The organism is Streptomyces sp. NPDC050263, assembly GCF_040655955.1.
In the GTDB taxonomy this organism is placed as follows: Bacteria; Actinomycetota; Actinomycetes; order Streptomycetales; family Streptomycetaceae; genus Streptomyces.
On record NZ_JBFAKW010000010.1, the window covers coordinates 1 to 113,205 of the forward strand.

General features: G+C 70.5%; 102 protein-coding genes, 3 tRNA genes, 4 pseudogenes and 1 riboswitch (1 of these 110 only partly in view). Of the genes and pseudogenes, 56 read left to right on the forward strand and 53 right to left on the reverse strand.

All coding sequences use genetic code 11. From position 1 onward, the window contains the following. Positions 1-403: 403 nt before the first annotated feature. Entirely contained in the window at positions 404-793 is a 390-nt protein-coding gene (locus AB0J04_RS06620) for a VOC family protein (protein WP_363167258.1), read from the reverse strand. An 88-nt stretch (positions 794-881) separates the two neighbouring features. On the opposite strand from AB0J04_RS06620, the gene AB0J04_RS06625 reads away from it, so the two are divergent. Then, a complete protein-coding gene (locus AB0J04_RS06625) occupies positions 882-1,652 on the forward strand; it encodes a TetR/AcrR family transcriptional regulator (protein WP_363167259.1) in 771 nt (256 codons plus the stop codon). A 142-nt stretch (positions 1,653-1,794) separates the two neighbouring features. Here the strand turns inward: AB0J04_RS06625 and AB0J04_RS06630 are convergent, their stop codons facing one another. The 3 genes from AB0J04_RS06630 to AB0J04_RS06640 are packed head-to-tail and all read right to left on the reverse strand — an operon-like array spanning position 1,795 to position 3,764. Further along, the gene (locus AB0J04_RS06630) at positions 1,795-2,142 is read right to left on the reverse strand and encodes a YciI family protein (protein ID WP_363167260.1); all 348 of its coding nucleotides are present in this window, start codon (positions 2,140-2,142) and stop codon (positions 1,795-1,797) included. A 60-nt stretch (positions 2,143-2,202) separates the two neighbouring features. Continuing rightward, positions 2,203-3,111 carry a virginiamycin B lyase gene (locus AB0J04_RS06635; protein ID WP_363167261.1) on the reverse strand — a complete coding sequence of 303 codons (909 nt, stop codon included), beginning with the start codon at positions 3,109-3,111 and terminating at the stop codon, positions 2,203-2,205. After that, on the reverse strand, positions 3,108-3,764 hold the full coding sequence (locus AB0J04_RS06640) for a CatB-related O-acetyltransferase (protein WP_363167262.1): 657 nt from the start codon (positions 3,762-3,764) through the stop codon (positions 3,108-3,110). Before AB0J04_RS06640 ends, AB0J04_RS06635 begins: the two co-directional genes overlap by 4 nt. Before the next feature lie 278 nt (positions 3,765-4,042). On the opposite strand from AB0J04_RS06640, the gene AB0J04_RS06645 reads away from it, so the two are divergent. From AB0J04_RS06645 to AB0J04_RS06655, 3 genes are all read left to right on the forward strand, one after another. Continuing rightward, positions 4,043-4,630, forward strand: coding sequence for a TetR/AcrR family transcriptional regulator (locus AB0J04_RS06645; RefSeq protein ID WP_363167263.1), 588 nt, complete (start codon positions 4,043-4,045; stop codon positions 4,628-4,630). Between the two features lie 27 nt (positions 4,631-4,657). Next, the gene (locus AB0J04_RS06650) at positions 4,658-4,822 is read left to right on the forward strand and encodes a recombinase family protein (RefSeq protein WP_363167264.1); all 165 of its coding nucleotides are present in this window, start codon (positions 4,658-4,660) and stop codon (positions 4,820-4,822) included. Positions 4,823-5,497: 675 nt separating this feature from the next. After that, entirely contained in the window at positions 5,498-6,886 is a 1,389-nt protein-coding gene (locus tag AB0J04_RS06655) for a serine hydrolase domain-containing protein (protein ID WP_363167265.1), read from the forward strand. 81 nt (positions 6,887-6,967) lie between these two features. On the opposite strand, the gene AB0J04_RS06660 is transcribed toward AB0J04_RS06655, so the two are convergent. Both AB0J04_RS06660 and AB0J04_RS06665 read right to left on the reverse strand, forming a co-directional pair. Further along, positions 6,968-7,420: a GNAT family N-acetyltransferase gene (locus AB0J04_RS06660; protein WP_363167266.1), complete on the reverse strand. Its 453-nt coding sequence runs from the start codon at positions 7,418-7,420 to the stop codon at positions 6,968-6,970. Positions 7,421-7,430: 10 nt separating this feature from the next. Further along, positions 7,431-7,904, reverse strand: coding sequence for a MarR family transcriptional regulator (locus tag AB0J04_RS06665; RefSeq protein ID WP_363167267.1), 474 nt, complete (start codon positions 7,902-7,904; stop codon positions 7,431-7,433). Between the two features lie 144 nt (positions 7,905-8,048). On the opposite strand from AB0J04_RS06665, the gene AB0J04_RS06670 reads away from it, so the two are divergent. After that, complete coding sequence (locus AB0J04_RS06670; protein WP_363167268.1) at positions 8,049-9,359, forward strand: MFS transporter; 1,311 nt, start codon at positions 8,049-8,051, stop codon at positions 9,357-9,359. A gap of 74 nt (positions 9,360-9,433) precedes the next feature. Here the strand turns inward: AB0J04_RS06670 and AB0J04_RS06675 are convergent, their stop codons facing one another. Then, positions 9,434-10,300, reverse strand: a complete 867-nt coding sequence (locus AB0J04_RS06675; protein WP_363167269.1) for a GNAT family N-acetyltransferase — start codon at positions 10,298-10,300, stop codon at positions 9,434-9,436. 815 nt (positions 10,301-11,115) lie between these two features. Between AB0J04_RS06675 and AB0J04_RS06680 the strand changes: the two genes are divergently transcribed. After that, entirely contained in the window at positions 11,116-12,693 is a 1,578-nt protein-coding gene (locus AB0J04_RS06680; RefSeq protein WP_363167270.1) for a globin domain-containing protein, read from the forward strand. 63 nt (positions 12,694-12,756) lie between these two features. Here AB0J04_RS06680 and AB0J04_RS06685 read toward each other — a convergent pair whose 3' ends face one another. From AB0J04_RS06685 to AB0J04_RS06705, 5 genes are all read right to left on the reverse strand, one after another. Beyond that, complete coding sequence (locus AB0J04_RS06685) at positions 12,757-13,239, reverse strand: NUDIX hydrolase (RefSeq protein WP_363167271.1); 483 nt, start codon at positions 13,237-13,239, stop codon at positions 12,757-12,759. Positions 13,240-13,327: 88 nt separating this feature from the next. Then, positions 13,328-14,233 carry a LysR family transcriptional regulator gene (locus tag AB0J04_RS06690; RefSeq protein WP_363167272.1) on the reverse strand — a complete coding sequence of 302 codons (906 nt, stop codon included), beginning with the start codon at positions 14,231-14,233 and terminating at the stop codon, positions 13,328-13,330. A 230-nt stretch (positions 14,234-14,463) separates the two neighbouring features. Further along, entirely contained in the window at positions 14,464-15,621 is a 1,158-nt protein-coding gene (locus AB0J04_RS06695) for a cystathionine gamma-lyase (protein WP_363167273.1), read from the reverse strand. After that, entirely contained in the window at positions 15,618-16,109 is a 492-nt protein-coding gene (locus AB0J04_RS06700; RefSeq protein WP_363167274.1) for a low molecular weight protein-tyrosine-phosphatase, read from the reverse strand. The genes AB0J04_RS06695 and AB0J04_RS06700 overlap by 4 nt, the downstream gene beginning before the upstream one ends. Positions 16,110-16,116: 7 nt before the next feature. Continuing rightward, positions 16,117-16,494 (reverse strand): phage holin family protein, encoded by a 378-nt coding sequence (locus AB0J04_RS06705; RefSeq protein WP_363167275.1) that lies wholly within the window; start codon positions 16,492-16,494, stop codon positions 16,117-16,119. 58 nt (positions 16,495-16,552) lie between these two features. Between AB0J04_RS06705 and AB0J04_RS06710 the strand changes: the two genes are divergently transcribed. The 4 genes from AB0J04_RS06710 (at position 16,553) to AB0J04_RS06725 (ending at position 18,876) form a co-directional block, all read left to right on the forward strand. After that, entirely contained in the window at positions 16,553-16,870 is a 318-nt protein-coding gene (locus tag AB0J04_RS06710; protein ID WP_363167276.1) for a cupin domain-containing protein, read from the forward strand. A gap of 183 nt (positions 16,871-17,053) precedes the next feature. Continuing rightward, on the forward strand, positions 17,054-17,266 hold the full coding sequence (locus AB0J04_RS06715; protein WP_351907652.1) for a DUF5326 family protein: 213 nt from the start codon (positions 17,054-17,056) through the stop codon (positions 17,264-17,266). A gap of 199 nt (positions 17,267-17,465) precedes the next feature. After that, positions 17,466-18,329, forward strand: a complete 864-nt coding sequence (locus AB0J04_RS06720; RefSeq protein WP_363167277.1) for an IclR family transcriptional regulator C-terminal domain-containing protein — start codon at positions 17,466-17,468, stop codon at positions 18,327-18,329. A gap of 100 nt (positions 18,330-18,429) precedes the next feature. Next, entirely contained in the window at positions 18,430-18,876 is a 447-nt protein-coding gene (locus AB0J04_RS06725) for an SsgA family sporulation/cell division regulator (RefSeq protein WP_363167278.1), read from the forward strand. Positions 18,877-19,189: 313 nt separating this feature from the next. On the opposite strand, the gene AB0J04_RS06730 is transcribed toward AB0J04_RS06725, so the two are convergent. Next, entirely contained in the window at positions 19,190-20,452 is a 1,263-nt protein-coding gene (locus AB0J04_RS06730; RefSeq protein WP_363167279.1) for a YibE/F family protein, read from the reverse strand. Positions 20,453-21,273: 821 nt separating this feature from the next. Next, positions 21,274-21,463, forward strand: a riboswitch (TPP riboswitch). Between AB0J04_RS06730 and thiC the strand changes: the two genes are divergently transcribed. From thiC to AB0J04_RS06745, 3 genes are all read left to right on the forward strand, one after another. Next, on the forward strand, positions 21,456-23,258 hold the full coding sequence (gene thiC, locus AB0J04_RS06735) for a phosphomethylpyrimidine synthase ThiC (protein ID WP_363167280.1): 1,803 nt from the start codon (positions 21,456-21,458) through the stop codon (positions 23,256-23,258). Its footprint overlaps the riboswitch before it by 8 nt. An 87-nt stretch (positions 23,259-23,345) precedes the next feature. Beyond that, complete coding sequence (locus tag AB0J04_RS06740) at positions 23,346-24,359, forward strand: hypothetical protein (protein WP_363167281.1); 1,014 nt, start codon at positions 23,346-23,348, stop codon at positions 24,357-24,359. After that, positions 24,356-25,819, forward strand: a complete 1,464-nt coding sequence (locus AB0J04_RS06745; RefSeq protein WP_363167282.1) for a VWA domain-containing protein — start codon at positions 24,356-24,358, stop codon at positions 25,817-25,819. Before AB0J04_RS06740 ends, AB0J04_RS06745 begins: the two co-directional genes overlap by 4 nt. 119 nt (positions 25,820-25,938) lie before the next feature. Here AB0J04_RS06745 and AB0J04_RS06750 read toward each other — a convergent pair whose 3' ends face one another. From AB0J04_RS06750 to AB0J04_RS06760, 3 genes are all read right to left on the reverse strand, one after another. Then, the gene (locus tag AB0J04_RS06750) at positions 25,939-26,814 is read right to left on the reverse strand and encodes a hypothetical protein (RefSeq protein ID WP_363167283.1); all 876 of its coding nucleotides are present in this window, start codon (positions 26,812-26,814) and stop codon (positions 25,939-25,941) included. Between the two features lie 193 nt (positions 26,815-27,007). Then, positions 27,008-28,099: a metallophosphoesterase gene (locus AB0J04_RS06755; RefSeq protein ID WP_363167284.1), complete on the reverse strand. Its 1,092-nt coding sequence runs from the start codon at positions 28,097-28,099 to the stop codon at positions 27,008-27,010. Positions 28,100-28,653: 554 nt separating this feature from the next. Further along, positions 28,654-29,766 carry a LacI family DNA-binding transcriptional regulator gene (locus AB0J04_RS06760; protein ID WP_363167285.1) on the reverse strand — a complete coding sequence of 371 codons (1,113 nt, stop codon included), beginning with the start codon at positions 29,764-29,766 and terminating at the stop codon, positions 28,654-28,656. 435 nt (positions 29,767-30,201) lie between these two features. Here AB0J04_RS06760 and hisC point away from each other — a divergent pair, with 435 nt between their 5' ends. The 4 genes from hisC (at position 30,202) to cydD (ending at position 37,537) form a co-directional block, all read left to right on the forward strand. Then, the gene (gene hisC / locus AB0J04_RS06765) at positions 30,202-31,281 is read left to right on the forward strand and encodes a histidinol-phosphate transaminase (protein ID WP_363167286.1); all 1,080 of its coding nucleotides are present in this window, start codon (positions 30,202-30,204) and stop codon (positions 31,279-31,281) included. A 140-nt stretch (positions 31,282-31,421) separates the two neighbouring features. Then, positions 31,422-32,930, forward strand: coding sequence for a cytochrome ubiquinol oxidase subunit I (locus AB0J04_RS06770; protein WP_363167287.1), 1,509 nt, complete (start codon positions 31,422-31,424; stop codon positions 32,928-32,930). A gap of 20 nt (positions 32,931-32,950) precedes the next feature. Beyond that, positions 32,951-33,955 carry a cytochrome d ubiquinol oxidase subunit II gene (gene cydB, locus AB0J04_RS06775; RefSeq protein ID WP_363167288.1) on the forward strand — a complete coding sequence of 335 codons (1,005 nt, stop codon included), beginning with the start codon at positions 32,951-32,953 and terminating at the stop codon, positions 33,953-33,955. Between the two features lie 93 nt (positions 33,956-34,048). Beyond that, positions 34,049-37,537 carry a thiol reductant ABC exporter subunit CydD gene (gene cydD, locus AB0J04_RS06780; protein WP_363167289.1) on the forward strand — a complete coding sequence of 1,163 codons (3,489 nt, stop codon included), beginning with the start codon at positions 34,049-34,051 and terminating at the stop codon, positions 37,535-37,537. Between the two features lie 38 nt (positions 37,538-37,575). Here cydD and AB0J04_RS06785 read toward each other — a convergent pair whose 3' ends face one another. From AB0J04_RS06785 to AB0J04_RS06810, 6 genes are all read right to left on the reverse strand, one after another. Next, on the reverse strand, positions 37,576-38,460 hold the full coding sequence (locus tag AB0J04_RS06785; RefSeq protein WP_363167290.1) for a Cof-type HAD-IIB family hydrolase: 885 nt from the start codon (positions 38,458-38,460) through the stop codon (positions 37,576-37,578). Between the two features lie 71 nt (positions 38,461-38,531). Next, positions 38,532-39,425: an LLM class flavin-dependent oxidoreductase gene (locus AB0J04_RS06790; RefSeq protein WP_363167291.1), complete on the reverse strand. Its 894-nt coding sequence runs from the start codon at positions 39,423-39,425 to the stop codon at positions 38,532-38,534. A gap of 67 nt (positions 39,426-39,492) precedes the next feature. After that, the gene (locus tag AB0J04_RS06795; RefSeq protein WP_363167292.1) at positions 39,493-39,645 is read right to left on the reverse strand and encodes a hypothetical protein; all 153 of its coding nucleotides are present in this window, start codon (positions 39,643-39,645) and stop codon (positions 39,493-39,495) included. Next, the gene (locus tag AB0J04_RS06800) at positions 39,627-39,857 is read right to left on the reverse strand and encodes a hypothetical protein (protein WP_363167293.1); all 231 of its coding nucleotides are present in this window, start codon (positions 39,855-39,857) and stop codon (positions 39,627-39,629) included. Before AB0J04_RS06800 ends, AB0J04_RS06795 begins: the two co-directional genes overlap by 19 nt. Before the next feature lie 54 nt (positions 39,858-39,911). Next, positions 39,912-41,165: an SWIM zinc finger family protein gene (locus AB0J04_RS06805; RefSeq protein ID WP_363167294.1), complete on the reverse strand. Its 1,254-nt coding sequence runs from the start codon at positions 41,163-41,165 to the stop codon at positions 39,912-39,914. Continuing rightward, on the reverse strand, positions 41,162-44,101 hold the full coding sequence (locus AB0J04_RS06810) for a DEAD/DEAH box helicase (RefSeq protein WP_363167295.1): 2,940 nt from the start codon (positions 44,099-44,101) through the stop codon (positions 41,162-41,164). The genes AB0J04_RS06805 and AB0J04_RS06810 overlap by 4 nt, the downstream gene beginning before the upstream one ends. Before the next feature lie 157 nt (positions 44,102-44,258). On the opposite strand from AB0J04_RS06810, the gene AB0J04_RS06815 reads away from it, so the two are divergent. Continuing rightward, the gene (locus tag AB0J04_RS06815) at positions 44,259-44,507 is read left to right on the forward strand and encodes a hypothetical protein (RefSeq protein ID WP_363167296.1); all 249 of its coding nucleotides are present in this window, start codon (positions 44,259-44,261) and stop codon (positions 44,505-44,507) included. Continuing rightward, positions 44,504-44,905: a DNA-binding protein gene (locus tag AB0J04_RS06820; RefSeq protein WP_363167297.1), complete on the forward strand. Its 402-nt coding sequence runs from the start codon at positions 44,504-44,506 to the stop codon at positions 44,903-44,905. Before AB0J04_RS06815 ends, AB0J04_RS06820 begins: the two co-directional genes overlap by 4 nt. A 72-nt stretch (positions 44,906-44,977) precedes the next feature. On the opposite strand, the pseudogene AB0J04_RS06825 reads toward AB0J04_RS06820, so the two are convergent. From AB0J04_RS06825 to AB0J04_RS06850, 6 genes and pseudogenes are all read right to left on the reverse strand, one after another. Continuing rightward, positions 44,978-45,202, reverse strand: a pseudogene (locus tag AB0J04_RS06825) (LLM class flavin-dependent oxidoreductase); the annotation flags it as partial. A gap of 42 nt (positions 45,203-45,244) precedes the next feature. Further along, entirely contained in the window at positions 45,245-45,688 is a 444-nt protein-coding gene (locus AB0J04_RS06830; protein ID WP_363167298.1) for a hypothetical protein, read from the reverse strand. Between the two features lie 23 nt (positions 45,689-45,711). Then, positions 45,712-46,260, reverse strand: coding sequence for an RNA 2'-phosphotransferase (locus AB0J04_RS06835; RefSeq protein WP_363167299.1), 549 nt, complete (start codon positions 46,258-46,260; stop codon positions 45,712-45,714). 153 nt (positions 46,261-46,413) lie between these two features. Further along, complete coding sequence (locus AB0J04_RS06840; protein WP_363167300.1) at positions 46,414-47,367, reverse strand: MerR family transcriptional regulator; 954 nt, start codon at positions 47,365-47,367, stop codon at positions 46,414-46,416. 76 nt (positions 47,368-47,443) lie between these two features. Beyond that, positions 47,444-49,270: an SDR family oxidoreductase gene (locus tag AB0J04_RS06845; protein WP_363167301.1), complete on the reverse strand. Its 1,827-nt coding sequence runs from the start codon at positions 49,268-49,270 to the stop codon at positions 47,444-47,446. An 8-nt stretch (positions 49,271-49,278) separates the two neighbouring features. After that, positions 49,279-50,121, reverse strand: coding sequence for a M24 family metallopeptidase (locus AB0J04_RS06850; RefSeq protein WP_363167302.1), 843 nt, complete (start codon positions 50,119-50,121; stop codon positions 49,279-49,281). A gap of 232 nt (positions 50,122-50,353) precedes the next feature. On the opposite strand from AB0J04_RS06850, the gene AB0J04_RS06855 reads away from it, so the two are divergent. From AB0J04_RS06855 to AB0J04_RS06875, 5 genes are all read left to right on the forward strand, one after another. Then, positions 50,354-51,343, forward strand: coding sequence for an ABC transporter ATP-binding protein (locus AB0J04_RS06855; RefSeq protein ID WP_363167373.1), 990 nt, complete (start codon positions 50,354-50,356; stop codon positions 51,341-51,343). Then, a complete protein-coding gene (locus tag AB0J04_RS06860) occupies positions 51,333-52,241 on the forward strand; it encodes an ABC transporter permease (protein ID WP_363167303.1) in 909 nt (302 codons plus the stop codon). Before AB0J04_RS06855 ends, AB0J04_RS06860 begins: the two co-directional genes overlap by 11 nt. Further along, positions 52,238-53,149 carry an ABC transporter ATP-binding protein gene (locus tag AB0J04_RS06865; protein WP_363167304.1) on the forward strand — a complete coding sequence of 304 codons (912 nt, stop codon included), beginning with the start codon at positions 52,238-52,240 and terminating at the stop codon, positions 53,147-53,149. The genes AB0J04_RS06860 and AB0J04_RS06865 overlap by 4 nt, the downstream gene beginning before the upstream one ends. A gap of 11 nt (positions 53,150-53,160) precedes the next feature. Next, positions 53,161-53,880, forward strand: coding sequence for an ABC transporter permease (locus tag AB0J04_RS06870; RefSeq protein WP_363167305.1), 720 nt, complete (start codon positions 53,161-53,163; stop codon positions 53,878-53,880). Positions 53,881-53,994: 114 nt separating this feature from the next. After that, positions 53,995-54,237 carry a hypothetical protein gene (locus AB0J04_RS06875; RefSeq protein ID WP_363167306.1) on the forward strand — a complete coding sequence of 81 codons (243 nt, stop codon included), beginning with the start codon at positions 53,995-53,997 and terminating at the stop codon, positions 54,235-54,237. Between the two features lie 377 nt (positions 54,238-54,614). On the opposite strand, the gene AB0J04_RS06880 is transcribed toward AB0J04_RS06875, so the two are convergent. From AB0J04_RS06880 to AB0J04_RS06920, 9 genes are all read right to left on the reverse strand, one after another. Continuing rightward, on the reverse strand, positions 54,615-55,418 hold the full coding sequence (locus AB0J04_RS06880) for an HAD family hydrolase (RefSeq protein WP_363167307.1): 804 nt from the start codon (positions 55,416-55,418) through the stop codon (positions 54,615-54,617). Further along, positions 55,415-56,692, reverse strand: coding sequence for a serine--tRNA ligase (gene serS, locus AB0J04_RS06885; RefSeq protein WP_363167308.1), 1,278 nt, complete (start codon positions 56,690-56,692; stop codon positions 55,415-55,417). The genes AB0J04_RS06880 and serS overlap by 4 nt, the downstream gene beginning before the upstream one ends. A 552-nt stretch (positions 56,693-57,244) precedes the next feature. After that, a complete protein-coding gene (pheA, locus tag AB0J04_RS06890; protein ID WP_358802204.1) occupies positions 57,245-58,177 on the reverse strand; it encodes a prephenate dehydratase in 933 nt (310 codons plus the stop codon). 167 nt (positions 58,178-58,344) lie between these two features. Beyond that, positions 58,345-59,712, reverse strand: coding sequence for an iron uptake transporter deferrochelatase/peroxidase subunit (gene efeB, locus AB0J04_RS06895; protein WP_363167309.1), 1,368 nt, complete (start codon positions 59,710-59,712; stop codon positions 58,345-58,347). 7 nt (positions 59,713-59,719) lie between these two features. After that, positions 59,720-61,762 carry a copper resistance protein CopC gene (locus AB0J04_RS06900; protein ID WP_363167310.1) on the reverse strand — a complete coding sequence of 681 codons (2,043 nt, stop codon included), beginning with the start codon at positions 61,760-61,762 and terminating at the stop codon, positions 59,720-59,722. A gap of 13 nt (positions 61,763-61,775) precedes the next feature. Next, complete coding sequence (locus AB0J04_RS06905) at positions 61,776-62,252, reverse strand: copper chaperone PCu(A)C (RefSeq protein ID WP_363167311.1); 477 nt, start codon at positions 62,250-62,252, stop codon at positions 61,776-61,778. After that, entirely contained in the window at positions 62,249-62,902 is a 654-nt protein-coding gene (locus tag AB0J04_RS06910) for an SCO family protein (RefSeq protein WP_363167312.1), read from the reverse strand. The genes AB0J04_RS06905 and AB0J04_RS06910 overlap by 4 nt, the downstream gene beginning before the upstream one ends. A gap of 67 nt (positions 62,903-62,969) precedes the next feature. Then, entirely contained in the window at positions 62,970-63,728 is a 759-nt protein-coding gene (locus tag AB0J04_RS06915) for a YcnI family protein (RefSeq protein ID WP_363167313.1), read from the reverse strand. 125 nt (positions 63,729-63,853) lie between these two features. Continuing rightward, positions 63,854-64,726, reverse strand: coding sequence for a hypothetical protein (locus AB0J04_RS06920; protein ID WP_363167314.1), 873 nt, complete (start codon positions 64,724-64,726; stop codon positions 63,854-63,856). Between the two features lie 243 nt (positions 64,727-64,969). On the opposite strand from AB0J04_RS06920, the gene AB0J04_RS06925 reads away from it, so the two are divergent. From AB0J04_RS06925 to AB0J04_RS06935, 3 genes are all read left to right on the forward strand, one after another. Next, the gene (locus AB0J04_RS06925) at positions 64,970-65,431 is read left to right on the forward strand and encodes an ATP-binding protein (protein ID WP_363167315.1); all 462 of its coding nucleotides are present in this window, start codon (positions 64,970-64,972) and stop codon (positions 65,429-65,431) included. A gap of 104 nt (positions 65,432-65,535) precedes the next feature. Continuing rightward, positions 65,536-66,471, forward strand: a complete 936-nt coding sequence (locus tag AB0J04_RS06930; protein ID WP_363167316.1) for an intradiol ring-cleavage dioxygenase — start codon at positions 65,536-65,538, stop codon at positions 66,469-66,471. A gap of 9 nt (positions 66,472-66,480) precedes the next feature. Then, complete coding sequence (locus AB0J04_RS06935; RefSeq protein WP_363167317.1) at positions 66,481-67,314, forward strand: triphosphoribosyl-dephospho-CoA synthase; 834 nt, start codon at positions 66,481-66,483, stop codon at positions 67,312-67,314. Between the two features lie 147 nt (positions 67,315-67,461). Here AB0J04_RS06935 and AB0J04_RS06940 read toward each other — a convergent pair. Further along, positions 67,462-68,916: pseudogene (locus AB0J04_RS06940) on the reverse strand (aminopeptidase P family protein); the annotation flags it as partial. A gap of 89 nt (positions 68,917-69,005) precedes the next feature. Beyond that, positions 69,006-70,532 (reverse strand): PP2C family protein-serine/threonine phosphatase, encoded by a 1,527-nt coding sequence (locus AB0J04_RS06945; RefSeq protein WP_363167374.1) that lies wholly within the window; start codon positions 70,530-70,532, stop codon positions 69,006-69,008. A 523-nt stretch (positions 70,533-71,055) separates the two neighbouring features. Between AB0J04_RS06945 and AB0J04_RS06950 the strand changes: the two genes are divergently transcribed. Further along, entirely contained in the window at positions 71,056-71,721 is a 666-nt protein-coding gene (locus tag AB0J04_RS06950; RefSeq protein WP_363167318.1) for a bifunctional DNA primase/polymerase, read from the forward strand. Positions 71,722-71,777: 56 nt separating this feature from the next. Next, the gene (locus tag AB0J04_RS06955; protein WP_363167319.1) at positions 71,778-72,377 is read left to right on the forward strand and encodes a hypothetical protein; all 600 of its coding nucleotides are present in this window, start codon (positions 71,778-71,780) and stop codon (positions 72,375-72,377) included. A 277-nt stretch (positions 72,378-72,654) separates the two neighbouring features. Here AB0J04_RS06955 and AB0J04_RS06960 read toward each other — a convergent pair whose 3' ends face one another. The 3 genes from AB0J04_RS06960 to AB0J04_RS06970 form a co-directional block, all read right to left on the reverse strand. Then, positions 72,655-73,620 (reverse strand): DUF5926 family protein, encoded by a 966-nt coding sequence (locus AB0J04_RS06960; protein ID WP_363167320.1) that lies wholly within the window; start codon positions 73,618-73,620, stop codon positions 72,655-72,657. Positions 73,621-73,810: 190 nt separating this feature from the next. Continuing rightward, positions 73,811-74,449, reverse strand: coding sequence for an ATP-binding protein (locus tag AB0J04_RS06965; RefSeq protein WP_363167321.1), 639 nt, complete (start codon positions 74,447-74,449; stop codon positions 73,811-73,813). A gap of 198 nt (positions 74,450-74,647) precedes the next feature. Next, the gene (locus AB0J04_RS06970; RefSeq protein ID WP_363167322.1) at positions 74,648-75,499 is read right to left on the reverse strand and encodes a glycerophosphodiester phosphodiesterase; all 852 of its coding nucleotides are present in this window, start codon (positions 75,497-75,499) and stop codon (positions 74,648-74,650) included. A gap of 291 nt (positions 75,500-75,790) precedes the next feature. Here AB0J04_RS06970 and AB0J04_RS06975 point away from each other — a divergent pair, with 291 nt between their 5' ends. After that, entirely contained in the window at positions 75,791-77,416 is a 1,626-nt protein-coding gene (locus AB0J04_RS06975) for a trypsin-like peptidase domain-containing protein (protein WP_363167323.1), read from the forward strand. Between the two features lie 158 nt (positions 77,417-77,574). Here the strand turns inward: AB0J04_RS06975 and AB0J04_RS06980 are convergent, their stop codons facing one another. Both AB0J04_RS06980 and AB0J04_RS06985 read right to left on the reverse strand, forming a co-directional pair. Continuing rightward, a complete protein-coding gene (locus tag AB0J04_RS06980; RefSeq protein ID WP_363167379.1) occupies positions 77,575-77,841 on the reverse strand; it encodes a hypothetical protein in 267 nt (88 codons plus the stop codon). An 82-nt stretch (positions 77,842-77,923) separates the two neighbouring features. Further along, positions 77,924-78,037, reverse strand: a pseudogene (locus tag AB0J04_RS06985) (MerR family transcriptional regulator); the annotation flags it as partial. Here AB0J04_RS06985 and AB0J04_RS06990 point away from each other — a divergent pair. Further along, positions 78,036-78,380, forward strand: a pseudogene (locus AB0J04_RS06990) (methyltransferase domain-containing protein); the annotation flags it as partial. The pseudogenes AB0J04_RS06985 and AB0J04_RS06990 overlap by 2 nt on opposite strands. A gap of 204 nt (positions 78,381-78,584) precedes the next feature. Then, positions 78,585-78,671, forward strand: a tRNA-Ser gene (locus AB0J04_RS06995). A 69-nt stretch (positions 78,672-78,740) separates the two neighbouring features. Here AB0J04_RS06995 and AB0J04_RS07000 read toward each other — a convergent pair. After that, positions 78,741-79,127 carry a hypothetical protein gene (locus AB0J04_RS07000; protein WP_363167324.1) on the reverse strand — a complete coding sequence of 129 codons (387 nt, stop codon included), beginning with the start codon at positions 79,125-79,127 and terminating at the stop codon, positions 78,741-78,743. A gap of 457 nt (positions 79,128-79,584) precedes the next feature. On the opposite strand from AB0J04_RS07000, the gene AB0J04_RS07005 reads away from it, so the two are divergent. Continuing rightward, positions 79,585-80,295, forward strand: a complete 711-nt coding sequence (locus tag AB0J04_RS07005) for an LAETG motif-containing sortase-dependent surface protein (RefSeq protein WP_363167325.1) — start codon at positions 79,585-79,587, stop codon at positions 80,293-80,295. Between the two features lie 12 nt (positions 80,296-80,307). On the opposite strand, the gene AB0J04_RS07010 is transcribed toward AB0J04_RS07005, so the two are convergent. Beyond that, a complete protein-coding gene (locus AB0J04_RS07010; RefSeq protein WP_363167326.1) occupies positions 80,308-81,198 on the reverse strand; it encodes a bifunctional DNA primase/polymerase in 891 nt (296 codons plus the stop codon). A gap of 374 nt (positions 81,199-81,572) precedes the next feature. Between AB0J04_RS07010 and AB0J04_RS07015 the strand changes: the two genes are divergently transcribed. The 6 genes from AB0J04_RS07015 to AB0J04_RS07040 all read left to right on the forward strand — a co-directional run bounded on the left by AB0J04_RS07015 (position 81,573) and on the right by AB0J04_RS07040 (position 87,536). After that, entirely contained in the window at positions 81,573-81,887 is a 315-nt protein-coding gene (locus AB0J04_RS07015) for a hypothetical protein (protein WP_358802186.1), read from the forward strand. 454 nt (positions 81,888-82,341) lie between these two features. Next, complete coding sequence (locus tag AB0J04_RS07020) at positions 82,342-83,313, forward strand: bifunctional MaoC family dehydratase N-terminal/OB-fold nucleic acid binding domain-containing protein (RefSeq protein ID WP_363167327.1); 972 nt, start codon at positions 82,342-82,344, stop codon at positions 83,311-83,313. After that, positions 83,310-83,777, forward strand: a complete 468-nt coding sequence (locus tag AB0J04_RS07025; RefSeq protein WP_363167328.1) for a MaoC/PaaZ C-terminal domain-containing protein — start codon at positions 83,310-83,312, stop codon at positions 83,775-83,777. Before AB0J04_RS07020 ends, AB0J04_RS07025 begins: the two co-directional genes overlap by 4 nt. Continuing rightward, positions 83,774-84,955, forward strand: coding sequence for a lipid-transfer protein (locus AB0J04_RS07030; RefSeq protein WP_363167329.1), 1,182 nt, complete (start codon positions 83,774-83,776; stop codon positions 84,953-84,955). Before AB0J04_RS07025 ends, AB0J04_RS07030 begins: the two co-directional genes overlap by 4 nt. 166 nt (positions 84,956-85,121) lie before the next feature. Then, a complete protein-coding gene (locus AB0J04_RS07035; protein ID WP_363167330.1) occupies positions 85,122-85,670 on the forward strand; it encodes a SigE family RNA polymerase sigma factor in 549 nt (182 codons plus the stop codon). Between the two features lie 210 nt (positions 85,671-85,880). Next, complete coding sequence (locus AB0J04_RS07040) at positions 85,881-87,536, forward strand: long-chain fatty acid--CoA ligase (protein WP_363167375.1); 1,656 nt, start codon at positions 85,881-85,883, stop codon at positions 87,534-87,536. Positions 87,537-87,700: 164 nt separating this feature from the next. On the opposite strand, the gene AB0J04_RS07045 is transcribed toward AB0J04_RS07040, so the two are convergent. Next, on the reverse strand, positions 87,701-89,035 hold the full coding sequence (locus tag AB0J04_RS07045) for an MFS transporter (RefSeq protein ID WP_363167331.1): 1,335 nt from the start codon (positions 89,033-89,035) through the stop codon (positions 87,701-87,703). Positions 89,036-89,166: 131 nt separating this feature from the next. On the opposite strand from AB0J04_RS07045, the gene AB0J04_RS07050 reads away from it, so the two are divergent. Continuing rightward, positions 89,167-89,748 carry a TetR family transcriptional regulator gene (locus AB0J04_RS07050; RefSeq protein ID WP_363167332.1) on the forward strand — a complete coding sequence of 194 codons (582 nt, stop codon included), beginning with the start codon at positions 89,167-89,169 and terminating at the stop codon, positions 89,746-89,748. 90 nt (positions 89,749-89,838) lie between these two features. Here the strand turns inward: AB0J04_RS07050 and AB0J04_RS07055 are convergent, their stop codons facing one another. Beyond that, positions 89,839-94,245, reverse strand: coding sequence for a PAS domain-containing protein (locus tag AB0J04_RS07055; protein ID WP_363167333.1), 4,407 nt, complete (start codon positions 94,243-94,245; stop codon positions 89,839-89,841). Positions 94,246-94,600: 355 nt separating this feature from the next. After that, positions 94,601-95,149: an SSI family serine proteinase inhibitor gene (locus AB0J04_RS07060; RefSeq protein ID WP_363167334.1), complete on the reverse strand. Its 549-nt coding sequence runs from the start codon at positions 95,147-95,149 to the stop codon at positions 94,601-94,603. A gap of 158 nt (positions 95,150-95,307) precedes the next feature. On the opposite strand from AB0J04_RS07060, the gene AB0J04_RS07065 reads away from it, so the two are divergent. Together AB0J04_RS07065 and AB0J04_RS07070 are read left to right on the forward strand one after the other, a co-directional pair. After that, positions 95,308-95,398, forward strand: a tRNA-Ser gene (locus AB0J04_RS07065). Positions 95,399-95,604: 206 nt separating this feature from the next. After that, positions 95,605-95,677 (forward strand) — tRNA-Arg (locus AB0J04_RS07070). 93 nt (positions 95,678-95,770) lie between these two features. Here AB0J04_RS07070 and AB0J04_RS07075 read toward each other — a convergent pair. Then, the gene (locus tag AB0J04_RS07075) at positions 95,771-95,986 is read right to left on the reverse strand and encodes a hypothetical protein (protein ID WP_363167335.1); all 216 of its coding nucleotides are present in this window, start codon (positions 95,984-95,986) and stop codon (positions 95,771-95,773) included. A 470-nt stretch (positions 95,987-96,456) separates the two neighbouring features. On the opposite strand from AB0J04_RS07075, the gene AB0J04_RS07080 reads away from it, so the two are divergent. From AB0J04_RS07080 to AB0J04_RS07105, 6 genes are all read left to right on the forward strand, one after another. Then, positions 96,457-97,791 (forward strand): ice-binding family protein, encoded by a 1,335-nt coding sequence (locus tag AB0J04_RS07080; protein WP_363167336.1) that lies wholly within the window; start codon positions 96,457-96,459, stop codon positions 97,789-97,791. Positions 97,792-97,906: 115 nt separating this feature from the next. Continuing rightward, the gene (locus tag AB0J04_RS07085) at positions 97,907-98,644 is read left to right on the forward strand and encodes a DUF5819 family protein (RefSeq protein ID WP_363167376.1); all 738 of its coding nucleotides are present in this window, start codon (positions 97,907-97,909) and stop codon (positions 98,642-98,644) included. Next, positions 98,634-99,827 carry an HTTM domain-containing protein gene (locus AB0J04_RS07090; protein WP_363167337.1) on the forward strand — a complete coding sequence of 398 codons (1,194 nt, stop codon included), beginning with the start codon at positions 98,634-98,636 and terminating at the stop codon, positions 99,825-99,827. The genes AB0J04_RS07085 and AB0J04_RS07090 overlap by 11 nt, the downstream gene beginning before the upstream one ends. A gap of 150 nt (positions 99,828-99,977) precedes the next feature. Then, positions 99,978-100,670: a hypothetical protein gene (locus AB0J04_RS07095; protein ID WP_363167338.1), complete on the forward strand. Its 693-nt coding sequence runs from the start codon at positions 99,978-99,980 to the stop codon at positions 100,668-100,670. A gap of 367 nt (positions 100,671-101,037) precedes the next feature. Continuing rightward, positions 101,038-101,637 (forward strand): hypothetical protein, encoded by a 600-nt coding sequence (locus AB0J04_RS07100; protein WP_363167339.1) that lies wholly within the window; start codon positions 101,038-101,040, stop codon positions 101,635-101,637. Between the two features lie 276 nt (positions 101,638-101,913). Continuing rightward, positions 101,914-102,111: a hypothetical protein gene (locus AB0J04_RS07105; RefSeq protein WP_363167340.1), complete on the forward strand. Its 198-nt coding sequence runs from the start codon at positions 101,914-101,916 to the stop codon at positions 102,109-102,111. Between the two features lie 166 nt (positions 102,112-102,277). Here AB0J04_RS07105 and AB0J04_RS07110 read toward each other — a convergent pair whose 3' ends face one another. Both AB0J04_RS07110 and AB0J04_RS07115 read right to left on the reverse strand, forming a co-directional pair. Then, positions 102,278-102,490 carry a hypothetical protein gene (locus AB0J04_RS07110; protein ID WP_363167341.1) on the reverse strand — a complete coding sequence of 71 codons (213 nt, stop codon included), beginning with the start codon at positions 102,488-102,490 and terminating at the stop codon, positions 102,278-102,280. After that, complete coding sequence (locus AB0J04_RS07115) at positions 102,481-102,696, reverse strand: hypothetical protein (protein ID WP_363167342.1); 216 nt, start codon at positions 102,694-102,696, stop codon at positions 102,481-102,483. Before AB0J04_RS07115 ends, AB0J04_RS07110 begins: the two co-directional genes overlap by 10 nt. A 357-nt stretch (positions 102,697-103,053) precedes the next feature. Between AB0J04_RS07115 and AB0J04_RS07120 the strand changes: the two genes are divergently transcribed. Further along, positions 103,054-104,901 (forward strand): protein kinase, encoded by a 1,848-nt coding sequence (locus AB0J04_RS07120; protein WP_363167343.1) that lies wholly within the window; start codon positions 103,054-103,056, stop codon positions 104,899-104,901. An 84-nt stretch (positions 104,902-104,985) separates the two neighbouring features. Beyond that, on the forward strand, positions 104,986-106,971 hold the full coding sequence (locus tag AB0J04_RS07125) for an FHA domain-containing protein (RefSeq protein WP_363167344.1): 1,986 nt from the start codon (positions 104,986-104,988) through the stop codon (positions 106,969-106,971). Between the two features lie 7 nt (positions 106,972-106,978). Here AB0J04_RS07125 and AB0J04_RS07130 read toward each other — a convergent pair whose 3' ends face one another. Then, the gene (locus AB0J04_RS07130; RefSeq protein WP_363167345.1) at positions 106,979-107,482 is read right to left on the reverse strand and encodes a MarR family transcriptional regulator; all 504 of its coding nucleotides are present in this window, start codon (positions 107,480-107,482) and stop codon (positions 106,979-106,981) included. Positions 107,483-107,596: 114 nt separating this feature from the next. On the opposite strand from AB0J04_RS07130, the gene AB0J04_RS07135 reads away from it, so the two are divergent. The 6 genes from AB0J04_RS07135 to AB0J04_RS07160 form a co-directional block, all read left to right on the forward strand. Then, the gene (locus AB0J04_RS07135) at positions 107,597-108,022 is read left to right on the forward strand and encodes an HGxxPAAW family protein (RefSeq protein WP_363167346.1); all 426 of its coding nucleotides are present in this window, start codon (positions 107,597-107,599) and stop codon (positions 108,020-108,022) included. Continuing rightward, complete coding sequence (locus AB0J04_RS07140; RefSeq protein WP_363167347.1) at positions 107,943-108,845, forward strand: DUF2797 domain-containing protein; 903 nt, start codon at positions 107,943-107,945, stop codon at positions 108,843-108,845. Before AB0J04_RS07135 ends, AB0J04_RS07140 begins: the two co-directional genes overlap by 80 nt. A gap of 276 nt (positions 108,846-109,121) precedes the next feature. Next, positions 109,122-109,862: a response regulator transcription factor gene (locus tag AB0J04_RS07145; protein WP_363167348.1), complete on the forward strand. Its 741-nt coding sequence runs from the start codon at positions 109,122-109,124 to the stop codon at positions 109,860-109,862. Beyond that, positions 109,859-111,487: a HAMP domain-containing sensor histidine kinase gene (locus AB0J04_RS07150; protein WP_363167349.1), complete on the forward strand. Its 1,629-nt coding sequence runs from the start codon at positions 109,859-109,861 to the stop codon at positions 111,485-111,487. The genes AB0J04_RS07145 and AB0J04_RS07150 overlap by 4 nt, the downstream gene beginning before the upstream one ends. A 14-nt stretch (positions 111,488-111,501) precedes the next feature. Then, positions 111,502-113,049, forward strand: coding sequence for a bifunctional glycosyltransferase family 2/GtrA family protein (locus AB0J04_RS07155; RefSeq protein ID WP_363167350.1), 1,548 nt, complete (start codon positions 111,502-111,504; stop codon positions 113,047-113,049). Continuing rightward, positions 113,046-113,205, forward strand: partial view of a glycosyltransferase family 39 protein gene (locus AB0J04_RS07160; RefSeq protein ID WP_363167351.1) — the start only. Its footprint extends 2,084 nt past the window's final position; the window shows 160 of its 2,244 coding nt (coding positions 1-160); the start codon lies at positions 113,046-113,048; its stop codon lies off the right edge, out of view. Before AB0J04_RS07155 ends, AB0J04_RS07160 begins: the two co-directional genes overlap by 4 nt.

A 113,205-nucleotide genomic window follows, 5' to 3' on the forward strand; every position in this document is an offset into this window, starting at 1 on the left:
CCTGGGCGCGGCCGACCAACTCGTCGATGAGCTGGTCGTCCACCCCCTTCGCCGGCTGCGGCTCAGCGGCCTCGACGGACTCGGCCTCGGTCACGTTGTCGCTGGTCATCGATGCATCTTCCTTGATCAGGAGTTACACCGATCGTTTTACAGTCCCCCACCTCCGACGTCTTCGGCCTGGACGAGAAGACCGCGATCCGCTACGCGGATTCCGCACGGGCCCTGCTGGAACAGGCCGCCGAGGTCGGCCCTGTGGAAGCTCCTCGAAAATCCGGAAATCTCCAGGGCCCCTCGCGTTCTCCACCTGGGTTGAGGGGCTCAACAACAGATCAGGGCCTCTCCTAGCGGCGGCCCTGTGACCCTGGCTGAGCGTCATCGCTTTGGGGCGCCGCCGCCGGTTGTCTCAGCGGCTGGTTGGCGCGTTCCAGTCGACCAGTTGGACGATGACGCCATTGGGGTCGCGGACCTGAAAGGCGCGCTCGCCCCACTCCTCGTCGGTCAGCGGCATGGTGATCGCGACGCCTTCGGAACGCAGGCGCGCCAGCTCGCCTTCGAGGTCCTCGACGACGAAGGCGAGGATCAGACCTGCGGTGTGCTCGTCGCGCTGGTCTGCCGGGAGGCTCTCCAGCCCCCGCCGCAAAAAGATGACGTTCATGCCCACGTCGTCGCGCGTCAGGGAGGCGAAGCCGTCGGCGGCCATCTCCTCACGGAACCCGAAGTGCTCGACGAGGAAGGCGCTGGAGGCGGGAACATCGTCAACGTTGAGCGACACCGCACTAGAGGTGATCTTCATGGCAACTCCTCCGGAATCACACTGGGCACATTCTCTATACGCAGTACAATGTACATCGTACAGAGTCAGGTTGCGAGAGGATGCCCCCGTGCCGAAGGAACGAACCAGCTCGGGCGACCCGGCCCACACCCTGCAACTGTTGTGGCGCGGCTCCTCCCCTGACCGTCGCCGAGGACCGCGACGGGGACTGAGCATCGACGCGGTGGTCGAGGCTGCCACCGCCATCGCCGAGGCTGAAGGCCTGGCCGCGGTGACCATGCGCCGGGTAGCCAAGGAACTCGGCGTGGTGCCGATGACGCTGTACACCTACGTCCCCGGCAAGGCCGAGCTCCTCGACCTCATGCTCGACGCCGCCTACGCCCGTATGCCCCGCACCGACACCACCGGACAGCCCTGGCGCCAACGCGTCACTGCTATCGCCGAGGAGAACAAAGCCCTCTTCGAACGCCACCCATGGGCCGCGGCCGTCTCCACCGTCAGGCCTCCACTGGGGCCGGGGCAGATGTCAAAGTACGAGCACGAACTGTCCGGGCTCGAGGGCCTCGGCCTCAGCGACGTCGAGATGGACGGCTGCCTGACCCACCTACTCACCTTCGTGCAGGCATGCGCCGTTGCCGTCGCCGACGCCCGCGCCGCACACCGCGACAGCGCCCTGAACGACCAACAATGGTGGGAGCTGAACGCCCCACTCCTCGCCCGGGTCCTTGACGAGAACGCCTACCCCACTGCCGTCCGCGTCGGCGCAGCAGCAGGCGCCGCACACAGCAGTGCCTACGACCCCGACCACGTCTACGCCTTCGGCCTGCAACGCGTCCTCGACGCCTTCGGCGCCCTCATCGACCGACGCGGAAACGCGTAGACCGTAGACATCGACTCCATCGCACCGGCACGACGCCGTTGCCCCGTGAGCCGGAGCAGCTGTCGCCAGACGAAGCCGGGCGGCACTACAGAGGCGACCCTGCGGCCGGGCTCTGCGCCGTCGGGCCGGTTCCCGGCGTCGGTCAGGCGGATTCGAGGATCGGGCGAACCTCGACGGTCTCCGGGGTGGGAAGGCTCTTGGCCAGTTCGAAGGCTTCCGCGCGGTCGGCCACCTCGACGATGAACCAGCCGCCGAGGGTCTCCTCGCCGGCGTGCGCGGGCCCGTCGATCAGCGTCGACGTCCCGTCGGCCGCAGTGCGCACCGTCGCGGGCGCGATGCGCTCAGTCTCCAGGGCTTCGCCGCCGACCAGCTTCCCGGCCGCGGCGAGGCCGCCTATCCAGCGCTCGTACTCCTTGCGGTACGCGGCCCGGTCGGCCTGGATCCGGCGGCGCGACTCGTCCGTCTCGAAGATCACGAGTGCGTATTTCATGAGACTTCCTCTCCGGCCGCCGTACGGGCGACCACTGCTGACGGTGTGTGAAGGGGCTGTTCAGGCGGTGCTGTCCGCCGGGGCGATGCGGGCGAGGGTGCCGATCTCCAGGGCGGTCCATAGGGCGCTGTCGGGACCGAGGGTGATGCCGTGCGGTTCGGAGTGGGGGGTGGGAAGGTCGTGGACGGTGATGGAGCCGTCGGGGGTGATCGTGCCGACGCGGTTGCCGCCCCATTCGGTGAACCATGCGGTGCCGTGGCCGTCGATGGTGACGGCGTGCGGTCGAGCGGTGCGGTCGGGCAGCGGGAACTCGGTGATCTGCCCGTCGGGAGTGATCCGTCCGATCTGTCCGGCGGCGATCTCGACGAACCAGAGCGCTCCGTCGTGGCCTGCGGCGATCCCGACCGGCGCCGCCGCCTCCGTCGGCAGGGGATGGAGGGTGACCGTACCGTTCGTGCCGATCCGCCCGATGGCGTTGGCCCGGTTGAGGGTGAACCACATGCCTCCGTCGCGGCCGGCGGTGATCGCCGAGGGAAACGCACCGGTGACGGGCAGCGGAAATTCGGTGAGGTGACCGTCGACGGTGATGCGGCCGATACAGTCGGCGGCGGTCTCGGTGAACCACAGCGCGCCGTCGGGTCCCGCCGCGATACCGAACGGCCCGCCGCCGCGCGTGGGCACGTCAAATGCGTCGATGACGCCGTCGGTGGTGATTCGCCCGATCCGGTCACCCCGGTACTCGGTGAACCACAGCGCGCCGTCGGGGCCGGGTGTGATGACGGTCGGCCCGCTGTCCGGGGCGAGTTGGTGACTCGTCGGCTCCTCGCCGGGGACGAGGCGGCCGATCCGGCCGCTGTGGACGAGGGTGAACCAGAGCGCGCCGTCCGCTCCCGTGGTGAGGGCGTAGGGTCCGGCCGCACTGTCGGCCACCGTGTGTTCTTCGATGGATACCTGGGTCACCTGGCTCAAAGGGACTGCCCCAATCCGTGCTCCCTGGCGATGAGTTCGATGTCGTCAGGGGTTCCGGCCATGATCGTACGAGCGTGTTCGGTGACCAGGTCGGCGGGCCAGTCCCACCAGGCGGCGCGCAGCAGCCGCTCGATGCCGGCGTCGTCGAATCGCCGGCGGATCGGTTTGGCCGGGTTGCCGCCGACGATCGTGTAGGGCGGGACGTCGGCGGTGACCAGGGCGCCGGCCGCGACGATGGCACCGTCACCGATCCGTACGCCGGGCATGACGGTCGCCCGGTACCCGAACCAGACGTCGTTGCCGACCACCGTGTCGCCGCGGCTGGGCATGGCGGTGACGATGTCCAGCGTCCGCTCGGCCCACCGGCCGCCGAACATGGTGAACGGGTACGTCGACACCCCCATCGTCGGATGCTCGGCGCCGGCCATCAGGAACGTGGTTCCCGAGGCGATCGCGCAGTACTTGCCGATGACGAGACGCTCCGGCCCATAGGCGTAGAGGACGTTGCGGTGCTCGAAGTCCGTGGCGCCGTCCGGGTCGTCGTAATACGTGTACTCGCCCACGATGATGTTCGGTGAGGTGACCAGCGGGTTGAGGAACACCACGCGTTCGTGGGCGGGCAGCGGGTGCACGGTGGTCGGGTCAGGGGACAAGGTCGGGGTCCTTTGCGTGGTTGAGGGATGTCGCATCCGGCCCTGGCAGGGCGTCGCCGGGCCAGGGCCGGATCACCCTGGCCGGTGGGGCTTCAGGTGCTCTCGGGGCTGGGCGGGGTGACCCACTCGATGAACTGGACGATCACACCGCTGGACTCCGTTACCTGGAAGTAGCGTTCTGCGCAGAACGGCACGGGCCGTGCCGCTGAGAAATGGTTGATCAAGAACAGAGGTTTGTCAACACGGCACGTGCCGTGCCGTGCCGATATGATGTCGGCATGACCGACCGCCGCGACCGCTCCGACCAGCGCACCGAAACGATCATGAGAGCTGCCCTCGACCTCGCTCTGGAGGGCGGCTACGCCAAACTCAGCATCGAGGCGGTCGCGTCCAGGGCGGGAGTAGGCAAGCACACCGTCTACCGGCGCTGGCCCTCCCGAGGTCCGCTCTTCCTCGACGCGGTGCTCAGCCTGAGCACCGACAGCCTGAGCCATCCCAACACCGGCGATGTCGTCGCCGACCTGCGCGAGACCATGACAAAGGCCGTCAGCCTGCTCGGCCGGCCTCCCTGGGGTCCGCTCTACCAGGCCCTGATCGGCGAAGCACAGCACGATCCGGAGGTGGCGACTGCGCTCTACCGGCGTTTCATCGAGCCGCAGACGGCCAACACCCTGGAACGCCTCCGAGACGCCAAGGACCAAGGGCAACTCGCACCTGACTTCGACCTGGACCTCGCCTTCGACGTCCTGTCCGGCCCGCTGTACTACAGACTCCTGATCACACAGCAGCCCATCACCCCCGCCTACATCGACCGCGTCCTGCAGGCGGTGTTCGCAGGGATGAGCCCCAGAGCACACAGGCCGTAGCCGACGGAAGCCATCGCGGTCATCAACATGGTCGCCGAACTGCGCGACCGCAGTATCGGCTTCACCTCGCTGCACGAGAATCTGGACACCACCACCCCCGGCGGCCGGCTCGTCTTCCACGTCTTCGTCGCCCTGGCGGAGTTCATCCACGAGCTCATCGTCATCCCGGCGAGGATGGCCGCGATCGGGTAGCACCAACGAGGGCCTGGCCGCCGCCCGCGCCCGCGGCCGCGTCGGCGGGCACCCCAGCGTCGCCACCGAGGAGATCATCCGCGCCGCCCGAGACCTGGGCCGCTCCATCACCTCGATCGCCAAGCTGCTCGGCGTCTCCCCGGGCACCCTCTACAACCACATCCCCGACCAGCGCGAACTGCGCGCCGGCGGCGTCCCCCGCCAGCTCGAAGCGCCCTCGCAGTAGGCAGACCCGAGCGTCGCCGATCCTCGCGCCCGGTCCGGCCCAGAGCATCACTCTGCGCTACACGTCCTTTCGCCGTAGCTATACGAGAACAGGGCCATGAACACCACCGGCTGTGGTCCGCAGACGGAACGTGGGAGCTTCTGCTCCAGCAGGCCCAGGCCGCTGCCAACGCGGCGATGAGATCGACTGGGCCATCTCGGTCGACTCCACCATCGTCCGCGTTCACCAACAATCCGGCCGGCACCCGCACGCAGACGCCTCTGGGCCCCTGCGCCGAGGAAAATGACACGCACCATGGGAATCCGGCACTGACACGATGCTGGAACGGTACGCAAAGCCGCAGGTCACAAGAGCTGACGCTGAATCAGGTAATGGGAACCTACAGCGACCCAGGGCCATTACGGCGAAATGAGCTCGACGCCGGCCGTGTGGGCCGGTGGACTGAGCGCATGACGACATCTCAGGAAGAGCTGCTCCCCGGCACCCGTCGCGCGCTGCTGCACCGGGTCGCCGTGGCCCAGGCCGAAGGGCGGGCCCCGTCGCTCGTCGCAGCGGTCGTACGGGGCGGGCGGGCTGTGTGGCACGGGGCGCGGACCTCGGTCGACGGGCACGCGCCGGACGAGAACGTGCAGTACCGGATCGGCTCGATCACCAAGACCTTCACCGCCGTTCTCGTGCTGCGGCTGCGCGACGAAGGAGTGCTCGACCTCGAGGACCCGCTGGAGAAACACCTGCCCGGCACCGGCGCGGGGGAGGTCACGGTGGCCGAACTGCTCGCCCACACCGGAGGGTTGGCGGCCGAGTCGCCCGGACCGTGGTGGGAGCGGACCCCTGGCGCGCTGCGGCCGGAGCTCGCCGATGTCCTCGGCGACATGACGGCCCCGCATCCGGCCGGCCGACGCCACCACTACTCGAACCCCGGCTACACGCTTCTGGGCGCTCTCGTGGAAGAGCTCCGAGGGGCGCCCTGGGAAGACGTACTGCGGCGTGAAGTGCTCGAACCTCTCGGCCTCGACCGTACAAGCGTCCGACCGCAGGCCCCGGCCGCGGGCGGTTGGGCGGTGCATCCCTGGGCCGACGTCCTGCTGCCCGAGCCCGCCGAGGACTTCGGACGGATGGCCCCGGCGGGCCAGCTCTGGTCCACGACCGGCGACCTCGCGCGGTTCGCCGCCTTCCTGGCCAGGGGCGACGACCGGGTGCTGAGCGCGGAAACCCTGCGCGAGATGGGGACCCCCGCGGCCCCGGCCGGGCCGGCGGATGTGGCGGACGGCGCCGCGTACGGCTTCGGACTGCAGATCCAGCACCGGGACGGACGGCTGCTCGTGGGCCACTCCGGCTCGGTGCCCGGCTTCCTGGCGACCCTCACCATCGGCATGGCGGACGACGTGGCCGCCGTGGTGCTCGCCAACTGCACCTCCGGCCTGCTGACGTCCCAGGTGGCAGTCGATCTCGTGCGCATCGTCGCCGAGGCAGAGCCGAGGATTCCTGAGCCCTGGCGTCCTCTGCGGGAAGTCGACCGTTCCGTCCTGGAGTTGGCGGGCCAGTGGTACTGGGGGACCAGCCCCTCTGTCCTGCGGGTGACGGCCGACGGACTCGTCTCCCTGGGGCCGCTGTCCGGCGGTGGCCGGCGCTCCCGGTTCAGGCCGAACGGGGACGGCACATGGACCGGTCTGGAGGGCTACTACGCAGGAGAGCTCCTGCGGGCGGTGCGCAGGCCGGACGGGAGCGTGGACCACCTGGACCTGGGGTCGTTCGTGTTCACCCGCGAGCCGTACGACGAGCGGGCCGCGGTGCCCGGCGGCGTCGACCCGGAGGGATGGCGGGGGATCGGCTCTTAGCACCGCTAGGAGGAAGCGCCCTGTTTCACGTGAAACAAGGCGCTTCCGCTCAAGGACCTGCTCTTCCGGGGATCGGAGTCCTCAGAGCTGCAGCTTGAAACCCACATGTGAGGCGACGAAGCCCAGTCGCTCGTAGAGCCGATGGGCGTCGGTGCGCGCGTTGTCCGAGGTCAGCTGGACCAACTGGCAGTTCTCCCGGCGGGACTCCTCGATCGCCCACTCGATGAACCGTGAGCCCAGACCGCTTCCGCGCTCGTCAGCGTGCACGCGCACACCCTCGATGATCGACCTGGTCGAGCCGCGTCGGGACAGACCCGGGACGATCGTCAGCTGGAGGGTGCCGACGACGTGTCCCTCGCGGACAGCCACGACCAGGCGCTGGTTCGGGTCGGCGGTGAGCCGTTCCAGCGCGGTCAGATACGGGCCGAGGTCGTCCGGAGACTCGCGCTGTGCGCCCAGGGGGTCGTCCGCGAGCATGCCGACGATCGCAGGGACGTCCTCGGCGACGGCGGCTCGTATTTCAAGATCTCCCATGACCGCAACCCTATGCACCCAGGGCGGCAGCGGGTGTCTTCAACGACTCCACGACCCGTACCAGCGGAGCCAGTTCCGGGTTCTCAGCGGCTGTGTCGAGAGCCTCGCGCAGGGCGCTGTCATTGGTCGGACGCGCTTCGGCAAGGAGCTTCAGGCCGGTGTCGGTGACGTTGGTGTAGATGCCGCGGCGGTCGGTGGGGCACAGGTAACGCTCCAGCAGACCGCGGTCCTCGAGCCGGGTCACCAACCGGGTGGTCGCACTCTGGCTGAGAACGACGGCGTCGGCCACCTGCTTCATCTGTAGATGCGCGCCGTCGCCGTCGTGCTGTCGGCTGAGCACATCGAGCAGGGAGTACTCGCGCACGCTCAGGTCGTGCCGCGCCTGCAGTGCGCGCTCGATGTGGGCCTCGATCCTCCCGTGCAGCAGGGAGAGGGCGCACCAGCCCTGGGCGAGGGCGGTGAGCGCGGGGTCCGTCGCAGTCATGGGCGTTTCTCCTCCGTGCCGGAGCGGCTGACACCAGGATAGGGCACTTCCGCAATAGCCTGCGGTTGCAGATAGCCCGCGTATGCAATTATTGCCTCCGAACGTAAAGCGCACCTGCAATCGTCTGGGAAGGTTCTAGCCTCTATGCCTCTCGCGCTTCTTGCCCTCGCGATCGGGGCCTTCGGAATCGGCACGACCGAGTTCGTGATCATGGGACTGCTGCCCGAGGTCGCCGGCGATTTCGGGGTCTCCATCCCCACGGCGGGCTTCCTCGTGACCGGCTACGCGCTCGGTGTCGTGTTCGGCGCCCCGCTTATGACCGTCCTCGGCACCAAGATCCCGCGCAAGCGGATGCTGATGCTGCTGATGGGCCTGTTCATCGTCGGCAACCTGCTCTCCGCCGTCGCCCCGGCCTTCGCCGTGCTGCTGATCGGACGCGTGGTCGCCTCGCTCGCCCATGGGGCGTTCTTCGGCATCGGCTCGGTCGTCGCGGCCGACCTGGTCGCCGCGGACAAGAAGGCCGGGGCCATCGCGATGATGTTCACCGGGCTCACCGTCGCCAACGTCGTCGGCGTCCCGCTGGGCACTCTCGTCGGACAGAACATCGGCTGGCGCGTCACCTTCGCCGTCGTCGCCGCGCTCGGCGTCGTCGGGCTGGTGGGCATCGCGAAGCTCGTGCCCGAGATGCCACGGGCCGAGGGCGTGCGGCTGCGGCACGAACTGGCCGCCTTCAAGAACGCCCAGGTCCTGCTCGCCATGGCGATGACCGTCCTCGGCTTCGGCGGGGTCTTCGCGGCCATCACCTACATCGCGCCGATGATGACTCACGTCGCCGGTTTCGCCGACGGCTCCGTCACCTGGCTGCTCGTTCTCTTCGGGCTCGGAATGGTCGGCGGCAACCTCGTCGGCGGCAAGTACGCGGACCGCGCCCTGATGCCCATGCTGTACATCTCGCTGGGCGCCCTCGCGGTCGTCCTGGCGCTCTTCACTCTCACCGCCCACAACAAGGCCCTGGCGGCCGTCACGATCACTCTGATCGGCGCCCTGGGCTTCGCGGCCGTCCCTCCGCTGCAGAAACGGGTCCTGGACCAGGCGCACGGCGCCCCGACGCTGGCGTCGGCCGTGAACATCGGCGCCTTCAACCTGGGCAACGCGCTCTCGGCCTGGCTCGGCGGCGTCGTCATCGCCGCGGGCCTCGGCTACACCGCGCCGAACTGGGTCGGCGCTGCACTGGCCGCAGGCGCGCTGATCCTCGCCTTCGTGTCGGCAGCGTTGGAACGCCGCGACAGCGCCCCCCGCAGCCCTGGCCACATCGTCGCGGGCAGCACCGCTACCGAGCGACAGGAGACGGGTGCCCATCGCGACGGTCGTCTGATCGGTGCGATCGGGGTCGGGGGCGGTGCTCCTGAGCAGGACCACGGCTTTGCCGCGACGGCCGTGGAGGCGCTTGCCTGACGGCGGGCGCCCATGCCAGAACGCCGGCTCCCCGACCAGCAGGGGAACCGGCGTTCTTTCGTCTGTTCGTGCCGTCAGCCGGCCGCCACCGTCAGTGGAGCGAACCGGCGGCGCCAGTCGCCCGGCAACTCCGGGACCCCGTGGGTCAGGACGGTGTTGAACGCGACGGACTCCATGCCCCGCGACTTCGCCCACTCCAGCAGTTCTTCGTGGCGTACGTCGATGTCGGTGCGCAGTGGACGCTCTGTCCCGGCGGCGAGGGAGGCCAGAAGGGCCTTTGCCGTCTCCGTGTCCCGGGCGATCAGCGGGCCCACGACGTGGGTGTCCATGTTGGGCCATGCCGCCGCGAAGCCGACGATCCGGCCGGCGTCCTCGGCGACCCGCAACTGGTCGGCGAAAGCGGGCAGACGGATGATCACATGCGTGCGATCGACGCCGAAGACCTCTTCATCGAGCCGGAGGATCGCGGTGAGGTCCTCGGCCGTGGCCGCACGGGTGGCGACGCCTGAAGCCGGTTGGCCGGGTGTGAAGTGCCCTTGCACCATTTCCGCCCGGCCGGTGGTCTTGAAGCCCAGCTCCTCGTAGAGCGGACGGCCGTTCGGCGTGGCGTGCAGGGTGAGCGGGGTGGTTCCCATGAGGGAGACGATGTGCCGCATGAGCCGCCGGCCGATGCCTTGCCGGGCATGCCGTTCGGCGACCAGCACCATGCCGACGGCGGCGAGAGCGGGGCGGCCGTGCGGCCCGTACTCGGTGACGACACAGGCGCTGACGAGACCCCCGTCGGGGTCGTCGATGCCGTATCCCTTTCCAGCCGAGAGGAGGAGGCCCCACTTGTGCTCCTCGCGCGGCCACCCCCGATCCTCGGACAAGTCGGCGCAGGCGGTGAGGTCGCGGTGCGTCAGGCGGCGGATGGGCAGAGCTGTGGGGGAAGGAGTCGGCACGCAGGTCAGGCTGTCCGACCGGTGCCGTCGACGTCCACCCGTTTCCCCTTGGACGTGCGTGCTTTTGGCCATGTCGTGGCCAACTGCATAGTGCGTCGACAGCCAGGAAGTGTTTCACGTGAAACACGTGCAGCAGAAGGCGGAGCAGAGGACCAGAGCAGAGGTGCCGTTTCACGTGAAACAGCGGTGAACGACAGGCTCGGGAGAGCCCCGTCAGGGACCTCGAGGTTCATCTTTGTGGAAAGTCTGACTGGTTGGGGCGCTCACGCGACCTACGGTTCGCGTTTTCCTGCGATCAACTCGGACGGCCATCTGTCGGGCCTCGCAGCCCACTCCTCCGTAGGTAAGGATCTATGGGATGCCTATGAATTGGTGTGTCACGCCCGGTTATTGAAGGAATCGATGGTTCGCGCCCCAAGTGCGTCCCAGGAGGCAGGGGGGACTTGTGTGGCGAGCGGCGGCCGGTATGGTCGACTCCGGTTCGCTTCCGGTACGAGGTGCGCGAGACTTGGTGCACACATTCCGTGTGGGCCGGGAACAGGCCAATGCAGCCTAACGGGACGGAGAGATCGAAGACCCGCATTTCCGGTGATGCGGCCGAGGCGTTCGCGCAGGATGCGATGCTGCGATGAGAGGGCTGTGCCCCATATCGCACTCTCGCCTTACGCGTTCGTGCGGAGCAGGAATACGGGTGGACCGCGGCCGTCTCGGGCGCGGAACCGAACGGAGAAGCAAGCCGTCTGCGGGGGAAGCAGGCACCTTCCGATCCAGGAAGTGCACAGACCGACCTAAAGATGTTCGAGGCGAGGCACACCATGGACGCTCCGACCACCAGGTCGGCCGACAACGGCACGTCCGGCGGCGGGGACGGATGGTTCACGCCGCGCAAGCAGCCGGAGCCTGCCGCAGAGGGCGAGCAGGGGGCTACAGACGGCCGTCGCCTCGCCGGCCTGCGCCCCGTGGGCAGGAGCACGGCCGACCCGTACGGCAGCAACGCGCCCCAGGACCGCACCACGGACGCCGGTACCCGAATACAGCCCAGCCCGCCGGGTCCCACCCCGTCGGCTCCCACCGCGCCGGACCCCACTACGCCGGGCTCCACCACGACGGCCGCCCATCCTCAGGCCCCCGCTGCCCCTCAGGCACCCGTCGAATGGCGTCAACCCACGCAGCAGCGCACCGCCCTCGCCGAGCCTCGCCGGCCTGACCGGCAGGAGCCCACAGTCTCGCCCGCCGAGCCTCTCGTGCCCGCACAGCGGTCCGCAGCGGCGAAGGCCGAGTCCCCGGACGCTGTCCTCGTTCGGCGCACCATGACCGAGGTGGGCCCAGTGGCCGACAAGGTGACGTCGTACTTCTACGCGATGCTCTTCGTCCGCCACCCCGACCTGCGCTCGCTGTTCCCGCCCGCGATGGACGCCCAGCGGGACCGGCTCCTCAAGGCACTGCTCACGGCCGCGGAGCACATCGACAACACCCCGGTCCTCGTCGAGTACCTCCAGAACCTCGGCCGCGGCCACCGCAAATACGGCACGCAGGCCGAGCACTATCCGGCCGTCGGCGAGTGCCTCATCGGCGCGCTGAGCAAGTACGCGGACGCCGTGTGGGACGCCGAGACGGAGGCGGCCTGGGTCCGGACGTACACGACGATCTCCCAGGTCATGATCGATGCGGCGGCCGTCGACGAGCTGCGCGCCCCGGCCTGGTGGCACGCGGAGGTCGTGTCGCATGACCTCCGCACACCGGACGTCGCGGTCCTCACGGTCCGCCCGAACCAGCCCTACCCCTTCCTCGCCGGGCAGTACACGACCTTGGAGACGCCGTGGTGGCCGCGGATCTGGCGGCACTACTCCTTCGCCTCCGCGCCCCGCTCCGACGGTCTGCTGACGTTCCACGTGAAGGCCGTTCCCGCGGGCTGGGTCTCCAACTCCCTGGTGCACCGGGCGCAGCCGGGCGATGTCATCCGGTTGGGTCCGCCGGCCGGTTCGATGACCGTCGACCACACCAGGAACAGCGGACTGCTCTGCCTCGGTGGCGGCACCGGCATAGCGCCGATCAAGGCGCTGGTCGAGGATGTCGCGGAGCATGGAGCGCGACGCCCGGTCGAGGTGTTCTACGGCGCCCGAAGCGACCACGACCTGTACGACATCGACACGATGCTCAGGCTTCAGCAGTCCCACTCATGGCTACAGGTCCGCCCGGTGGTGGACCGGCACGGTCTGATCCAGCTGCCCGACGCCATACGCACCTTCGGGCCCTGGACCGATTACGACGCCTATGTCTCCGGGCCGCCCGGCATGATCCGCAGTGGCGTGGACGCCCTGCGTGGGGTCGGCATCCCCTCGGAGCGCATACGGCACGACTCGGTCGAGGAACTCGTCGCCACGGGAAGCTGAAACCACGCCTTCCGCGAGGCACGCCGGACCCGGACCGGGACGTCAGCCGAGGACCGGGGGACGTCAGCCTAGGTCAGGAGCATGCATGGCGCGGACGCCCTCGATGTTGCCGTCCAAGTAGTGCCGCAGTGACAGCGGCACCAGGTGGACCGAGGCGATCCCGACTCGGGTGAACGGCACACGGACGATCTCGTACTCGCCGGCGGGTTCCTCGATCTCGGGGCCGTGCCGCAGGGCCGGGTCCATGGACTCCAGGCGGCAGACGAAGAAGTGCTGCACTTTCACACCGGTCGCGCCGCCGTCCTCACCGATGTGCTCGACGGTGTCGACGAAGCAGGGGACGACGTCGGTGATCTTGGCGCCGAGTTCCTCGTGCACTTCCCGGTGCAGGGCGTCGACGACGGTCGCATCGTCCGGCTCGACCCCGCCACCGGGCGTGAGCCAGTACGGATCCACACCGGGTTTGGTGCGCTTGATCAGAATCAGATGGTCGCCGTCCAGCAGAACGGCTCGTGCGGTGCGCTTGACCACGGGTCGGACGGTCATGGAAGGAATGTGGCCCGGCTGGTTCCACGTGAAACATCGCGAAACGTCACCGGGGGAGCCCATACCGTGACACCGCGCTGGAACGGGGTCAGCACCACTCGGTTGCCGCCCTCAGCAGCCACTCGTGGGCCCGGGCCACATGCGGCATCGCGAGCGTTCCGGTGCGCACCACCAGGACGTATGTCCGCAGCGGCGGCACCGCGGGCTCATGAAGCGCAACGACGTCACCGCGTTCAAGAGCCGTCGCGCACAGATAGCGGGGCAGGACCGCCAGGCCGGCGCCCGCGCTCGCGCAGGCGAGCACCGCGCGCAGGTCGGGAACGATGACGGTGCCGGAGGCGGCGGGGCGGGAGTCGAAGACGGAGGCCCAGTAGCGGGAGACCAGGGGCAGCGACTCATGGACCTCGACGACGGGGAGGTTCTCCAGTGCGGACGCGCCCTTGCGGCGCAGTTTCCCGGTGTCGATCCGGCCGTCCCACTGCGGGCCGGCGATCAGGACGTGTTCCTCGTCGCACAGCGGGGTGGCTGTGAGCAGCGCTCCGCGCGGCCGGGCCGTGCTGATGGCCAGGTCGTGGTGACCGGCGGCCAGGCCCTCCAGGACCTCCTCGGCGTTGCCGAAGGACGCGCGCAGCGCATAGCCCTGTCCGTCGTCGCCGGAGAGCTCTGCGAGCGAGGGAAGGGCCCGCTCGGCGGTGAACTCGGGGGGACCGGCGAGGTGCAGTGTCCGTACGGCGGACTCGTCGTCCAGGCCGGTCTCGGCGATCTCCACCAGGGCATCGAGATGGGGAGCGGCCTTGTGAGCGAGCTCGTCGCCGATGCTCGTGGGGGTCACGCCACGAGCCTGGCGCAGGAACAGGGGCCGGCCGAGCTGGCGCTCCAGCGTGCGGATCTGGGAGGTCACGGCCGGCTGGGACAGACCCAGCAGAGCGGCTGCGCGGGTGAAGGAGCCGGCCCGGTGCACGGTCACGAAGGTGCGCAGCAAGGCCAGATCCATGGAGCGTCCTCCCCTTTCGCTGCCTTTCTCCCGGCTCCGAGGCAGGGCCCAACTATAAATAAGTCGATAGGTTTCTGTCGCTACAGTGATTGGACACTGACACAGAGTCAACTAGCCTTGTTCGCGCGGTTCTTCGCGCGCAGAACCGAGGACGGTCCGAGCCACGAGGGGGGAGGCTCGGACCGTCCGCTGTGTGGAGCGGGACCCCGACGGGGGCCTCCGTAAGGAGGTCACCGCGCCGACTCCTCCAGCGCACGCAGTACATCCGCCACCAGGTCCTCGGGGTCCTCGGCACCCACGGACAGCCGGATGAAGCCCTCCGGCACCGCGTCCCCGCCCCAGCGCCCCCGCCGCTCCGCGGTGGACCGCACCCCGCCGAAGCTCGTTGCGTCGTCCACTAGCCGCAGAGCCTCGAGAAACCGCTCGGCACGCGCGCGCGTGGACAGGGTGAAGGAGACCACGCACCCGTAGCGCCGCATCTGCTGGGAGGCGATCTTGTGGGAGGGGTCGTCGGGCAGCCCCGGGTAGCGCAGCCCGCTCACCTCGGGCCTCCCCCGCAGCGCCTGCGCCACGGCCAGGGCGCTGGCGTTCTGCCGGTCGACGCGCAGTTGGAGCGTGGCGATCGAACGGTGCGCGAGCCAGGCCTCCATGGGCCCGGGAATCGCCCCGACGATCTTGCGCCAGCGCCGTACGGCCGTCATCGGTTCACCGGCCGGCCCGGTGACATAGCCGAGGAGGACGTCGCCGTGGCCCGTGAGCTGCTTGGTGCCACTGGCCACGGAGAAGTCCGCGCCGAGTGCCAGCGGGCGCTGCCCGAGCGGGGTGGCCAGCGTGTTGTCCACGGCCACCAGGGCGCCACGCGCGTGTGCCGCCTCTGCGAGCCGCCGGATGTCGCACACATCGAGCCCGGGGTTCGAGGGGGACTCGATCCACAGCAGCTTCGCGCCGTCTAGGACGTCGAGCTGGGCGTCGTCACGGGTGGGCGCGGTGCGCACTTCGATGCCGTAGGCCTCCAGTTGCGCGCGCACCAGCGGCAGCACCTGGTAGCCGTCGTCGGGCAGCACGACGGTGTCCCCGGCCCGCAGTTGGGAGAAGAGCACCGCTGAGATCGCGGCCATGCCGGAGGCGAAGGCGAGCGTCTCGTCGCCGTCCCGCCCCGGTGCCTCAAGCTCGCCGATGGCGTGCTCGAGGTGGGTCCAGGTCGGGTTCTCGTCACGGCCGTAGGTGTACGGGCCCGTGGGCTCGCCCGGCAGATGGAAATGCGCCGCGAACACCGGGCCGGGCAGGGTCGGCTCGTACTTCACCGGCTCGGGCAGCCCGGCCCGCACCGCGCGCGTGCCCTCGCCGGCGCCACGGGGAAGCCCTTCGGCCGAAGCGGAACCGCTCATGTCAGTCGTCCTTCCACGTCATGTCGTACCGCGGCGAGTAGACCGTTGCTCGCCTCCTCCACCATCTCAAGGCACTCCTCGAAGCCGTCCTGGCCCCCGTAGTAGGGGTCGGGGACGTCCAGGTCGCCCTCGGCCGCGGGGTCGTAGGAGCGCAGCAGCCGTACCTTCGCCGCTTCCTCGCGCGTGGGCGCCAGAAGGCGCAGGGCCTTGAGGTGGCCGGAGTCCAGAGCGATCACCAGGTCGAGACGGGCGAACCACGACGGCTCGAAACGCCGGGCCGTGTGGTCGAGGGCGTATCCGTGCCTCTCCAGGACGGAGAGGGTGCGCGGGTCGGCGTTCTCGCTCTCGTGCCAGTCGCCGGTGCCCGCGCTGTCGACCTCGACCAGCCCCTCGAGGCCCGCGTCCGCCACGCGCGCGCGGAACACCGACTCGGCCATCGGCGAGCGGCAGATGTTGCCGGTGCAGACGAAACAGACGCGGTAGGTCATCGCGGCCTCAGTCCCCGTCGGGCAGGACGACGTTGAGCGCCCAGGAGACGACGGAGATGATCAGGCCGCCCAGGACCGCGGTCCAGAAGCCCTCCACATGGAAGCTCAGGTCGAGCGTGTCGGCCAGCCACGAAGTGAGCAGCAGCATCAAGGCGTTGACCACCAGGGTGATCAGACCGAGCGTGAGGATGAACAGAGGGAACGTCAGTACCTTCACGATCGGCTTGACCAGGAAGTTCACCAGGCCGAAGAGCAGTGCGACGACTATGAGGGTGCCGATCTTCTTGCCCGTGCTGTCACCGGTCAGGGTGATCTTGTCGAGCAGCCAGACGGCGACCGCCAGGGCGCCTGCGTTGGCGATCGTCTTGACTACGAAATTCTTCATGTGTCTGATCGTGGCAGAGAGATCGCAAACGAGCACCGGACGAGGGCGGACAAGGTCGATGAAGGCATTCCGGTTGGATGAACTGGAGGCGGAGCGCGCCGCCAACGATGGTGCCTACCTGCAGTTTCTGCATGAACGGAACATGTCGGTCGGGCTGTATGCGCTCGACGCCGGCACGCATGATCCACAGAACCCGCACAACCAGGACGAGGTGTACTTCGTCGTGAGCGGACGGGCCTCGATCACCGTCGGCATGGAGACCACGCAGGTGGCGCGCGGCAGCGTGGTGTACGTCCCGGCCGGGGTGGCCCACAAGTTCCATCACATCAGCGAGGACCTGCGGGTTCTGGTCATGTTCTCGCCGCCAGAGGGCTGAGCGTCTACGTCTCGCAGCCGATGCACGGCCTCGGGGTTCCCTAGGGGATCGGTCAGGGGAGGACAAGGGGTCCGAGGCCTCCGCCGGCACCCCCTTCGGATCTAGCATCGACGGCAGGACATCGAAATGATCCGGCCTGACAAGGGCGCCGGACATCGACCGAAGAGGATGAGGACCAGGGCGATGCAAGAGATCTTCACGGGACTGCCGTGGTGGGTGAAGTGGGTCGCGGTGCCGGTCATCGCGCTGGTCGTGTTCGGCGGGCTGATAGCCAGCGTCGTCGGGTTCGTGATCGGTCTGCTCTTCAAGCTGCTGATCTTCGTGGCGCTGGTCGGTGGACTGATCTACGTCGTACGGAAGTTCATGTCGAGTTCCTCCTCGCGCAGCGACTGGTGAGCCGTACGGGAGGCCGGTGATCGGTAACAGGAATCACCGGTTCCCTCGGCCGGGGGAAGTTTTCCCGACAGCCCGTCTGCAAGCGGTGGTGGACGGTTAAAGTCCGGAATTCGACGCGGGGACGACCCCCGCGAGCGGCGTACACCCCCCTCCCGTGTTCCCCCGCACGGACCGCCCCCTCGCGCTTCGGGAGTGACCCTTGGCCACGGTTGACACCGCATCCGCAGAACCGTTCGCACCCCCCGGCAGGCCGCGTTCCTCCGCACCCCCGCTCCAACGCCCGCCGAACACTGCGGTAGCCGAGCATCCGCACTCCGCTGCCACCCTGATCGGCTCCGTCCAGCGCGCCATGCGCCTGCTGGAATCCGTCGCCGAGCACGAGTACGGAGCCCCGGCGAAACAACTCGCCCGGGAGACCGGCCTCGCGCTGCCCACGGCCTACCACCTGCTGCGCACCCTCGTGCACGAGGGCTATCTGCGCCGGGACAAGGGGCTGTTCTTCCTCGGCGAGGCAGCCGAACGGCTCGGCAGCAGCGGGGCGGCGCAGAAACGTCGCAGCACGGTCGCCGACACCCTGGCGCAGTGGCGTGATTCGATCGGTGTCCCTGTGTACTACGCCCAGTACCGCGACGGCGAGATCGAGATCATGTGCGTCTCCGACACCCCGGGCAACCCGGCCGTCGAGGAGTGGGCCGACTTCCGCGAGACCGGACACGCGCACGCCATCGGCCAGTGCCTGCTCGCCCAACTGGACGAGGACACCCGACGCGACCACCTGGACCGCTACCCGGTGGAGTCGATCACCCCGTACACCGTGCGTGACAACCACACTCTGTTGCGCCGCCTGGAGCGCATGCGGCGTATGGAACCGGTCGTGGAACGACAGGAGTACGCGCTGGGCACCGTCTGTGCCGCCATTCCGATCACCGTGGGCGCCACGGCGGCGACGATGGCGATCTCTCTCCCCTCCCACCACGCCGACCGGTTGCTCCCGGCGGCACGGCAACTGCAGAGCGAGGTCGGGCGACTGTTGGGGGCGCTCGCGATCTCTATCAGTATCTGAAAACTCACTCCTTGTGATCTGTTGTGTACGTTCAGCAAGATGCGTGCAGTGTCAAAAGGTTCATTCCCGGCCAGTCGACGGCAAATGACGGGGTAAGGCGATGCGCGAGTCCGTGCAGGCAGTACAGGCAGAAGTCATGATGAGCTTCCTCGTGTCCGAGGAGCTCTCGTTCCGCATCCCGGTGGAGCTGGGGTACCAGTCGTGCGATCCCTATGCCGTGCGGCTCACCTTCCACCTGCCCGGTGACGCCCCGGTGACCTGGGCCTTCGGGCGCGAACTGCTCATCGACGGGGTGGGCAGGCCGTGCGGCGAGGGTGACGTCCGTGTCTCGCCCGCCGATCCCGACGTGCTGGGCGAGGTTCTGATCCGGCTTCAGGTCGGCGGCGACCAGGCCCTGTTCCGTTCCTCGGCGGCGCCGCTCGTGGCCTTCCTCGACCGCACCGACAAGCTGGTCCCGCTGGGCCAGGAGGGTGCGCTGGCCGACTTCGACGCGCATCTGGACGAGGCGTTGGACCGGATCCTCGCCGAGGAGCAGAGCGCCGGCTGACGGGACGGCGGCGAGTGGTAGCAGAACGCTTCGCCACTGGTGAAGCTATGCAGGAACGCTTCTCCTGTGACGCTGCGACCGATCGGCTGGAGGGGCCTTCTCGGGCCTTCTCGTGCTTCCGGGGGGCTTCCCGGTCCTTCTGGGTCGCTCCCCCGGACCTCTTCGTTGGGTGCTCCCCGGACCTCTCCCTGGGGTGCTCCCCCGGCAGACCGTCGGGGGAGCCTGGCGGAGAGCGGGCCGGGGCCCAAGTCGCCGATGCACCGATGCGCCGGCTCGCGGAGGGACTCCCGCCCCGGCCTCCCGCCCTCCGGCTCTAACGCTTGCGTCGCCTGCCGCGGCCGCCCCGGCCCTGGGCGGGACCAGCGGCAGCCGCTGCCACCGCAGCGGTCGGAGCCGTCGGAGGCGCCGGAGTCGTCTCCTGGGCCGGCACGGACGCCGTTCCCGGGCCCGGCCGGTCGGCGGCGACCACCAGCGCGGCCAGGGCCGTTGTGACGGGCACGGAGGCGACCAGGCCGATCGACCCGACCAGGGTGCGCACGATCTCCTCGGCGACCAACTCGCTGTTGGCGACGGCGCCCACGCTGCTCTGCGCGATCGAGAACAGCAGCAACAGCGGCAGCGCTGCACCGGCATAGGCGAGGACGAGCGTGTTGACCACGGACGCGATGTGGTCCCGGCCGATGCGGATGCCGGCCCGGTACAGCCCCCGCCAGCCCATCGACGGGTTGGCCTCGTGCAGCTCCCAGACGGCCGAGGTCTGCGTGACCGTCACGTCGTCGAGGACACCGAGCGAACCGATGATGATGCCGGCGAGCAGCAGACCGCTCATGTCGATCGACGGATACAGGCCGTGGATCAGGCCGGTGTTGTCGTCCGTGTTGCCGGTGAGCGCCGCCCAGTCGATGAACAGCGAACCGAGGATGCCGATGAGCAGCAGTGAGATGAGCGTGCCGAGCACCGCGACGGAGGTGCGGGCCGAGAGGCCGTGACACAGATAGAGCGCGATCAGCATTATCGCGCTCGCCCCCACCACCGCCACGACCAGCGGGTTCGAACCTTGAAGGATCGCCGGCAGCACGAAGAAGTTCAGCACCAGGAAGCTGATGGCCAGCGCGACCAGCGCCATGACGCCCCGAAGCCGCCCGACGACCACGACGGCGACCGCGAAGATGATGGCCAGCACGCCCATCGGGATGCGCCGGTTCACGTCGGTCACCGAGTACTGAAGGTCCTTCGGCGCGGAGGGCTCGTAGGCGACCACGACCTTCTCGCCCTGGTCCAACTGCCGTGACTGGTCCGGCTGGACGATCTCCGTGAACGTACGGCCCTTGTCATTGCCGGTGTCCACGCGGATCGTGGCCCTCTTGCAGGAGCCGCTCGCCTGCTGCTGCGCGGACGAGCCCTCGGCCGTCGAGGTGTCGCCGGTCGGGGTGTCGCCCGAGGCGTTCACCGACGCGCAGCTCACCTTCACGACCTTGGTGACCGTGGCCTGCTGGGTCTGCCGGTCGAAGCCGACTCCGGTGCGCTCGTGCGCCGGAGCTCCGCCGGGCCACAGCACGACGAGCCCGACCAGCACCGCCGCACCGAACGGGATGAGGATGGCCGTGATGACCTTGCGCAGGTGCTGCGAGACGGGGGCGGCCGGACCGTGGCTGTGGCTGTGACCGTGGGAATGCCCGTGGCCCCCGCCGGAACCCGGGCCGTGCCCGTCGCCGGCGCCCGAGCCGTTCCCCCCGCCGGAACCGGGGCCGTGACCGTGCCCGCCGGAACCCGGCCCGTTGCCGTTGCCTTCGCCGCGGCCATGATCGTGACTGCCGCCGTGGCCCTCGCCTGGCTCGCTCCGAAGACCACCACCATGGCCGCTGCCGTGACCGCCGTCGGGGCTCTGCCCATGTCCGTGCTCGCGGTCACGGCCGTATTCGTCGCCGGGGCCGGGGCCGTATCCGCGCCCTTGACTGCGCCCGTTCCCGTATTGGTAGCCGGTTCCGCGCCCGCCGCCGCTGCCGGGTGGGCTGTGCCCGGGCCCTCCGCCAGAGCCCGGCCCTCGGCCCTGTCCCGGCCCTTGACCCCTGGGGGCACCGCCGCGCGCCGGTCCGTCCAGCCCGCCCAGTCCACCCAGCCCGCCGGCGTATCCCGGCCCCTGTTCGGGGCCGTGCCCGTGGTTGCGTCCGTGATCGTGACCGCCGTTGAAGGCGCGGTCGTCACCGGGGCCGCGTCCAGAGCCGTTGTCGTTGCCGCTACCAGGGCCGTCGCTCGGGCCGTTTCCGGCGCCGGGCCGGCGGGGCGGCTCGGGCGGTGGGTACGGAGGCTGGTGTGTCGTGGTCACCGACCGATCATCGCAAGAACGGTAGGGGCCCTCTGTTCACCGCGCCCGAATTGACGCTAGCGTGGAGGCACCTTTGCACACGCGGGAGCTCGGAGCACCGGGCTGAGAGGGCGCTGACCTCCGTCTTTGCGATGTTTCACGTGGAACGTCTCTCGAGTCGAGTGATGTTTCACATGAAACCTCGGCAGGCGGTAGCCGCTGCGTCGACCGCCGAACCTGTTACCGGGTAATGCCGGCGTAGGGAGTAGGTCTCATGACCAACAAGGACGCACGCACGCCTGCCTCCGTTCGGGACGAAACGTCCCAGGAGGTCGGGAAGTCCATCGGCTGGCACAAGGGGTACGTCGAGGGCACTCGCCCCGACCTGCGCGTGCCGGTCCGTCAGGTGCATCTGACCAACGGGCAGTCGGTCGCGCTGTACGACACCTCCGGTCCGTACACCGATCCGCTGGTCGACACGGACGTCCGCAGGGGGCTGCTGCCACTGCGCGACAACTGGATCATCGGCCGTGGCGACACCGAGGAGTACGCGGGCCGTCCCGTCCGCCACGAGGACGACGGCATCAAGCACACCTCACCGCGCGGTGGTCTGCGCAATCTCGACGCGGTCTTTCCGGGGCGGCCGCGCCTGCCCCGTCGTGGCCGGGACGGCAAGGCGGTGACTCAGCTCGCGTATGCCCGCCGGGGTGAGATCACCCCCGAGATGGAGTTCGTGGCCATCCGAGAGAACGTTTCTCCTGAGGTGGTCCGCGAGGAGATCGCGGCGGGCCGTGCGGTGTTGCCGGCCAACGTCAACCATCCGGAGATCGAGCCGATGATCATCGGCAAGCGCTTCCTGGTGAAGGTCAACGCCAACATCGGCAATTCGGCGGTGACGTCCTCCATCGAGGAGGAGGTCGAGAAGATGACCTGGGCGACCCGTTGGGGCGCCGACACGGTCATGGACCTGTCCACCGGCCGCAACATCCACACGACCCGCGAGTGGGTCCTGCGCAACTCCCCCGTCCCCATCGGCACGGTGCCGCTGTACCAGGCGCTGGAGAAGGTCGACGGCCGCGCGGAGGAACTGACCTGGGAGATCTACAAGGACACGGTCGTCGAGCAGGCCGAGCAGGGCGTCGACTACATGACGGTCCACGCCGGTGTCCGCCTGCCGTACGTCCCGCTCACCGCCAACCGGAAGACCGGCATCGTGTCGCGCGGCGGCTCGATCATGGCGGCCTGGTGCCTCGCGCACCACAAGGAGTCGTTCCTGTACGAGAACTTCGAGGAACTCTGCGAGATCCTCGCCGCCTACGACGTCACCTACTCGCTGGGCGACGGGCTGCGGCCGGGTTCCATCGCGGACGCCAACGACGAGGCCCAGTTCGCGGAGTTGAGGACGCTCGGGGAACTCAACCGGATCGCGAAGCGTTTCAATGTTCAGACGATGATCGAAGGCCCGGGCCATGTCCCGATGCACAAGATCAAGGAGAACATCGACCTTCAGCAGGAGATCTGTGATGAAGCTCCGTTCTATACGCTCGGCCCGCTGACGACGGACGTCGCGCCGGCGTACGACCACATCACTTCCGGCATCGGTGCCGCGATGATCGCCTGGTGGGGCACGGCCATGCTCTGCTATGTCACGCCCAAGGAACACCTGGGCCTGCCCAACCGTGACGACGTCAAGACGGGCGTCATCACCTACAAGATCGCCGCCCACGCAGCCGACCTCGCCAAGGGGCACCCCGGTGCGCAGGAATGGGACGACGCGCTGTCCGACGCCCGCTTCGAGTTCCGCTGGGAGGATCAGTTCAACCTCGCCCTCGACCCGGACACGGCACGGGAGTTCCACGACGAGACACTCCCCGCGGAGCCGGCGAAGACGGCGCACTTCTGCTCGATGTGCGGGCCGAAGTTCTGTTCGATGAAGATCAGTCAGAGCATCAACGAGCGGTTCGGCGCAGGGGTCGCCGACGGGGCCACGGCTGAGGAGATCGCCGAGGGGATGTTGGAGAAGTCGAAGGAGTTCGCGGCGAGCGGAAGCAGGGTGTACCTACCGCTGGCCGACTGACGCCTCTGGATTGGCGCTGCCCGATCAGGCTCGATGCCTGGTCATGGGCAGCGCCATGAGAGGGCGGCTGTGACGGGGGGATGGACCTTGGAGTTTCTGAAGACGACCGAGCCGGTCCGGTCATTGGTCTGGCAGGGCGGTGACCTGGTCGATGTAGTGGGCGGCCGGGCCTGGAACCGCGACGGTGCGGAGCGCCGCGCGGCTACCGGTCGGGGTTCGGAGTTCGACAAGTTCGACAGATGCGTCGTCTCGCCCTCCGGCCGCTACAGCGTCGTCTACGCCGAACGTGGGGCCGACGCCCTCTTGCTCGAGGGAGCGATCCCGCTCCGTGAGCTGACTCGCGACTCCTACCACGACGAGGACTTCGACTACCCCGTAGCCCTGACTGCTCTGCCGGACGGCCGGGAGATCCTGGTCCACTGCCCGGAGGAGTACAACGTGCTCCAGATCGAGGACGCGGCGTCCGGACAGCGGCTCACCCCCGGAACCCGCGAAGCGAAGGACGTGTTCCATTCCCGTCTGTCGGTGAGCGGGGACGGCAGACGTCTGCTGGTTGCCGGCTGGGTGTGGCACCCGTACGGCATCGCCGAGGTGTTCGATCTGGAGGCCGCGCTGACCGACCCGGCCGTGTTGGACGGACACGGGGTGCTGCCCATGGAGCCGGGGATCGATGCCGAGGTGGTGTCGGCCTGCTGGCTCGACGACGACCGCCTGGCGGTGGCGACCGGAGAGGAGTTCCTCGACGACGAGGATGTCCCCGCGCTAGGACCCCGTCAGATCGGCGTGTGGTCGCTGTCCGGTCGCGCGTGGGTGCACCGGAGCTCCGTCGACTTCGAGGTCGGGACGCTGATCGCGGGAGGCGGTCGCGTCGTCTCGTTGCACGGACATCCCCGGCTGATCGACGTCAGGACCGGGGAAGTGCTGGAGGAATGGCCCGAGGTGGCGATTCCCCGCCGGGAGGGGGCATACGGCGTCACCCACATACCGACACCGGTCGCGGCGCTGCATCCGGACGGCACGCACTTGGCGGTCGCTCAGGACGAGAACATCGCGCTCGTTCGGTTGCCGTCGGCCGTCGGCTCGGCAGACTTGCCTCCATGACAGCGCGATCCATGAGCAAGGGCGCCAATCTGCCGGTCGACGCGCCGGACGTCCGGGTGGAACTCAGCTGGGCCGAGGGGGTCGGTGGGCCGGACATCGACGTCTCGGCGCTGCTGTTGACGAGCGACGGCCGGGTTCGTGACGACGGGGACTTCGTCTTCTACAACCAGCCGCTTCACGCGTCCGGCGCCGTGAGACACGTCGGTAAGCGGCGGGAGGCCGGCGTGATGACCGACGCGGTCCATGTGTATCTCCGCTCGCTGGAGGCGGCCATCACGCGGGTGGTGCTGTGTGCGTCGGCCGACGGCGGCACGTTCGGGCAGGTGAGCGGTCTGACGTTGCGGCTGTTCGGTACGGGCGGGCGGTCCGAGCTGGCGCGCTTCGAGATGCAGGCCGACACGGAGACGGCGTTCATCGGCGGCGAACTGTACCTGCGCGAGGGGCGCTGGAAGTTCCGGGCGGTAGGGCAGGGGTACGCCTCCGGACTCGCGGGAGTGGCCACCGACTTCGGGATCACGGTCGATGAGGAGCAGGCGGCACATCCTCTGCCCACTCCGCAGAGCCCGCCCACTCCACAGAGCCCACCGGTCCCGTCGAGCCTGCCGGGCTCGGTACCGGTCCCACTGAACCCTCCGGTCCCGGCGACGCCCGCTCGGCCGGACTCAGGGGCGGTGTCCCCGCCGCCAGGTCCTCGGCTGACCAAAGGGGAGGAGCGGCTGCCCGTCGACATGCGTAAGCGGCTGTCGCTGCGCAAGGAGCAGGTCGCCGTCAGTCTGAGCAAGCGGGGAGCGGCGGGGATCACCGCGCGGGTCGTGCTCGTCCTCGACGCCTCCGGCTCCATGGCGTTCCTGTACTCCCGGGGAGTCGTGGCGGACGTCGTGGAACGGATGGCGGCGGTGGCGGCAGAACTCGACGACGACGGAGAGATGCAGGCCTGGACGTTCGCGAGCGAGTCCGCTCGCCTTCCCGACCTTCGTCTGGGCGAACTCCCCGAGTGGCTGCGGCTGCACGTGCGCGTGGGCGAGATCAGTCTGTTCCGGCGCAACAGGAAGCCCCGCAAGGGGATGGAGCCGGGGCAGGTCGACATGCGCGCGGTCGGCATCCAGAACGAGGAGCAGAAGGCGATCGCCCAGGTCAGATCGTATGTGCGGGAGAATCCGGCGACCGCGCCGACCTTGGTGCTGTTCTTCTCCGACGGAGGGGTCTATCGCGACGCGGCGATCGAGCGGGAGCTGCGGGCGGCGGTGGAGGAGCCGATCTTCTGGCAGTTCGTGGGGCTCGGCCGGTCCAACTACGGGGTCCTGGAGCGGTTCGACACGCTGCCCGGGCGCCGGGTCGACAACGTGGGCTTCTTCGCTGTGGACGACATCAGCGCCGTCCCGGACCAGGAGCTCTACGACCGGCTGCTGTCCGAGTTCCCCAGCTGGATCACGGCAGCGGGCCGCGCAGGCATTCTCTGACGGGCCACCAGGGCCACCAGGGCCACCAACCAGGGCCACCGCGGTCGCCCAGGGGCAGGTCGGCCCGGCGTACGGCTTGCGCTCCCCTCGGCGGGTCGGCGGGGGCGCAAGCCGAGTGCCTATTCCGGCTTGTGGTCCGGTCCGCCGAAGTCCGGGCTGGTGTAGTCCGGGCTGCTGAAGCTCGGCCGCGGGCCGGTCGAGCGGCCGTCGTCAGGGCTGCTGAAGCCCGGGCGGTCGTAGCCGATCTTCGGCAGACGGCCGGTGGGAGCCGGCGGGGGCGGGGCGGTGTGCAGGGCGGTCGCCGCGCCCGGACTGGCGAGGGCCTCTCGGAGAAACGGCAGGATGCCGCGCTCCAGTAGGGCTTCTCGCCAGGCTTCCCTGGCCAGGGAGACCTCCTCGCTCAGTTCGCCGTACGGTTCGGCCCCCAGGGAGGGCCGGTTGCGCAGGGCGGTGAGCAGCAGCGCGACGGTGGCGACGAGGATCGCGGCCACAGCCACGGCCCCGAACGTCCAGCCGGCTGTGAGCATGGTCCGGGCGAACGCCTGCTCGGGGTCGAGCACGCTGAGGATGTAGCCGACGAGCAGGAAGATCACTGCGGCGGTCCCGGCGAGAACGGGGGTGAGGACGGCGGCGACGGCGCCCGCGCCGGCGGCCTCGGCGGCCTGGGCCGCGTCCCCCATGGTGGTGGCGAGCCCCATCGCGGCCGCGTTCGGCTCGGCGGAGCCGGTCTCGGACGCGGACGACGGGGTGGACGGCGCCGGATGGCGCAGTTCCTCGCGGACCTTCACGTAGTGCTGGTACTCGGCCGCCGCGGCCACCGTGATGAGGGCGGAGGCGTTGAGCGCCATGGTGCGCAGTTGTTCGGGGTTGAGCCGCTGTCCGACAGCGGCCAGTTCCGGGTGGTGTGGTGCGGAGCGCAGCGCCTCGTCGAGGATCCGCTCGTACTCCTGGCGGTCCTCGCTGTGCAGGTGCTGCGGAACGCTGTTCATGTGCATCCCCCGATGCTCCGTAGGGCTTGGGGCTCGCATGCCAACGAGCCGTCGGGCAGAAACGGAGGGGAGCCTGCTACGGATAGACCGATGGTAGAGCGGCGACGGCATGGGGTGACAGGGGGTTTGCCGAAATTGGCCCCTGGCCTGCGGTGTCACGGGCGAGTCGAAAGTGGGGCACAGCATGCCCCGGGAACGGTCAGATATCCAGGGGCAGTTGCTGGACCAGCAGTTTTCCGGCCATCGTCACGCCGCCGTCCATCGCGATGGCCAGTCCGTCGGCGTAGACGTGCGGTCCTTCGACATGGGGACCGCCGCTGTCCTCGCCGTCCTCCGAGTCCGAGCCGACTTCGCCCAGCAGATAGGGAATCGGGCTGTGGCCGTGAACGATTCGGGTACCGCCGTACGTATCGAGCAGGGAACGGACGGCGTCGGCTCCACCTTCGTCCCGGAAGGAGAAGCGTTTGGTGAACTTGCGGAACAGGTCCCACACCTCGTCCGCGTCGTTGCGCGTGATCGTCTCGCGGACGGTGTCGTTGACCGCCTCGATCGAGTCGCCGTAGTCGAGGTAGGCGGTGGTGTCGGAGTGGACGAGCAGATGGCCGTCGACCTCCTCGACGGCGTCGAGGCGGGCCATCCACTGGAGGTGGTGGTCCTGAAGACGGTCCATGTCGTACTTCTGGCCGCCGTTGAGCAGCCAGGCCGCCTGGAAGGTGGCGGTGCCCGCGCCGGAGTTGACGGGGGTGTCGCCGAAGCGCTTGGCACCGAGCAGCAGCAGTTCGTGGTTGCCCATGAGGGCCTTGCAGTATCCGCCGGCGGCGGCGGCCTCGGCGGACAGCCGCATGACGAGGTCGATGACGCCGATGCCGTCCGGTCCGCGGTCGGTGAAGTCGCCGAGGAACCACAGCCGGGCGGTGCCCGCGCACCAGTCGCCGGCGTCGTCGATCAGGCCCTTCTCCTGGAGTGCGGCCATCAGTTCGTCGAGGTATCCGTGCACGTCGCCGACGACGAACAGCGGACCGGGGCCGGTCGCGGGCAGCGGAGCCTGGACGGCCGCCGGATCCACGGTCACCTGAAGGGTGTCGCCGCGGCGGCTGATCACGGGCAGATCGCGCTGGGTGGGCGTGTAGCCGTCCGGATGCTCCAGCGGCTCGTCGACGGGTGGCGCGGCGTTGCCGGGATGTGTGTCGTGGTCGTACGGACCGGTCTCGTGGACGTACGCGGGCACCCGGAAGTCGCGCAACGTCGCCGTCCGCTCCACCTCGGGTCCCTGACCGGCCCCCTGAGTCATCAGACCCCTCCACCATCGCGCCGCATCTGCACTCCTCGGGCCGCTTGGTCGCAGCGGCCCGTGGTGCCGTGCGCCCATCATAGGAATGCGGATCGTGCCGTGTGATGACCCAGGGGTGGTCAATCGGAGCAAGGCTCCAGTTCATCGCGGCTTTCGCCCCGATTGGACCGGGCTTCGGCAGCCCGCACTCACCCGGCACACACCATGCCCACACCCACCCGGGCGGCTCCGACGGCGAGGACGGAGAACTGCTGCGGCTTGGGCGGGGGCGAGCTGTGTGGCTGGGGGAGGGACGTCTCGGTGGTTCGCCGGCTCGCCGGGAAGGGCGATTTCGTCGGATGCGGCCGCGAGTGGCGGAGTGGTCCAGGGGCGATGGTTTTGCGTCGTCGAGCGGCACCGGGCCCCTCGGCGGCTTCGGAGACTCCTGACGCCCGGGGCGCCTCGAGCGCCGTCGGGAAAACGCCCGTACGTGCGGCCCCGACTACCTACGTTGACGCAAGCCGCCCCTTCCTCGTGCCCACGGCAGCGTGGGGACGAGGAAGGGGCGGCCTGGGTCACTGCTCTTCCGGGGCCCTCGGAGGGCTGACCGTGGTGCGGGGGGAGCGTCGTTGGGACGACGTCCGCACGATCAGCTCGGTCGGTATCACCTGCTCGACCGGGTGGTCGGATTCCGCGCCCTCGATCGCGTCGATGAGGAGCTGGACCACCGCTGTGCCGATGCGGCGCGGTTTCAACGAGAGGGTGGTCACGGGCGGCTCGGTGTTGGCGTACACCGTGGACTCGCTGCAACAGACGATCAGCAGGTCCTCGGGGACGCGCAGCCCGTAGCGGCGGGCGGCGGCGAGCAGATCGGTGCCGTTGGGGTCGAACAGGCCGTAGACCGCGTCGGGGCGGTCGGGGCGGGCCAGCAAACGGTCGGCGGCCACGGCGCCCGCGCACGGGTCGTGCGCGGGGTAGGCCTCGTAGACCGGGTCCTGGCCGACCCGCTCGCACCACCGCAGGTAGGCGCTGGTCGACAGATGCGTGTACGTGTCCGTCGTGGTGCCCGTGAGCAGGCCGATGCGGCGGGCGCCGGCGTCGGCCAGGTGGTCGAGAATGTCGAGGACGGCGGCCTCGTGGTCGTTGTCCACCCATGCGGTGACCGGGAGCGTGCCGGCCGGACGGCCGTCGGAGACGACCGGTAAACCCTGCCGGACGAGCTCGCTGACCACCGGATCCTGGTCGGAGGGGTCGATGACGACCGTGCCGTCCAGGGCGACGTTCGACCACACGTCGTGGCGCGAGGTCGCCGGGAGGATGACGAGTGCGTAGCCGCGGGCGAGCGCGGCCGACGTCGCGGCGCGCGCCATCTCCGCGAAGTACGCGAATTCGGTGAAGGTGAAAGGTTCATCCCCGTACGTGGTCACGGTCAGGCCGATGAGTCCTGACTTGCCGGTACGGAGTGTTCGGGCGGCCGCTGAGGGGCGGTAGCCCAGTCGGTCGGCGACCTCGCGGACATGGCGTCGGGTGGCATCGGGGAGCCTGCCCTTGCCGTTGAGGGCGTCGGAGACGGTCGTGATGGAGACTCCGGCGGCGGCGGCCACGTCCCTGATGCCCGCCCGGCCCGGCCGGCTGCCTCGGCGTGAGGTTTCCGCGCGGCTCACCTGGTGCTTCCCTGCTGCTGTCATGGCGAGCCGATAGTAGGGCTCATTCGGTGGGGTAGGGCGGACGCATATGCACGCGTTGACAGGCACGTTTCTGCAAGGCTGCAGGGCATCAAATGCATTAGAAACAAAGGCAGTTGACCGTTCCAATGCCAAGACGTGACGTGTCGACACGGATGAGCCTGCCAAGGCACCGATGTTTCGAAGAGGTCTCAACTCACCTGCACGAGGGATGCGCGCCACGGCGCGAGCCACCGGCGCGTAGATATATGTGCAGCGCGCCCCCTGGGGCGTACGCCTTCGTACGGCTTCGTCCTCAGAAGTCGCGGAGATCCCTCCGATCCGTGCCGAGGCGCCTCCGCGGCCGTGCGCGAGCTGTACGCAGCCGCGCCGAATCCTCATAAGGTGAGCAGTATTGAAGCCGGTGGTGGTCCGGTGGTGGTCACGAGGAGGACTGCGGTGAGCGAGACGAGCCCCAAGCTGCGCGCCGAGCTGGAGGGGATCCCCACCTACAAGCCGGGCAAGCCCGCCGCGGCCGGTGGTCGCGTGGCCTACAAGCTGTCGTCCAACGAGAACCCCTATCCGCCGCTGCCGGGCGTGATGGAGACCGTGACGGCCGCGGCCGCCTCCTTCAACCGCTACCCGGACCTGGCCTGCACGGGTCTGGTGAACGAGCTCTCCGAGCGCTTCGGCGTCCCGGCCGCCCACCTGGCCACGGGCACGGGCTCCGTCGGCGTCGCCCAGCAGCTCGTCCAGGCGACCGCGGGCCCCGGCGACGAGGTGATCTACGCCTGGCGGTCGTTCGAGGCGTACCCGATCATCACGCGGATCAGCGGCGCGCGGGCCGTGCAGGTGCCGTTGACGCCGGGCGATGTGCACGACCTGGACGCGATGGCCGACGCGATCACCGACCGGACCCGGCTGATCTTCGTCTGCAACCCCAACAACCCCACGGGCACCGTCGTGAAGCGGGCCGAGCTGGAACGGTTCCTCGACCGGGTGCCGAGTGACGTGCTGGTCGTGCTGGACGAGGCCTACCGGGAGTTCATCCGCGACCCCGAGGTGCCGGACGGCGTCGAGCTGTACCGGAAGCGGCCCAACGTCTGCGTGCTGCGGACCTTCTCCAAGGCCTACGGCCTCGCGGGACTGCGCGTCGGCTTCGCCATCGCCCACGAGCCGGTGGCGGAGGCGCTGCGCAAGACCGCGGTGCCGTTCGGTGTGAGCCAGCTCGCGCAGGAGGCCGCGGTCGCCTCGCTGCGCGCCGAGGACGCGCTGCTCGGCCGAGTGGGCTCGCTGGTGTGCGAGCGACTGCGGGTGGTCGAGGGGCTGCGGGCGCAGGACTGGACGGTGCCCGAGACGCAGGCCAACTTCGTGTGGCTGCGGCTGGGCGAGCGGACGGTCGCCTTCGCGGCGGCGTGTGAGCAGGCAGGCGTCGTGGTGCGGCCGTTCCCGGGCGAGGGCGTGCGGGTGACGGTCGGGGAGAACGAGGCGAACGACATCTTCCTGAAGGTGGCGGAAGGGTTCCGCAAGGAGCTGTAGCCGACGCTGCATCGGGGGGTTTCCGTGGGTAAGCGGGACCCCCCTTCCCATGTCGAAAATCGGTGCGGCATACTAGCTTGTGAATGTGAACGCTTTCACAAGCGACTCTCGCAAGCGGCTGAGGTAAGGAGTGTGACGACGTGGACCTGGCTCTGGCGCCGGAGACACTGGCGCGCTGGCAGTTCGGCATCACCACCGTCTACCACTTCCTCTTCGTCCCCCTGACGATCTCCCTCGCGGCCCTCACCGCCGGGTTGCAGACCGCCTGGGTGCGCTCGGAGAACGAGAAGTACCTGAGGGCGACGAAGTTCTGGGGCAAGCTCTTCCTGATCAACATCGCGATGGGTGTCGTCACCGGCATCGTGCAGGAGTTCCAGTTCGGAATGAACTGGTCGGACTACTCGCGCTTCGTCGGCGACGTCTTCGGCGCCCCGCTCGCCTTCGAGGCGCTGATCGCCTTCTTCTTCGAGTCCACCTTCATCGGTCTGTGGATCTTCGGCTGGGACAAGCTGCCGAAGAAGATCCACCTGGCCTGCATCTGGATGGTCTCGATCGGCACGATCCTGTCGGCCTACTTCATCCTCGCGGCCAACTCGTGGATGCAGCACCCGGTCGGCTACCGGATCAACGAGGAGAAGGGGCGGGCCGAACTGACCGACTTCTGGGCCGTGCTGACCCAGAACACCGCGCTCACCCAGGTCTTCCACACCCTGACCGCGGCCTTCCTCACCGGCGGCGCCTTCATGGTCGGCATCGCGGCCTTCCACCTGTACCGCAAGAAGCACATCCCGGTGATGAAGACCTCGCTGCGGCTGGGCCTCATCACCGTGGTCATCGCCGGTCTGCTCACCGCCGTCAGCGGCGACCTCCTCGGCAAGGTCATGTTCAAGCAGCAGCCGATGAAGATGGCCGCCGCCGAAGCGCTGTGGGACGGCGAGGCGCCCGCGCCCTTCTCGGTCTTCGCCTACGGCGACGTAGAGAAGGGGCACAACAAGGTCGCCATAGAGATCCCCGGCCTGCTGTCCTTCCTCGCGAACGACGACTTCACCTCGTACGTCCCCGGCATCAACGACGTCAACAAGGCCGAGCAGGAGAAGTTCGGGCCCGGCGACTACCGGCCCAACATTCCCGTCGCCTACTGGGGCTTCCGCTGGATGATCGGCTTCGGCATGACGTCCTTCGCGATCGGCCTGGCCGGACTCTGGCTGACCCGTAAGAAGTTCCTGCTGCCGCAGCACCTGAGGGTCGGCGAGGACGAGGTGCCGCATGTGGTGCTGTTCAGGAACAAGGCGCTCAACCCGAAGCTCACCAAGCTCTACTGGCTGACGGCGATCTGGACCCTGGGCTTCCCGTTGATCGCCAGCTCCTGGGGCTGGATCTTCACCGAGATGGGCCGCCAGCCCTGGGTCGTCTACGGCGTCCTGCAGACCCGCGACGCGGTCTCCCCCGGGGTCTCCCAGGGCGAGGTCATCACCTCGATGATCGTCTTCACCACGCTGTACGCGATCCTCGCCGTCGTCGAGGTCAAGCTGCTGGCGAAGTACGTGAAGGCCGGCCCGCCCGAGCTGACCGAGGCCGACCTGAACCCGCCCACGAAGATCGGCGGCGACCCCCGTGACGCCGACAAGCCGATGGCCTTCTCGTACTAGGCCGAGGGAGCTGCACAGTCATGGAACTGCACGACGTCTGGTTCGTCCTGATCGCCGTCCTGTGGACCGGATACTTCTTCCTGGAGGGCTTCGACTTCGGGGTCGGCATCCTCACCAAACTGCTCGCCCGTAACCGGCCCGAGCGGCGCGTGCTCATCAACACCATCGGACCCGTCTGGGACGGCAACGAGGTGTGGCTGCTCTCGGCGGGCGGCGCGACCTTCGCTGCCTTCCCGGAGTGGTACGCCACGCTCTTCTCCGGGTTCTACCTGCCCCTGCTGTTCATCCTGGTCTGCCTGATCGTGCGGGGCGTCGCCTTCGAATACCGGGCGAAGCGGCCCGAGGAGAACTGGCAGCGCAACTGGGAGACCGCGATCTTCTGGACTTCGCTCCTCCCCGCGTTCCTGTGGGGCGTGGCTTTCGGCAACATCGTGCACGGCGTCAAGATCGACCGGAACTTCGAGTACGTCGGCGGCTTCTGGGCTCTGCTCAACCCGTACGCGCTGCTCGGCGGCCTGGTGACGCTGACGCTGTTCACCTTCCACGGTGCGGTGTTCACGGCCCTCAAGACCGTCGGTGAGATCCGCGAGCGGGCGCGGAGGCTCGCGTCCCAGGTCGGTCTGGCGACCGCTGTGCTCGCGCTGGTCTTCCTGTCGTGGACGCAGGTCGACGGCGGCGACGCCAAGAGTCTGGTCGCGCTGGTCGTGGCGGTCGCCGCCCTGGTCGCGGCGCTGGTGGCGAACCAGGCGGGGCGTGAGGGCTGGTCGTTCGCCTTCTCCGGAGTCACCATCGTGGCCGCCATGGCGATGCTCTTCCTGACGCTCTTCCCGAACGTCATGCCGTCCTCGCTCAACGCGGACTGGAGCCTCACGGTGACCAACGCCTCGTCGAGTCCGTACACCTTGAAGATCATGACCTGGTGCGCGGCGATCGCGACACCGCTCGTGATGCTCTACCAGGGGTGGACGTACTGGGTGTTCCGCAAGCGGATCGGTACGCAGCACATCGCTGAGCCTGCGCACTGAGTCCCGGTCGGGGTGTGTTTCACGTGAAACACACCCCATGAGGAGAGAGCGTGTTTCACGTGAAACACACTCTTTGAGGAGAGGGTGTTTCACGTGAAACCGATCGACCCGCGTCTGCTTCGGTACGCCCGCGCCACTCGCCTCTTCCTGGTGGCGGTCGTCGGGCTGGGTGTCGTCGGAGCGGCGCTGGTCATCGCTCAGGCGATGCTGATCGCCGAGGCGGTGGTCGGCGCCTTCCAGCGCAGCATGTCGGTCGCCGAACTGCGCACTCCCCTGCTGCTGTTGGCGGGCGTCGCGCTCGGCCGTGCGCTGGTCGCCTGGCTCGCCGAACTTGCCGCTCACCGCGCGAGCGCCGCGGTGAAGTCGGAGCTCCGGGGGCGGTTGCTGGAGCGGGCCACCACGTTGGGGCCGGGCTGGCTGAGCGGGCAGCGCACCGGTTCGCTGGTCGCCCTCGCCACGCGGGGCGTGGATGCCCTCGACGACTACTTCTCGCGCTACCTGCCGCAGTTGGGGCTGGCGGTGGTCGTACCGGTCGCGGTCCTCGCGCGGATCGTGACGGAGGACTGGGTGTCCGCCGCGATCATCGTCGGCACCCTGCCCCTGATCCCGGTCTTCATGATGCTCATCGGCTGGGCCACCCAGTCACGGATGGACCGTCAGTGGCGGCTGCTGTCCCGGTTGTCCGGGCACTTCCTGGACGTCGTCGCCGGGCTGCCCACGCTGAAGGTGTTCGGGCGGGCCAAGGCACAGGCCGACTCGATCCGGCACATCACCGGCGAGTACCGGCAGGCGACCATGCGGACCCTGCGCATCGCCTTCATCTCGTCGTTCGCGCTGGAGCTGCTGTCGACGCTCTCGGTGGCCCTGGTCGCCGTGACGATCGGCATGCGGCTCGTGCACGGCGAGATGGACCTGTACATCGGCCTGGTGATCCTTGTGCTCGCGCCCGAGGCGTACCTCCCGTTGCGGCAGGTGGGGGCGCAGTATCACGCGGCGGCCGAGGGACTGGCGGCCGCCGAGGAGATCTTCGAGGTGCTGCAGACGCCGGCACCGGCGTCGGGCACGGTCGCGGTGGCCGAGGGCGGGGTCGCCTTCGAAGGCGTGACCGTCCGCTACCCCGGACGCTCCGCCGACGCGGTCTCGGACGTCTCCTTCACCGTCGCGGACGGCGAGACGGTCGCGCTCGTCGGACCGAGCGGCACGGGCAAGTCGACCCTTCTGAACGCACTGCTGGGCTTCGTGTCGCCGACCGAGGGCCGGGTGCTGGCCGGGGGAGTCGACCTCGCGGTCGCCGACCTCGAGCAGTGGCGGTCGCGGATCGCGTGGGTGCCTCAGCGCCCGCACCTCTATTCCGGGACGATCGCCGAGAACGTCCGGTTGGCCTGTCCCGACGCCGACGACGCGGCCGTCCGCGGGGCGCTGGCGGACGCGGGGGCGCTGGAGTTCGTCGCCGCGCTGCCCGCCGGGGCCGACACCGTGCTCGGCGAGGACGGGACCGGGCTGTCCGCCGGGCAGCGGCAACGGCTCGCCCTGGCCCGGGCGTTCCTCGCGGACCGGCCCGTGCTGCTCCTGGACGAGCCGACGGCCGCGCTCGACGGGGAGACCGAGGCGGAGGTCGTGGCGGCCGTGCGGCGGCTCGCGGCCGGCCGGACCGTCCTGCTGGTCGTGCACCGGCCGGCGCTGCTGGCGGTGGCGGACCGCGTCGTGCGGCTGGCCGACGCTGAGACGCGCGAGCCCGCGGAGGCCATGCCCAAGGACGCTCCCGCCCCGCTGGAAGAAGCGGCGGCGGTGTTCGTCGCGGAAGAGGCCGAGACGGGCCCCGCCGTGACCGGGGGCAGCGTCCTCGCCCGGGTCCGTGCCATGGCCGGTGCCCGGCGCGGCCGGCTCGGCCTGGCGCTGCTGTTGGGCAGCCTTGCCCTCGGCAGCGCCGTGGGACTCATGGCCACCTCCGGTTGGCTCATCTCGCGGGCCTCGCAGCAGCCGCCGGTGCTGTACCTGATGGTGGCCGTGACGGCGACCCGGGCCTTCGGCATCGGGCGCGCGGTGTTCCGGTACGCGGAGCGGCTCGTGTCGCACGACGCCGTGCTGCGGATGCTGGCCGACACCCGGGTCGCCGTCTACCGGCGACTGGAGCGGCTGGCGCCCGCGGGGCTGCGGACGACCCGCCGGGGCGATCTGCTCAGCCGGCTGGTCGCCGACGTGGACGCCCTGCAGGACTACTGGCTGCGCTGGCTGCTGCCCGCCGGGGCCGCCGTCGTCGTCGCGGCCGGGGCCATCGCCTTCACCGCCTGGCTGCTGCCCGCGGCCGGGGCCGTGCTCGCCGCCGGACTGCTCATGGCCGGGGTGGGCGTCCCACTGGTCACCGGCGCGGTGGCGCGCCGGGCCGAGCGTCGGCTCGCGCCCGCCCGAGGGGAGCTCGCCACCCACACGGCTGACCTGCTCACCGGCACCGCCGAACTGACCGTCGCGGGCGCCCTTCCCGCCCGCCGCGCCGAGGTGCGCGCGGCGGACTCCGTGCTCACCCGGATCGCCTCGCGCGCCGCGACCGCCACCGCTCTCGGCGACGGACTGATCGCACTGGTCTCCGGGCTGACCGTCGCGGCGGCCGCCCTCGTGGGCGCCCAGGCGGTCGCCGACGGCCGACTGGGCGGTGTGACCATGGCCGTCGTCGTCCTCACCCCGCTGGCTGCCTTCGAGGCCGTCCTGGGACTGCCGCAGGCCGTGCAGTACCGCCAGCGGGTGCGCAGAAGCGCGGAGCGGGTGTTCGAGGTGCTGGACTCCCCCGAGCCGGTGCGCGAGCCGGAGCGGCCTCGCCAGAGCCCCGCGTCGCCGTTCCCGCTCGTCGTCGACGGGCTGACCGCGCGCCACGCCGGACAGGACCGGGAGGCGCTCACCGGAGTCGGCCTCACCCTGACGCGAGGGCGCCGGATCGCGGTCGTCGGGCCCTCCGGTTCCGGGAAGACCACGCTCGCACAGGTGCTGCTGCGGTTCCTGGACGCGGGCGCGGGCTCGTACACGCTCGGCGGGGTGGACGCCCGTTCCCTGGACGGCGACGACGTCCGCCGGCTCGTCGGGCTGTGCGCGCAGGATGCGCACCTCTTCGACAGCTCGGTCCGCGAGAACCTGCTGCTCGCCAGGAAGGGGGCGAGCGAGGAGGAACTGCGGGACGCGTTGTCGCGGGCCCGGCTGCTGGAGTGGGCCGACGGTCTGCCCGACGGGCTCGACACCCTCGTGGGCGAGCACGGGGCCCGGCTGTCCGGCGGACAACGGCAGCGGCTCGCGCTGGCCCGGGCGCTGCTCGCCGACTTCCCGGTCCTGGTGCTCGACGAGCCCGCCGAGCATCTGGACCTGCCGACCGCCGACGCGCTCACCCGGGATCTGCTGGCCGCCACCGAGGGCCGCACGACCCTGCTCATCACGCACCGGCTGGCCGGTCTCGAGGCGGTCGACGAGGTGGTCGTGCTGGACGGGGGCCGGGTGGTGCAGCGCGGTCCGTACCTGGCGCTGGCCGCCGAGGACGGACCGCTGCGGAGGATGGCCGAGCGGGAGGAGGCCTCGGAGCTGCTGGCGGGCGCGCGGTGACCGGCCCGCACCTGCACTTCGCGGCCGGACAGCGGTGACTACAACTCGGCGAGCAGCTGCTCGATGACGACGGCCACGCCGTCCTCGTTGTTGGCGACCGTGTGCCCGGAGGCCGCCGCGAGTACGTCCGGGTGCGCGTTGCCCATGGCGTACGACCGGCCGGCCCAGGTGAGCATCTCGACGTCGTTCGGCATGTCTCCGAACGCGACGACCTCTTCGGGGGAGATGCCACGCTCCGCACAGCACAGGGCCAGCGTGCTGGCTTTGGAGACGTCGGGGCCGCTGATCTCCAGCAGGGCGCTGGGGCTGGAGCGGGTGACGTTGGCGCGGTCGCCGATGGCCAGTCGGGCGAGGGTGAGAAAGGCGTCGGGGTCGATCGTGGGGTGGAAGGCGAGGATCTTCAGCACCGGCTCGCCGGCCCCGGGTCCGTCCGGCGCCAGCAGTCGCTCGGCCGGCGCGAGATGGTCGGGGATCTCCATGTGCATCTTGGGGTACTCCGGCTCCTGGTAGAAGCCGTACGTCTGCTCGACGGCGTACATGGTGCCCGGTGCCGCCTCACGCAGCAGCCGGACGGCGTCCAGCGCGTTCTCCCGCGCCAGCTCGCGCACTTTCACGAACCGGTGGGCGCCGGGGCCGCCGTGCAGGTCGACCACGGCGGCGCCGTTGCCGCAGATCGCCAGGCCATGCCCGTGGACGTGGTCGCTGACGACGTCCATCCAGCGGGCCGGGCGGCCGGTGACGAAGAACACCTCGATGCCCGCCTCCTCGGCGGCGGCGAGTGCGGCGACCGTGCGGGGCGACACCGACTTGTCGTCGCACAGCAGAGTGCCGTCGAGATCGGTGGCGATCAGCCGCGGCGGAAGGGCGGCGGCCGGGGTCTCGGGCTGTCGAGTCGCTGAGGTCACCGGGCCATTCTCGCGCATATGCCCGCACGGCCGTGCGGGAGTCCGCACACATGAGGCAGCGGCGCGGCATCGATGGCCTGATGCCGAGGTCAGCGCAGCTGAGCCGGGGCCTCCATGGCGATCTGCTCGAAGACCTTCTCGTCCACTGCGAAGTCGGAGCCCGGGATGGGCCAGTGGACCACGATCTCCGTGAAGCCGAGCTCCTGGTGTCGGCCCGCGAAGTCGACGAAGGCGGCCAAGGACTCCAGCGGACGGTTTCGGTCCGGGGTGAAACCGGTGAGCAGGATCCTGTCCAGGTCCTGTACGTTCCGCCCGCGCGCGGCACAGGCGTCGGCGAACCTCTCGAACTGGCCGCGAAGGGCTTGAACCGACTGCTCGGGGGTGCCGTTCTCGTACAGCTTGGGGTCGCCCGTGGTCACCCACGCCTGTCCGTACCGGGCCGCGAGCTGCAGCCCGCGCGGTCCGGTCGCGGCGACCGCGAAGGGCAGCCGGGGGCGCTGGACGCAGCCGGGGATGTTGCGTGCCTCGTGCGCCGAGTAGTAGTTGCCCTCGTAGGACACGGATTCCTCGGTCAGGAGCCGGTCCAGCAGCGGTACGAACTCGGCGAGCCGGTCGGCGCGCTCGCGCGGGGTCCATGAGTCCTGGCCCAGGGCGGTGGCGTCGAAGCCGGTGCCGCCCGCGCCGATCCCCAGGGTCACCCGGCCGCCAGAGATGTCGTCCAGGGAGATCAGCTCTTTGGCGAGGGTCACCGGGTGCCGGAAGTTCGGCGAGGTGACGAGGGTCCCCAATCGCAAACTCTCCGTAGCCGTCGCCGCTGCGGTCAACGTGGGCACCGCCCCGAACCACGGCCCGTCCCGGAAGGTGCGCCAGGAGAGGTGGTCGTAGGTGTAGGAGGCGTGAAAACCGAGGTCTTCGGCGCGCTGCCAGATCTTCTGTCCCTCGCCCCACCTGTGGATGGGAAGGATCACGGTGCTCAGTCGCATACCTACGACCCTAGCTCCGGTGACTGCGAGCAACGGCAGCATCGGACATCCCCGGCCGGGGTTGCCTTCAGCCCTCGCGGTAGCGCGCGAAGACGCGGGCGCGCTCCTGCTCCCAGGTCCAGTCCACGGCCGTACGGTGGAACGGGGCCCCGCTCGCCAGCTCGAAGAACTGGCCGGCGGGCCTGCCGGTCGCCTTGAGGATCACGATGGCGGAGAGCATGGGCTGGCCCCCTGGCTGTCCCGGCGGCACGCGTCGGCGAGCAGGTGGCTGATGATCGGGCCGCGGTAGTGGACGCGGTGTCCTTCCGCCTTCAGCGTTTCGCTGAGGGACTTGTACCAGCCGTCGGTGCGGCCTTCCCGCGCCCAACGCCGAAGGATCTCCATGGTCTCGGCCAGCGCTGCCACGTACTCGGCGTCGCCCAGCCTCATCACGCCCCCGTCCTCACATCCGGTAATAAACGGACGCCACGCGCTCCACCGCTGTCGTCACGTCCCAGTACGCTGCCAGATCGCGGTGAGCGCGGCAACGGGGTCGGTGGTGGCCGGTGCCGCCGGCCACCATTCGCCGTCGTTCTCCTGGAGGTAGGGGTACCAGCGGGCGTCGGGTCCCAGGCGTAGCTGGATGCCGTGGTCGGTGAGGGTGAGGCGGTTGCGCCAGGCCCTGAGGCGGCTGGGGCCGTCGGTCATCTCGGCGAGGGCTGTGGTCAGGGCGGTACGGGCTGCTGTCATCGCCGCCGGGTCAGGGCTGTGGGGCTGGTCAGCGACGCTGATGCCGGTGGAGCCGCCGTGGCGCCAGGCGCGGGTGAGGCGGGCGAAGGCGATCGGGTTGGCGCCGGTGTTCTGGATCAGGTGGTGGAACCACTCCGGGCCGGGGCCGCTCGCGGCGATGCGTACGGCGTCCTGGTGCTGGGTCAGGTGCAGGCTGGTGGTGTCGCCGGACAGCAGTCTTGTCGCCCGCGCGGAGGCGTCGGTCATCAGGCGCTCCAGGTCCGTGCTGGTGAGACCGCTGCCGGCCGGCGCGGGAACGGGCAGCGCGGCGGCGAGGGCGGATGGTTCGGGCAGGTTGGGCAACCCCGGGGCGTTCTCGGCCAGGGCGGCCCACGCGGCGTAGGCGCCGGCCGCGTGGATACCGGCCGGAGTGGGCGGGGCGGGCGAGGCGTCTCCGGGCCGGCCCGCGGTGCGGCGTGCGCGCAACTCCGCGAGAACCTCGTCCCGTCCGCGGCCCCGCAGCGCGAACAGCAGGAACGGGTCGGCGTCGATGGTGGCGGCGATGGCGTAGCAGAGCGCGGCGGCGTGTTTGCAGGGGTGGCCCCAGTCGGGGCAGGAGCATTCGGGGTCGAGTTCGGTGGGCTGCGGTAGCAGGGGGACGCCGGCGTGGCGGGCGTCGTCGACGAGTTCGGCGGGCATCTCGCCGTCGAGGAGTGCGGCGAGGTGCCCGGCTCGGGCTGCGACGGTGTCGAGGAGGGTGTCCCACTGGGCGTCGGCGAGGACGGGCAGGTGGACGGCGGAGCGGTAGGGGCGGGGACGGCTGCCCTGGACGGCTGCTTTGACCTGGCCGGGGGCGACGGTGACGGGGCCGACCATGCCCTGGCGGGCGTAGGTGCGTCCGCGGGACAGGCGTCCCGAGTCCAGGGTGGAGTCCTCCAGGGCCGTGACCCACGCCTGGCCCCACCAGGTCGCGGCGAAGGCGCGCCTTCCACGGGCGGGCGCGCGGCGCGGGCCGGGGACCGAAGGGCTCATGACTGCCTCCCCAGGGCGACGAGTTCGGCGAGGTCGTCGTCGGACAGTTCGGTCAGCGCGGCCTCGCCGGAGCCGACCACGGCGTCGGCGAGCGCCCGCTTGGACTCCAGCAGCTTCGCCACCCTGTCCTCCACGGTGCCCTCGGCGATGAGCTTGTGGACCTGTACGGGCTTGTCCTGGCCGATGCGGTAGGCGCGGTCGGTGGCCTGGTCCTCGACGGCAGGGTTCCACCAGCGGTCGTAGTGCACGACATGGGTGGCGCGAGTGAGGTTGAGTCCGGTGCCCGCGGCCTTCAACGACAGCAGGAAAACCGGCACTTCACCGCGTTGGAAGCGTTCCACCATCTCCTCGCGCCGCGCGACGGGGGTGCCGCCGTGCAGGAAGAGGGTGGGGATGCCGCGCTCGGCGAGGTGCTTCTCCAGGAGGGTCGCCATCTGCTTGTACTGGGTGAAGACCAGCACCGACTCGCTCTCGGCGGTGATGGTGTCGACGAGTTCGTCAAGGAGGTCGAGTTTGCCCGAGCGGCCGTGCAGCGGTGTGGACTGGCGCAGGTACTGGGCGGGGTGGTTGCAGATCTGCTTCAGTGCGGTGAGGAGCTTGAGGACGAGGCCGCGGCGGGTGATGCCGTCGGCTTCGGCGATCTTCGCCATGGTTTCGCGGACCACCGCTTCGTACAGGCTCGCCTGCTCGGCGGTCAGCGGCACGACGCGGTCGGTCTCGGTCTTGGCGGGCAGTTCCGGCGCGATGCCCGGGTCGGACTTCCTGCGGCGCAGCAGGAACGGGCGGACGAGGCGGGACAGCCGTTCGGCGGCATGCGGGTCCTCGCCCGACTCGATCGCGCGGGCGTGGCGGTCGCGGAAGGCGGTGAGCGGGCCGAGGAGTCCGGGGGTGGTCCAGTCGAGGAGCGCCCACAGTTCGGAGAGGTTGTTCTCCACGGGGGTGCCGGTGAGGGCGACGCGGGCGCGGGCGGGCAGGGCGCGCAGTTCGCGGGCGGTGACGGCGTAGGGGTTCTTGACGTGCTGGGCCTCGTCGGCGGCGATCAGCGACCAGGCGTTCTCGGCGAGGGCCTCCCGGTCGCGGCGCAGCACCCCGTAGGTGACCAGAACGACCTCGTCGTCGGCCAGGTCCTTCAGGTGGCGGTCGCCGCCGTGGTAGCGGCGCACCGGCGTGGTCGGCGCGAACCGGGCCGCCTCGCGCTGCCAGTTGCCGAGCAGGGAGGTGGGGCAGACGACGAGCGTGGGGCCCGCGGTGGCGGGGTCGGTCTGGCGGTGCAGGTGCAGGGCGAGCAGGGTGATGGTCTTGCCCAGGCCCATGTCGTCGGCGAGGCAGCCGCCGAGGCCGAGTCCGCACATCTCGGCCAGCCAGGCCAGGCCCCGCTTCTGGTAGTCGCGCAGCGTGGCCTTCAGAGCGGCGGGCTGGGCGGCGGGGGTACGGGATTCCGGGTCGCGGATACGGGCCACGAGATCGCCGAGTGCCCCGACCGCCGCGCAGGTGATCGTCTCCCCGCCCCGCTCGATCTCGCCGGTCAGCGCGGCGCCCAGTGCCTCCATGGGGCTGAGCGGCTCCATCCGGCGGCGCCGGGCGCGGGCCACCAGCTTCGGGTCGGCGACCACCCACTGGTCGCGCAGCCGGACGAGGGGGCGGCGCGCCTCGGCGAGGCTGTCCATCTCGGCTTCGGTGAGCGGCTCACCGCCGAGCGAGAGCTGCCAGTGGAAGGCGAGGAGGGTGTCGGCGTCGAGCATGCCGCCGGCGCTGGAGCCGGGTGCGGTGCGCTGTCCGATCTCCGCGGTCGCGGTGAGAGCCTTGACCAGTTCGCGCGGCCAGTGCACGTCGATACCGGCGGCCCGCAGCGTGTCGGTGGCGTCGCCCAGCAGGTCGAAGGCTTCGTCGTCGGTCAGCCGCAGCTGGTCCGGAGCGGCGTCCTTCAGCAGCCGGCCGAGGGGAGACCAGACGCGGGCGCCACGGCGCAGTGCGAGCAGTGTCTCGGTCTCGGCGCGAGGGCCGAGGAGGCGCTCGGTCTCGGACGGCTCGTTCCACAGCCGTGCGGCCTCTACGACGAGTGCCGGATCCGCCGCGGTGTGCAACTGCAGCACGGCACGGAACTGCCGACGCCGCCCCTCGGGTACGTCGACCCGCAGTGAGACGCCGACGTCGGCGGTGAACGCGGCGGCGGTCTCCTCGGCCCACTCCCGCAGGGCGGGCACGGCACGCGTCTCGCGCCAGGCGTACGGCAGCGCTCCCATGGCGAGCGGAGCGGCCGGCGTACGGACCAGGTCGTCGGCGACCGCGTCGCAGAACTGTCGTAGCAGCGCGCCTGGTTCGGCGATCCGTAGCGGGCCGGGGCCGGGCTCGGGCAGACAGTGGGCGTGGGGTGGGAAGGCGGAGACAAGGGCGTCCAGTGACTGACGCTGGGCGACGGTGAAGGGGCCTGCCTGCCAGGTGTCGTAGCCGGCGGGAGTGAGGGCCGGGTGGAGACGGCCGTCGGCGAGCAGCCGTAGCGCGAGGCGGGCGGCGGCCTGCCAGGCGGCGGCGGACGGATGCGGTGGCTGCGCCCCGGCCAGGGCGGACACGGCGAGGGCGACGGGAAGCGCGTAGCCCTCCACCCTGCGCCGCCGGACCGACCGGCCGTGCGGCAGCACCAGTTCCACCGACTCGGGTTGGACGCTCGCGGGCACTGTGCCGGCTGCCGCCGCTGCCCCGGTGGGCTTCCAGAGCAGCAGCCGTCCGAGGCGGGCAGGCTCGCCGGGCAGGAACAACGCCGCCCAGCCGCCGTCGAGCAGGGCAACCGCGAAGGCGGTTGCCTCCGGGTCGGCGAGTGGTGGCGTGACCCTCGTGTTGGTGCGTGGTTCTCGTACGACGACCCGTGCCACGCTTTTTCGCTCCGTCGTCTTCCAGGCGGCCCTCACCGCGTCCCGCTCACCAGGCAGGTCCATCATGGCGGGTCGGCGCAGCCTTGCTCAAACCGGGATGCCGGGGGCTGTCCTTTTTCGGCGAGCGCGGCTTCGGTGTCACTGTTACCGGTTACCCTGCGCCCGCGTGCCGACGGGTGAGGAGCGCGACGACCCGGGGCGCATATCGCAGTATGCTCGGGTCATGGCGGACACGACACGCATCACGGTGACGCTGCCGACCGAGCAGGTCGCCGAACTCAGGAAGCTCACCGACAACGTCTCCGGCTACGTCGCCGAGGCGGTGGCGCGTCAGCTTCGGCACCAACTGCTCGGTGCCGACCTGCAGCGCCACCAGGAGGAACACGGGGCCTTCACCGAGGAAGAGCTGGCACAGGCGCGTTCCAGCATCTTCGGGACGACGGACACGGGCGGATCGGCGAGCGCGGCGTGAACGAGCATGTCGAGACGGTCGTCCTGGACTCCCAGGGGCTTTCTGCCTGGATTGCCCAGGACCGCAAGATCCTCGCGATGTTCCAGGTGTTCCATGCCATGGGCGCCGATTTCGTCATCGGAGCCAACACCATCGTGGAAGTCGCCCACGGTCGGGTGAACATGTCGCGGCTGCGGTGGGTGCTGTCCCGCGTCAAGGTGGAGCCGGTGACGGAGGGCGCGGCGAAGGCGTCTGCGGAACTGCTCAAAGCCGCGGGTCTCCACGGCCACAAGTACGCGATTGACGCGACCGTGGCCGAGGTGGCGCTGCGCCAGCCGGGTCCAGCGACCATGTTGACCTCCGATGTCGACGACATGACCCGGTTGTGCGGCGACCGTGTCCGGCTCATCGGCATCTGAGAGGGGCAGCTCAGATAGCTGACCGAAGGAAGTCTTCGCAGGTCACGCCGCGATAGGCGAAAAGGGCTTGACCGAGGTCACCAGCGTGCCCAGGCGCAGGCGCTCGGTGGCGGACGCGGCGGCGGTCAACGTCGGGATCGCGCCGAACCAGGGGCCGTCGCGGAAGCTGCGCCAGGAAAGGTGGTCGTAGGTGTACGCCGTGTGGAAGCCGAGCTGCTCGGCCCGCGTCCATGCGGAACGGCCGCCCTCGTTCCAACGGAGGTACGGGAGGATCACGGTGCTCAGGCGCAGACTCATGTCATCGAGCGTATGCGGTCGACCGTGTTTCACGTGAAACAGTCACCGCGCGCGGCCGCCCAGCCACGGGCTGAGGCCGACCAGGATGAATTCCTTGTGCACGCGGTCCTGCGGCAGCGGCACCATCAGGAAGTGGGCCGGCGGAAAGCGGCGGACCTTCACCCAGGCGTGGCCGTCGTAGAGGGAGCGCAGGAAGGCGGGTACGTCGTCGCGGTCGATGTCGGGGCACTCCACGCCGTCGACGGAGATCAGGGCGTCGTCGTCGGGGTAGAGCCGCACGCTCACACTCGGACGCCCGCCGAGTTCGACGTAGGCCTCGTGCGGCAGCGAGCCGTCCGGGTCGGTGGTGACACCGACGCCGGCGGAGGTGCGGCGGGAGGTCTGGTCGGCACCGATGTCGTGGGTGATCTCGATCTCGAGCCCGTACTCGGCGGCGATGGCGCGGAGCGCGGTGACGGCGGCCTCGGTGCTGGGGAGGTGGTCCATACCCTCGATCATGCCGAACCTGCTCAGTGTCGTTCGGGAAAGCGCAGGTAGCGCGGCGGCACGGCCTGCGTCAGCCACACTCCGTTCTCGCTGACGTGGAAGACGTGGCCGTCGCGGTGCATGGTGCCCGCGTCGACGGAGAGCACCACGGGGCGGCCTCGGCGGGCGCCGACCCGGGTCGCGGTCTCCCGGTCGGCGGAGAGGTGCACGTCGTGGCGGTTCATGGGCCGCAGCCCCTCGACCCGGATCGCGTCCAGGGAGCGGGCCACGGTCCCGTGGTAGAGGTACGGCGGAGGGGTCGCCGGCGGCAGTCCGAGGTCGACCTCGACGCTGTGGCCCTGGCTGGCGCGGATCCGGGTGCCGTCGATCGCGAAACGCTTCTTGTCGTTGGCGGCGACGACGTGGTCCAGTTCGTCCCGGGTGAAGCGGAAGCCGTGCGCGGCGCACGCCGCGATGAGCTCGTCGATCTCGACCCAGCCGGCCTCGTCGAGGGTGAGGCCGATGCGCTCGGGCTGGTGTCGTAGGTGCTTCGAGAGGTACTTCGACACCTTCACGGTGCGTCTCTCGTCCATCCCCGTTTTCTGCATGTCCCTTTCGTTCATTTGCTCAGCATGACGTGGGAGACGGGGATCACGCATTTTTGTTTTGGGGTAGAGGTTTGATCCACAACCAACTGTGGTTATCCACAGGCTAATTGGCGACTCTGTGGACAACTGGCAGGTGGCTCAGGAGCCTTCATTAAGATCATCTGACGGACGGTGACTTGAGACGAGGCGGTCCAAGGCGCGGGCCCGCACTTCCCGTTCGGCCGCCAGTGCGAGGAAGTCGGCGGCGTGCTCGGGGCCAACCAGCGCTTCCACGGCCCGCATTGTCGTGGCGGGGATCGGTACCGAGCGCGGTTCGGCGGACTCAAGCGGAGGATCGTCGGCGGCCAGGTGTCGGCGCAGCTGTCGGGCGGCGAACAGGCGCATGGCCCGGGCCAGTTCGGCGTCCACGGTCTGCTGGGCGAGCGGGCGCAGCCGTCGTACGAGCGAGGCCGCCTCGGCTGCGTCCGCGTCGGTCGGGCGGTGCGGACCTTCGAGGTAGCGGGCGAAGACGTGCTCGGTGGTGAACTCCAGGAAACGGGACGCGATGTGCTCGACCTGGACCCTCAACTCCCGCAGATGCGCGGTGATCGCCCCGAGCGGAACCCCGGCCGCGTGCAACTCCACTGCCACGGCCAGCTCCTGGGGGCTGGGCACGAGGAACGCGCCGTCGTCACCGGGGACCGGTTCCAGCACGCCCAGCGCGACGGCGTCGGCGATCGCCGTGTCGTCGGCGGTGCCGCCGAAGCGGGCGGTCAGGTCGGCGCGGGAGACCTGGGAGGGCTGCTCGTCGGTCCACGGGCCGTCGACCTCGGCGACCAGCCCGAGGACGCCGCCCAGGCCACGGCCGGTGTCATGGGCCTCGAGGAGCTCCTTGATGGAGGCGAGGGTGTAGCCGCGGTCGAGGAGGTCGGCGATCCGGTGGAGCCGGGTCAGATGGGCGTCGGAGTAGTGGTTGGCCCGCCCACGGCGCTCGGGGCGGGGGAGCAGACCGCGGTCCTGATAGGCGCGGATGGTCCGGACGGTGGCCCCGGAGAGCTGGGCGAGGGCCTCGATGCGGTACGGGGGCCGCGCCGCCGAGGGGGCGGCCGTCAAAGTGCCGCTCCCCGGACCGGCGTTGTCGCGGCGGAGGCAGAACCGGCTCCCGCGCGCGTACGGTCGACGCGGTGGCTCACAGCGGTGGTTCCATGCGCGCCAGCGCCCTCAACGCCCGTGGCAGGAAGCGCGACAGCGCGTACGCGCCCTTCGCCTCCACCGTGACCGGGACCACCGCCTCGTTGAGCGTGACCGCCCGCAGGATCGCGTCCGCGACCTTCTCCGGCGGGAAGTTGCGCAGCCCGTACACGCGCGTGGAGCGTTTCTGGCGGCGTCGCTCCTCCTGCGCGTCCACACCCACAAAGGCGGCTGTGGAGGTGATGGCGGTGTTCACCAGGCCGGGGCAGATCGCCGTGACGCCGATGTCCCGGCCGGCCAGTTCCGCGCGCAGGCACTCGCTCAGCATCAGCACCGCCGCCTTGGAGGTGCTGTACGCGGGCAGCACCCTGGAGGGCAGGTAGGCGGCCGCGGAGGCGATGTTGACGACATGGCCGCCCTGTCCGCGCTCGGCCATCCGCCGGCCGAAGAGCCGGCAACCGTGGATGACACCCCACAGGTTGACGTCCAGCACCCTGCGCCAGTCGTCGGACGACGTGTCGAAGAAGGAACCCGACAGCCCGATGCCCGCGTTGTTCACCAGCACGTCCAGCACACCGTGGTCGGCGTGGACCTTCGCCGCGAGCTTCTCCATCGCCCGCTCGTCGGAGACGTCCACCGTCTCCGCCCAGGCCTCGGACGCGCCGAGCAGACGGGACAGCTCGGCGGTGCGGGCCGCGCCCTCCGCGTCCCGGTCGACGGCGATCACCCGGGCCCCGGCCTCGGCGAACGCGAACGCCGTGGCCCGCCCGATACCGCTGGCCGCGCCGGTGACCAGCACCAGCAGCCCGCCGAAACGCTCGGCGTACCGGCCGGCCGAGGTCTTGCGTACCGGCCCCCTGCCGCTGTTCTCCACACCCTCCCGTGCCGTCCCGCCCGGCCTCGTCCCCGGCGCCTCCGCTGCCCGCTCGCGCTCGACCGACGTGACGAAGTCGTCGATCCAGGAGGCGAGCTGGTCGGGGCGGGTGCGCGGGATCCAGTGCCCGGCGGGGAGAGCGCGCCGGGTCAACCGCGGCACCCACTGCTCCAGTTCGTCGTACAGCCGCTCCGACAGGAACCTGTCCCCCAGCGGCGTGATGAGCTGCACGGGCGCGTGCGCGTACGCGTCGGAGCGCGGGCGGCGCAGCCGGGTCCGTACGTTGTCCCGGTACAGCCAGGCGCCGTGTGCCGCGTCCGACGGCAGCGACGGCGTCGGATACGCGCCGCCGGGGACCTTCTCGATCCGCCGCAGGATGCCCGGCCAGCGCTTGCCGAGCGGGCCGCGCCAGGCGAGTTCGGGCAGGAGGGGGGTGTGCAGCAGGTACACGTACCAGGACTTGGCTCCCTGGCCCAGGAGTTGACCGACCCGGCGTGGAGTCGGCCTGGTCAGACGCTTGTTGATCCAGTGGCCGAAGTGGTCGAGGGACGGTCCGGACATCGACGTGAAGGACGCGATCCGGCCCTCGGCGCGCTGCACGGTGACGAACTCCCAGGCCTGCACCGACCCCCAGTCGTGCCCCACCAGGTGCACCGGCCGGTCCGGGCTGACCGCGTCCACGACCGCCAGGAAGTCGTCCGTCAGCTTCTCCAGGGTGAAGCCGCCCCGCAGCGGCTTCGGCGCGCCGGAACGGCCGTGGCCCCGGACGTCGTAGAGGACGACATGGAAGCGCTCGGCCAGCCGGGGCGCGACCTCGGACCACACCTCCTTGCTGTCCGGGTAGCCGTGCACCAGGACGACCGTCGGATCCGAAGGGTCCCCCAGCTCGGCGACGCACAGCTCGATCCCGCCGGTCCGCACCCGGCGCTCGCGCGCTCCTTCGAACGACACCGCTGCCGTCACTTCTCCTCCGCCCAGCGCCGCGTGTGCGGCAGATCGTCGTCCAGCCAGAAGGCGCTCTCCTCGGGATCCTTCGAGTCCGTGACGACGAGGATCTCCTCGAACTTCGCGCCCGTGCCGCGGAAACCGAGATGGGGTTCGACGGCCCACAGGCCCGGCCGGGGCGGATGGTCGGAGAAGCGGTACGGCGACCACAGCGGGGACCAGCCCTCGCGGTGGCCGTGCAGCACGTCGGCGGCGAGGCCCTTCAGGGACTGTGTCCCGAACCCGAAGACGCGCGGGGACCAGCGGCGCGGCGCGACCCGGTCCACCTTGTGCGCGATCACGCCGAACGGATACGCGCGGTGCCGGTTGGCGTAGCCCTGGCGGGCCATGAGACGGTCCACGTCCTCGTAGATCTCCCGCAGCGACCGGCGCTCACGCACCTCGCGCAGGATCAGCTCGCGGTGTGCCTCGAGGTCGGCCATCAGCCTCTCCTGCACCGGGTGGCGGCCGAGTGCGCCCGAGTAGCCGATGTCCGCCGTGTAGCCCCGGTGGACCGGGGCCAGGTCGAGGATGAACGGCATCCCGGGCTCCAGCCGGCGGCCGGTCGGGAAGAACTGGAGCGGGACGCGGAAGTTCACGAACGCCGTGCGGTCGCCGAACCAGGCGAAGGGGAGATGGAGCCAGTCCCGGACCCCGCGCTCGCGCAGCCATTCCCGCTGCATCCGAGCCGCCTCGCGCTCCGTCACCCCCGGTCGCAGCTCGGCCGCGACCGCCTCCGCGCACTCGTACGCGAGCCGCTGGACCTGCCTGAACCCGCGCAGTTCCGCGGTGAGTTCGCTGTTCAATGCCGTCGTCATGCCGCCCCGTCCCCATCGACTGCGGTACGCGTCCGTAACTTGACACTGGTGAATGTGACAGTTGTTAGAGGCAGCGTCAATAGACGGTGGGCGCGGCTGTGGACAAGTCGGGGACGGGTAACTCTCAGGTTGGGGATCCCCTAGGGTCCCGTACGTCTGAGGTGTGACGCGAAGACGGCTCTCCGGGGTGACGCCCGTCGTGGTCCAGGTCACTACCGTTTGTGCCGTGACTGTGATCGCGACCGAAAGCCTGAGCAAGCGGTTCCCCCGGGTGACCGCTCTTGACCGGCTCTCCATGGACGTCGGGCCTGGTGTGACCGGGCTCGTCGGAGCCAACGGGGCCGGCAAGTCCACACTTATCAAGATCCTTCTGGGTCTGTCGCCCGCCACGGAGGGCCGAGCCGAGGTGCTCGGTCTCGACGTCGCGAGCAAGGGCGCCGACATCCGCGAGCGGGTCGGCTACATGCCGGAGCACGACTGTCTGCCGCCCGACGTCTCGGCCACCGAGTTCGTCGTGCACATGGCGCGGATGTCCGGCCTCCCGCCCACCGCCGCCCGCGAGCGCACCGCGGACACCCTGCGCCATGTCGGTCTGTACGAGGAGCGCTATCGCCCCATCGGCGGCTACTCGACCGGCATGAAGCAGCGGGTGAAGCTCGCCCAGGCCCTCGTCCACGACCCGCAGCTGGTCTTCCTGGACGAGCCGACCAACGGCCTCGATCCGGTCGGGCGGGACGAGATGCTCGGCCTGATCCGCCGGATCTACACCGACTTCGGCATCTCGGTCCTGGTCACCTCCCACCTGCTGGGCGAACTGGAACGCACCTGCGACCACGTCGTCGTGGTCGACGGCGGCAAGCTTCTGCGCTCCAGCTCCACCACCGACTTCACACAGACCACGACCACCCTCGCGATCGAGGTCACCGACACCGACGACCACCCGGACGGCACCCGCGCGGTGCGCGACGCGCTCCACGCGCGCGGGGTGGACGTGCTGGACGCCAACAGCGGTCTGCCGGGCGCCGGGCACGTGCTGCTGCTGACCGCGCAGGGCGAGGAGACCTACGACGTCGTCCGGGACGTGGTCGCCGACCTGGGCCTCGGCCTGGTGCGCATGGAACAGCGCAGGCACCACATCTCCGAGGTCTTCACGGACAGCGACACAGCCGGCGGCACCGGCAACGACCAGCAGCGAAAGGAGGCCGTCGGCCATGGCAGTTGAGCACCCGGTCACCGCCCCCTCGGGTGACCAGACCCGGATCCACAACATCGGCTACCGCAGCTACGACGGCCCCCGGCTCGGCCGCGCGTACGCCCGCCGCTCCCTCTACTCGCAGTCCCTGCGCGGCTCCTACGGCCTCGGCCGTTCGGTGAAGTCCAAGGTGCTGCCGATGCTGCTGTTCGTCGTGATGTGCGTGCCCGCGGCCATCATGGTCGCCGTCGCCGTCGCCACGAAGGCCCACGAACTCCCGGTGGACTACACGCGCTACGCGATCATCATGCAGGCCGTGCTCAGCCTGTACATCGCCTCCCAGGCACCCCAGTCCGTCTCACGCGACCTGCGCTTCAAGACCGTGCCGCTGTACTTCTCACGGCCCATCGAGACCGCGGACTACGTGCGCGCGAAGTTCGCCGCGCTGGCCTCGGCGCTCTTCGTCCTCACCGCCGCCCCGCTGCTGGTGCTGTACGTGGGCGCGCTGCTGGCCAAGCTCGACTTCGCCGACCAGACCAAGGGATTCGCGCAAGGACTCGTCTCCGTGGCACTGCTCTCGCTGCTCTTCGCCGGCATCGGCCTGGTGATCGCCTCGGCGACCCCGCGGCGCGGCTTCGGCATCGCCGCCGTCATCGCCGTCCTGACCATCTCCTACGGCGCCGTCTCCACGCTCCAGGCCATCGCCGAGGCCCAGAACAGCAGCAGCTCGATCCCCTGGATCGGCCTGTTCTCGCCGGTCACGCTGATCGACGGCGTGCAGTCGGCCTTCCTGGGCGCCTCCTCCGCCTTCCCCGGCGGAGTCGGCCCGTCCAACGGAGAGGGCGCGGTCTACGTCCTCGTCGTCCTCGGCCTGATCGCCGCGAGCTACGGCCTTCTGATCCGCCGCTACCGGAAGGTGGGCCTGTGACCACGCTCAACATCGACCATGTCTCCCGCTGGTTCGGCAACGTGGTCGCCGTCAACGACATCACCATGACCATCGGCCCCGGCGTCACCGGGATGCTCGGCCCCAACGGCGCCGGAAAGTCCACCCTGATCAACATGATGGGCGGCTTCCTGGCCCCCTCCACCGGCACGGTCACCCTCGACGGCCAGCCGGTCTGGCGCAACGAGGACATCTACAAGCACATCGGCATCGTCCCCGAGCGCGAGGCGATGTACGACTTCCTCACCGGCCGCGAATTCGTCGTCGCCAACGCCGAACTGCACGGCCTGGGCGCGAAGGCCGCCCAAAAGGCGCTGGCCACGGTCGAGATGGAGTACGCGCAGGACCGCAAGATCTCCACGTACTCCAAGGGCATGCGCCAGCGCGTGAAGATGGCGTCCGCCCTGGTCCACGACCCGTCGCTGTTGCTGCTCGACGAGCCGTTCAACGGGATGGACCCGCGCCAGCGCATGCAGCTCATGGACCTGCTGCGGCGCATGGGCGACGAGGGCCGCACGGTGCTGTTCTCGTCCCACATCCTCGAAGAGGTCGAGCAGCTCGCCTGGCACATCGAGGTCGTCGTCGCCGGGCGGCACGCCGCCAGCGGCGACTTCCGCAAGATCCGCCGCCTGATGACCGACCGCCCGCACCGCTACCTGGTGCGTTCCAGCGACGACCGCGCCCTCGCGGCCGCGCTGATCGCCGACCCGTCGACCTCCGGCATCGAAGTCGACCTGGCGGAGGGCGCGTTGCGCATCCAGGCCGTCGACTTCGGCCGCTTCACCGCGCTGCTGCCGAAGGTCGCCAGGGACCACGGCATCCGGCTGCTCACGGTCTCGCCTTCCGACGAGTCCCTCGAGTCCGTGTTCTCGTACCTGGTCGCGGCGTAGGAGGCCCAAAGATGTACGACCCCACTGTCGCCCGGCTCACCTACCGGGCCCTGCTCGGCCGTCGCCGGGCCCTCATCCTGAGCGCCCTGCCCCTGCTGCTGATCGCGATCTCCGTGGTCGTGCGCGGCCTGGCCGGCGCCGACGACCAGACGGCGTCCGACCTGCTGGGCGGGCTCGCGCTCGCCACCATGGTCCCGATCATCGGCGTCATCGCCGGCACGGGCGCGATCGGCCCGGAGATCGACGACGGCTCCGTCGTCTACCTGTTGTCCAAGCCGCTGAAGCGGCCGACGATCATCTTCACCAAGCTGATCGTGGCGATCGCGGTCACGATGGTCTTCTCGGCCCTGCCGACGCTGATCGCGGGGTTCATCCTCAACGGCAACGGCCAGCAGATCGCCGTGGCCTACACGGTGGCCGCCCTGGTCTCGTCGATCGCCTACGCGGCGTTGTTCCTCCTGCTGGGCACGGTGTCCCGGCACGCGGTGGTCTTCGGTCTCGTCTACGCCCTGGTCTGGGAGGCGTTGTTCGGCTCCCTGGTCGCGGGCGCGCGCACGCTCAGCGTCCAGCAGTGGTCGCTGGCCGTCGCCCACAAGGTGGCCGGCGGGGACCTCGTCACCTCGGACGTCGGCCTGACCACGGCGACGGTACTGCTGGTCGCGGTGACCGTGCTGGCCACCTGGTGCGCGGGCCAGAAGCTGCGGACGCTCACGCTCGCGGGCGAGGAGTGAGAGGACCTGCCGGGCGGGCCGGTCGTTCCTGACGGCGGCTTCACCCGTGTCTCTGCACACTGGGCGAAGCGGACACCGCTCGTACGGTGCCTGGACATTGCTGGGAGGACGGGGATGGCGGACGACAATGCGGTGAGCGACGGTCGGGGGCCGTCCGAGGGCGAGGTCTGGGACGGCCTCGTCCTGGACGAGGACTTCATACGGGCCGCCGAGACGTCCGAGCCGTCCGCCCGGGCCCGGATGCTGGCCGCACGGTGGCGGGCGGAGGAGCCCGAGCCGCAGCCCTGGCGGTCCGACGATCCGCCTGCGGGCTGGTTCTTCAGCAAGGCGCGTCGCCGCAGGTGGCGCCGCCGGTAGTCGCACGGTTGTTTTATTCGGTGGCGTCCAACTCGTCCCCCGGGCACAGTGGTTGTACCCGCGGGGCCGGGAAGGGATCCGGCGCCACAGACCGGGGACGGACCGGGAGAGGAAGCTCGACGATGTCCATGCACGGCATCGCGTCGAGTTCCCTCGAGGGCAGCCAGTGGCGGGTCCGGGTTCCGGAGTAGTTACTCCTCCGCCGAACCCGCCCCGCACAGGGGAACTGCCCGGGGCGGCCGCTTCGAGCACGCGATGTCGCTCTCGCGTGGGCCGCCCTCCCTCCCGGTGGTCGCAACGGGTGCGGGCGCGTCGTGGCCGGTCGCGCGGTTCCCCGCGCCCTTGATCGCCCGCGGCGATCGGGCGAGCGCCGGGCGTCAGCCCAGCAGGCGTTCCAGGACTACCGCGATGCCGTCGTCCTCGTTGGACGACGTCGTCTCGTTCGCCACTGCCTTCAGTTCCTCGTGGGCGTTGGCCATGGCCACACCGTGGGACGACCAGGCGAACATCGGGATGTCGTTGGGCATGTCGCCGAAGGCGATCGTGTCGGCGGCCTTCAGGCCCAGCCGACGGGCCGCCAAGGACAGGCCGGTGGCCTTGGAGAGGCCCAGGGGGAGCAGCTCCACGATGCCCTCGCCGGCCATCGCGACCGTGACGAAACCGCCCGCGGCCTGCCGGGCCGCCTCGGCCAGCGCGTCGTCAGACAGCTCGGGATGCTGTATGTAGATCTTGTTCAGCGGCGCGGACCACAGGTCGGACGCGTCCGTGAACGGGGTCGAGGGGAGCGCGCCGGTGACCGCGTAACCCGGTCCCACCAGCACGTCTCCGTCCAGGCCGTCCCGGCTCGCCGCCAGGTACAGGGGGCCGACCTCCGCCTCGATCTTGGCCAGCGCCACGCCGGCCAACTGCCGGTCCAGGGTCACCGAGGTCAGCAGCCGGTCCTCGCCGGCGTCGTACACCTGTGCGCCCTGGCCGCAGACCGCGAGGCCTCGGTAGCCGAGGTCCTCGAGGATGTGCTTGGTCCAGGGGACCGCGCGGCCCGTCACGACGATGTGCGCCGCGCCCGCCGCAGTGGCTGCGGCGAGGGCGTCACGGGTGCGCCGCGAGACCGACTCGTCGGAGCGCAGCAGCGTTCCGTCGAGGTCGGTCGCGATCAGTCGGTAGGGGAACGCGGCGCTCACTTGGCCACCGGCTCCAGGATCTCCCGGCCGCCGAGGTAGGGGCGCAGCACCTCGGGCACATACACGGAGCCGTCGGCCTGCTGGTGGTTCTCCAGGATCGCGACGATCGTGCGCGGGACCGCACACAGCGTGCCGTTGAGCGTGGCCAGCGGGCGGACCTGCTTGCCCTCGCGGACGCGGATCGACAGCCGGCGGGACTGGAACTCGGTGCAGTCCGAGGTCGAGGTCAGCTCGCGGTACTTGCCCTGCGTCGGGATCCAGGCCTCGCAGTCGAACTTGCGGGCGGCCGAGGAGCCGAGGTCACCGGAGGCGACGTCGATGACGCGGAACGGCAGCTCCAGCGAGGACAGCCACTGCTTCTCCCACGCCAGCAGGCGCTGGTGCTCGGCCGCCGAGTCCTCGGGCGTGACGTACGAGAACATCTCCACCTTGTCGAACTGATGGACGCGGAAGATGCCCTTGGTGTCCTTGCCGTGCGAGCCGGCCTCGCGGCGGAAGCAGGGCGAGAAGCCCGCGTAGCGCAGCGGCAGCTTGTCCGCGTCGATGATCTCGTCCATGTGGTAAGCGGCGAGGGGGACCTCGGAGGTGCCGACCAGGTAGAGGTCGTCCTTGTCGAGGTGGTAGACGTCCTGGGCCGCCTGACCGAGGAAGCCGGTGCCCGCCATCGACTGGGGGCGGACCAGGGCGGGCGTCAGCATCGGGGTGAAGCCGGCCGCCGTGGCCTGGGCGATCGCCGCGTTGACGAGGGCGAGCTCCAGGAGCGCGCCGACGCCGGTGAGGAAGTAGAAGCGGGAGCCGGAGACCTTCGCGCCGCGCTCGACGTCGATCGCGCCGAGGATCTGGCCGAGCTCCAGGTGGTCCTTGGGCTCGAAGCCCTCGGCGCCGAAGTCGCGGATCTCGCCGTGCGTCTCCAGCGTGACGAAGTCCTCCTCGCCGCCGACGGGCACGTCGGGGTGCACGAGGTTGCCGAGCTTCTGCACGAGCTCCTGGGTCTCGGCGTCCGCGGCGTCGCGCTCGGCGTCGGCGACCTTGACGTCGGCGGCGAGCTGGCTCGCCTGCTTCAGCAGCTCGGCCTTCTCGTCCGCGGAGGCCTTGGGGATGAGCTTGCCGAGAGACTTCTGCTCGGCGCGCAGCTCGTCGAAGCGGACGCCGGACGACCTGCGCCGCTCGTCGGCGGACAGGAGAGCGTCGACGAGCGCGACGTCCTCTCCACGGGCGCGCTGGGACGCGCGCACACGGTCGGGGTCCTCACGGAGCAGGCGAAGGTCAATCACGCGGCCAAGGCTACCCGTGCGGGGTTGCGGCTCACGACTCCATTCCGACGCGCCTGCTCGCCGTTCCGACAGTTGTCCCGAATCGTGCCTTACGTTCCGCTATGAGGGAATTGCCGAGCGTGTCAATAAAAAGTGTCCCACTCCCTGGGACGGGGCATGCGGTGGGCGTCACGTTGACACGATTCCCTTGTGGAAACCGGGACTTGGAGGGGGTGTTGTCCACAGGTATCCACGCGCTCGGAGTAGTTATCCACAGGGTGTGCGAAAGATCTGTGGACATCGGAATTGATCATTCCGATACCGCCGTCCGGGGTCGGTAATTCCCTGCCCAAACCCGCCCCGCAGCCACTTTCGGGTGGAAATGGGTCGCCCCAAAGGATTGATCCAAGGAAACAGGTGGACGAAGGGTGAGTGGCCGGGCGGGGGCCTCAGGTGCGGGTGGTAGGGCGATTTGTCGACTGGATGGCGCTTCGTTGTCGACTTGTCCCCAGGTCGAGAAGCGACCCTGTGGATAACTTCTGTGGATAACGAAGATGTGCAGATAGGGCCGGGCTAGAACCGGCCGTCCTGGCAGCGCGCCACCCAGTCCGACGCCGCCACGAACTCCCCGTCCGAGGTCCCGGGCAGCGGAGCCGCGACGTCCGCCACGCTCACCTCCGCACGCGGGTACGAGCCCAGGAACCGCACCTCGCGGCAGATCCGCTTCAGCCCCATGAGCGCCTCGGCCATCCGCCGGTCGGAGATATGCCCCTCGGCGTCGATGCAGAAGCAGTAGTTGCCGATGCCGGCGCCCGTCGGACGGGACTGCAGCAGCATCAAGTTGACGCCCCGGGTGGCGAACTCGCCCAGCAGGTCGCGCAGGCCGCCGGGATGGTCGTCGCTCTGCCACAGCACCACGGACGTCTTGTCCGCGCCGGTCGGCGCCGCCGGCCGGGCGGGGCGGCCCACCAGTACGAACCTGGTCTGGGCGTTCTCGGCGTCGTGGATCCCGGTCTCCAGGGCGGTCAGCCCGTACCGCGCGGCCGCGAACTCGCCCGCGAAGGCGGCGTCGTAACGACCCTCCTGGACCAGCCGGGCGGCGTCCGCGTTCGAGGCGGCCGACTCCCAGAGGGCGTCCGGGAGGTTCGCCTTCAGCCAGTTGCGCACCTGCGGCTGCGCGGCCGGATGCGCGGAGACCGTCTTGATGTCCGCCAGCTTCGTGCCGGGCCGGACCAGCAGCGCGAAGGTGATCGACAGCAGCACCTCGCGGTAGATCATCAGCGGCGCGCCCGCGACCAGTTCGTCCAGGGTGGTCGTGATCCCGCCCTCGACGGAGTTCTCGATGGGCACGAACGCGGCCTCGGCCTCGCCGCCGCGCACCGCGTCGAGCGCGGACTGCACCGACACGTACGGGATCAGCTGCCGGGTGGCCGCCTCCGGAAGCGTACGCAGGGCGACCTCCGTGAAGGTGCCCTCGGGGCCGAGATACGCATAGCTCGCTGGCATGACCTCACCCTAATGGCCCTTGCGGAGAGAGGCGTACGTATCTCACGGCACCCCCTGGAAGGAATGAATCCGCCCGAGGGGCCGTAACTTCGCGAGGGACGTGACTTCAGCCTTCGTGGACTCCGGCCTTCGTGGGCTCCGGCCTTCGTGGCTCACGGTTGTGTGGCTCACGCCTCCAGCAGGCGCTGCCCCACGTACTCGCCCTCCGCTGCGCCGCCGGGGACCGCGAACAGGCCGCTCGCCTCGTGGCGGATGTACTTCGACAGGGCGTCACCACGGTCCAGCTTGCGCTGCACGGTGACGAAGGCGCGCAGCGGGTCCGCCTGCCAGCAGACGAACAGCAGGCCCGCGTCCGGAGCGCCGTCCGGGTCGATGCCGTCGTGGTAGGAGAAGGGCCGCCGCAGCATGGCCGCGCCGCCGTTCTGGTCGGGCCGGGTGATACGGGCGTGCGCGTTGATCGGGACGACCAGATCGCCCTTCGCATCGGTCTTCTCGAGGTCCATCTCGGTCGTCTCGCTGCCTCCGGACAGCGCCGCCCCGTCGGACTTCCGCCGCCCGACGACCTGCTCCTGCGCCTGGACCGACAGCTTCTCCCAGTCGTCGAGGAGCATGCGGATACGGCGTACGACGGCGTAGGAGCCGTCGGCCATCCACGCCGGGTCCTTGGAGCCGGACGCCGGGACGAAGATGCGCTGGTCGAAGTCGGATTCGGTCGGCTTGGGGTTGCGGGTGCCGTCCATCTGGCCCATGAGGTTGCGGGCCGTCATGGGGTGGGCGGTGGCCCCCGGCGTGCGGTTGAAGCCGTTCATCTGCCAGCGGACCTTCGCCGCGCTGCCCGCGTCCTTCTGGATCGCGCGCAGGGCGTGGAAGGCGACCAGGGCGTCGTTCGCGCCGATCTGCACCCACAGGTCGCCGTTGCTGCGGGTCTTGTCGAGGTGGTCGGAGGAGAAGTCGGGGAGCGGGTCCAGCGCGACCGGGCGCTGCTTCTCCAGCCCGGTGCGGGCGAAGAAGCTGTTGCCGAAGCCGAAGGTGACGGTCAGCGAGGAGGGACCGGCGTCCCGGGCCACGTCGGTGTCGTCGTTCGCGGCCGCCTCGCCCGCCATCAGCCGCCGGGCCGTCTCCGACCAGCGGCGCAGCAACGCGGCGGCCTCCTTGCGGCCCGAACCGGCCGCCAGGTCGAAGGCGACCAGATGGCCGCGGGCCTGAAGACCCTCGGTGATGCCGGGCTGATGTTTCACGTGGAACATCGCCTGCCCGGCCCCGATCGAGGAGAGCGGGGTCGCCTGTGCGGGCGCCGCCGCATAACCCGCGGCCGCGCCCGCCGCGCCGAAGACGAGCCCGGTGGCTCCGGCCGTGCCGAGCAGCTTGCGCCGCGTCAGGCCCTCTGTGGACTCTGTGGCCTCGGGGGCATCGAGGTCAGCGGGAGAGGAGGAATCCGACGGGACACGCCCGTCGCCGCCGGCGACGGGGGCAGGAGGTGTATCGGGTGTGCCGGTCTCGGGAGTGCGGACAGGTGGAATGGACGGGTCGGGCATGGTGCGGTCAGCCGATCTGCGCGTTCTTGGAGACGGTCACCTGGTCGATGTCGGAGGTCCGCACGGTCACGGCGATCTTCCACTCGCCGGCCATGGGGATCTGCACTCCGTTCGCCGACCAGTGGCCGGTGGTGATGTGGTCGGGGACGACGGGCAGCGGCCCGATGTCCTGGGCTTCGAGGGTGAAGGCGACCTTGACCTCGGGCACGTCGAACGCGCGCCCGTTGGGCCGGGTCACATAGACGTGCATCTCGTTGGCGCCGGCGCGTGCGGGGTCGAGGTCCACGCTGACCACGCCCTTGCCGTCGGTGCCGCCGGTGTCGAACGACATGTCCAGCGTCAGGGCGCCCGAGGTGGAGTCGGCCGAAGAATCCGACGAGGAGGACGAGGAGGCGCGGGTGGCCTTCGCGGCGTCCTGCTCCGTACGGCCCGGCTCGGTCGACGTCAGGACGGTGGTGACGGCGAGCAGCACGACGGCGACACCGGCCTCGGCGAGCACGGAGCGGCGCAGGCCGAAACGGTCGGCGTCGGACTCCCGCAGCCGCTTCTGCCGCGTGGAGTCGACGGCCGCTTGCTGCCGGGCGAGCTGCGCGGCCCGCTCGGAGCCGGATCCCCCGGAGACGGTCTTGGCGCCTCCGGCCGCGGCCGCCGCGGCGACGGGCTCCTTGTCGGATGCGGATGCGGATGCGGGTGCTGCGGATGCGGACGCTGCGGAGTGCACCACTGCTTCGGTCGTCGTGTCAGCGGCCGTGTCCACCGTCGTGTCAGCGGCCGTGTCCACCGTCCTGTCCGCCGCCTTATCCACGGTCGTGTCCGCCGCGGTGTCCGTCAGGCGAGCCGTCCACCTCCGCGAGATCCACGCGATGCCGACGAGCAGCGCCACGAGGCAGATCTTGACGAGCAGCAGTTGGCCGTAGCGGGTGTCGGCGAAGGCGGACCAGGCGCCGAGCTGGCGCCAGGACTGGTAGACGCCGGTGGCGACCACGGCGAGGACGCTGCCGAAGGCGACCTGGGAGAAGCGGCGGACGGCGGTGGCCTCGACGGGCCGGTCGGCGGGCGCCCGGTACAGCGCGACGAGAAGCGCGGTGAGCCCGCCGAGCCAGATCGCGACCGCCACCAGGTGCAGCACGTCGACCGGCATCGCGATGCCGGGCTGCAGTCCGGTCGAGGCGTGCTCGGCCATGGCCCAGCTCGCCGCGAGCCCGGCGGCCACCACCGTTCCGCCGATGGCGAGCCCGAAGGTCAGATCCCGCTTCTCCTCGTCCTCGCGCTTGTCGTAGGCGCCGAAGAGCACGGCGATGAAGAGCGCGGCCGCGGCGAGCAGCAGCAGCCGGGAGACCAGGGCCGCGCCGGTCTTGGTCTGCAGGACCTGGCCGAGGAGATCGAGGTCGAAGACGTCGCCGAGCTTGCCCGAGGTGGCGTAGGCGCCGCGCAGGAGCAGCAGGAACAGGGTGGCCGCGGTCATCGCCAGCCAGCCGGAGACGACCAGCCGCTGCAGCGCCCGGACCCCGGTGCCGCGCTGCCAGCAGGCCAGCACGAAGGCGGCCCCGCCGATCATCACGATGAACCCGGCGTACGTCACATACCGTCCGAAGCCGTAGAGCCAGCCGACGACTCCGCCGCCGCCCACCTGGTCGGACACCGAGACGCTGGTCTTGGAGGGGGAGCCGATGGAGAAGGTATAGGCGCCGGCCACGGGGTGACTGTCGGCGGACACCACCTGGTAGGCCACGGTGTACGTGCCGTCGGGCAGGCCCGAGTGCAGTTGCACCGCGTAGGTGGTGCCGCTGAGGTTGCTCGGCTTGCCGGTGTCGACCCGCGTGCCCTTGGGGTCGAGGACGCGCAGAGAGTCGTCGCTCAGCGAGACGGTCTCGGAGAAGGTCAGCGACACCTGAGTGGGCGCCTTGTCGACCACCACCCCCTGCGCGGGGTCGCTGCCGGTCAGCGCGGCGTGCGCGGACGCGGGTCCGGCGCCGACGAGGAGCGCGCCGGCGACCGCCAGGAACAGCAGCACGAGCATCCGGACGCGGGGGGCGATGGTCTGCGTCAAGGTGGTCCCTCCCTCAGTGGCCGGTCTTCGGGTCGTACACGGCGGACTTCACCGGGATCTCGACCTTCACGGGGTCGGACGCGGCGAAGTGCAGCTCGACGGTCAGCGTCTCGCCCTGCACCGGTTTGCTCTTCAGCTTCTCGAACATCAGGTGGTTCCCACCGCTCTTGAACACGAGTTGACCGTGTGCGGGCACGTCGAGGGACGTGACCTCCTCCATGGACGACCCGACGGTCTCGTGAAGGGTGACGCTGCCCGCCGCGGCACTGGTGACGGAGGTCAGCTCGTCCTTCGTCCCGCCCTCGTTGACGATGGTCAGGAAACCGGCGGCCATCGTGTCGGAGACGGGCTGCGGAATGTAGGCGGCCCGGACGGACAACTCCGCCTTGCCGCCGGGGTCCTTGCCGCCCGCGTCCGACCCGCACCCTGTCAGCAGCAGTGCCCCGGTGACCACCGCGGACCAGGCGCCCAGGAGCCGTACGGACGTCACGGGTTCTCGCCCTTGATGATCTTGGGGAGGTCCTTGGTGTAGTCGTCGACGTTGGCGTCCTCGCCGTACAGCAGGTAGCCGCCGTTCGTCTTCGGGGAGAAGGCGACGACCTGGGTGCCGTGGGTGGAGACGATCTTGCCGTTCTTGTCCTTGTGCGGCGCCTCGACGGAGATGCCGAGGGTGCGGGCGGCGGCCTGGATGGTCGCGAACTTCCCGGTCAGACCGATGACCTGGGAGTCGATGCCTTTCAGCCACTTGCCGAGCGCGGCGGAGGTGTCGCGGTCCGGGTCGGTGGTGACGAACACGACGCGCAGTTCGTCCTGTTCGGCCTGGGGCAGCTGCTTCTTGGCGATGGCGATGTTGTTCATCGTCAACGGGCAGACGTCCGGGCAGTTGGTGTAGCCGAAGTAGATCAGCGTCGGGTGGCCCGCGGTCTCCTTGCGCAGGTCGTAACTCTTGCCCTGGGTGTCGGTGAGGACCAGGTCGGGCTTGGTGAAGGGCTGGTCCAGCACGGTCGCGGCCTGCTGCGAGGAGTCCTCGGAGACGACGGCGACGGGGCTGCTGCTGTCGCTGCTGCCGGTGCTGCAGGCGGAGAGGGTGAGGGTGGCGGCGGCGAGGAGCGCGGCCACGGCGAACGTCTTCTTGCGCATAGAAAATATCCCAGATGTGTGAAATCCGGCGTCGGGCGACCACGGCCGCCCGACGCCGACGTGGGGCTCAGGCCTCGGTCGTCGTGGTCCGGCGGCGGCCGGCGAGCACGCCGTACGCCACACCCGCGGCGCCGACGACGATGCCGACCACGCCGAGGACGCGGGCGGTGGTGTCGCTGCTGTCGGAGTCGGAGGCCGCCTCGGTCGTCGCGGCGGCCGCCTTGGCGTCGTCGGACTCGTCGGAGGCAGCCTCGGCGCCCGTGCCGTGGTGGTCCTCGGTGGCGGCGGCCAGGGCCAGCACCGGGGCCGGGTTCTCCGGCTCCTCGGCGCCGTCCTCCTGGACCTCGATCCAGCGGACGACCTCCTTGTTGGAGTACGTCTGGATCGCCTTGAAGACGAGTTCGTCGGCGTCCTCGGGGAGCGCGCCGACGGAGACCGGGAACTTCTGGAAGAAGCCGGCCTTGATGCCCTCGCCGGTCGCGGTCCAGGTGATCTTGGAGACGGCCTCGGAGATCTGCTTGCCGTGCACGGTGAGGGGCTTGGCGAGCTTGGCCTTGGTGACGACGATCGTCCAGCCGTTGATCGGCTCCGGCAGGGCGGAGGCGAGCGGGTGGTCGGTCGGGAAGGTGACCTCGAGCTTGGTCGTCGAGGCGTCGTCCCGCTCGTTGGGAACCTTGAAGTCGACGACCGCGTAACCGCCCTTGGCGGCGGTGCCCTCGGCGGCGACGCTGACGTGCGCGAAGGCGGGCGCGGACAGGGCGAGAACGGCGGAACCGGCGACGGCAGCGGCGGCGGCGACGCGGGAGGCGATGCGAGAGGCCTTCATGACAGCGAGCACTCCACTCTGAGTGAGTCTGTAAGTGAGGAGGCGTGAGCACGGACGTACGCACGCGCGCGTGCCGCACGACAGCGGCCGCCCCCCCCGTGTGGTGGAGTGCTGGTCGTGTCGCGTCAGGCAGCGAGGACGAGAGCGGATACGGCCGCCGGTGGGCCTCGTCTGATCACCGAGTGCTGTAGTGCGGTCGTCCGGGGCGGCGCCGACGGGGCCGGCGCGGTGCGCCGGACGCGCGGTCCCGCCCCGGGCGTGGCGGGCAGCCCCGCGAGCAGGGCGCGCACCAGCGCGAGCGCCCCGCGCAGGGACCGTACGAGCGCGCCCTCGGCGACGCCGTGGGCCGACAGGGCGAGCAGTCGCAGCAGGGCCGTGTCGCCGCGCCGCAGCAGCCAGCCGGCGGCGACGGCCGCGAGGACGTGACCGAGCAGCATCGGCAGGGACGGCAGCAGGGACATCGACGAGCCGGCGGTGGACAGGGCGTCCGCGGGATGGTGCGTGGAGTCGCCCATCCCGGTCATGCCGCCCATGCCGCCCATGCCGCGCATGGCAGTCGCATCGGGGTAGAGCCGTGCGTCGACGAGGATCTGCTGGGCCCGGACCGGGCTGATCGCGCCCGCGGCGACCCCGCACACCAGCCGGGCCGCGCGGGCCACGAGCGCGGCGTCGGACGCGGACAGCGCGGCCGACGCCGAAGTCGAAGCGGAAGCCGAAGCGGAGGCGGTGTGCTGCCCGAGTCCGAACAGCGTGTGCAGCACGGTCTGTCCGACGGCGAGCAGCGCCGCGATGCCCGGCAGCGAGCGCTCGCGTCCGGCGAGCGGCGCCACGACCGCGAGGACCCCGAGGAATCCCGCGCCCAACGTCCACAGCGGGACGGTGGCGCAGGAGGCCAACGTGTGCCCGGCAGCGGCCAGCACGACGCAGACCGCGGCGAACACCGCGGCCCGCAGCAGCCGTAGATCGCGACCGGAGCGCTCGCTGTGGGGGGCAGACATGGCGGGCTCATCATCGCACTGGCCTTACCGCCGCCATACGGCAGGTCCACAAGGTCACCTACGATGCGGAAGATCAGCTTCTGGTGCGACTGGTACTACTGATGCCTGTTGAGTCCTACATACACCGATTCCTGGCCTGCGTGCATCCCCCATATGGGCGGCATCACGTGGAATTCGCGCTTACATACGCCCGTGCGCGGCAATACGTATCGGTATGTCGAGCCGCGGCCAGGAGGCTGGAGCATGAGCATCTGGTGGTCACTCCATCTGCGGCGTGAAGCCGCGAGCGTCCCGCTCGCCCGCCGCCTGTTGCTCGGCGCCATGGATACGGCGGGCGTCGATCCCGACGTCAGTTACGACCTCTCCGTGGCCTTGAGCGAGGCCTGTGCCAACGCCGTCGAGCACGGCGGGGACACCGCGCACGGCGCCTGTTCGGAGGCGTACCGCGTCACCGCCTACCTCGACGGCGAGAAGTGCCGTATCGAGGTCGCCGACTCGGGGCCGGGGTTCACCGGCGGGCGTTCCGCGCCCGCGCCGGGGCCGGTGCGCATGAGCACCGACGCCGAACAGGGCCGGGGCCTCTTCCTCATCCGGGAACTCGCCGACCACGTCCACATCGGCAACAAGCCGGGGCTCGGCGGCGCGGTGGTGAGCTTCGACAAGATCCTCAAGTGGCGCAAGGACGCACCCCTCATGGCCGTCTGACCAGGCGTCGGCCCTGTCGCGGTGCAGGGATTTCAGGTTTCCCGGCACTCACAGGTTCCTCTCAGCGTTCACCAATGTCGCTGACTGGTGGCGTTTCTACGTTCATGTTCATGACGGGAAATCGCAAAGACACCACCATCACCCGGCGCCGCGCCCTCGTGGTGACCGGCGGCACGGTCGCGGCCGGCGGACTCGTCGCCGCCGGTTACCAGTCGGCCTTCGCCGACACGTCCACGGAGGCCGAGGCGAGCGCGTCGGCGTCCGCCACCTCCACGAGCAGCAGCTGCATGACGCTGATGACGAGCGTCACGGAAGGGCCCTACTACCTCGACGGTGCCTTGGTGCGCAAGGACATCACCGAGGGCAAGAGCGGCGTGCCGCTGACCCTGCGGCTCACCGTCGTCGACGCCACCGACGGCTGCACGCCGGTCGCCGGCGCGGCCGTCGAGATCTGGCACTGCGACGCGTGGGGCTACTACTCCGGCTACACGACCGCCAACCCCGGCGGCTCGGCCCCGGCGGAGAGCGAGGACGGCTCCACCGCCAACGACAACACCTACCTGCGCGGCTACCAGATCGCCAACGCCAACGGGGTGGTCAAGTTCGAGACGATCTTCCCCGGCTGGTACACGCCCCGCACCTGCCACATCCACCTCAAGGTGCACACGGGCGGCCAGAAGGAGGACGGCACCTACGAGGGCGGCAAGGTCAACTACACCGGCCAGCTGTTCTTCCCCGACGCCGCCGCCCAGGAGATCTTCACGCTGGAGCCCTACTCCCAGCACTCCGGCAGCTACACCACCCTCGACAACGACATGGTCTACGACGGCGGCGGCACATCCAGCGGCCTGCTGACGCTGAAGGCCGTGCACAAGGCGGACCCGTCCAAGGGCTACAAGGGGTCCATCACCCTGGGCGTCGACCCCGATGCCGAGAACACCGGCGCGGGCGGCGGCGGAGGCGGCGGCACGCCCCCGAGCGGCGACGCCCCCACGGGCACCCCGCCGAGCGACGCCCCGTCGGCCTCCGCGTCCTCCTGAGGCCGGGCCATGACAAGCCGTGAGGACGATGCGCTCGCGCAGGCCGCGGTGGCCGCGCTGACCGGTCAGCTGGCCCTGGCTCCCAAGCCGGGCCTGCCCGACCCCCGTGACCTGGCCGCCCGCGTCACCCGCAAGGACCACTGCGGGCTGCGCTGGTCGGCCAAGGCACTCGCACCCGGCCTCGCGGCGATGGCCGCGGCGGCCCGCCGCACCGGCGAACCCACGCTCCCGCTCCGGGCGGAGCTGGGCGCGATCGGGAGGTGCACCGAGCACTCGGTGGGCCTCGCCGGCGGCGGGCACCGGGGCGCGCTGTGGACGCTCGGCCTGCTGGTCGCGGCGGCCGCGCTCGAACCGCGCGCGCGAGGCGTCGAGGTCGCCGCGACCGCCAAGCGGATCGCCGCGCACCCCGACCGGGGCGCCCCGCGACGGCCCTCCCGGGGCGCGACGGTCTCGGCGAAGTACGGCGCGGCCGGCGCCCGCGGCGAGGCGCGCGCCGGGTTCCCGCACGTACGGCGGGCGCTGGACGCGCTCGCCGCGGCCCGCAAGGCCGGTGCGGACGAGCCCGCGGCCTGGCTCGACGCCCTGCTCACCGTGATGTCCACCCTTCAGGACACAGAGCTGCTGCACACCGCGGGCCCGCTGGGTCTGCGCCATGTACAGGCCGGCGCCCGCGGAGTCCTGGAGGCGGGCGGCACGACGACCCCGGCAGGCCGCAAGGCCCTCTCCGACCTCGACACCGACCTCCACGCGCGCGCGTGGAGCCCCCGAGGCAGTGCGGGCCTCCTCGCCGGAGCCCTCTTCGTGGACGCTCTCCCGGTCACCGCGCTCGCCCGCGCCGCCTGAGGCCGCATGCCACAGCCCCGCACCCCAAAGGGGCGCGGGGCCGGCTGTGGCATGCGGCCTCAGGCGGATGGATCAGCTCTTGTCCCCTTTGGAACCTTTGGAACCCTTAGAGCCCTTGGGACCCTTGGGACTCTTGGAATCCTTGGGGCCCTTGAAGGCCGCCATCCACGCCTCGACCTCGTCGGAGCGGCGCGGCAGCCCGTCCGACAGGTTCCGGTTGCCGTCCTCGGTGACGAGGATGTCGTCCTCGATGCGGACGCCGATGCCCCGGTACTCCTCGGGCACCGTCAGGTCGTCGGCCTGGAAGTACAGCCCGGGCTCGACGGTCAGCACCATGCCCGGCTCCAGCGTGCCGTCGACGTACGACTCCACGCGCGCGGCGGCGCAGTCGTGGACGTCCATGCCGAGCATGTGACCGGTGCCGTGCAGCGTCCAGCGGCGCTGGAGGCCGAGCTCCAGGACCCGCTCCACCGGGCCCTCGACCAGGCCCCACTCGACCAGCCGCTCGGCCAGCACGCGCTGCGCGGCGTCGTGGAAGTCGCGGTACTTGCCGCCCGGCCGGACGGCCTCGATACCGGCCTCCTGGGCGTCGTACACGGCGTCGTAGATCTTCTTCTGGATCTCGCTGAAGCGGCCGTCGACCGGCAGCGTGCGCGTGACGTCGGCGGTGTAGTAGGTGTGCGTCTCGACGCCCGCGTCGAGCAGCAGCAGGTCGCCGGAGCGGACCGGGCCGTCGTTGCGCACCCAGTGCAGCGTGCAGGCGTGCGGGCCGGCGGCGGCGATGGTGCCGTAGCCGACGTCGTTGCCCTCCACGCGCGCGCGGAGGAAGAACGTGCCCTCGATGTAGCGCTCGCTGGTGGCCTCTGCCCTGTCGAGGACCTTCACCACGTCCTCGAAGCCGCGGACCGTCGAGTCGACGGCCTTCTGGAGCTCGCCGATCTCGAAGTCGTCCTTGACCAGACGGGCCTCGGAGAGGAAGACGCGCAGCTCCTCGTCGCGTTCGCCGGTGACCTTGTCGGTCAGGGCGGCCTCGATGCCCGCGTCGTAACCGCGCACGACCCGCACCGGGCCGGTGGCCTCGCGCAGCTTGTCGGGCAGCTCGCGTACGTCGGAGGCGGGAACGCCGTACACCTGCGCCGCCTCGGTGAGCGAGTGGCGGCGGCCGACCCACAGCTCGCCCTGGCCGGACAGCCAGAACTCGCCGTTCTCGCGGTCGGAGCGCGGCAGCAGGTAGATCGTGGCCTTGTGGCCGTCGGCGACCGGCTCCAGGACGAGGACGCCGTCCTCCGTCTGGTTGCCGGTGAGGTACGCGTACTCGACGGAGGCGCGGAAGGCGTACTCCGTGTCGTTCGAGCGGGTCTTCAGGTTGCCCGCGGGGATCACCAGGCGCTCGCCCGGGAAGCGTGCGGAGAGCGCGGCGCGGCGGGCGGCGGTCTCGGCGGCCTGGGGGATGGGCTGAAGGTCGTGCAGCTCCGTGTCGGCCCAGCCGGACTTCATGTTCTCGGCGAGCTCGTCGGAGACGCCCGGGTACAGGCCGTTCTTCCGCTTCTTGATGGGCTCTTCCGACTCTTCCGGGGTCTCCGGGGTGAGCTCGTCGGCCACGGTCATCCTCCTTGATACGGCACTGGACCCCCTCCATCGTACGGTCGTACGTAAGGGGGCCCAGGTGGGGAAGACCTGCTCATGGCCGACTACTCGAAGCGGGCCGCCAGCAGCACCACGTCCTCGTCGCTGTCCTGCTCGTCCAGCCCGTCCGGCAGGACCGTGCGCAGCACGTGGTCGGCGATCGCGCCGGGGTCGTGCCGCAGCGCCTTCGGCACCCCGGCGGCCGCCGCGTGCAGCCGGGCGAAGGCGCGGTCGACGGGGTCGCCGGTGCGGTGCAGCAGGCCGTCGGTGTAGAGCAGAACCGTCTCGCCGGGCTCGGCCTCCAGTTCCACGCTCGGCGCCTCCCAGCAGGCCAGCATGCCCAGCGGCGCGGAGACGGACGTCTCGGCGAACTCCGTGCGCCGCTCGCCGACCAGCAGCGGCGGGCAGTGCCCGGCGCCGGCCAGGGTGATCTTGCGCAGGGCGGGTTCGCAGTAGGCGAACAGAGCGGTGGCGGACCGCGCGGGCTCGGTCAGCCGCAACAGCAGCTCCAGGTCGGACAGGACGGCGACGGGGTCCTCGCCCTCCATCACCGCGTACGCCCGCAGCGAGGCGCGCAGTCGGCCCATGGCGGCGACGGCGCTCGGCCCGGAGCCGGTGACGGACCCGACGGCGAGGCCCAGCGCGGCGTCCGGCAGCGGCAGCGCGTCGTACCAGTCGCCGCCCCCGCGCGGGCCGGTGCGGTGCCGGGCGGCGAGCTGGACGCCGGGCACGCGCGGCAGCCGGGACGGCAGCAGTTCCTCGGTCATCGTCTTCATGCACGCGCGTGTGCGCTCCAGCTCCACCAGCCGGGCCAGATGCTCGGCGGCGTACCGGACGTACAGGCCGACCAGGTGGCGCTGGCGCTCGCCCGGTTCGGCGGGTTCGTCGTAGAGCCATACGGCCGCGCCCAGGCGGCCCGACGCTTCCTCGGCCTCCAGCGGCAGCGCGTAGCTGGCGGCGTAGCCGAGACGGGCGGCCACCTCGCGGTGGCGGGGGTCCAGGCCGTCCCCGGCGAACAGGTCGGGCTCGGCGATCTCCCCCTCGCCGCCGGGCAGCCCGTCGAGGATCCGGCCGTAGGACAGGGCGCTGCGCGGCACGGTCTCGATGTGGCCGAGGTCGGCGCGGCCGAGGCCCAGCCCGATCGTGGTGTCGGGTCCGAGACGGTCGGCGGGTTCGAGGACGACGAGACCGCGTCGGGCGCCCACGAGGGCGGCTCCGGCGTGCAGCAGCTCCTGGAGGGCTTCCGGCAGTGCGTCCGTGCGGGCCAGGCGTTCGGTGAGTTCGTGGAGGGTCGTGAGATCCGACACCCAGCCGGCGAGCCGGTCCGTCAGCAGGGCTCCCGGGCCGGAGGAGCAGGGGGAGGCCGCGGGGACCGTCGGGGTGCCCGGGGTGGCGGGCGCGGGCGGGACAGTGTGTGCGGGCGAGGGAACCGTTGAATCGATTCCAGCCACTTTCGGAGGGTGAGGGGCGTTCATGGCGTCCGGCTCTCGGACCGGAGCGTATTGCTCAAAAGCATCGCAAACCCCCATGTCATTCTGCGCCGCTAGCGGTGTCTCCACATGTACACGCACTCGTAAGTGGATGTCCAGCATTGTCCTGCTGGGATTGCTGGTGTCCGTGGGGTCTTCGGGGGAATCGCGCACGCCTCTGACGGCTCCCTTGCGGAATCGTAAAGTTGGCTTAAAACTGCCTCGGGTAACGGGTGATTGGGGTCGACTGGGTTTGCTCCACGGAGCGTCACAGCGGTCGTGATGGGTACGTACTCGGTAAGGGCCAGGGATCGTTGGGAGCTCGCAGGGAGCCTCCGGAACCTGGTGACCGGCCCGGGCGTCATAGTCATCGACGACCGTGCCCCATCCTCCCGTGGCGGAGGCGAAGAGAAATACGTGCGACGTTAAACGCCAGACTTCGCCACCCCACGCCACGCCCAGGCATTAGACGGACGCAAGTCGGACGGAGTGGCCGCGCAAGCAGCCACCGCTCGACCCTGAGGGGTTCCCCTTGTCCAGGACAGGGGTGTGATGCGCCAACAGGTACGCACAGTGAAGTGATCGACACATGGTGTGATGTGACCCACGGTGTTGCCAGCGGTGCAACGGAAAGGAACGAGCGCTCATGCGCGAGATCCTCGGAAAGCGACGCAGGCTCCTGTCCCAGCGCAGCGACGGGGGGCCTGAGTTGATCGACTCGGCCCTCACCTTCGCGACGGAATGGCAGTGGCCCGTCCTCCCCGGGGCGACGGCGGATCAGCGGAGTGCCTCCCGCTGCACCTGCCCCGACCCGGAGTGCACGGTCCCCGGTGCTCACCCCTTCGACCCGGGCCTCCTCGCGGCCAGCACGGATGCGCGCATGGTGCGCTGGTGGTGGACAAACCGGCCGGCCGCACCGATCATCCTGGCCACCGGGGGCACCGCCCCCTGCGCGGTCAGCCTCCCGGCCCTTGCGGCGTCGCGCGCGCTCGTGGCGCTCGACCGGCAGGGCATGCGGCTCGGCCCGGTGGCCGCCTCGCCGACCCGCTGGTTCATCCTCGTCCGGCCGTACACGATGGAGCAGCTGGGTGAACTGCTCTACGCCAAGGACTTCGTGCCCGGCTCCCTGCGCTTCCACGGCGAGGGCGGCTACATCGCCCTGCCCCCGTCCGAGACGGGTCGCGGGGACATCTGGTGGGAGCGCGCGCCGCTGCCCGGCTCGGCCTCGCCCTGGGTGCCCGACGTCGAGGCCGTGGTGGACGCCGTGGTGGACGCCCTCACTCGTACGGGTGTGAGCGCCCCCGAGTTGTAGGGGTGTCGGGCGTGCGACGGACGGCATGCCCGGGTTCGCCCTCTATCTTCCGCTACATGAACCTTCGTTTCCTCGCCCTCGGGGGCGCCGTGGCATGCGCGATCGCACTGCCCTTGGCCATGGCGTCCGCGGGGCCGGTCGGCGACGAAGGGCGAGCGTCCGGCACGTACGCCCCCGGTACGCGCGCGGCCGATGTGGCCGATACGCGTGCCGCCGGGCAGGCCGGGCGCACGGATCCCAAGGCGCAGCCCGCCGTGCCCAGCCGCTCCCCGCTGACGCTCGGGCTGGGACTGGCCGCCGCCGCCCGCTGCGGCCCCGAACTCACCTCCCCCGACGGTGTGGAGGCGCAGACCTGTGTCCTGTCCCAGGGCGAGGACACCTGGGCGCGCACCTACTACCGCAACGCCACCGGACGCGCCCTGGACGCCTTTCTGAGCCTCATGGGGCCCGCGGGGCGCACGGTGCAGACGCGCTGCGCGGTGAGCGCCGAGGACGAGCCGGAATCCTGCGAGACGCCCCATGAGCGGACCCGGGGGGAACTGGCGGCTTATACGGCGGTCGCGGAGTTCGCCGGAGCGGCCGACGACGGGCCGCTGCTGCTGCGCTCCGGAAGCAACTCCCGTTCGGTCAACTCCCAGGCGGACACGGGGAGTTGACGTGCCCTGGCCCCCTGTGAACGGGGCCGGGCAGAGAAAAACCCGGTTGCTGGCGACGGGGGATGCACCAGCAACCGGGCTCCTCGAACGTTAACAAGAGATCGGCGCTACGCAAATTCGATCTCTTGTTTTCATCGGCTTTCCGGACACAGGCGAATCGGCGCTTCTGGCGTCGACTCGCCCTGGGTGGACGGTAGTTGTGAGCAGGCTCACGTCAACCGCAGGTGCCGGGGCTGCTGACCGGTCGGTCAGTGCGGCCGGGTTGCACCCGTGTGCGTCAGCTCAGCGTCACCTGTCGGTTGGTCAGGCCGCCACGCGCGCGACGCTCGTCGGCCGTGAGCGGAGCGTCCGAGGCCAGGGCGGTCGCGAGCCGCTCGGCGAACTCGGCGGCCGGCTTCTCCACGTCGTCCGCGGTGAGCGCGCTGGGCAGGTCCCAGACCGGCACCGTCAGGCCGTGCGCCCGGAAGGAGCCCACCAGCCGGGTGCCCTCCCCGAGGCCGGCGCTGCCGGCCGCGTGCAGCCGCGCGAGGGCGTCCAGAAGCTGCTCCTCCGGGTGCGGCATGACCCAGCGCAGGTGGTTCTTGTCCGGCGTCTCGCACCAGTACGCGGCGTCCACCCCGGTCAGCTTCACGGTCGGGATCGCCGCGGCGTTGGCCCGCTCCAGGGAGGCGGCCACCTCCGGAGCGGCGTTCTCCGGGTCCGGCACCCAGAACTCGAAGCCACTGTGCACAACTGGCTCGAACGCGCCTTCGGGGTCGAGCAGATCCTGCATCCGCGGACCGCCGGCCGGGGCGCGGCGGGCCTGCACCGGAGTGCCGGGGTCCGCTGCCAGGGCCCGCAGCAGGGTGTCGGCCAGGTCGCGGCTGATGTCGCCCGACGGCGTGTCGTTCTGCAGGCCGAGCAGCACCGAGCCGTCGTCGCGACGCAGGGCGGGCCAGGCCATCGGCAGCACGGTGGCGAGCGTGACGGACGGGACGCCCTCGGGCAGACCGTCCTTCAGCGGCAGCTCGACGGTGGCGGCCGGGACCAGCTCGCGCAGTGCCACCCAGTCGCACTCGCCCGGCAGGCCGTCGAACGGGCGCTGCACCAGCTCGGTCACGGCATGCGCGGCGGCCCGGCCGTGACAGGCCTTGTAGCGGCGGCCGCTGCCGCAGGGGCAGGGCTCCCGCGCGCCGACGACCGGGATGTCCGCGTCGTTGAGCTGCGGCCGCTTGGCCGTCGTCTGGGGTCGCTTCTTGGCCATCTGGGTGTCTCCCGGGTACGGCTCGTCTGGTACGGCGGGAGCCTAGCCGCTCGTACGCTCCGTCACGGGAACCTGTGGACAACCCACGGCCTGTGGAAACCGGCGTCGGCTCCGGCCTCGGGCGCCAACGGTCCAGTCCAATTGGTTCAACTTGTTCAACTGTCCAGCCTGTCCAGCCTGTCCGGTCGAACTAGTCCAGGTCGTCGAACGCGTCCGCGAAGTCGAGGCCGGGCATCGACGCCACCGAAGGGGCCGCGACCCGGGACGCGAAGTCGTCGCGTCGACAGCCGGCGTCGGGGTCGTACACGTCCGCGTGGACGACGACCCACACCGTGATCTCGCCGCGGGCGTCGTCCCGGACGCCCCAGTCGTCGGCCAGCGCCGTGATGATGTTGAGCCCGCGGCCGCCGTGCGCGGTCACGGAGGGGGTGGCCGGGGACGGGCGGGTCGGGCCGCCGCCGTCGGTCACCTCGACCACCAGCCGACCGCCCGCTTCGACCCGCCACGCGGCACGGACGTCGCCGTCCCCGGCCAGGGCCTCGCCCAAAGGCCTGCCGTGTTTGCAGGCGTTGCTCAAGAGTTCGGAAAGGATCAGTACGGCGTCGTCGATGACCGATTCCGACACCCCGCCCCTGCGCAGTTGATCACGCATGCGGTGTCTTGCGTTCCCCACGCCCGCAGGGCCATGGGGTACGGCCATGCTCGACGACGCGGGCACCTCCTGTGCCACCACCAACGCCACCCCCGAGACCTCCTTCGCCCCACGCCACGGTTTGGATGCCCCATTGGCCTGTACCGGAAACCGGCCAATGCGGGTCCGACGACGCATTCGGAATGACCGAACACGGACCGAACGCGCCGGAGCACTCCCTGTGATGGACCTGTCAGCGAGTGGCTGGATTTGGACGGTATGGCTGAGAACGGAGAATGCTGTAGTGGTGCGGGCGGGGTCAAGAGGTGTGGATGGTGTGGATGGGGCTTCTGGGACTTCTGTGAGGCTTCTGTTACTTCCTCGGCTGTCGTTTCCTCAACGGCCCAGTCGTTGCAGCACCGCGCGCGGGCGGTTGGTGATGATGGCGTCGACGCCCAGTTCGGCGCAGAGATCGACGTCTTCCGGTTCGTTCACGGTCCACACGTGCACCTGGTGGCCGGCCCGCTTCAGTCGCTCGATGTACGCCGGGTGGTTGCGCACGATCCGGATCGAGGGGCCGGCGATTCCGACACCCGCGGGCAGCCGCCCGTCGCGCAGCCGGGGCGACACGAACTGCATCAGGTAGACCGTCGGGACGGTGGGGGCGGCGGCATGCACGCGATGCAGCGAGCGGGCCGAGAAGCTCATGATCCGCACCGGGGACTCGGCCGCCGAGGCCGGCGCCTCCAGACCGAACCGTTTCAGGAGCTCCAGCAGTCGCTCCTCCACCTGTCCGGCCCAGCGTGTCGGATGCTTGGTCTCGATGGCCAGCTCCACCCGGCGTCCCGCGTCGGAGACGAGCTCCAGCAGCCGCTCCAGGGTCAGGACGGAGGTCTCCTCGCGGTCCTCCGGGCGGACCTCCCAGTCGGGGTCCTCCTCGCGCGCGTGCCAGGCCTCGCGTGCCTCTCTCGTCTTCCAGGAACCCGTCTTCCAGGAGCCGAAGTCCAGCGCCGCCAGGTCGGCGAGTTCCAGGGCGGAGACCGCGCCGCGGCCGTTGGACGTACGGTTGACGCGACGGTCGTGTACGCAGACGAGATGGCCGTCCGCGGTCAGCCGTACATCGCACTCGAGGGCGTCCGCTCCGTCCTCGATCGCCTTCTTGTACGCGGCCAGGGTGTGCTCGGGGGCTTCCTCGGAAGCGCCTCGGTGAGCGACGACTTGAATGTGGTGCTGCCGTGCGTGGGTCACCGCGTCATGGTGCCACCGGGGCCCGGTCGTCTGAGAACCCTCTGAGATGTTTCGAGGATGCGCACTTATTGTGCGTAATGAGCCATATAAAGGATGGTCACGGACCCACAGCCACCGCTTATGGTGCTCTGACGGCCCGTGGGAAAAGCTAAGACATGCAAATGCACATGCACAGCTTCAGCGCGCCGGGTCGAGGACAAAGCGTGCGACGAAGCGCGACGAGCGCGGACGAGCGCGAGCTTAGTGCGACCTAGTGCGACCGACGACAGCCGTGGATCGAGGAGAAGAGCTGTGAGCACCGAGAACGAGGGCACCAGCGAGGGCACCCAGGTACCCCCGGCCCCGTCCGCACCCCCCGTGCCGGTGGATTCTCCCTCGGCCCCCCCGCAGTCGGCCGCGCCGGACTCCGGCGCGGCCACGACTCCGCTGCCGGTGACGCCCGCGCAGGCGCCGGAAGCCGCGCCCGCTCCCGTGGGAGGCGCGCCGGAGGGCGGCTGGCCGCCGCCCACCGTGCCGCAGGCGGCGCCGGCCCCGGTCGACGGCGACTGGCCGCCGCCGACCGCTCCGCAGACCTCCACGGCCCCGCAGGGCTCCCCGGTCGCCTCCGGGGGCGACTGGCAGAGCCCGCCGCCCCCGGCCACGCCGCTGTACGCCGAAGCCGGAGTGGGCGTCGGCGCGGCCACGCACGCGTACGGCGAGGCCACCCCCGGAGACGGGGGCGCAGCCGGAGCAGGCGGCGCAGGCGGTGTCAGCGGGACCGTCTGGGGGGCCTCGTACCAGCAGCCCGCGCCCAAGCCCTCCCGTGGCCGCGGCGGCCTCGTGGCGGCGGTCCTGGTGGCCGCGCTGGTCGCGGGCGGCCTGGGCGGCGGCCTCGGCTACACGCTCGCCAAGAACGACGACGACAGCGGCTCGACCACCGTCTCCGCGTCCACCAACGGCGGCGACGTCAAGCGCGAGCCGGGCACGGTCGCCGGGGTCGCGGCCGGCGCCCTGCCCAGCACGGTCACCATCGAGGCCGAGTCCAGCAGCGGCGAGGGCGGCACCGGCACGGGCTTCGTCTTCGACACCCAGGGCCACATCGTCACCAACAACCACGTCGTCGCGGACGCGGTCGACGGCGGCAAGGTGACGGCGACCTTCCCGGACGGCAAGAAGTACGACGCCGAGGTCGTCGGGCACGCCCAGGGCTACGACGTCGCCGTCATCAAGCTGAAGAACGCCCCCACGGACCTGAAGCCGCTCGCCCTCGGCGACTCCGACAAGGTGGCGGTCGGCGACTCGACGATCGCGATCGGCGCCCCGTTCGGCCTGTCCAACACGGTCACGACCGGCATCATCAGCGCGAAGAACCGCCCGGTCGCGTCCTCGGACGGCGCCGGCAGCAGCTCCTCCTACATGAGCGCCCTGCAGACGGACGCCTCGATCAACCCGGGCAACTCCGGCGGCCCGCTGCTGGACGCCTCCGGCAACGTCATCGGCATCAACTCCGCGATCCAGTCCACGGGCAGCGGCGGCCTGGGCGGCACCACCCAGTCCGGTTCGATCGGCCTCGGCTTCGCCATCCCGATCAACCAGGCCAAGTACGTCGCCCAGCAGCTGATCAAGACGGGCGAGCCGGTGTACGCCAAGATCGGCGCGTCCGTCTCCCTGGAGGACTCCACGGGCGGCGCGAAGATCACCGACACGGGCGCGGGCGGCGCCTCCGCGGTCGAGTCGGGCGGCCCGGCCGACAAGGCCGGCCTCAAGCCCGGCGACGTCATCACCAAGCTCGACAGCATGGTGATCGACAGCGGCCCGACCCTCATCGGCGAGATCTGGACCCACCAGCCCGGCGACAAGGTCAAGATCACCTACGAGCGCGACGGCAAGTCCAACTCCGTCGAACTCACCCTGGGCTCCCGCAAGGGCGACAGCTGACACTTGCGACGACCCACGCGCGCGTGGGAGTCACGCTTTGCCCCTGTCCCCGCGCCGCCGATCATGGGCGGCGCGGGGCGGGTTGTCTGACCGCCTCTGGGTGTGCCATCTCACGAGGTTGGTGCCACGGCCTCATGAGGTTGGTGCCACGGCCTCGATCACTGGCTGTCCGGACGGACTTCGGGGGTGAGTCGCTCGGCGATGAGCCGCCGGTAGTTCGGGCACTGGGTGACGTCCTCGTGCTCGCAGTTCAGGCCGCCCTCGATGAGCGCCAATGAGGCCTGGGCCGCGGCGATTCTCAATCGGAGTTCCTCGGCCGCGGGATGCAGAATCTCGTGCCGGGTGGCGCGGTCCACGGTGGCGGACAGGATCCTGATGGTGTTCAGGCCAAGACCGGCCTTCTTCAAGATGAGGATCGTCGCCACGCGGGTGAGGTCGTCCGCACCGTAACGGCGGCGCCTGCCGGCCCCGTCCGGGGTGCAGCAGGCCCATCGCCTCCCAATGTCGCAGCACGTGCGTGGCCAGGCCGAACCGTGCCGCGAGGGCGCCGATGCTCAACGTGTCGGCACCGCCCTCTTCGCTTGACTTCACGCCGACATTAAGTCGCAGCATGACGTCCATGTCCAAGGATCAGGAAGCGGTGGAAGAGCACCGCGACACCGAAGCCCTACTGGCCGTCCTCGACGCTGCGGACCAGACGCCGAGTGCCACTCGGCTGCGGACCCGCTCCTACGAACTGCTGTCTCTCGTACCGGGCTCGACCGTCGTGGACGTCGGCTGCGGCGCCGGACGAGCCGTCGCCGAACTGTCCGAGCGCGGCATCCACGCGGTGGGTGTGGACCCCAGCCCGTGGATGCTGGCCGCGGCCCGGGAGCGGTGGTCTGAGGCCGAGTTCAAGGAGGCGGGGGCGGAGGATCTGCCGTTCGCCGACGCAAGCGTGCGCGGCTACCGTGCCGACAAGGTCTTCCACGTACTTCAGGAGCCGGCGCGCGCGGTGGCGGAGGCACGGCGGATCCTCTGCCCCTCGACCCGGCCGCCAAGACCCCGCCGACCCCTGCACGTCGGGCCCGCCCTTGAACCGCTGGGGCCCCCACGTGACCCACGGCCCCCGCGAAACGCCCGCGCCCGGTACTCTGTACCCGCTCCGCCCCTGGTGGGCCGGGGCGCGGGTGGGTTGCCCGAGCGGCCTAAGGGAACGGTCTTGAAAACCGTCGTGGCAGCGATGTCACCGTGGGTTCAAATCCCACACCCACCGCGTGGTGAGCAGTGCGAACGGCCCCTGACCGGGTGATTCGGTCGGGGGCCGGCACGTTGGCGTGGTCCGTCAGCTCCCGCTGGTTCCCGCGAGTGCCCGCAGGACGGGGCAGGCAACTGGCGTGCTCTCCAAGCGACTTGGCTGTCCAAGCACCTTGGGTGGCGAGTCGGCCTTCAACGCCGCGTAGGCCCGCTCGACCTCGCCCAGGTACTGCTCCAAGCGGAAGCGAACCTCCTCGACAGGCCTGTCGTCGAGGCCCGGGTACATCAGGTCGGACCAGACGACCGTCCCGCCCCGCTGCCGGATCCGGATGGTCAGCCGGTCCGGGCCCGGGTCGGGCTGCTTCTGGGCCGCCACTTCCACCGTGCGCGGCCCATCCGTCGGATAGAGCGGTCCGCCCGGGCGGAGCAGTCGCCTCGGGCCCAGCCCGGCCATGCCGCTGTCGCTGCGCGCCACCACATCGAGGCCATCGACGAAGAGGTACGTGTGTACGGCGGCACACGCCGGCGGCCCAGGACACGCGCTGATGAGCAGCGTGCTCACCGCACCGTCGCTCGGTCTGTCGGGCATGGTGACCCGCAGCGCGCGCGGGGATCTACGCGGCATCCGCCTGATGTGAAGTCATGGGCCGATCGTAGCGGCCGCGCCCGCCGGTGGAGTCGGCGACGGCAGGACGCAGTGCCGCGCTGCTCGATTCCCCTCGGTCGGTGATCCAAGGTTCTCGGTCCGGTCTGGGGATGACTGTTTCTTGGGTGGTCCCGTGGGTGATCATGACCGGCTGTTAGGCGTGGCTTGAACGGCTGTGATGTGTCTTTGACGGTGGGCTCTCCGGGGCTCTCCGGGGCTCTCCGGGGCTCGCTCAGCGGCCCTGGGGGTCGTTTCGTCGCATCCTGATCGATCGTGAAGGACAAGCGTGTCTCGTTCATCTCGCGCCGCCGTGGCGGCCCGTGTCATAGGAACCTTCGCGGCTTCGGCCGCGCTCGCCGTCGGGGCCGCACAGTCGGCGCTCGCGTGCACCATCGGTGACTTCTCCGCCGCTGCCGTCTGTGACGCCGGGGGCAACGGTGTCATCCGGGTCACCGACAAGGACGGATCCGGCACGTCGGCCACCGTCTCGCTGTACCTGCAGTTGGATCAGCCGATCAACAACGAGCGGCTCGTCGACACCAAGACCATCGCGCACCCCACCGCGCAAGGCGTCAGCGTCGATCTGACTCCCCTGGAGTGGCATGCCGGGGCTGCCTTCCGGGTGCACGTCAAGGCGGGCGGCCTCGTCGACGACGACATCCAGCCCCTGGTCGTCGTGCAGGACGAGAGCTGCGCTTCCACCGGTTCTTCGGCCTCGGGGTCGGCATCAGCCTCGGCCGCCGGCACGCCGTCCGGTCAGGCTCCGGCCACGTCGGCGCAGTCCTCCTCCCCGTCGGACTCGGACTCGGCCTTCGCCTCGGCCTCCGCGTCGCCCAGCAGCGTTCCGTCCGCCCTCGGCGGTAGTGGCAATCTCGCCGAGACCGGGGCGAGCGGCGGGACCACCGTCATGGCCGGTGTCGCGGGGGCGCTCGTCGTGGTCGGCGGTGGCATCGTGCTCGCGTTGCGGCGTCGGGCGGATCGGCGGACCGCGCGCTGACGTACTCGTCGCTCAGTGTGTCGTCATCCGGGCCGCCGAGGCGATCGTCCCCCTTGCCTCTCTGGCCGTCAGGCCCGTTCGTACGGCCGCGGATACCAGGTCCTCGGTGAGTTCGGGACCGATGCCGTCCTCGTAGGCCCGGCAAGCCGCCCAGAACAGGCGGGTGTTGCGTTGGCCCTCGTGGGCGGCCAGGACGAACTGGACCAGGCCTATGCCGTGTGCGCCGCCCGCCGTCGATGCCTGTGCCTGGCCGGCGTGGGGCGCGCGCGGGGGCGGGAGCAGCAGGCGTAGGAGGGAGCGTGGGCAGGGGGCCGGGGTGAGGTGGGTCGTGCCGGGGGCGGTGGCGTAGACGCCGCGGGCGGTGCGGGAGCCGGGGCCGACCAGGTAGCCGCCGGCGCCCCGGATGTCGATGCCGGGGGCGAGACGGCTCGCCGAGTTGGGGACGACGACGTCCGGTGGGCCGGTGAGCCAGAGGTGCCGGCCGCCGGACGGGGTGCGGACGACGACCGTCGGCGGGATCGTGAAGAGGTGGCGCAGGGCCAGTTCGCGCAGGGCGGAGGTGGAGTCCGTGTCCGACTTCGTGTCCAGGTCGATGCCGATGAGGTGGTGCGGGGGCAGGCCGCAGGCGATGCCGTAGCCGGTGGCCCAGGGCGCGGCGGCGAACAGCGCGCGGATGCGGGCCGGGTCGGTGGAGGCGTCGTACACGCCGTGGCCGGAGCGGCCGCACTCGCCGTGGCAGGGCGGGCCCGGGGCGGGTCCCGGGGCGTCGCGGTGCGGGGAGCGCAGGGCCGGGAGCTTCGTTCGGGACAGGGGGATGACGGCCAGGCCGCGTTCGGCGGCCGACAGGGCGTGGGCGAGGGCCGACGTGGTGGCCTGCCGGGGGTACCGGTCGGTGGTGGCCATGGAATCAGTATCGTACGTGTGTTCGAGTAAGGGAAGAGGGTGCGGTGCGACGCGCCCGGGGGGCGGTCGGCCGATCCGGGGAGCGGCGGGCGAGTGCCGTAACGCTTCGTCTCTTGTGGGGCCCGGGGGGCAGGTGTCCGACTTGCCGGGGGTTGTGGCGACAAGGTAAGGAAAAGTGGCGCTAGGGGTTTATCGACTTGTCATCACGCTTGAGTGCTAATCACGGCTTGCAGGGTGGTTCGCCGGGGATTCGGTGGGCAACTCTGGTCATGCGACGTCGTCACACAGCGCCGGGACGGTCGGCCAACTGTCCTGGTGGAAGCCGTACTTCATGTACTTCGGGTACTCACGTACTTCCTTTCTGGAGGAGCAACATGGCAAGCATCCGTACCGCCCGCGTCATCGCCGCCGTCGCCGCCCTTCCGCTGGCAGCCGCCCTCTTCAGTGGCGTCGCGGTGGCGGACAACGGCGGATTCGCGGACGACGGATCGAATGCCGGCGTCGCGAGCATCGTCGGCAGCGGTGTCGGGGACGACAACAACGGCAACTCGGCCACGACGCAGCAGAACGCCGTCGGATCGGGCGCCTCGAACCAGAGCAACACCGCGCAGGTCAACGGCTCGGCGTTCACCGCGATCAACCAGGGCAACAGCAACGTGGCGGTCTCCTTCACCCCGCTGTGGTGGTGATCTGAGGGGGCCGGCGCTCGGGGCCGGCCCCCTCGGGGAGTGCCGTGCTGGGTGTGCTTTGTGGGGTGGTAACGCGTCTGCGCGGCGGGGCTCCGGCTCCGCCGCGCAGACGCTTTTGCGGCTTGCTGCTCGCGGCTCGCGGCTTGCGGCTTGCCGCCCGCTGCTCGCGGCCTGCCGCCCGCTGCTCGCGGCCTGCCGCCTGCCGCCCGCTGCTCGCGGCCTGCCGCCTGCCGCCCGCTGCTCGCGGCCCGCGCCCCACCCCACCCCACCCCGCCGCGTTGCGCATCGCCCCTCCCCGCCCCTCCCCGCCCCGCCGGGCCTCGCCGCATCCCGCCGGCTTGTGCCTGCGGTGACGGCGACCTTGACAGGGGCTCCCTGTCTGACGGACCTTATCTGACGGACAGTCAGAAATCTTCTCCCGTCCCACCGGTCCGGTCCTGGAAGGAGCGCCCTCGTGGACGACGACGATCTCCACCCGCTGCTCAAGGCCTACGAGGGGCTGCCCGCCGCGGTCGCCGGCGCCGGCCGGGACCCCGTCAACACGCCCATGATCCGGCACTGGTGCGAGGCGATGGGCGACGGCAACCCCGCGTACACCGGTCCCGCCGCGATCGCCCCGCCCACCATGCTCCAGGCGTGGATCATGGGCGGACTGAGCGGTCACGAAGGGCGCGCGCAGGCCTACGACGAACTGCTCGGCCTGCTCGACGACGCGGGCTGCACCTCGGTCGTCGCCACCGACTGCGAGCAGGAGTACGCGCGCCCGCTGCGGCCCGGGGACGAGGTCGCCTTCGACACGGTGATCGAGTCGGTCTCGCGGCGCAAGACGACCAAGCTGGGCACCGGGTACTTCGTCACGACCCGGACGGACGTACGCGTCGGCGAGAGTCTCGTCGGCACGCACCGCTTCCGCATCCTCAAGTACGCCCCCGCCTCCACCCGCGACCGTGCCTCCACCCGCGACCGTGCCCCCACCCGCGACCGCGACCGTTCGCGGAAATCCGAGGAGCCTCCCGCCCTCCGCCCCCGGCCCGTCGTCAATCGCGACAACGCCGGTTTCTGGGAGGGCGTGCGCGAGCACCGGCTGCTGCTCCAGCGCTGCGCCGCCTGTGCCGTCCTCCGCTTCCCCTGGCTGCCCGGGTGTCAGTCCTGCGGGTCTCCGGAGTGGGACACCGTCGAGGCGTGCGGCGAGGGGACCGTGTTCTCGTACGTCGTCCTGCACCATCCGCCGTTCCCGGCGTTCGATCCGCCGTACGCGATCTCTCTGGTCGAGCTGGCCGAGGGCGTGCGGATGGTCAGCAACGTGGTCGGGACGCCGTACGACAAGGTGCGGATCGGGATGCCGGTGCGGCTCGAATTCAGGGAGTACGACGACGAGTTGACGCTGCCCGTGTTTCACCAGGTGTCCCAGGAGGTGACCGGGTGAACGCCGGTGACGTGCTGCCGCCGCTGGAGATCGAGGTCACCCGCACGCTGATCGTGGCCGGGGCTCTCGCCTCGCGCGACTTCCAGGACGTCCACCACGACCCCGAGGCGGCCCGGCGGAAGGGGTCCCCCGACATCTTCATGAACATCCTCACCACCAACGGGCTGGTCGGCCGCTACATCACCGACCGGTTCGGTCCGCAGGTGGTGTTCCGCAAGGTCGCCATCCGGTTGGGAGCGCCCAACTACCCGGGGGACAGCCTGGTGTTGAGGGGCACGGTCGAGGAAGTCCGGGACGGGGACACGTTCGTGGTGCGCATCACCGGCGACAACGGCATCGGCCGACATGTCAGCGGCACGGTGACGTTCACCGTGCCGGGGTGGGGCGCGGAGGCGAGGGCGAAGGGCGAACGGCACGGCATCGGCACGGTGACGGTCACGGTCCAGGACGGAGGCCCGGCGTGAGCGTACGCGCACGGGACGACCTCGGCGGCAGGGCCGCGATCGTCGGCATCGGCGCCACCGAGTTCTCCAAGGACTCGGGGCGCAGCGAACTGCGGCTGGCGGCGGAGGCGGTGCGGGCGGCCCTCGCCGACGCGGGCCTCACCCCCGCCGACGTGGACGGCCTCGTGACCTTCACGATGGACACCAGCCCCGAGATCACCGTGGCCCAGGCCTGCGGAATGGGCGAGCTGTCCTTCTTCTCCCGGGTCCACTACGGGGGCGGGGCGGCCTGCGCGACGGTCCAGCAGGCGGCGCTCGCGGTCGCGACCGGTGTGGCGGAGGTCGTCGTCTGCTATCGCGCCTTCAACGAGAGGTCGGGACGCCGGTTCGGCTCGGGCGTGCGGCATCGCGAGCCCTCGGCGGAGGGGACGGCGCTCGGCTGGACGCTGCCGTTCGGGCTGCTCACCCCCGCATCCTGGGTCGCGATGGCGGCGCAGCGGTACCTGTACACGTACGGGCTGACCGCGCAGGACGCGTTCGGGCCGGTCGCCGTCACGGCCCGTCGGCACGCGGCGGGCAACCCGGCCGCCTACTTCCACGGCCGGCCGATCACCCTCGCCGATCACGCGGCCTCCCGCTGGATCGCGGAGCCGCTGCGGCTGCTCGACTGCTGCCAGGAGACGGACGGCGGCCAGGCCCTGGTCGTCACCTCGGTGGAGCGGGCCCGCGACCTGCCGCAGCCGGCTGCCGTGGTCGCCGCGGCCGCCCAGGGCGCCGGCCGGGCCCAGGAGCAGATGACCAGCTTCTACCGGGACGACCTGACGGGTCTGCCGGAGATGTCCGTGGTCGCCCGCCAGCTGTGGCGCGGCTCCGGGCTGGCGCCGGCCGACATCGACGTGGGGATCCTCTACGACCACTTCACGCCGTTCGTGCTGATGCAGCTGGAGGAGTTCGGCTTCTGCGCCCCCGGCGAGGCCGCGGCCTTCGTGGCGGAGGACCGGCTGCCGCTCAACACCCACGGCGGCCAGCTCGGCGAGGCCTATCTGCACGGGATGAACGGCATCGCCGAAGCCGTACGGCAGTTGCGCGGCACGTCCGTGAACCAGATACCCGGCGCCGCCCGCACCCTGGTGACGGCGGGCACCGGGGTTCCGACCTCGGGCCTGATCCTGACCGCCGACGGACCGCTCGACCCATGAAACGCCCGGGCGGGGAGGAGCCCCCAGGGGTCATCCCGTAGTAGTCGGCGTTTTCTCGTCCACCTTCAGGAGGTGGGGCAGGCACCACCCCTACAACCTGAGGGGGAGTCGTCTTCGGGACCTGCGGCCGATCCGCCCGAGCGGGATCCGAACCTAGCGTGGAGCCATGACCACACCCGTCTGCACCAGCGCCGCGAACGGCAGGACGCGGCCTGCGCCGTACCCGTCCTTCGCGTCGTACGTCAGAGCCCGCCAGCCGGTGCTGCTGCGCACCGCCCGGTCGCTGACCGCGAACCCGAGCGACGCGGAGGACCTGCTGCAGACCGCCCTCGCCAAGACGTACGTCGCCTGGGAGCGGATAGAGGACCACCGGGCACTCGACGGCTATGTCCGCCGGGCCCTGGTGAACACCCGCACGTCGCAGTGGCGCAAGCGCAAGGTCGACGAGTACATGTGCGACGAGCTGCCGGAGCCGGATCCGGCGCCGGACGGGAACGACCCGGCCGAGCAGCAGGCGCTGCACGACGCGATGTGGCGGGCGATCACGAAGCTGCCCGCGCGGCAGCGGGCGATGGTAGTCCTCAGGTACTACGAGGATCTCAGCGAGGCCCAGACGGCCGAGGTGCTCGGAGTCTCGGTCGGCACGGTGAAGTCGGCGGTCTCCAGGGCCCTGGGCAAGCTCCGCGAGGACCCCGAGCTGGTACTCGTCCGGTAAGCGGACGGTGGGCAGACGGCAGACGGCAGACGGCGGACGGCAGAGGGCGGCACCCGGTGCGCGGCCGGTGCGCCGACGTGGTGTTTTGACCCGGGCTTTAACGTGACCTGATCGACCATCGTCACCTAGTGACATACTGTGCGGTATGTGCGCAGAATCAGCACAACCGTTACCACCGCGTAGGCGATGTCGCCACTCTGGGAGGACGCCGTGCTGAGCACCATGCAGGACGTACCACTGCTGATCTCGAGGATCCTGACCCACGGGGCGAAGATCCACGGTACCTCACAGGTGACCACCTGGACAGGCGAGGGCGAGCCGCAGCGCCGCTCCTTCGCCGAGATCGGCGACCGCGCCGCCCAACTGGCGCACGCCCTGCGCGACGACCTCGGGGTAGTCGGCGACGACCGCGTGGCCACGCTCATGTGGAACAACGCCGAGCACGTCGAGGCCTACTTCGCGATCCCCGCGATGGGCGCCGTGCTGCACACCCTCAACCTGCGGCTGCCCCCCGAGCAGCTGGTGTGGGTCGTCAACCACGCCGCCGACAAGGTCGTCATAGCGAACGGCTCCCTGCTGCCGCTGCTCGCCCCGCTGCTCCCGCACCTCAAGACGGTCGAGCACGTGATCGTCTCCGGCCCCGGCGACCGCTCCCTCCTCGCGGACGTCCGCCCGCAGGTCCACGAGTACGAGGACCTGATCGCCGGCAAGCCCACCGCCTACGACTGGCCCGAGCTGGACGAACGCGCGGCCGCCGCCATGTGTTACACCTCCGGCACCACCGGCGACCCCAAGGGCGTCATCTACAGTCACCGGTCGATCTACCTGCACTCCATGCAGGTCAACATGGCCGAGTCGATGGGGCTGACCGACCAGGACACCTCCCTCGTCGTCGTCCCGCAGTTCCACGTGAACGCCTGGGGACTCCCGCACGCCACCTTCATGACCGGCATCAACATGCTGATGCCGGACCGCTTCCTGCAGCCCGCGCCGCTCGCCGAGATGATCGAGAGCGAGAAGCCGACCCACGCGGCGGCCGTCCCCACCATCTGGCAGGGCCTGTTGGGCGAGCTCACCGCCAGGCCGCGGGACGTCTCCTCGCTCACCCAGGTCAGCGTCGGCGGCTCGGCCTGTCCGCCCGCCCTCATGCGGGCCTTCGACGACCTCGGCATGCGGATCTGCCATGCCTGGGGCATGACGGAGACCTCCCCGATCGGCACCATGGCCCGCCCGCCGGCCCATGCGCTCGGCACCGACGAGGAGTTCGGCTACCGCCTCACGCAGGGCCGCTTCCCGGCCGGCGTCGAGGGCCGCCTCGTCGGCCCCGGCGGCGAACGCCTCCCCTGGGACGGCGAATCGGCCGGCGAACTGGAGGTCCGCGGCAACTGGATCGCCGCCGCCTACTACAACGGCTTCGACGCCGAACCTCTGTGCCCCGCCGACAAGTTCAGCGAGGACGGCTGGCTGAAGACGGGCGACGTCGGCACCATCTCCCCCGACGGCTTCCTCACCCTCACCGACCGCGCCAAGGACGTCATCAAGTCCGGCGGCGAGTGGATCTCGTCGGTGGACCTGGAGAACGCGCTGATGTCCCACCCGGCCGTCGCCGAGGCCGCCGTCGTCGCCGTCCCGGACGAGAAGTGGGGCGAGCGCCCGCTGGCCACGGTCGTCCTCAAGGAGGGCACGGCCGCCGACTTCGAGTCCCTGCGCGCCTTCCTCGCCGCAGAGGGCGGGATCGCCAAGTGGCAGCTCCCGGAACGCTGGACGATCATCGAGGCGGTCCCGAAGACCAGCGTCGGCAAGTTCGACAAGAAGGTGCTGCGCAGGCGGTACGCCGAGGGCGAGCTGGACGTCACCCAGCTCTGACCGGCCCCCGGCCCGCACTTCCCCCCGGCCCGCACTTCCCCCGGTCCGTACGCCGGGCAGGTCACCTCGCGGCACCTGTCCGGCGTACACCTGTCCGGCGTACACCTGTCCGGCGTACATCTGCCTGGCGGACACCTGCCTGGCCTCCAGGTCGGGGGCGGTCGTCACCGTCGTCGTACGGCCGTCGTGGTCCAGCCCAGGAGCAGCCAGGTGCCCGCCACCGCGACGACCCCTCCCCAGCCGAAGTGGGCGAAGGCGAGGGCGGCCAGCGCCGAGGCGGTGGCGCCGCCTGCGAAGCCCGCGACGACGTAGGCGCTGTTGGCGGTGGCCGGCGTGGAGGTCGTGGTCAGGGCGAGGGTCTGGTTGGCGACCTGCGAGGCGACCAGAGCCGCGTGGATCAAGATCGCGGCCGCGAAGAGCGCCGCGAGCACCTGCCCGCCCAGCCAGAACAGCGGGACCGAGACGGCGGCCAGCAGGTAGGCGTTGCGGACTGCCTTCGCCGCGCCGAAGCGGTCCACCAGGCCGCCCGCGAGGGGCGCGACGACGCTGGCGGTCAGCCCGAAGAGGCCGAAGAGGCCGGCGGTCGCGGTCGACAGGCCGTACGACCCGCCCGTGTCCGTCGACTGGGTCAGCAGCAGCGCCAGCGAGGTCCACAGCGCGCTCCACGCACCGTACATCCCGGCCTGCCGCACGCAGGCCCGCCACAGGTCCGGCGAGCGCCGCACCAGGCCCGGCATGGCCGTGAGGCCGGCGAAGAGACGGCCCTCGCGGGGGCGCCGGTCTTCGGCGGGGAGCACGGCCGCGGTCAGCAGCCCCAGGGCCGTGGTGAGGACGGCCGCTCCCACGAAGACCGCCCGCCACCCGAAGGTCTGCCCGGCGAGCCCGCCGAGGACCCGGGCCGCGACGACGCCGGTGAACAGTCCGGCGACGACGGCGGCCACCTGCCGGGCGCGCCGGTGGGCCGGCGCGCGCTCCGCGACCAGCGGGACGAGGAGCTGCGGGACGACGGTCGCGGCGGAGGCGACGAGCACCGCGGCCGCGAGGGCGGTGGTGTCGGCGGCCGCGGCCCCGGCCAGCAGGGCCGCCGCGGTGACGAGCGAGAGGACGGCGACGAGCCGACGCCGGTTCACGCGGTCGCCGAGCGGGGCGAAAAGAAGCAGGCCGGCCGCGTAGCCGAACTGGGCGACCGAGGCGATCCAGGCCACGGCCGAGGGCGCCGATCCGAAGTCGCGGGCGATGAGGGGGAGCAGCGGGGTCGCGACGTAGATGTTGGCGGCGGTGACGGCGGTGCAGAGGGCGATCAGGACCAGGAGAAGGTCGCCGCTCCGGCTCCTGCCGCTGTTCCCGCCCCGGGCCGCGGGCGATGTCGGTGCCGGTGCCGGTGCCGGTGTCTGTGTCTGTGTCTGTGTCTGTGTCTGTGTTTGTTTCTGTGCCGGTGTCTGTGTCTGCTGCTGGGCGGCGGGCTGCTGCTGAGTGGTGGCGGTGTCTGCGGACGGCATGGGGGAGGCGCTCCTTCGAGGCGACTCTAACAACCAACCGGTTGGTTGGAACAGTGGATGCAACAGTCTGCGGCGAGCGCGAATTCCTTGTCAACCAACTAGTTGGTTGTGGTCCTGGCTACCATGTCCCCATGGCAACCACCAGGGATCCCGAGGCCACCCGCGCCCGGATCTTCGACGCGGCCGTCGCCGAGTTCGCCCGCTACGGCGTCGCGGGCGCCCGCGTCGACCGCATCGCCGCCGAGGCCAAGGCCAACAAGCAGCTCATCTACGCCTACTTCGGCAACAAGGCGGAGCTGTTCACCCGGGTCCTGGCGAAGGCGATGCTCGACCTCGCGGTCGCCGTCCCCGTCGACGCGGACGACGTCGAGGGCTGGATCGACGGCGTGATGGACTACCACGTCACGCACCCCGAGGTGCTGCGCCTGCTCTTCTGGGAGGGCCTGGAGTACGGCGTCGCCGAGCTCCCCGACGAGGCCGAGCGCCAGGAGCACTACCGAGAGAAGATCGCGGTCATCCGGGACGGCCAGGACCGGGGCGTCGTCACCGACGCGATCCCGGCCGCCGACCTGCTCTTCCTGCTCATCGCCCTGGCCAACTGGGCCGCCGTCGTCCCGCAGATGCGCCGCATCGTCGTGGGCGCCGAGCCCGACGACCGCGAACGCCTGCGCGACTCCATCAAGGAGGCCGTGCGCAGGATCGTCGCCTGCTAGGCGCCTGCTAAGGCGCCTGCTAAGGCGCCTGCTAAGGCGCCTGCTAAGGCGACTGGCAGGCCGGTGGCAGGCCGGTGGCAGGCCGGTGTCTCAGTTGGTGCCGATGCGGCCCAGCAGATCCACGATCCTGCCCTGCACCTCGGCGCTGGTGGACCGCTCGGCGAGGAACAGCACCGTCTCCCCCGACGCCAGCCGCGGCAGGTCCGCCTGGTCGACGGCGGCCGTGTAGACGACCAGCGGGGTGCGGTTGAGCTGCCCGTTCGCCCGCAGCCAGTCCAGGATCCCGGACTGCCGACGGTGCACCTGCATCAGGTCCATCACCACCAGGTTCGGCCGCAGCTGCCCGGCGAGCGTGACGGCGTCCGCGTCGCTCGCCGCCCGCGCCACCTGCATCCCGCGCCGCTCCAGCGTCGAGGTCAGCGCGAGCGCGATCTCGGCGTGCTCCTCGATGAGCAGCACCCGCGGCGGATGCTGCTCGGTGTCGCGCGGCGCGAGCGCCTTCAGCAGGACGGCGGGGTCGGCGCCGTACGCGGCCTCGCGCGTCGCCTGCCCGAGCCCGGCCGTGACCAGCACCGGCACCTCGGCGGCGACAGCGGCCGTGCGCAGCGACTGGAGCGCGGTGCGGGTGATCGGCCCGGTCAGCGGGTCCACGAACAGCGCGGCCGGGAACGCGGCGATCTGCGCGTCGACCTCCTCGCGCGAGTTCACGATCACCGGACGGTAGCCACGGTCGCTGAGCGCCGCCTGCGTGCTGACGTCCGGCGCCGGCCACACCAACAGCCGACGCGGATTGTCCAACGGCTCCGGGGGCAACTCGTCGTCCAGCGGCTGCGGCCGCGGCGGATCCGCCACCTCGACGGCCCCGCCGGGCCCGTCCAGCGGCTCGGGCCCCTCGGCGGCGTTCTCGTCCGGGGCCCCTATGGCGTACGACCGCCCGGCCCCCTCGGTACCCGTGCCACCGGGCATCAGCCGCACCTGCCCGGCGAGGGACGGCTGCGGCACGGCGGGGGTGGGGGTGGGCGGGGCGGGTGCGACCGGCGGCTGAGCCGCCGGCGGCTGCGGGACCCTCGGGACCTGCGGCGGCACGACGGGCTGCTCGGCCGACGGATGCGGACGGGCCGTCTGCTCCGGGCGCGTCGCCGGATCGGGCGGGGTCCCCAGCTTGCGGCGCCGTCCGGAACCACCGGGGCCGTGCGGGGCGGGGGTGGCGGTCGCCTGCGCCGACGGCAGCCCGGCCTGGGCCTGCTGCACCGGCGTCGGCTGCCCGTGCTGAGTGTGCTGGGCCTGCTGTGTCTGGTGCAGCTGCTGCACCTGCGCGGCCTGGCGGGTGAAGGGCACACCCTGCCCCAGCGTCCGCACGCTGATCGCCCGCCCCTGCGTCGAATGGGGGTCCATGGGGGCGGCAGCGGCGGCCGCCTCGGCGGGCAACGGCTGAGCCGCCCGCGGCGGCCCGACGACGGCCTCGGGCGGAAGCGGGGTGCCACCACCGGGAGTCGGCGCGGCCGGGACGGCGGGCGCGGCCTGCGCGGCGGCGGGGGCCTGCGCGGGAGCGAGGGTGTTCTGGACGGGACTCGGCACGGCTTCGGCCGGAAGCGGCTGCCCGACACCCTCCTGAGCCTGAGCCTGCGCCTGCAATTGAGGCTGGGCCTGGGGCTGCGGCTGCGGCTGAAGCTGGGGCTGGGGCTGCGCCTGGACCTGCGCCTGCGCCTGCGCCGGGACGGCGGCCTGGGCCACGGCCGGAACGCCCTGCCCGGGCACACCGACGACCTCCGCGGCCTCCGCGGGGTGCGCGGCGGCCCGTCGGCGGCGGCCCGTCGGCGCGCTGGTGGGGTGCGGTTGCGGCGGGGTGTGGTCGTCGGCCTGGTCGTGCGGGACGGCGTCGTGACGTCCGTGGTCGATCGCGGAGTCCTCGGCGGACCCCGTGACGGGCGCCTGGGCCTGAGCCGGAATCGGAGCGGGGGCTGGAACGGGAGCGGGAGCAGGCATCGGAACCGGAACCGGAACCGGGACCGGAACGGGACCCGCGGCCGGCACCGGCCCCGCCGCACGGGCCTGGTCGGCCGCATTCGTCCCGCCGGAGCCCTCCGGCACGCGGTCCGGCACGCGGTCCGCCTCGGCGGGCGGCAGGGCGAACACCGCACGCGGCTCCGCCTCCTGCGCGGCGGCGCGCTCGTTCGCGGCGGCGAGGGCACGCCGACGGCGCCCGCTCGGCTGGCCGGCCTCCGCGTCCCCGTCGGCGGCCGGGGCTTCGGCCGGTGCGCTCGTGAGCGCGGGCATCGGCGCGGGCGGCAAAGCGTTCTGGGGCTGCTGAGGGCCGTCCGGCTCGCGTCGGGCCCGTCGTCCGCCCGGCGCCGGAACGCCCTGCGGCGGAACGGTGCCGCCGAGCCCCGTACCCGAGGCGGCGGTCCCCGCGGCGTGCTCGGCGGCGGTGACGACGGCCCCCTCGCTCACCTCGGCGTCGGCCCCCGCGACAGCACCGGCGATGGCACCGGCGACGGCGACCTCGGCAGACCGCCCACGCCGCCGCCCGGAGCCCTCCGCGCCGCCCGCACCCTCCACCTCGGCCACCGGAAGCGGCGCCTCGCCCGGCGCCTCCTCCACCGCCGCAGCCCCGGCACGCCTGCGCCGACGCCCGGTCGGAACCACGGCCTCCGCCTCGGCGCCGCCCTCCGGACCGGGGCCGTCGCTCTCCAGGAAGGCGTCCACGGAGGACCGTCGGGCCCGTCGCCGCCCACCGACAGCCTCGTCCTCCGAGACCGCGCCCGTACCGGCGCCCGTACCGGCCGCGAGGGCGGGCAGGGCGGCCGCGGCCGGAGCCGGCACGGCTCCCGCGCCACCGCCCAACGGCACTTCGAGCACGTACGCGCTGCCGCTCATGCCCGGCACTTCGTGCGTCTGCAGCACACCCCCGTGCGCCCGGACGATCCCCCGCACGATCGGCTCGTGCACGGGATCGCCGCCGGCGTAGGGCCCGCGCACCTCGATGCGCACGACCTCGCCGCGCTGCGCGGCCGCGACGACGACCGTGTTGTCCATGTAACCGCCCGCCGAGACGGGCGCGTTGCCGGTGGCGTCGACGCCCGCGACGTCGGCCACGAGATGCGCGAGCGCGGTCGCGAGGAGCCGCGGGTCGACCTCCGCCTCGATGGGCGGCGCGTGCACGGCGAACTGGACCCGCCCCGGCCCGATGAGCTCCACCGCGCCGTCGACACCGGCGGCGACGACCGCGTCGAGCATCACCTTCGTACGGGCGAGGGTCACCATGCCGGTGTCGAGCCGCTGGTAGCCGAGGACGTTGTCGATGAGCGTGGTGATCCGGGAGTAGCCGGCCGACAGGTGATGCAGCACCTGGTTGGCCTCGGGCCAGAGCTGACCGGCGTCGTCGGCGGCGAGCGCGGCCAGCTCGCGGCGCAGCTCGTCCAGCGGGCCGCGCAGGGAGTCCCCGAGCAGCGTGAGCAGCTGGTCGTGCCGCCCGGCGAGCGCCTCGTACCGGTCCTTCTCCCGCTCGCCCAGCGCGGCGTACCGCTCCTCGCCGGCCGCGAGCTCCTCCTCGTGCTGCTCCTGTAGCTCCTCGAGCGCGGCGACGTGCTGTTGGCGCAGTGCGGTGAGGTCGGAGGCGTGCTCCTCGGAGAGCGCCTCCAACTCCGCCGTGTGCCGCTTCTCGACGGCGTCCTTCTCCTCGGCGAGGGCGTCGTAGGAGCGCCGGTCGGTGAAGGTCATGACGGCGCCGACGAGTTGGTCGCCGTCGCGCACCGGGGCGGTCGTCAGGTCGACCGAGACCTTGTCCCCGCTCTTGGACCACAACACCTGCCCCCGCACCCGGTGCTTGCGCCCGGAGCGGAGCGTGTCGGCCAGCGGGGACTCGTCGTAGGGGAACGGCGAGCCGTCGGCGCGCGAGTGCACGACGAGGGTGTGCAGCTCCTTGCCGCCGAGATCGCTCGCCCGGTAACCCAGTATCTGGGCGGCGGCCGGGTTGACGAGCACGATCCGCCCGTCGGTGTCGGTGCCGACGACGCCCTCGGCCGCGGCCCGCAGGATCATCTCGGTCTGGCGCTGCGAACGAGCCAGCTCGGCCTCGGTGTCCACGGTGCCGGAGAGATCGCGCACGACCAGCATCAGCAGCTCGTCGGAGGCGGAGGTGTAGCCGTAGCCGTCGTAGGCCTGCTGGCCGTTCTCCAGGTTCGCGCTGGTGACCTCGACGGGGAACTCGGACCCGTCGGTGCGCCGGGCGACCATCCGCGTCGGCTTGGTCTGCCCGCGCGGGTCCATGTGATCGGGGCGCCGCATGGACCCGGGGATGAGCTTGGAGTCGAACTGCGGCAGCAGATCGAGCAGTCCCCGCCCGACCAGGGCCGTCCCCGGCGTCTCGAAGGCCTCGAGCGCGATGGTGTTCGCGTTGACGACGGTCCCGTTGGCGTTGACCAGTACCAACGCGTCGGGAAGCGCGTCGAGTATGGCTGCGAGGCGAGCAGCGCCTCGGGATGGCCTGCTGCTCACGAGTCGCTTCCTCCCTGTTACCGCACCTTGCCGACCGCTCAGGCCATCTTGCCGACCGGCCCGCAACGTGTCACGCGAGGGAGTCTAAGGGCTGGGGTCCCGCCGACGGAGCCGGATGAGAGGGAGCTCGCACGACGAAGTGACACAGAACGTATGTCCCCGCCCGCCCCCACGCCCACTGGCCTGCACCGAAACCTGCCCCCATGCCCCGCCGACCCCTCACCGACTTCGCGACACCTGCGCCCGACCTTTACGGAACCGGTGCGTCTGCCATGAGCCGCCGAAGAGGGATCCGCAGGAGGTGGGGAATGAGGCAGGGAGTGCGGGGGATGAGGCAGGGAGTACGGGGGATGCGTCAGCGGGCGGCGGCGGTGGTGGTGGTGGTGGTGGTGGTGGTGGTGGCGGCGGCCGGCCGCAGATCGGGCAGCAGCGGCACGAGCCGGTCCCACCGCTCGATCTCACAGCCGTTGCTGCGGTCGTACGTGGCGTCGACCGGCCGTCCGGCCCAGCGCCCGGTGACATGGGCGGTGGCCGGCCCGCCGTACCGCATCGTGCAGACCCCGCCGCCCGGCACCGGCGCGAAGGCGTCCCTGCCCCACCGGGTGTTCCGGTCCACGGCCCGACAGGCGCTCCCCACGTCCGGGTGACTGCCGCGGCCCGGGTGGCAGTACACCTCGAACGTCCCGTCCACCCGCCCGCCGCCGTGCCGCACGGTGACCGTGAGGTGATCGCCGACGACCCGGTCCTCGTCCCGGACGGGCGGCGGCGCGACGGCGGTGAAGGCGTCGGCTGTCCCCGCGTGCGCGACGGGGCCGAGGCCCGACGAGGCGACCACGGCGGCGCAGACGGCGGAGGCGGTGGAGACGGTGACGGCGAGCCGTCGAAGCGGGGTGACCTGGAACATGACCTGACTAACGCCGGGCCGCCGCCGACGTTGCGCCGGCAGAAGTTCTTTGCCCTGCGCCCCGACTGCCTAGTACCGTGGAGGCCGATTGGTGACACGACGCTCGCCTGTGTCATCATCTTGCACGCACCACTCGCACACACGCGAGTGGCTGTGCTGGAGGCGTCGCCTAGTCCGGTCTATGGCGCCGCACTGCTAATGCGGTTTGGGACTTCAATCCCATCGAGGGTTCAAATCCCTCCGCCTCCGCGCGATCACCGAAGCCCCGGTCCGAGCGACCGGGGCTTCGTCGTTCCCGCCACTCCTCCGCAAGGCCCCCTGGGAGCCGTTTCCGCAGGTCACAACGGGTATGGCAAACGGATTTCACATGACGGCGGCAGTCATGTAATGTTCTTCCTGTCGCCGCGAGCGGGCCGGAAGGGCCGGGACCGAAGACAGAAAAACCGAATAAACAAGCACTCGTAGCTTAACGGATAGAGCATCTGACTACGGATCAGAAGGTTGCAGGTTCGAATCCTGCCGAGTGCACAGCAGACCAGAGGCCCCGCCGGTGAATCCGGCGGGGCCTCTGACGTCAACGGGTGACGTCAACGCCTCCGGAGGAGGCCCCGGAAGGACTGTTCAGCCGCCGAGGGCGCCGTTGGGCAAAAGCGTGCTGAGGGCGTTGCCGTTCAGGATGCCCGACAGGATGTTGTTGACCTGCGGGAGCAGGCTCCCGAGGGCCGGAGCCTCCGCAGCTTGGGCGCCGGCGACGCCGACGATCAGGAGTCCCGCTGTAAGAACGGCGACTGTCGCGGTGCGTACCGCGGTCCGCCGAGCAACGGTAGGAATGGTCATTTTTTCCTCCACGTTGTTGCAGGTCGCGGGCGACGTCCGCCCGACCTGATCAACGTGACAACTGTGTTGCGTGCCATGGGTTACTCCGGGCTCCGGCCCGACTCTCGGGAACCTGTTCAGGCGCACCCCTGCGGCCCGCTGACGACCGAGTGGCGCTCAGTGCGGTGACGGGCAAGGTCCGTCGACAGGCTGCGGTTCCTCGGATGAGGACCGCGGCGGTGACCGGTATTGCGCGGAGTAAGAAATGTGAATCAAAGTATTTACGCAGCATTGTGCGCTGTTTGTGTGAGCGGTAATTTCCCCCGCCTCGTCGAGGCCGGAACAAGGATATTTCTGCTTAATATGCGCCAGCAGTGAAAAGGCTTCCCGGGTGATCGGTAGGGCCCGGTACGCCACGGCCTCCCACAGGAAATGACCTTTTGATGAAGCTGAAGATTCCTCAAGCGGCTCGCCGCCGTACTTTGTTCGGCGTGCTGGGCTCGGCCCTTGCCGTGATGGTTGCCGCTGTGATGGTCGCCGTGACGCCGACGGTGGCGTCGGCGATCGCATTGCCGCCGCCTCTGGGCACAACCGCCAGCTACTCCGTTCTGGCGGGTGCAGGAGTCACCAACACCGGCAACTCGCGGCTCGCGCACGACCTTGGGTCGCACCCGAACGGGTCCCTCACCGGATTCCCGCCCGGTCTGGTGGGCGGTGCTGTGCACCCTGCGGACGCTCATGCCCTCCAGGCCAAGTCCGACCTGCTCCTGGCGTACAACAACGCCGCCGGCCAAGTGCAGGACTTCGCGCTTCCGGCGGGCATCGGCGGAGGTCCGGCGCTGCTTCCCGGCGTCTACCACGCCTCGATCGGTCTCGGCATCACCGGCGACGTGATCCTGGACGGTCAGGGAAGCTCCGACGGCGTCTGGGTATTCCAGATTCCTGAATCCCTGACGACTGCGACCTCCAGCCGGATTCTCCTCACGAACGGCGCTTCGCCGTGCAACGTGTTCTGGCAGGTCGGCGAAGATGCGTCGCTCGGTGTCACCACCAGTTTCGTGGGCACCCTCATGGTCGAGAACTCGATCACCGTGAACCAGGGAACGAACGTCGAGGGCCGGTTGCTGGCCTCGGTAGGTTCGGTGACCCTCAACAACAACAGGATCTTCCTCGGTGAGTGCGCGGCCTCCACGGCTGGTGGAGCGACCACCGGCACCACCACCGGCACGACCACCGGTACGACCACCAGTGGGGGCCTCGTCAGCGGTGGCCTCATCACGGGTGGCGTCCTGGGCGGACCCATCGTCGGGACCGGCGGCACCTCGGGCAACACCGCCGGTAACTCGTCTGGAAACACCGCGGGCAACACCGCCGGGAACAACGCGGGCAACACCGCGGGGAACACCACCGGCGGGAACACCGCGGGCAACAGCGCCGGGAACACGACCGGCGGAAACGGCCCCGGCGGGGACGACCACGCGCCGGGCGGACCGGGCGGACCGGGCGGACCGGGCGGACCGGGCCACGGTGGCAACGGTGGCAACGGAAGGCCGGACCACGGCGGCAAGCTCGACCTCGGGCAGTACATCCACCCCGGTAAGCCCGACCACGGCAAGTACGACCAGGGCCGGGAAGAGCACGGCAAGTACGACCAGGGCCGGGAAGAGCACGGCAAGTACGACCAGGGCCGGGAAGAGCACGGCAAGCACGACCAGGGCCGGGAAGAGCACGGCAAGCAGTCCGACGAGAACTTCGGCTACGACGACGTGCCCAAGGGCCACGAGGGCCACGAGGGCGGCGACCACGCCAAGGACTACGAGGGCTAGGCAGCGCACTGTGATCAGTCCGCTCACCGGATGACGGCGCGCGGCGGAACTCTCTTCGAGTCCGCCGCGCGCCTTCGGTGGCAGCCGACGCAGAAAGCAGGTGCGAGCAGCTGAAATGAGAAAGACAGGGTACGCGGTGTCGAGCGGAATTGACTCAGCGGATGTGAAGGAAGTTCAGCACTCCGAATCAGGTCCGGTCGTGCAGGAATGTCCTGACGCGACGGTCGTGCCGCCCAGGTTGCCGAGAGGTTCCCGTGCGCTGAGATCCGGACTGTGCGCCATTGTGGTCCTGTGCCTGGCGGCGAGTGTCGTCCACGTGATTCTGATGTTCCTCCACGTGGCACCGGCCAACACCGTCTCCAAGCGATACAGCCCGCTGATCAATGCCTGGGTGTACCCCTTCTTCGAACAGAATTGGCGGCTTTTCGCTCCGGACCCCGAATCCGTCAACCGGCAGATTCTGGCGAGAACCGCGCACACCGGTTCCGACGGATCGGTTCAGGTGAGTCCCTGGTTCGACCTGACCGCCGTGGACCGTTCCGCAGTTGTGCATGATCCGTTCCCGAGCCACACGGCGCAGAACATGTTGCGCCGCGCCTGGGCCGGTTACGTCGACTCGCACGGAGGAGACGACAAGGCGCGCACCGAACGCGCCCTGATGATGCAGAAGTACTTGAGCAACATCGCCGCGGACCGTGCCGCCGCCCGTAAGGACGGGGCCTTCGACTTCATCCAGCTCCGCGTCGTCACACTGTCCGTCCCCGCGGCCGGCCCCGCCGTCGGCGATCGCCTGCGGACGCCGGTCGAGAACCGGCTCCTGCCCTGGTGGAAGGTGTCCCGCCATGGAAACTGAGGCGCAGAGGACCGCGTCCGCCGGCGTCGGCCGGTGGCTCGCCGACCGGATCACCGCAGTGTGGGACCTCCTGACCGGCCGCCCGGTGTCCCTGTACGCGGCGTCGGTGCTGCGCATCGGCTACGGACTGCTCTACCTGGTCTTTCTGCTGCGCGAGTTTTCGCACCGTGACGAGATCTGGGGTCCGGGTTCTGCGTGGACGCCCGCCCTGGCACACCAGCTCTTCGAGCAGACGGGCTGGTTCAGCGTCCTGACCCTGTCCGACAGCCGCGCCTACTTCGAGCTCTGCTATGTGCTGGCGCTGGTCACGGCCGCACTGTTCATGCTGGGCTGGCGGACCCGTGTCCTGTCGGTCCTCTTCGCCGTCGTGGTGACCTCGTTCCACGGCCGGGCGATCTTCATGACGGACGGGGGCGACAACCTTGTCCTGCTGATGTCCGTCTACCTCGTCCTCACCGCGTGCGGCCGACGCTGGTCCCTGGACGCGCGCAGAAGCAGGCTGAAGGCGGTCGATGCGGGTGCCGCGTCGCAGCCGGCCGGGAGTCTCAAGCGGCAACTCCTCGATGCCCGGACCACTTTGATCACGGTGGTGCACAACTGCGGCATGTGCGTGATCGCGGTGCAGGTCTGTCTTCTCTACGGATCAGCCGGCCTGTACAAGGTGCAGGGAGCTTTCTGGGGCGGCGGCACCGCGCTCCACTACGTCCTGAACCTCGAACTGTTCCAGCCCTGGCCCGCCCTCTCCCACTTCGTGGACGAGTACACGATCGTGGTCGCCGTCGTCGGCTACATGACCGTGCTCTTGCAGGTGGCCTTCCCGTTCGTGCTCTTCGGCAGGCTCAAGTACCCCGTCCTCGCCATGCTGCTGGGTATGCACATCGGCATCGCCGTGCTGATGGGGCTGCCTCTCTTCTCCGGCGCGATGATCGTCGCGGACGCCGTGTTCCTTCCCGACCGCTTCTACACCTTCCTGCCTCATCTCTGCCGACGAGCGGCGCGGCGGACGGACAGCGGACGGTCGGCTCCCGGAGCGGCGGCGGGCCCCGGAGCCGTGCCTGCGCAAGGCGGGCCCGGCGGCGCACCCGGCTCGAAGCATCGAGTCGTGCTGCCGACAGGACGGAAGGACACCATGCCCGCCGCCGAGCCCGCGTGCCCCAGGCCTCCCTCGACAACGGCTGACTGACCCCCTGCCACGGCGACAGGGCACGCGGCGGAGCGAGCCGCCTGAATCAGCGACCCGCGCCCCCGGTACTCAAGCGTTCACGCCCTCTGTCTCCATCCGAGATTGCTCCCTAGAGTTTGATCAACTGGGCGGGTCGACTGGGGCGGCGGCATGGAGACGACACAGCGCGTGATCCACCGGAACGGGCTCTTCTCAAAGTTCCTGCTGGTACTCGTCGGACTCGCGGTGTTGTTCCTCTGCTACACCCTGGTCCGGGAGAACCTGCCGCAGCGACTCACCCGTGACTGGCCGTGGAAGCTCAAGCTTCTGGACATCCAGAGCGCGACGGCGGCCGTCCTCGCCACGGGCGGGGCATCTCTGGCTCGTGCCCAGTACGCGCGCACGGTCAGACCCGCCATCGGCTACTTCGGCCGTGTCATGGACGGCATGGCCCCGGACAGCCGTTTGGCTTGGGCGTGCCATTTGTTCAATGGTGGCCAGGATGTGGCTGTTACGACGCACCTGAGCTACTGGGTCACCTACACGTCCGCTGCGAAGGCCCAAGGCGGTGCAGTCGACTCCTCGGACTGGATGACCCATCAGGTGGCGGTGGACTCGATGGAGAGCCGAGCGCTGCTGAGCAGGCGAGACTTTGCCCTCGACCTCATAGGAGCTGGTCGGCCCATTCCAGGGGAACAGTTGATGTTCCTGGGCTGGTTCACAGAGGAGGCCATGAGCGAGGTGGAGAACGTATTCGTCAGAGTGCAGGTGGTTGATCGGGTCGGAGACACCCATGAGCGGATCATCAACCTGCTCAAGGGTGCCATTCGCACCCCTTTCCGACCGGACCCGCCTCCCTTCTGAGCGCGCGTACCGTTCGGCGTCGCTCGTCGGGTGCGGCTGAGGGGCTCCTGGACGCGATCCAGGAGCCCCTCAGGCCTTCGGCGGGGAACCGGTCGGTGCCGGTCTGATCCGGCGGGCGGTCTCCCATGAGAAAACAAGGCCAAGTTCAAGGATCAGCCCTGAGTTTCCTTGATTGAGTAAAGAGGCTTAAGTAAAGGCAACATTCTCACGCTTGTAGCAGTGGGCGCGGAGAAATCGCAGGTCCTGGCTGTCCAATCGCCAAGCTCAGCACTTGCTCAAATTATTCGAATTTTCTTGACGGTCATCCGGGCGGTGTCTGATTGTTGTGCTCATGCCGCTCCCGAGGGGAGCGAACGGGGAGGTAATTATGAAGACCGTGCTCACTCGTGCCCGGACAGCAGTTGCGCTGACTGCCTTTCTCGTCATCGGGGCGGGGGGAACGGGCACTGCATTCGCTGAAGATTTCCCGACGCAGGTCAATTCCGATCAGGACGGGAACCCGATTCCTGCGGCGCCGGCCGATGCCGGCGTCGACGGTCCGGTGCATACGGACGGCTGCCCGCCCGATCCGGCCATCTCCATCACCAAGGTGAAGAGCACGTTCGTCGGCGACAAGAGCAAGACCGTCTACGGTCAGTCCGGCGTCACGCTCTCGGTCTCGGTGGCCAAGGGCCACACCTGGACCGGCACCATCACGTATGCGGCAAAGCTGAGCGAGTCGATTATCGTCGCTTCCGCCGAGGAAACCATCAGTGGCTCGATCTCTTACGCCAAGACCACTACCGTCACCCTTGGCGGTACGTGGAAAGTTCCGGCGAGCCAGAAGGACGGATGGCTTGCCCTCGGTTCGAAGGGATACTCCTTCAACTGGGAGCGCGGTTCCTATAACGGCGGCTGCAAATGGATCGTCTCGAATCACGGGACCGCCAGGCTCCCGGCGCTCGCGCCCTTTATCGCCCACTCGTGAGTTGAGGACGATCTGATGAAGCCTTCCCTGCTGGTCGTCGGTCTGTCGGCCCTGGTGCTTGTGTCAGGCTGTTCCGGCGGCGCACACCCCCGGGCTACCGCCACCCACGGCGCGACCGATTCTCCGGTGCCGACCCCGACGAATCCGGCCGGCCTTCCCGATCCGGTTCAGTCCCCGATCCCCGTGGGGTCGAAGACGCTGTACACAGGGTCGGGTCACGGCACGGGCGGTGTCACGCTTCCGGCGTCAGCGGGGAAAGCCTCATCCGTCACGGTGATGTGGACCTGCGCCGGTCCCTCCAAGTTCAACATCACCGCCGCCGGAGAGGCCCTCGCCGGGTCTCAGTGCGGTGACGGGACCGGCGTGTTCACCGCACAGATACCGCACGCCAATATGCGCGAACTGGCGTGGAAGTTCTCGGCGGTCGATTCGGTGATCTGGCGGATCGTCGTCACCCAGCCACCCGAGAACTAGGAACGCCGCCGCCACCGTCTCGGGTTCCGTCTCGTTCAGCCTCACTCGGCCTTATTCAGCCTCATTCAGCCTCGTTCGCGACCGTCCGGACGGGGCCGGAGGCATGTCCGCTCCCGGCGGCCCGCGACCGGCGGGCGCGTGCGCGCAGGTGAACGTCCTTGCGGTGTCAGCTGCTTGGTTCCGGGCCCCAGCGTTCCGGCCCCGCTCCGCGCCACTCGATCCACGGCGCTTCCGTGAGCTCGGCAGGGTCGATCTCCAGGCCGGCTCGCCGGAGGAACTCGGCCAGGTCGGCCGCGTTGTGGGCCAGCCCGAGGATCTCGCCGTCCACACGCACGCGTCGGTGCCCTGCGGGAGTCGGCGGATGCACGATCACCCGCATCGGTCCGACCGCCCCAGGTCGCGCAGCTCCCGCCACTCCGCGGCGCTCGGCCGTCGTTGTCGCCAGTAGGGGTGGAAGAACAGCTGAGTCCAGCTCCGGTACAGGTGTCGGCGCAGCTCGGTACGGCCGGGCTGTGCCGCGAGCTGCCGGTAGGTGGCGCTCCACTCCTGCTGCGCCCGGGCGAGGTCGGCGGGAAACGGTCGCATGGGTAAATTCAATCACGTGTTCGATTTGTGGGTCCATGGCGAGGGTGGATGGCCGGGGCCCGGTGCGGGTAGCCACTTGAGGCGTGTCGGACAACAGGGCGAGAACTGCGACAAGTTGTCTGCCAAGAGGTGAACCAATCCTGTCGGCCTCTGCGTGTATCTGATAGCGACTCTTGCAACATCTGGTAGCGGCGGGCGGCACGGCAGCGCGTCGCCTCCACACGAGGAACTCCCAGAGGGACGGCGCCGGGCGCGGGCTCTCTGCCGAGCGGAGTACGCAGGGTGACGGGACTGCTGCGCGGGGGCGACATCGGTGATCGCCTCTGCAGCCGTACAAGGAGAGGGGGAGCCGCGCGGATGCGTGACAAGGAGGCCGTACAGGTGCCACCGGACCAGGAGCGCAGGGTCGCGGGCCGCTATCTGCTGCGGTCGCGCCTCGGCGAGGGCGGCATGGGAACGGTGTGGAGCGCGCGCGACGAGACACTGCACCGCGATGTCGCCGTCAAGGAGGTGCGCGCCCCGGCCGGGCTGTCCGCCGCGCACATCGAGCGGATGTACACCCGGCTGGAACGGGAGGCCTGGGCCGCCGCCCGCATCCCCAGCCGCAACGTGGTGACCGTCTACGACGTGGCCACCGACGGCGGCCGCCCCTGGATCGTCATGGAACTCGTGCGCGGCCGCTCACTGGGGGACCTGTTGCGCGCCGAGGGACCGCTGTCCCCGAAACGGGCGGCGCAGATCGGCGCCGAGGTCCTGTCCGCCCTTCGTGCCGCGCACGGCGAGGGCGTGCTGCACCGCGATGTGAAGCCCGCCAACGTGCTGCTCGGCAAGGACGGCAGCGTCGTGCTCACCGACTTCGGCATCGCCATGGTCGAGGGCGACTCCTCACTGACCATGACCGGCGAGGTCGTGGGCTCCCCCGAGTACCTTCCGCCCGAGCGGGCCCTCGGCCGTACTCCGGGTCCCGAGTCCGACCTGTGGTCGCTCGGCGTTCTGCTGTACGCGGCCGCGGAGGGCCTCTCCCCCTTCCGCCAGGACACTCCGCTCAACACCCTGCGCTCGATCGTCGACGACGATCTCCCGACGCCGCGCCGGTGCGGTCCGCTCACTCCGGTCATCGAGGGGCTGCTGCGCAAGGAGCCTGCCGAGCGCATGAGCGCCGAGCAGGCCGAGCGGGAGCTGCGGTCGATCGCGGCGGGCGAAACGGCCCGGACGGCCCCGGCGGTTCCGGCGGCCCCGGTGACCGCGACGCCCCCGACGGCCGCCGAGGACGCGCCCACGAGCGCCGCCCTGGAGGCCCCCACGGCCGTCGACGCCTTGGAGGCGCCTACGGTCGGTGACGCTCCCACGGCCGGTGCAGCTCTCACGGTCGGAGACGTACGGGCCGTCGGTGACGCACGGACCGTCGCTGACGTACCGCCTCTCGACGCCGCACCGACGGCAGTGGCGCACGCCGTGACCGAGACAGTGCTTGCCCAGCCCGCGCAATCCCCGCAGCCCCCTCGACCCGCACCCGCAGCCGCACCCGCAGCCGCACCCGCACCCGCACCCGCACCCGCACCCGCACCCGCACCCGCACCCGCACCCGCACCCGTGCCCACGCCCACAACCTCCGCGGCGGCTGTCGCCACCGCTCCGCTCGGTGTGTTCGGGCCGCCCATCGCCTTCGAGCCGCCGGCTGCCGTCGTCCCGCGTCGTGGCCGGCGCACCGCGGCCGTGATCGCGGGCGCGGTGGCGTGCGTCCTGCTCATCGCCGGGCTGAGCTACGCGCTGGTCGGTCGTGGCGACGACGAGAAGGGGGACGGCAAGGCCGCGAGCACGGGCAGTGCGTTGCCGAGCCGGTCCCAGCAGTCCCAGCAGGACACCGCGCAGCAGGTCCGGGTGACGGTGACGGGTGTGAACACGACCTACAGGGGAGCCTGTTCGCCGCCGGCCGACCAGGCCCCCACCTTCACGGCGACGTTCGCCGTGGACCAGGCACCGGCCGAGATCACCTATCGGTGGGTGTCCAAGGACGGTTCGGTCGTCGATCACGAGTGGCGCTCCGTCACCTTCCCGAGCGGCGGGGACCGTACCGGCCAGGACACCGTGCGGCTGACGGCGTACTCCAAGGCCGGAACCTTCACCAGCGAGATCGGAGTGGAGGTCAAGGGCCCTCTGGGGACGACCTCGAACACGGTGCCCTTCTCCGTGACGTGCGAGTAGCCCGTCCGACACCATGGACGCCATCGCCGTCGAGCTGGATGCCATTGCCCCTGAAAACGAGTGCCGTTGAAAAGGAGTGCGCAGGTGCCCTCGGTCATCGTGGGACGTACGGGTCCCTTCACTGGTCAGAGTGTGGTTCTGGACGGCTCACCGCTGACGCTCGGTCGTAAGGGCGACAACGGAATCGTGCTCGTGAGCGCCAACGCCTCGCGTCTGCACGCCGAGATCGTCACGGAGGACGCCGGGTTCGTCCTGTACGACCGGGACAGCCGCAACGGCACGTACGTCAACGACGAACGCGTCACGCGGCATGTGCTGCGCCCCAACGACTGCATACGAATCGGCGACGAGACCTTCCTCTACGAGGCGCAGGAAGCGATGGAGACGGTCATGGACCTCTCCCTGCTCAACTCGCCGCGCGTCGACCCGAACGCCGACCCCGGCACCCTGCGCGTCACCGTCACCGGCGGTGGGCCGGTCGGCCTCGCCCTGGCCCTGGCGCTGGATGAGCAACTCCCGGGACGTGCGCAGATCACCGTGTACGACGCCCGGTGGCGCAAGGAGGGCTCCACCGTCGTCTGGAAGGACGAGCGGCACGGCAACGTGCGCCGCCAGCAGGTCGTGACCGTGCAGAGCCGGCAGTACCTGGCGCTGTCCGAGGAGGTCCGCTCGGCGCTGTTCGACGACTCGGGCGGTTTCTCGGAGATGTGGCCCGTCGGACCGGACTCCGTGGACGGTCGTCCGCCCCGCAACATCCGCATCGCCCGCGTCGAGGACCAGTTGCTGGCGCTGGCCAACAAGCGCCAGGCCATCAGGCTGGTCCCCGAGCGTTTCGACGTGGAGGAGCAGCAGAACCGGCTTGCTCACCACCATGTCCTCGTCATCGCCGAGGGCGGACGTTCCCGTACCCGCGAGCACTACGCGGACCGCTTCGGGGCGGCCGACGCCTCGATCTACTCCCTCGACGGCGAGCACCTGCGCGATGTCGTCCTGGGACTGCGGGTGAAGTCGACGCTGTCGGACCCGACGAGCGTCCTGCTCACCGTGTCCCAGAACCGCTTCCTGCTCAACTCGCTGCGCGGCGAGGGCTTCCTGAACATGCGGCTCACCCGCGAGGAGGCCGAGGACGTGATCGGCATCGATCCGGTCCGCAAGGTCTTCGAGGAGTGCATCGCCGCGCGCCCCTGTGTCATGACCCGGGGTGAGCACAACGAGTTCGTCTGCCCCACGCACGGCACCCTGTTCCTGCCCGCCCTGCTCCAGGGCTCGCCGCTGTGGCAGCGGATCCAGGAGGGGCTGAAGCTGTTCGGGGTGCCCGAGGAGGATCTGTCGGCGGTCACCTCGTTCCGTCTGGACATGGTGCAGCGCCCGCGCTTCTCGGCCCAGCTCAGCCGGCCCACCGCGAAGACCCCGGGGACCTTCGGCTTCCTGCTGGGCGACGCGGCGAACGCCATCCACTTCTGGCCCGGCCGCGGCCTCAACAGCGGGCTGGCGTCGGCCACTTCGCTCGCCCGCTCGCTCAGCCGCGTCTGGCAGGGCCGACCGCTGCGCGACGCCGACTTCATCCGGCACGAGGCGGCCATGTCGATGCTTCAGTACCGGCACAAGTCCCGGGCCTGGAACGCGATGGTGACCACCGACGCCGAGGGCGTCACCCGCGCCATCAAGGACATCGTCGCCCGCAGCATGGAGCCGGACGACGGTTCGGCGGCGCGCCGCTCCGACCTCGACCTGCTGCTGGACCGCATGGTCGCCATCCGCGAGCGGCTGTCGTCCCGCCTTCCGGGCATGCCGACCGACGACGAACTGCGCGCCCTTCTCGCCACGCTCGCGCCGGAGACGCTGCGCACGCTTCAGGAGAGCGGGGCGTGGGACACCCTGATCGTCAGCGGTGAGGAGGCCGACATCGACATCTTCTACCAGTCGGAGGTCCCCGTCTTCGTCCCCCGGCCTGCCGACCCCCGCCCGGAACCCCGACCCGACCCGCGCACCGACCTTCCGCCGCACGTGCCGCAGGAGGCCGGGTTCCTCAACCCGCACAACGCGGGTCCGGCCGTCCCGTCGTCGTGAGCCCCGCTCATTCCGCCTCCTCCTCCCGTAGTCGGAGTTCCTCCCGGTACGCGTTCGCGAGCGTCGTCGCTCGGGTGAACCAGTCCGCGAGGACGGCGATCTCCTGCGGCGAGTAGTCGGCGAAGAGGGCGTCGAGGCGGGCGTAGTGCGGCTCGTAGAGGGCGTAGACCCTGGCCACCGCGGAGGGGACCGCCGCCACGCGGACTCGGCGGCGGTCCTGGGGGTCGGGGCGGCGGGTGACGTAGCCGGCGCGTTCCAGGCGGTTGAGGATGCCGGTCACCGCGCCCGTCGTGACATGGACCCGGGACGCGAGGTCGCCGGCGGTGAGGAGGTCCTCGCCGGCCTGGATGACGTAGGCGAAGCAGGTCAGGTCGGTGACGTTCAGGTCCAGGCGCTGGGCCATCTCCTGCTGGCCGACCATGCTGGCCGCGATGAGGTCGTCCATCGCCGAGAGCGCTTTCGCGGGGGTGGCGGCGGGGCGGGGCGGGAAGGGAAGTGGGGCGGAGGTCATCGCGGGTCCGGGTCCTCTCCGGTGCGTCGGTGCTGGGTCCTTGTTATCTGCTTTCCACATGTCTTACCTTGTAAGAGGTTTCTGTATCTAACTTCTTAGGTGGTGAGAGATTCTGTGGCTGGGCATCTGTACGACGAAGGGCACACGATCGCCGGGTGGAGCGGGGTGGCCGTCGCGACCGTCGGGGTCTCCCTGATGGGCGTGGGGGTGTGTGCCGTCTCCGTGCCCGCGCTGGTCGGCGGGGGCGTCGTCGCCGCGCTGGGCCTGCTGGTCACCTGGGGGCTGCATCTCGCCGGGTGGGGCAAGCCGCCGGGGAAGCGGCCCCGGGCGGAGTGGGGCATGCGGGTGCGGGATCCGGGGGCCCGGGAGGGGCATCCCGGGTGCGTGGGGTGCCGGCTCGCCGGGCGCGGGCGGACGGCCGGGACCGCGTTGTCAGTGCCGGGGCCTACCGTTGCGGGTGATGGCACAGGCATGGAAGTGCGCGGGGCTGCGGTGGTCGCCGGAGGGTCCCACGCTGATGTGGGACGGGGGGCGTCGTAGTCCGCTGTCCTGGGGGAAGCAGGTCTCCTTCGAGGTGGCGGGGGGCAGGGTGCGGCGGTGCGTCGGGGCTCAGGGCCACGCGTGTCCCCGGGGGACGGGGGTCTCCGGGAGGAGCACCGGGGCCCGGTGCGAGGAGTGCGCGCGGCTGGACCGGGCGCACTCCGTCGCCGCCGACGCGGTCGCCGACGATCCGCGGCCGTACCGCGTGTATCTCGCCTGGTTCGGGCCCGGCCTGGTCAAGGTCGGGATCACGGCGGTCGAGCGCGGGTCGGTGCGGCTGCTGGAGCAGGGCGCGGTCTGTTTCAGCTGGCTCGGCGCCGGGCCGCTGATGGCCGCCCGGCGCACCGAGGAACTGCTGCGGGCCGCGCTGCGGGTTCCGGACCGGATTCCGTACGCCGACAAGCGGGCGGTGCGGGCCGCGTTGCCGGCGTCGGAGGCGGAACGGGCCGGTGAGATACGCGAGGTGTACGGGCGGGCCGTGGAACTGGGCGGCTGGCCCGAGTCGTTGGAGCGTGCCCCCTTCCACCCCGTCGATCATGTGCGGGCGTTCGGGCTCGCCGGGGCGCCCGCCGCCTTCGGGGAGGTGCGCGAGCTGGTCCCCGGCGGCTCGTTGAGCGGGCGGCTGGTCGCGGCCGCCGGCCCCGATCTCCAACTGACCACCGGGGAAGGGGCGATCGTGCTGGACACGCGATTGATGCGGGGGTGGGAGCTGGGCCCGGCGGCGGCGGACGCCGGCGAGGCCGCCGATCCCGCAGGTCGGCAAGCACGCTTTCCCGTCCGCCGGTTCACCAGCGACGACCATCGTCAGGACGGCCTGTTCTGAGGGCGCGACGGGCTGTTCCGGCCGGTCGGTCGGGCGGTGCTTCCTGTGCATCGCCCAGGTGGATCACAGGCGCCGTTCGAGCGGTCGGCCCAGACGATTTTCAGACAAGGCCGTCTCCGCGCGCGCAGAAGGGGAGATCTCCGGTCATGTCGCCCGGCGTTGTCGGGGCGACGCAAGGAGTTCCCAGGCGTTGCCTGAGAGGCGCCTGTGCGTTTCTTAGGGAAATCACAGACTAGGGAAAGGGTGTTCTCAGGGGACCCCGACAAGGTATCCACCATGACCACGACCTCGCCCCAGGGGCGCACCGAACTGCTGAGGCCGGACGGGAGCCCCGTCCGAGTGCTTGTGGTGGACGACGAAATGTCGATCACCGAACTGCTGTCCATGGCCCTGCGCTACGAGGGATGGCAGATCCGCAGTGCCGGGGACGGCACCGGCGCCATCCAGACAGCGCGGGAGTTCCGTCCCGACGCCGTCGTCCTCGACATGATGCTGCCGGACATGGACGGGCTGACCGTCCTGGGGCGGCTGCGCCGTGAGCTGCCGGAGGTGCCGGTGCTCTTCCTGACGGCCAAGGACGCGGTCGAGGACCGTATCGCCGGACTCACCGCCGGCGGCGACGACTACGTCACCAAGCCGTTCAGCCTCGAAGAGGTCGTGGCCCGGCTGCGTGGGCTCATCCGGCGCTCCGGCGCCGCAGACCGGCGCTCCGACTCCGTGCTCGTCGTCGGGGACCTCACCCTCGACGAGGACAGCCACGAGGTCTCGCGGGCCGGGGACAACATCCACCTGACCGCCACCGAGTTCGAGCTGCTGCGCTTCCTGATGCGCAACCCGCGGCGCGTGCTCAGCAAGGCGCAGATACTCGACCGCGTCTGGTCGTACGACTTCGGCGGCCAGGCCAACGTCGTCGAGCTCTACATCTCCTACCTGCGCCGCAAGATCGACGCCGGTCGCGAGCCGATGATCCACACCCGGCGTGGCGCCGGGTACCTGATCAAGCCCGCCGCGTCATGAGCGGACGACGACGGCCGCGTCCGCAGAAGCGACGAGCGGGACAGCCGCGCACCCTGCGGACGCGACTCGTCGTCGTGTCCGTGACCCTCATCGCCGTGGTCTGCGCGGTGATCGGCACGGTGACCACCCTGGTGCTGCGGGATCACCTGTACGGGCAGCTGAACGGCTCCCTGAAGGAGGTCGCCGCGCGCGCTTCGGGTGGGCCTGTCGGAGGACCCGGCGGCAAGGACGCCAGCAACCCCAAGAACGACGAACTCGACCAGCAGACGACCGAGATCGACAAGTTCGTCACCCAGGGTCCGCAGCCCGGCGGCAGCACGCTCGCAGCGAAGGTCGAGAACGGCTCCATCACCAGCGCCGTGGTCGGCGAGAAGAAGAACGACGACAACAACATCCCGCAGATGAACGCGGATCCCCTCTCCGAGGCCGCGATCAGGGCGCTCGGCTCGGTCGCGCAGGACGGGAAGCAGCACACCGTCGACATCCCCGGTCTCGGCACGTACCGGGTCCAGTACGTCGACGGCAACAAGGGCACCTACTACGTAGGGCTCCCCACCTCCGACGTCGACGGCACCATCAGCACCCTGATCCTGGTCGAGGTCAGCCTTACCGTCTCCGGTCTCATCGCCGCCACTCTCGCCGGCGCCGTCATGGTCAGTGTCGCCACCCGCCCCCTCCGCAAGGTCGCCGCGACCGCCACCCGGGTCTCGGAACTCCCCCTGCACACCGGTGAGGTCAACCTCAGCGAGCGGGTGCCGGAGTCCGAGACCGATCCGCACACCGAGGTCGGACAGGTCGGCGCCGCGCTCAACCGGATGCTGAACCACGTCCACGGCGCCCTGCACGCCCGCCAGGAGAGCGAGATGCGGGTCCGCCAGTTCGTCGCGGACGCCAGTCACGAGCTCCGCACTCCCCTCGCCTCCATCCGCGGCTACGCCGAGCTGACCCGGCGCGGACGCGAGGAGGTCGGACCCGACACCAAGCACGCGCTGGGCCGGATCGAGTCCGAGGCCGGCCGGATGACCTTCCTCGTCGAGGACCTCCTGCTGCTCGCCCGCCTGGACGCCGGACGGCCGCTCCAGTTCGAGCAGACCGACCTCGTCCCCCTCGTCATCGACACCATCAGCGACGCCCGTGCCGCCGGACGCGAACATGTCTGGCGCCTCGAACTTCCCGACGAGCCGGCCCTCGTGTCGGCGGACGCGGCCCGGTTGCAGCAGGTGCTGGTCAACCTCCTGGCCAACGCCCGTACGCACACCCCGCCCGGCACGACCGTCACCGCGCGCGTGCAGCGACGTGGGCCGTGGCTGTGCGTGGACGTCCAGGACAACGGTCAGGGCATTCCGTCCGACCTGCTCCCGCATGTCTTCGAACGGTTCGCGCGAGGCGACTCCGCGCGCTCCCGTGCCACCGGTTCCACCGGCCTCGGCCTCGCCATCGTGCAGGCCGTCGCGACCGCGCACGGCGGCGCCGTGACCGTCGACAGCGTGCCGGGGCAGACCGTGTTCACCGTGCATCTGCCCGCGCTCGGTCCCGCCGTCCCCCAGCCCGCCCCCGAAACGAACTGGCAACTCGACTCACAGGTCGAGCACAGTGCCACCACATGGGTGCAACAGGGCGCCTGAGGAAAGTAGGTGGCATGCGAACCGACTCTTCTCCCGGCACCCTGCCGGCGCGGGAGCACCTCCCGGCCGTCACAGCCGGTACGCCTGTCCTGGACGTAGTGATCCCCGTCTACAACGAGGAGAAGGACCTCCAGCCCTGTGTCCAGAGACTGCACGACCATCTGACGCGTACGTTCCCGTACTCGTTCCGCATCACCGTCGCGGACAACGCGTCGACGGACAGCACCCCTGTGGTGGCGCAGCGGCTGGAGGCGCGGATCCCGGAGGTGAAGAACTTCCGGCTCGAGCAGAAGGGCCGCGGCCGTGCGCTGCGGACCGTCTGGTCCGCCTCGGACGCCCCGATCCTCGCGTACATGGACGTGGACCTGTCCACCGATCTCAACGCGCTGCTGCCGCTGGTGGCACCGCTGATCTCCGGTCACTCCGACCTGGCCATCGGCTCCCGGCTGGCCCGTAGCTCCCGGGTGGTGCGCGGGCCGAAGCGGGAGTTGATCAGCCGCGCCTACAACCTGATCCTGCGCGGCTCGCTCCAGGCGCGCTTCTCGGACGCGCAGTGCGGGTTCAAGGCGATCCGGCGTGACGTCGCACAAGTTCTGCTCCCCCTGGTGGAAGACACCGGCTGGTTCTTCGACACTGAGATGCTGGTGCTCGCCGAACGTGCCGGGCTCCGTATCCACGAGGTGCCGGTCGACTGGGTCGACGACCCGAACTCCACGGTGCACATCGTGAAGACGGCGACCGACGACCTGAAGGGGGTGTGGCGTGTGGGCAAGGCCCTGGCCACCGGCTCGCTGTCGCTCGACCGGCTCACCCGACCGTTCGGCGACGACCCGCGCGACCGGGACATCCAGGACGTGCCCAAGGGCCTGGCCCGGCAGCTCGTCGGCTTCTGCGTCGTGGGCGGCCTCTCCACCCTCTTCTACCTCCTTCTCTACAGCGGCTTCCGCCAGTTCAGCGGCTCGCAGGTCGCCAACGCGCTCGCCCTGCTGGTGTCCGCCGTCGCCAACACCGCCGCCAACCGGCGCCTGACCTTCGGGGTGCGGGGCCGGGGCGGGGCCATCAAGCACCAGGCACAGGGCCTGGTCGTCTTCGGCATCGGCCTCGCGCTGACCAGCGGCTCGCTCGTCGCGCTGAACGCGGCGTCCTCCGACCCCGCGCACTCCACCGAGCTGGCGGTCCTCATAGCCGCCAACCTCGCGGCGACGGTCCTGCGCTTCCTGCTCTTCCGCGTCTGGGTGTTCTCCGACCGGCGGGACGACGGCGACGACCCGGCGACGACGCCGGCCGCGGTCGCCGCTGACACCCCGGTCCACCCCGCGGGGCCGTCCCCGGCGATGTACACGACCGCGTCCGCGCAGGCCGGCGGCCCCTTCGTGCCGCTGCCGCAGCGCCCGGTCTCCCACCACCCGCACCACCCGCACAGCGCCACCCACGCACACGGCGCCACCGACACGACGACTCAGTTCCGCGCCGGCGAAGCCGCGGACGGCACCTGGAGGGACGCCACCATGCAGCTGCAGCCGGTGCGCCCCCACGACACCGACCCGGGGGACGCCCGATGACCACGCACATCGATCAGCCGACGGCCCACTGGGGGCCGTCGCCCGCAGCGCCCCCGCAGGAACCGCTCGTCCCGGCCCCCGATTCGGGTGAGCCCAAGCAACCCCTGCACCGCAGAATGTGGCGCGGCCGCCCCGAGGACCCCCGCTGGGCGCGCC

What these genes read in the sequence shown, in the direction of transcription:
- AB0J04_RS06960 (WP_363167320.1), bottom strand. Translation starts at nt 73,620, where the DNA reads ATGGCCAAGAAGCGACCCCAGACGACGGCCAAGCGGCCGCAGCTCAAC.
- AB0J04_RS06705 (WP_363167275.1), bottom strand. Translation starts at nt 16,494, where the DNA reads ATGAAGAATTTCGTAGTCAAGACGATCGCCAACGCAGGCGCCCTGGCG.
- AB0J04_RS06695 (WP_363167273.1), bottom strand. Translation starts at nt 15,621, where the DNA reads ATGAGCGGTTCCGCTTCGGCCGAAGGGCTTCCCCGTGGCGCCGGCGAG.
- AB0J04_RS06790 (WP_363167291.1), bottom strand. Translation starts at nt 39,425, where the DNA reads ATGCGACTGAGCACCGTGATCCTTCCCATCCACAGGTGGGGCGAGGGA.
- AB0J04_RS07075 (WP_363167335.1), bottom strand. Translation starts at nt 95,986, where the DNA reads ATGACCATTCCTACCGTTGCTCGGCGGACCGCGGTACGCACCGCGACA.
- AB0J04_RS06700 (WP_363167274.1), bottom strand. Translation starts at nt 16,109, where the DNA reads ATGACCTACCGCGTCTGTTTCGTCTGCACCGGCAACATCTGCCGCTCG.
- thiC (WP_363167280.1), top strand. Translation starts at nt 21,456, where the DNA reads ATGACCAACAAGGACGCACGCACGCCTGCCTCCGTTCGGGACGAAACG.
- pheA (WP_358802204.1), bottom strand. Translation starts at nt 58,177, where the DNA reads ATGCCAGCGAGCTATGCGTATCTCGGCCCCGAGGGCACCTTCACGGAG.
- AB0J04_RS07115 (WP_363167342.1), bottom strand. Translation starts at nt 102,696, where the DNA reads ATGCGACCGTTTCCCGCCGACCTCGCCCGGGCGCAGCAGGAGTGGAGC.
- AB0J04_RS06670 (WP_363167268.1), top strand. Translation starts at nt 8,049, where the DNA reads ATGCCTCTCGCGCTTCTTGCCCTCGCGATCGGGGCCTTCGGAATCGGC.
- AB0J04_RS06935 (WP_363167317.1), top strand. Translation starts at nt 66,481, where the DNA reads ATGACAAGCCGTGAGGACGATGCGCTCGCGCAGGCCGCGGTGGCCGCG.
- AB0J04_RS06830 (WP_363167298.1), bottom strand. Translation starts at nt 45,688, where the DNA reads ATGGACCACCTCCCCAGCACCGAGGCCGCCGTCACCGCGCTCCGCGCC.
- AB0J04_RS07035 (WP_363167330.1), top strand. Translation starts at nt 85,122, where the DNA reads ATGACCACACCCGTCTGCACCAGCGCCGCGAACGGCAGGACGCGGCCT.
- AB0J04_RS06950 (WP_363167318.1), top strand. Translation starts at nt 71,056, where the DNA reads ATGCGCGAGATCCTCGGAAAGCGACGCAGGCTCCTGTCCCAGCGCAGC.
- AB0J04_RS06920 (WP_363167314.1), bottom strand. Translation starts at nt 64,726, where the DNA reads ATGTCTGCCCCCCACAGCGAGCGCTCCGGTCGCGATCTACGGCTGCTG.
- AB0J04_RS06835 (WP_363167299.1), bottom strand. Translation starts at nt 46,260, where the DNA reads ATGGACGAGAGACGCACCGTGAAGGTGTCGAAGTACCTCTCGAAGCAC.
- AB0J04_RS06710 (WP_363167276.1), top strand. Translation starts at nt 16,553, where the DNA reads ATGAAGGCATTCCGGTTGGATGAACTGGAGGCGGAGCGCGCCGCCAAC.
- AB0J04_RS06630 (WP_363167260.1), bottom strand. Translation starts at nt 2,142, where the DNA reads ATGAAATACGCACTCGTGATCTTCGAGACGGACGAGTCGCGCCGCCGG.
- AB0J04_RS06850 (WP_363167302.1), bottom strand. Translation starts at nt 50,121, where the DNA reads ATGACGACGGCATTGAACAGCGAACTCACCGCGGAACTGCGCGGGTTC.
- AB0J04_RS07150 (WP_363167349.1), top strand. Translation starts at nt 109,859, where the DNA reads ATGAGCGGACGACGACGGCCGCGTCCGCAGAAGCGACGAGCGGGACAG.
- AB0J04_RS07145 (WP_363167348.1), top strand. Translation starts at nt 109,122, where the DNA reads ATGACCACGACCTCGCCCCAGGGGCGCACCGAACTGCTGAGGCCGGAC.
- AB0J04_RS07155 (WP_363167350.1), top strand. Translation starts at nt 111,502, where the DNA reads ATGCGAACCGACTCTTCTCCCGGCACCCTGCCGGCGCGGGAGCACCTC.
- AB0J04_RS06965 (WP_363167321.1), bottom strand. Translation starts at nt 74,449, where the DNA reads ATGCGTCGTCGGACCCGCATTGGCCGGTTTCCGGTACAGGCCAATGGG.
- AB0J04_RS06755 (WP_363167284.1), bottom strand. Translation starts at nt 28,099, where the DNA reads ATGACTCAGGGGGCCGGTCAGGGACCCGAGGTGGAGCGGACGGCGACG.
- AB0J04_RS06715 (WP_351907652.1), top strand. Translation starts at nt 17,054, where the DNA reads ATGCAAGAGATCTTCACGGGACTGCCGTGGTGGGTGAAGTGGGTCGCG.
- AB0J04_RS06870 (WP_363167305.1), top strand. Translation starts at nt 53,161, where the DNA reads ATGTACGACCCCACTGTCGCCCGGCTCACCTACCGGGCCCTGCTCGGC.
- AB0J04_RS06680 (WP_363167270.1), top strand. Translation starts at nt 11,116, where the DNA reads ATGGACGCTCCGACCACCAGGTCGGCCGACAACGGCACGTCCGGCGGC.
- AB0J04_RS06805 (WP_363167294.1), bottom strand. Translation starts at nt 41,165, where the DNA reads ATGAGCCCTTCGGTCCCCGGCCCGCGCCGCGCGCCCGCCCGTGGAAGG.
- efeB (WP_363167309.1), bottom strand. Translation starts at nt 59,712, where the DNA reads ATGCCCGACCCGTCCATTCCACCTGTCCGCACTCCCGAGACCGGCACA.
- AB0J04_RS06750 (WP_363167283.1), bottom strand. Translation starts at nt 26,814, where the DNA reads ATGCACATGAACAGCGTTCCGCAGCACCTGCACAGCGAGGACCGCCAG.
- AB0J04_RS07010 (WP_363167326.1), bottom strand. Translation starts at nt 81,198, where the DNA reads ATGGCCACCACCGACCGGTACCCCCGGCAGGCCACCACGTCGGCCCTC.
- AB0J04_RS07085 (WP_363167376.1), top strand. Translation starts at nt 97,907, where the DNA reads ATGAGAAAGACAGGGTACGCGGTGTCGAGCGGAATTGACTCAGCGGAT.
- AB0J04_RS06795 (WP_363167292.1), bottom strand. Translation starts at nt 39,645, where the DNA reads ATGCTCTCCGCCATCGTGATCCTCAAGGCGACCGGCAGGCCCGCCGGC.
- AB0J04_RS06645 (WP_363167263.1), top strand. Translation starts at nt 4,043, where the DNA reads ATGACCGACCGCCGCGACCGCTCCGACCAGCGCACCGAAACGATCATG.
- AB0J04_RS07045 (WP_363167331.1), bottom strand. Translation starts at nt 89,035, where the DNA reads ATGCCGTCCGCAGACACCGCCACCACTCAGCAGCAGCCCGCCGCCCAG.
- AB0J04_RS06725 (WP_363167278.1), top strand. Translation starts at nt 18,430, where the DNA reads ATGCGCGAGTCCGTGCAGGCAGTACAGGCAGAAGTCATGATGAGCTTC.
- AB0J04_RS06955 (WP_363167319.1), top strand. Translation starts at nt 71,778, where the DNA reads ATGAACCTTCGTTTCCTCGCCCTCGGGGGCGCCGTGGCATGCGCGATC.
- AB0J04_RS06690 (WP_363167272.1), bottom strand. Translation starts at nt 14,233, where the DNA reads ATGGATCTGGCCTTGCTGCGCACCTTCGTGACCGTGCACCGGGCCGGC.
- AB0J04_RS06915 (WP_363167313.1), bottom strand. Translation starts at nt 63,728, where the DNA reads ATGAAGGCCTCTCGCATCGCCTCCCGCGTCGCCGCCGCCGCTGCCGTC.
- AB0J04_RS07090 (WP_363167337.1), top strand. Translation starts at nt 98,634, where the DNA reads ATGGAAACTGAGGCGCAGAGGACCGCGTCCGCCGGCGTCGGCCGGTGG.
- AB0J04_RS07120 (WP_363167343.1), top strand. Translation starts at nt 103,054, where the DNA reads ATGCGTGACAAGGAGGCCGTACAGGTGCCACCGGACCAGGAGCGCAGG.
- AB0J04_RS06930 (WP_363167316.1), top strand. Translation starts at nt 65,536, where the DNA reads ATGTTCATGACGGGAAATCGCAAAGACACCACCATCACCCGGCGCCGC.
- AB0J04_RS06910 (WP_363167312.1), bottom strand. Translation starts at nt 62,902, where the DNA reads ATGCGCAAGAAGACGTTCGCCGTGGCCGCGCTCCTCGCCGCCGCCACC.
- AB0J04_RS07105 (WP_363167340.1), top strand. Translation starts at nt 101,914, where the DNA reads ATGTGGACCTGCGCCGGTCCCTCCAAGTTCAACATCACCGCCGCCGGA.
- AB0J04_RS06875 (WP_363167306.1), top strand. Translation starts at nt 53,995, where the DNA reads ATGGCGGACGACAATGCGGTGAGCGACGGTCGGGGGCCGTCCGAGGGC.
- AB0J04_RS06815 (WP_363167296.1), top strand. Translation starts at nt 44,259, where the DNA reads ATGGCGGACACGACACGCATCACGGTGACGCTGCCGACCGAGCAGGTC.
- AB0J04_RS07110 (WP_363167341.1), bottom strand. Translation starts at nt 102,490, where the DNA reads ATGCGGGTGATCGTGCATCCGCCGACTCCCGCAGGGCACCGACGCGTG.
- AB0J04_RS06925 (WP_363167315.1), top strand. Translation starts at nt 64,970, where the DNA reads ATGAGCATCTGGTGGTCACTCCATCTGCGGCGTGAAGCCGCGAGCGTC.
- AB0J04_RS06785 (WP_363167290.1), bottom strand. Translation starts at nt 38,460, where the DNA reads ATGCGCGAGAATGGCCCGGTGACCTCAGCGACTCGACAGCCCGAGACC.
- AB0J04_RS07100 (WP_363167339.1), top strand. Translation starts at nt 101,038, where the DNA reads ATGAAGACCGTGCTCACTCGTGCCCGGACAGCAGTTGCGCTGACTGCC.
- AB0J04_RS06650 (WP_363167264.1), top strand. Translation starts at nt 4,658, where the DNA reads ATGGTCGCCGAACTGCGCGACCGCAGTATCGGCTTCACCTCGCTGCAC.
- AB0J04_RS06655 (WP_363167265.1), top strand. Translation starts at nt 5,498, where the DNA reads ATGACGACATCTCAGGAAGAGCTGCTCCCCGGCACCCGTCGCGCGCTG.
- AB0J04_RS06760 (WP_363167285.1), bottom strand. Translation starts at nt 29,766, where the DNA reads ATGACAGCAGCAGGGAAGCACCAGGTGAGCCGCGCGGAAACCTCACGC.
- AB0J04_RS06685 (WP_363167271.1), bottom strand. Translation starts at nt 13,239, where the DNA reads ATGACCGTCCGACCCGTGGTCAAGCGCACCGCACGAGCCGTTCTGCTG.
- AB0J04_RS06945 (WP_363167374.1), bottom strand. Translation starts at nt 70,532, where the DNA reads ATGCTGGACATCCACTTACGAGTGCGTGTACATGTGGAGACACCGCTA.
- AB0J04_RS06620 (WP_363167258.1), bottom strand. Translation starts at nt 793, where the DNA reads ATGAAGATCACCTCTAGTGCGGTGTCGCTCAACGTTGACGATGTTCCC.
- AB0J04_RS06860 (WP_363167303.1), top strand. Translation starts at nt 51,333, where the DNA reads ATGGCAGTTGAGCACCCGGTCACCGCCCCCTCGGGTGACCAGACCCGG.
- AB0J04_RS07140 (WP_363167347.1), top strand. Translation starts at nt 107,943, where the DNA reads ATGGCACAGGCATGGAAGTGCGCGGGGCTGCGGTGGTCGCCGGAGGGT.
- AB0J04_RS07130 (WP_363167345.1), bottom strand. Translation starts at nt 107,482, where the DNA reads ATGACCTCCGCCCCACTTCCCTTCCCGCCCCGCCCCGCCGCCACCCCC.
- AB0J04_RS06745 (WP_363167282.1), top strand. Translation starts at nt 24,356, where the DNA reads ATGACAGCGCGATCCATGAGCAAGGGCGCCAATCTGCCGGTCGACGCG.
- AB0J04_RS07015 (WP_358802186.1), top strand. Translation starts at nt 81,573, where the DNA reads ATGGCAAGCATCCGTACCGCCCGCGTCATCGCCGCCGTCGCCGCCCTT.
- AB0J04_RS06665 (WP_363167267.1), bottom strand. Translation starts at nt 7,904, where the DNA reads ATGACTGCGACGGACCCCGCGCTCACCGCCCTCGCCCAGGGCTGGTGC.
- AB0J04_RS07095 (WP_363167338.1), top strand. Translation starts at nt 99,978, where the DNA reads ATGGAGACGACACAGCGCGTGATCCACCGGAACGGGCTCTTCTCAAAG.
- AB0J04_RS07050 (WP_363167332.1), top strand. Translation starts at nt 89,167, where the DNA reads ATGGCAACCACCAGGGATCCCGAGGCCACCCGCGCCCGGATCTTCGAC.
- AB0J04_RS06660 (WP_363167266.1), bottom strand. Translation starts at nt 7,420, where the DNA reads ATGGGAGATCTTGAAATACGAGCCGCCGTCGCCGAGGACGTCCCTGCG.
- AB0J04_RS07060 (WP_363167334.1), bottom strand. Translation starts at nt 95,149, where the DNA reads ATGTTCCAGGTCACCCCGCTTCGACGGCTCGCCGTCACCGTCTCCACC.
- cydB (WP_363167288.1), top strand. Translation starts at nt 32,951, where the DNA reads ATGGAACTGCACGACGTCTGGTTCGTCCTGATCGCCGTCCTGTGGACC.
- AB0J04_RS06810 (WP_363167295.1), bottom strand. Translation starts at nt 44,101, where the DNA reads ATGATGGACCTGCCTGGTGAGCGGGACGCGGTGAGGGCCGCCTGGAAG.